This is a genomic window from Shewanella electrica (assembly GCF_022321485.1).
GTDB lineage: Bacteria > Pseudomonadota > Gammaproteobacteria > Enterobacterales > Shewanellaceae > Shewanella > Shewanella electrica.
Genome location: NZ_JAKOGG010000013.1, coordinates 1 through 101366 on the forward strand (window position 1 = coordinate 1; position 101366 = coordinate 101366).

Annotated in this window: 101 protein-coding genes, 4 tRNA genes and 1 pseudogene; 19 read left to right on the forward strand and 87 right to left on the reverse strand. The window is 48.4% G+C overall.

All coding sequences use genetic code 11. The annotated features are described in order from the left end of the window. Window positions 1–486: 486 nt before the first annotated feature. Together secA and L9G74_RS15185 are read right to left on the reverse strand one after the other, a co-directional pair. A complete protein-coding gene (secA, locus tag L9G74_RS15180) occupies window positions 487–3210 on the reverse strand; it encodes a preprotein translocase subunit SecA (RefSeq protein WP_238897271.1) in 2724 nt (907 codons plus the stop codon). A 58-nt stretch (window positions 3211–3268) separates the two neighbouring features. Next, a complete protein-coding gene (locus L9G74_RS15185) occupies window positions 3269–4168 on the reverse strand; it encodes a M23 family metallopeptidase (RefSeq protein WP_238897272.1) in 900 nt (299 codons plus the stop codon). Window positions 4169–4196: 28 nt separating this feature from the next. Between L9G74_RS15185 and L9G74_RS15190 the strand changes: the two genes are divergently transcribed. Next, window positions 4197–4658, forward strand: a complete 462-nt coding sequence (locus L9G74_RS15190) for a DUF721 domain-containing protein (protein WP_238897273.1) — start codon at window positions 4197–4199, stop codon at window positions 4656–4658. Here L9G74_RS15190 and lpxC read toward each other — a convergent pair. From lpxC to mraZ, 15 genes are all read right to left on the reverse strand, one after another. Next, window positions 4655–5575, reverse strand: coding sequence for a UDP-3-O-acyl-N-acetylglucosamine deacetylase (lpxC, locus tag L9G74_RS15195; RefSeq protein ID WP_238897274.1), 921 nt, complete (start codon window positions 5573–5575; stop codon window positions 4655–4657). The two genes, L9G74_RS15190 and lpxC, sit on opposite strands and share 4 nt — an antisense overlap. A gap of 166 nt (window positions 5576–5741) precedes the next feature. After that, the gene (gene ftsZ, locus L9G74_RS15200) at window positions 5742–6932 is read right to left on the reverse strand and encodes a cell division protein FtsZ (protein WP_238897275.1); all 1191 of its coding nucleotides are present in this window, start codon (window positions 6930–6932) and stop codon (window positions 5742–5744) included. Window positions 6933–6966: 34 nt separating this feature from the next. Next, complete coding sequence (ftsA, locus tag L9G74_RS15205; protein ID WP_238897276.1) at window positions 6967–8202, reverse strand: cell division protein FtsA; 1236 nt, start codon at window positions 8200–8202, stop codon at window positions 6967–6969. A 3-nt stretch (window positions 8203–8205) separates the two neighbouring features. Then, complete coding sequence (locus L9G74_RS15210; protein WP_326521520.1) at window positions 8206–8949, reverse strand: cell division protein FtsQ/DivIB; 744 nt, start codon at window positions 8947–8949, stop codon at window positions 8206–8208. Window positions 8950–9068: 119 nt separating this feature from the next. After that, window positions 9069–10532, reverse strand: a complete 1464-nt coding sequence (gene murC, locus L9G74_RS15215) for a UDP-N-acetylmuramate--L-alanine ligase (protein WP_238897278.1) — start codon at window positions 10530–10532, stop codon at window positions 9069–9071. A gap of 15 nt (window positions 10533–10547) precedes the next feature. Then, complete coding sequence (gene murG, locus L9G74_RS15220) at window positions 10548–11639, reverse strand: undecaprenyldiphospho-muramoylpentapeptide beta-N-acetylglucosaminyltransferase (protein ID WP_238897279.1); 1092 nt, start codon at window positions 11637–11639, stop codon at window positions 10548–10550. Then, on the reverse strand, window positions 11639–12853 hold the full coding sequence (ftsW, locus tag L9G74_RS15225; protein WP_238897280.1) for a cell division protein FtsW: 1215 nt from the start codon (window positions 12851–12853) through the stop codon (window positions 11639–11641). The genes murG and ftsW overlap by 1 nt, the downstream gene beginning before the upstream one ends. Further along, on the reverse strand, window positions 12840–14162 hold the full coding sequence (murD, locus tag L9G74_RS15230) for a UDP-N-acetylmuramoyl-L-alanine--D-glutamate ligase (protein WP_238897281.1): 1323 nt from the start codon (window positions 14160–14162) through the stop codon (window positions 12840–12842). Before murD ends, ftsW begins: the two co-directional genes overlap by 14 nt. 4 nt (window positions 14163–14166) lie before the next feature. After that, window positions 14167–15249, reverse strand: a complete 1083-nt coding sequence (gene mraY / locus L9G74_RS15235) for a phospho-N-acetylmuramoyl-pentapeptide-transferase (protein ID WP_238897282.1) — start codon at window positions 15247–15249, stop codon at window positions 14167–14169. Beyond that, entirely contained in the window at window positions 15250–16623 is a 1374-nt protein-coding gene (locus tag L9G74_RS15240) for a UDP-N-acetylmuramoyl-tripeptide--D-alanyl-D-alanine ligase (protein ID WP_238897283.1), read from the reverse strand. Next, a complete protein-coding gene (murE, locus tag L9G74_RS15245) occupies window positions 16620–18089 on the reverse strand; it encodes a UDP-N-acetylmuramoyl-L-alanyl-D-glutamate--2,6-diaminopimelate ligase (RefSeq protein ID WP_238897284.1) in 1470 nt (489 codons plus the stop codon). Before murE ends, L9G74_RS15240 begins: the two co-directional genes overlap by 4 nt. Beyond that, on the reverse strand, window positions 18086–19822 hold the full coding sequence (locus tag L9G74_RS15250) for a penicillin-binding transpeptidase domain-containing protein (protein WP_238897285.1): 1737 nt from the start codon (window positions 19820–19822) through the stop codon (window positions 18086–18088). The genes murE and L9G74_RS15250 overlap by 4 nt, the downstream gene beginning before the upstream one ends. Continuing rightward, window positions 19819–20133, reverse strand: coding sequence for a cell division protein FtsL (gene ftsL / locus L9G74_RS15255; RefSeq protein ID WP_238897286.1), 315 nt, complete (start codon window positions 20131–20133; stop codon window positions 19819–19821). Before ftsL ends, L9G74_RS15250 begins: the two co-directional genes overlap by 4 nt. A gap of 11 nt (window positions 20134–20144) precedes the next feature. Next, on the reverse strand, window positions 20145–21086 hold the full coding sequence (gene rsmH / locus L9G74_RS15260; protein WP_238897287.1) for a 16S rRNA (cytosine(1402)-N(4))-methyltransferase RsmH: 942 nt from the start codon (window positions 21084–21086) through the stop codon (window positions 20145–20147). Between the two features lie 26 nt (window positions 21087–21112). Further along, the gene (mraZ, locus tag L9G74_RS15265) at window positions 21113–21571 is read right to left on the reverse strand and encodes a division/cell wall cluster transcriptional repressor MraZ (RefSeq protein WP_238897288.1); all 459 of its coding nucleotides are present in this window, start codon (window positions 21569–21571) and stop codon (window positions 21113–21115) included. Between the two features lie 677 nt (window positions 21572–22248). Between mraZ and L9G74_RS15270 the strand changes: the two genes are divergently transcribed. Continuing rightward, window positions 22249–22554: a hypothetical protein gene (locus L9G74_RS15270; RefSeq protein ID WP_238897289.1), complete on the forward strand. Its 306-nt coding sequence runs from the start codon at window positions 22249–22251 to the stop codon at window positions 22552–22554. A 179-nt stretch (window positions 22555–22733) separates the two neighbouring features. Here the strand turns inward: L9G74_RS15270 and L9G74_RS15275 are convergent, their stop codons facing one another. The 5 genes from L9G74_RS15275 to leuA all read right to left on the reverse strand — a co-directional run bounded on the left by L9G74_RS15275 (window position 22734) and on the right by leuA (window position 29691). Beyond that, window positions 22734–24086, reverse strand: a complete 1353-nt coding sequence (locus L9G74_RS15275; protein ID WP_238897290.1) for an outer membrane protein transport protein — start codon at window positions 24084–24086, stop codon at window positions 22734–22736. 929 nt (window positions 24087–25015) lie between these two features. After that, window positions 25016–25621: a 3-isopropylmalate dehydratase small subunit gene (gene leuD / locus L9G74_RS15280; RefSeq protein ID WP_238897291.1), complete on the reverse strand. Its 606-nt coding sequence runs from the start codon at window positions 25619–25621 to the stop codon at window positions 25016–25018. Window position 25622: 1 nt separating this feature from the next. Then, window positions 25623–27032 carry a 3-isopropylmalate dehydratase large subunit gene (leuC, locus tag L9G74_RS15285; RefSeq protein WP_238897292.1) on the reverse strand — a complete coding sequence of 470 codons (1410 nt, stop codon included), beginning with the start codon at window positions 27030–27032 and terminating at the stop codon, window positions 25623–25625. After that, a complete protein-coding gene (gene leuB, locus L9G74_RS15290; RefSeq protein WP_238897293.1) occupies window positions 27032–28126 on the reverse strand; it encodes a 3-isopropylmalate dehydrogenase in 1095 nt (364 codons plus the stop codon). Before leuB ends, leuC begins: the two co-directional genes overlap by 1 nt. After that, window positions 28123–29691, reverse strand: a complete 1569-nt coding sequence (gene leuA, locus L9G74_RS15295) for a 2-isopropylmalate synthase (protein WP_238897294.1) — start codon at window positions 29689–29691, stop codon at window positions 28123–28125. The genes leuB and leuA overlap by 4 nt, the downstream gene beginning before the upstream one ends. 491 nt (window positions 29692–30182) lie before the next feature. Between leuA and L9G74_RS15300 the strand changes: the two genes are divergently transcribed. Continuing rightward, window positions 30183–31940, forward strand: coding sequence for a tetratricopeptide repeat-containing diguanylate cyclase (locus L9G74_RS15300; protein WP_238897295.1), 1758 nt, complete (start codon window positions 30183–30185; stop codon window positions 31938–31940). On the opposite strand, the gene recQ is transcribed toward L9G74_RS15300, so the two are convergent. After that, complete coding sequence (recQ, locus tag L9G74_RS15305; protein ID WP_238897296.1) at window positions 31922–33766, reverse strand: DNA helicase RecQ; 1845 nt, start codon at window positions 33764–33766, stop codon at window positions 31922–31924. The genes L9G74_RS15300 and recQ overlap by 19 nt on opposite strands. A gap of 189 nt (window positions 33767–33955) precedes the next feature. Between recQ and rarD the strand changes: the two genes are divergently transcribed. Continuing rightward, entirely contained in the window at window positions 33956–34849 is an 894-nt protein-coding gene (gene rarD / locus L9G74_RS15310; RefSeq protein WP_238897297.1) for an EamA family transporter RarD, read from the forward strand. A 263-nt stretch (window positions 34850–35112) separates the two neighbouring features. Here the strand turns inward: rarD and argA are convergent, their stop codons facing one another. The 4 genes from argA to radC form a co-directional block, all read right to left on the reverse strand. Beyond that, window positions 35113–36429, reverse strand: coding sequence for an amino-acid N-acetyltransferase (argA, locus tag L9G74_RS15315; protein ID WP_238897298.1), 1317 nt, complete (start codon window positions 36427–36429; stop codon window positions 35113–35115). A 250-nt stretch (window positions 36430–36679) separates the two neighbouring features. After that, window positions 36680–36853, reverse strand: coding sequence for a 50S ribosomal protein L33 (gene rpmG / locus L9G74_RS15320; RefSeq protein ID WP_007651290.1), 174 nt, complete (start codon window positions 36851–36853; stop codon window positions 36680–36682). A gap of 6 nt (window positions 36854–36859) precedes the next feature. Continuing rightward, window positions 36860–37096 carry a 50S ribosomal protein L28 gene (gene rpmB / locus L9G74_RS15325; protein ID WP_028769274.1) on the reverse strand — a complete coding sequence of 79 codons (237 nt, stop codon included), beginning with the start codon at window positions 37094–37096 and terminating at the stop codon, window positions 36860–36862. A 122-nt stretch (window positions 37097–37218) separates the two neighbouring features. Beyond that, complete coding sequence (gene radC, locus L9G74_RS15330) at window positions 37219–37896, reverse strand: RadC family protein (RefSeq protein ID WP_238897299.1); 678 nt, start codon at window positions 37894–37896, stop codon at window positions 37219–37221. A 187-nt stretch (window positions 37897–38083) separates the two neighbouring features. Between radC and coaBC the strand changes: the two genes are divergently transcribed. The 5 genes from coaBC (at window position 38084) to folE (ending at window position 43373) form a co-directional block, all read left to right on the forward strand. Beyond that, a complete protein-coding gene (gene coaBC / locus L9G74_RS15335) occupies window positions 38084–39298 on the forward strand; it encodes a bifunctional phosphopantothenoylcysteine decarboxylase/phosphopantothenate--cysteine ligase CoaBC (protein ID WP_238897300.1) in 1215 nt (404 codons plus the stop codon). Beyond that, complete coding sequence (dut, locus tag L9G74_RS15340) at window positions 39282–39743, forward strand: dUTP diphosphatase (RefSeq protein WP_238897301.1); 462 nt, start codon at window positions 39282–39284, stop codon at window positions 39741–39743. Before coaBC ends, dut begins: the two co-directional genes overlap by 17 nt. Window positions 39744–39758: 15 nt before the next feature. Continuing rightward, on the forward strand, window positions 39759–40352 hold the full coding sequence (gene slmA / locus L9G74_RS15345) for a nucleoid occlusion factor SlmA (RefSeq protein ID WP_238897302.1): 594 nt from the start codon (window positions 39759–39761) through the stop codon (window positions 40350–40352). 255 nt (window positions 40353–40607) lie between these two features. Then, complete coding sequence (locus tag L9G74_RS15350) at window positions 40608–42560, forward strand: alpha/beta hydrolase family protein (protein ID WP_238897303.1); 1953 nt, start codon at window positions 40608–40610, stop codon at window positions 42558–42560. A gap of 162 nt (window positions 42561–42722) precedes the next feature. Next, window positions 42723–43373 (forward strand): GTP cyclohydrolase I FolE, encoded by a 651-nt coding sequence (folE, locus tag L9G74_RS15355; RefSeq protein ID WP_238897304.1) that lies wholly within the window; start codon window positions 42723–42725, stop codon window positions 43371–43373. A 102-nt stretch (window positions 43374–43475) separates the two neighbouring features. Here folE and pyrE read toward each other — a convergent pair whose 3' ends face one another. Together pyrE and rph are read right to left on the reverse strand one after the other, a co-directional pair. Continuing rightward, complete coding sequence (gene pyrE, locus L9G74_RS15360; protein WP_238897305.1) at window positions 43476–44117, reverse strand: orotate phosphoribosyltransferase; 642 nt, start codon at window positions 44115–44117, stop codon at window positions 43476–43478. Between the two features lie 26 nt (window positions 44118–44143). Then, the gene (gene rph, locus L9G74_RS15365) at window positions 44144–44857 is read right to left on the reverse strand and encodes a ribonuclease PH (protein WP_238897306.1); all 714 of its coding nucleotides are present in this window, start codon (window positions 44855–44857) and stop codon (window positions 44144–44146) included. Between the two features lie 142 nt (window positions 44858–44999). On the opposite strand from rph, the gene L9G74_RS15370 reads away from it, so the two are divergent. The 8 genes from L9G74_RS15370 to L9G74_RS15405 all read left to right on the forward strand — a co-directional run bounded on the left by L9G74_RS15370 (window position 45000) and on the right by L9G74_RS15405 (window position 51091). Further along, window positions 45000–45863 (forward strand): YicC/YloC family endoribonuclease, encoded by an 864-nt coding sequence (locus tag L9G74_RS15370; protein ID WP_238897307.1) that lies wholly within the window; start codon window positions 45000–45002, stop codon window positions 45861–45863. Between the two features lie 194 nt (window positions 45864–46057). After that, the gene (locus L9G74_RS15375; RefSeq protein ID WP_238897308.1) at window positions 46058–47281 is read left to right on the forward strand and encodes a tyrosine-type recombinase/integrase; all 1224 of its coding nucleotides are present in this window, start codon (window positions 46058–46060) and stop codon (window positions 47279–47281) included. Continuing rightward, complete coding sequence (locus L9G74_RS15380) at window positions 47282–48043, forward strand: hypothetical protein (RefSeq protein ID WP_238897309.1); 762 nt, start codon at window positions 47282–47284, stop codon at window positions 48041–48043. 135 nt (window positions 48044–48178) lie between these two features. Next, entirely contained in the window at window positions 48179–48406 is a 228-nt protein-coding gene (locus L9G74_RS15385; protein WP_238897310.1) for a helix-turn-helix transcriptional regulator, read from the forward strand. Continuing rightward, window positions 48399–48608, forward strand: coding sequence for a helix-turn-helix transcriptional regulator (locus L9G74_RS15390; RefSeq protein ID WP_238897311.1), 210 nt, complete (start codon window positions 48399–48401; stop codon window positions 48606–48608). Before L9G74_RS15385 ends, L9G74_RS15390 begins: the two co-directional genes overlap by 8 nt. A 216-nt stretch (window positions 48609–48824) precedes the next feature. Beyond that, the gene (locus L9G74_RS15395; protein ID WP_238897312.1) at window positions 48825–49766 is read left to right on the forward strand and encodes a YagK/YfjJ domain-containing protein; all 942 of its coding nucleotides are present in this window, start codon (window positions 48825–48827) and stop codon (window positions 49764–49766) included. Between the two features lie 184 nt (window positions 49767–49950). Beyond that, window positions 49951–50592: an HGGxSTG domain-containing protein gene (locus L9G74_RS15400; RefSeq protein WP_238897313.1), complete on the forward strand. Its 642-nt coding sequence runs from the start codon at window positions 49951–49953 to the stop codon at window positions 50590–50592. A gap of 340 nt (window positions 50593–50932) precedes the next feature. Continuing rightward, complete coding sequence (locus tag L9G74_RS15405) at window positions 50933–51091, forward strand: AbrB/MazE/SpoVT family DNA-binding domain-containing protein (protein ID WP_238897314.1); 159 nt, start codon at window positions 50933–50935, stop codon at window positions 51089–51091. Here the strand turns inward: L9G74_RS15405 and L9G74_RS15410 are convergent. The 11 genes and pseudogenes from L9G74_RS15410 to L9G74_RS22445 form a co-directional block, all read right to left on the reverse strand. Beyond that, a complete protein-coding gene (locus L9G74_RS15410) occupies window positions 51080–51751 on the reverse strand; it encodes a hypothetical protein (RefSeq protein WP_238897315.1) in 672 nt (223 codons plus the stop codon). The two genes, L9G74_RS15405 and L9G74_RS15410, sit on opposite strands and share 12 nt — an antisense overlap. Window positions 51752–51830: 79 nt before the next feature. After that, complete coding sequence (locus L9G74_RS15415; protein WP_238897316.1) at window positions 51831–53120, reverse strand: HNH endonuclease; 1290 nt, start codon at window positions 53118–53120, stop codon at window positions 51831–51833. Between the two features lie 32 nt (window positions 53121–53152). Further along, window positions 53153–53878 carry a M48 family metallopeptidase gene (locus L9G74_RS15420; protein ID WP_238897317.1) on the reverse strand — a complete coding sequence of 242 codons (726 nt, stop codon included), beginning with the start codon at window positions 53876–53878 and terminating at the stop codon, window positions 53153–53155. Continuing rightward, complete coding sequence (locus L9G74_RS15425; RefSeq protein WP_238897318.1) at window positions 53875–57039, reverse strand: type I restriction endonuclease subunit R; 3165 nt, start codon at window positions 57037–57039, stop codon at window positions 53875–53877. Before L9G74_RS15425 ends, L9G74_RS15420 begins: the two co-directional genes overlap by 4 nt. 29 nt (window positions 57040–57068) lie before the next feature. Then, window positions 57069–57806: an HNH endonuclease gene (locus L9G74_RS15430; protein WP_238897319.1), complete on the reverse strand. Its 738-nt coding sequence runs from the start codon at window positions 57804–57806 to the stop codon at window positions 57069–57071. Window positions 57807–57808: 2 nt separating this feature from the next. Further along, window positions 57809–59101 carry an AAA family ATPase gene (locus L9G74_RS15435; protein WP_238897320.1) on the reverse strand — a complete coding sequence of 431 codons (1293 nt, stop codon included), beginning with the start codon at window positions 59099–59101 and terminating at the stop codon, window positions 57809–57811. Window positions 59102–59248: 147 nt separating this feature from the next. Then, window positions 59249–60496, reverse strand: coding sequence for a restriction endonuclease subunit S (locus L9G74_RS15440; RefSeq protein WP_238897321.1), 1248 nt, complete (start codon window positions 60494–60496; stop codon window positions 59249–59251). Further along, the gene (locus L9G74_RS15445; RefSeq protein WP_238897322.1) at window positions 60489–62213 is read right to left on the reverse strand and encodes a type I restriction-modification system subunit M; all 1725 of its coding nucleotides are present in this window, start codon (window positions 62211–62213) and stop codon (window positions 60489–60491) included. The genes L9G74_RS15440 and L9G74_RS15445 overlap by 8 nt, the downstream gene beginning before the upstream one ends. Before the next feature lie 260 nt (window positions 62214–62473). Then, window positions 62474–62629 carry a hypothetical protein gene (locus L9G74_RS15450; protein ID WP_238897323.1) on the reverse strand — a complete coding sequence of 52 codons (156 nt, stop codon included), beginning with the start codon at window positions 62627–62629 and terminating at the stop codon, window positions 62474–62476. Window positions 62630–62638: 9 nt separating this feature from the next. After that, window positions 62639–64189 carry an anti-phage dCTP deaminase gene (locus L9G74_RS15455; RefSeq protein WP_238897324.1) on the reverse strand — a complete coding sequence of 517 codons (1551 nt, stop codon included), beginning with the start codon at window positions 64187–64189 and terminating at the stop codon, window positions 62639–62641. Window positions 64190–64573: 384 nt separating this feature from the next. Then, a pseudogene (locus L9G74_RS22445) lies at window positions 64574–64792 on the reverse strand (cytochrome c3 family protein); the annotation flags it as partial. Window positions 64793–64887: 95 nt separating this feature from the next. On the opposite strand from L9G74_RS22445, the gene L9G74_RS22450 reads away from it, so the two are divergent. Further along, window positions 64888–65046 carry a helix-turn-helix domain-containing protein gene (locus L9G74_RS22450; protein WP_369123386.1) on the forward strand — a complete coding sequence of 53 codons (159 nt, stop codon included), beginning with the start codon at window positions 64888–64890 and terminating at the stop codon, window positions 65044–65046. A gap of 168 nt (window positions 65047–65214) precedes the next feature. Here the strand turns inward: L9G74_RS22450 and rplQ are convergent, their stop codons facing one another. The 45 genes from rplQ to L9G74_RS15680 all read right to left on the reverse strand — a co-directional run bounded on the left by rplQ (window position 65215) and on the right by L9G74_RS15680 (window position 97582). After that, window positions 65215–65613 carry a 50S ribosomal protein L17 gene (gene rplQ / locus L9G74_RS15460; protein ID WP_037445251.1) on the reverse strand — a complete coding sequence of 133 codons (399 nt, stop codon included), beginning with the start codon at window positions 65611–65613 and terminating at the stop codon, window positions 65215–65217. A 40-nt stretch (window positions 65614–65653) separates the two neighbouring features. After that, complete coding sequence (locus L9G74_RS15465) at window positions 65654–66643, reverse strand: DNA-directed RNA polymerase subunit alpha (protein WP_238897325.1); 990 nt, start codon at window positions 66641–66643, stop codon at window positions 65654–65656. Between the two features lie 24 nt (window positions 66644–66667). After that, window positions 66668–67288: a 30S ribosomal protein S4 gene (gene rpsD, locus L9G74_RS15470; protein WP_238897326.1), complete on the reverse strand. Its 621-nt coding sequence runs from the start codon at window positions 67286–67288 to the stop codon at window positions 66668–66670. Between the two features lie 34 nt (window positions 67289–67322). Then, complete coding sequence (rpsK, locus tag L9G74_RS15475; protein ID WP_037445257.1) at window positions 67323–67715, reverse strand: 30S ribosomal protein S11; 393 nt, start codon at window positions 67713–67715, stop codon at window positions 67323–67325. Between the two features lie 14 nt (window positions 67716–67729). Continuing rightward, window positions 67730–68086 (reverse strand): 30S ribosomal protein S13, encoded by a 357-nt coding sequence (gene rpsM, locus L9G74_RS15480; RefSeq protein WP_238897327.1) that lies wholly within the window; start codon window positions 68084–68086, stop codon window positions 67730–67732. A 115-nt stretch (window positions 68087–68201) separates the two neighbouring features. Further along, on the reverse strand, window positions 68202–68315 hold the full coding sequence (rpmJ, locus tag L9G74_RS15485) for a 50S ribosomal protein L36 (protein ID WP_081933521.1): 114 nt from the start codon (window positions 68313–68315) through the stop codon (window positions 68202–68204). A gap of 23 nt (window positions 68316–68338) precedes the next feature. Beyond that, on the reverse strand, window positions 68339–69679 hold the full coding sequence (secY, locus tag L9G74_RS15490; RefSeq protein WP_238897328.1) for a preprotein translocase subunit SecY: 1341 nt from the start codon (window positions 69677–69679) through the stop codon (window positions 68339–68341). A 7-nt stretch (window positions 69680–69686) separates the two neighbouring features. Beyond that, window positions 69687–70121, reverse strand: coding sequence for a 50S ribosomal protein L15 (rplO, locus tag L9G74_RS15495; RefSeq protein WP_238897329.1), 435 nt, complete (start codon window positions 70119–70121; stop codon window positions 69687–69689). Window positions 70122–70124: 3 nt separating this feature from the next. Then, entirely contained in the window at window positions 70125–70307 is a 183-nt protein-coding gene (gene rpmD / locus L9G74_RS15500; protein ID WP_238897330.1) for a 50S ribosomal protein L30, read from the reverse strand. Window positions 70308–70313: 6 nt separating this feature from the next. Continuing rightward, window positions 70314–70817 (reverse strand): 30S ribosomal protein S5, encoded by a 504-nt coding sequence (gene rpsE, locus L9G74_RS15505; RefSeq protein ID WP_037445268.1) that lies wholly within the window; start codon window positions 70815–70817, stop codon window positions 70314–70316. 12 nt (window positions 70818–70829) lie between these two features. Beyond that, window positions 70830–71180, reverse strand: a complete 351-nt coding sequence (gene rplR / locus L9G74_RS15510) for a 50S ribosomal protein L18 (protein ID WP_207354683.1) — start codon at window positions 71178–71180, stop codon at window positions 70830–70832. A gap of 11 nt (window positions 71181–71191) precedes the next feature. Further along, window positions 71192–71725: a 50S ribosomal protein L6 gene (rplF, locus tag L9G74_RS15515; protein WP_238897331.1), complete on the reverse strand. Its 534-nt coding sequence runs from the start codon at window positions 71723–71725 to the stop codon at window positions 71192–71194. Window positions 71726–71735: 10 nt separating this feature from the next. Continuing rightward, entirely contained in the window at window positions 71736–72131 is a 396-nt protein-coding gene (gene rpsH, locus L9G74_RS15520; RefSeq protein WP_238897332.1) for a 30S ribosomal protein S8, read from the reverse strand. 24 nt (window positions 72132–72155) lie between these two features. After that, window positions 72156–72461 (reverse strand): 30S ribosomal protein S14, encoded by a 306-nt coding sequence (gene rpsN, locus L9G74_RS15525; protein WP_238897333.1) that lies wholly within the window; start codon window positions 72459–72461, stop codon window positions 72156–72158. Window positions 72462–72471: 10 nt separating this feature from the next. Then, on the reverse strand, window positions 72472–73011 hold the full coding sequence (rplE, locus tag L9G74_RS15530) for a 50S ribosomal protein L5 (protein ID WP_238897334.1): 540 nt from the start codon (window positions 73009–73011) through the stop codon (window positions 72472–72474). 12 nt (window positions 73012–73023) lie between these two features. Next, a complete protein-coding gene (rplX, locus tag L9G74_RS15535; RefSeq protein WP_238897335.1) occupies window positions 73024–73338 on the reverse strand; it encodes a 50S ribosomal protein L24 in 315 nt (104 codons plus the stop codon). A gap of 11 nt (window positions 73339–73349) precedes the next feature. After that, window positions 73350–73718, reverse strand: a complete 369-nt coding sequence (rplN, locus tag L9G74_RS15540; RefSeq protein ID WP_011494644.1) for a 50S ribosomal protein L14 — start codon at window positions 73716–73718, stop codon at window positions 73350–73352. A 179-nt stretch (window positions 73719–73897) separates the two neighbouring features. After that, window positions 73898–74146, reverse strand: coding sequence for a 30S ribosomal protein S17 (gene rpsQ / locus L9G74_RS15545; RefSeq protein ID WP_238897336.1), 249 nt, complete (start codon window positions 74144–74146; stop codon window positions 73898–73900). Then, window positions 74146–74337 carry a 50S ribosomal protein L29 gene (gene rpmC / locus L9G74_RS15550; RefSeq protein WP_011758342.1) on the reverse strand — a complete coding sequence of 64 codons (192 nt, stop codon included), beginning with the start codon at window positions 74335–74337 and terminating at the stop codon, window positions 74146–74148. Before rpmC ends, rpsQ begins: the two co-directional genes overlap by 1 nt. Further along, the gene (gene rplP, locus L9G74_RS15555; RefSeq protein WP_037445298.1) at window positions 74337–74747 is read right to left on the reverse strand and encodes a 50S ribosomal protein L16; all 411 of its coding nucleotides are present in this window, start codon (window positions 74745–74747) and stop codon (window positions 74337–74339) included. The genes rpmC and rplP overlap by 1 nt, the downstream gene beginning before the upstream one ends. An 11-nt stretch (window positions 74748–74758) precedes the next feature. Further along, entirely contained in the window at window positions 74759–75451 is a 693-nt protein-coding gene (rpsC, locus tag L9G74_RS15560) for a 30S ribosomal protein S3 (RefSeq protein ID WP_238897337.1), read from the reverse strand. Between the two features lie 9 nt (window positions 75452–75460). Continuing rightward, entirely contained in the window at window positions 75461–75793 is a 333-nt protein-coding gene (gene rplV / locus L9G74_RS15565; RefSeq protein ID WP_037445303.1) for a 50S ribosomal protein L22, read from the reverse strand. A 15-nt stretch (window positions 75794–75808) separates the two neighbouring features. After that, window positions 75809–76087: a 30S ribosomal protein S19 gene (gene rpsS / locus L9G74_RS15570; protein ID WP_011758338.1), complete on the reverse strand. Its 279-nt coding sequence runs from the start codon at window positions 76085–76087 to the stop codon at window positions 75809–75811. Between the two features lie 14 nt (window positions 76088–76101). Continuing rightward, window positions 76102–76926, reverse strand: coding sequence for a 50S ribosomal protein L2 (rplB, locus tag L9G74_RS15575; protein ID WP_238897338.1), 825 nt, complete (start codon window positions 76924–76926; stop codon window positions 76102–76104). Between the two features lie 16 nt (window positions 76927–76942). Further along, entirely contained in the window at window positions 76943–77245 is a 303-nt protein-coding gene (gene rplW / locus L9G74_RS15580; protein WP_238897339.1) for a 50S ribosomal protein L23, read from the reverse strand. Beyond that, window positions 77242–77847 carry a 50S ribosomal protein L4 gene (gene rplD, locus L9G74_RS15585; protein ID WP_238897340.1) on the reverse strand — a complete coding sequence of 202 codons (606 nt, stop codon included), beginning with the start codon at window positions 77845–77847 and terminating at the stop codon, window positions 77242–77244. Before rplD ends, rplW begins: the two co-directional genes overlap by 4 nt. 17 nt (window positions 77848–77864) lie before the next feature. Further along, window positions 77865–78503 (reverse strand): 50S ribosomal protein L3, encoded by a 639-nt coding sequence (gene rplC, locus L9G74_RS15590; protein ID WP_238897341.1) that lies wholly within the window; start codon window positions 78501–78503, stop codon window positions 77865–77867. Between the two features lie 26 nt (window positions 78504–78529). Continuing rightward, window positions 78530–78841 (reverse strand): 30S ribosomal protein S10, encoded by a 312-nt coding sequence (gene rpsJ / locus L9G74_RS15595; protein WP_011494635.1) that lies wholly within the window; start codon window positions 78839–78841, stop codon window positions 78530–78532. A 335-nt stretch (window positions 78842–79176) separates the two neighbouring features. Continuing rightward, window positions 79177–80361 carry an elongation factor Tu gene (tuf, locus tag L9G74_RS15600; RefSeq protein WP_238897342.1) on the reverse strand — a complete coding sequence of 395 codons (1185 nt, stop codon included), beginning with the start codon at window positions 80359–80361 and terminating at the stop codon, window positions 79177–79179. Between the two features lie 81 nt (window positions 80362–80442). Next, window positions 80443–82539, reverse strand: coding sequence for an elongation factor G (fusA, locus tag L9G74_RS15605; RefSeq protein ID WP_238897343.1), 2097 nt, complete (start codon window positions 82537–82539; stop codon window positions 80443–80445). A gap of 75 nt (window positions 82540–82614) precedes the next feature. Next, entirely contained in the window at window positions 82615–83085 is a 471-nt protein-coding gene (gene rpsG, locus L9G74_RS15610) for a 30S ribosomal protein S7 (RefSeq protein WP_037445891.1), read from the reverse strand. Between the two features lie 80 nt (window positions 83086–83165). Continuing rightward, window positions 83166–83540, reverse strand: a complete 375-nt coding sequence (gene rpsL, locus L9G74_RS15615; protein ID WP_037445893.1) for a 30S ribosomal protein S12 — start codon at window positions 83538–83540, stop codon at window positions 83166–83168. Window positions 83541–83719: 179 nt separating this feature from the next. Beyond that, entirely contained in the window at window positions 83720–87931 is a 4212-nt protein-coding gene (gene rpoC / locus L9G74_RS15620) for a DNA-directed RNA polymerase subunit beta' (RefSeq protein WP_238897344.1), read from the reverse strand. An 81-nt stretch (window positions 87932–88012) separates the two neighbouring features. Further along, on the reverse strand, window positions 88013–92044 hold the full coding sequence (gene rpoB / locus L9G74_RS15625) for a DNA-directed RNA polymerase subunit beta (RefSeq protein WP_238897345.1): 4032 nt from the start codon (window positions 92042–92044) through the stop codon (window positions 88013–88015). Window positions 92045–92290: 246 nt separating this feature from the next. Then, on the reverse strand, window positions 92291–92662 hold the full coding sequence (rplL, locus tag L9G74_RS15630) for a 50S ribosomal protein L7/L12 (RefSeq protein WP_238897346.1): 372 nt from the start codon (window positions 92660–92662) through the stop codon (window positions 92291–92293). Window positions 92663–92716: 54 nt separating this feature from the next. Continuing rightward, a complete protein-coding gene (gene rplJ, locus L9G74_RS15635) occupies window positions 92717–93217 on the reverse strand; it encodes a 50S ribosomal protein L10 (protein WP_238897347.1) in 501 nt (166 codons plus the stop codon). A gap of 249 nt (window positions 93218–93466) precedes the next feature. Then, window positions 93467–94171, reverse strand: a complete 705-nt coding sequence (gene rplA / locus L9G74_RS15640; protein WP_238897348.1) for a 50S ribosomal protein L1 — start codon at window positions 94169–94171, stop codon at window positions 93467–93469. A 4-nt stretch (window positions 94172–94175) separates the two neighbouring features. Then, the gene (rplK, locus tag L9G74_RS15645) at window positions 94176–94604 is read right to left on the reverse strand and encodes a 50S ribosomal protein L11 (RefSeq protein ID WP_011758324.1); all 429 of its coding nucleotides are present in this window, start codon (window positions 94602–94604) and stop codon (window positions 94176–94178) included. 123 nt (window positions 94605–94727) lie between these two features. After that, window positions 94728–95279 carry a transcription termination/antitermination protein NusG gene (nusG, locus tag L9G74_RS15650; RefSeq protein WP_238897349.1) on the reverse strand — a complete coding sequence of 184 codons (552 nt, stop codon included), beginning with the start codon at window positions 95277–95279 and terminating at the stop codon, window positions 94728–94730. A gap of 8 nt (window positions 95280–95287) precedes the next feature. Next, window positions 95288–95662 carry a preprotein translocase subunit SecE gene (gene secE / locus L9G74_RS15655; RefSeq protein ID WP_238897350.1) on the reverse strand — a complete coding sequence of 125 codons (375 nt, stop codon included), beginning with the start codon at window positions 95660–95662 and terminating at the stop codon, window positions 95288–95290. A 238-nt stretch (window positions 95663–95900) separates the two neighbouring features. Next, window positions 95901–97085, reverse strand: a complete 1185-nt coding sequence (gene tuf / locus L9G74_RS15660; protein WP_238897342.1) for an elongation factor Tu — start codon at window positions 97083–97085, stop codon at window positions 95901–95903. Window positions 97086–97211: 126 nt separating this feature from the next. Further along, window positions 97212–97287: transfer RNA gene (locus tag L9G74_RS15665), tRNA-Thr, on the reverse strand. Window positions 97288–97293: 6 nt separating this feature from the next. Then, window positions 97294–97367 (reverse strand) — tRNA-Gly (locus L9G74_RS15670). 37 nt (window positions 97368–97404) lie between these two features. Continuing rightward, a tRNA-Tyr gene (locus tag L9G74_RS15675) sits at window positions 97405–97489 on the reverse strand. Window positions 97490–97506: 17 nt separating this feature from the next. Beyond that, window positions 97507–97582: transfer RNA gene (locus L9G74_RS15680), tRNA-Thr, on the reverse strand. A gap of 244 nt (window positions 97583–97826) precedes the next feature. Between L9G74_RS15680 and coaA the strand changes: the two genes are divergently transcribed. Next, the gene (gene coaA, locus L9G74_RS15685) at window positions 97827–98765 is read left to right on the forward strand and encodes a type I pantothenate kinase (protein ID WP_238897351.1); all 939 of its coding nucleotides are present in this window, start codon (window positions 97827–97829) and stop codon (window positions 98763–98765) included. A gap of 2 nt (window positions 98766–98767) precedes the next feature. Here the strand turns inward: coaA and birA are convergent, their stop codons facing one another. Together birA and murB are read right to left on the reverse strand one after the other, a co-directional pair. Further along, on the reverse strand, window positions 98768–99727 hold the full coding sequence (gene birA / locus L9G74_RS15690) for a bifunctional biotin--[acetyl-CoA-carboxylase] ligase/biotin operon repressor BirA (RefSeq protein ID WP_238897352.1): 960 nt from the start codon (window positions 99725–99727) through the stop codon (window positions 98768–98770). Beyond that, the gene (gene murB / locus L9G74_RS15695) at window positions 99724–100749 is read right to left on the reverse strand and encodes a UDP-N-acetylmuramate dehydrogenase (protein WP_238897353.1); all 1026 of its coding nucleotides are present in this window, start codon (window positions 100747–100749) and stop codon (window positions 99724–99726) included. Before murB ends, birA begins: the two co-directional genes overlap by 4 nt. Window positions 100750–101366 lie beyond the last annotated feature (617 nt).

Sequence of the window (101366 nt, forward strand, 5' to 3'; positions counted from 1 at the left end):
GACCTTTGCTTTCGCGCTTTGCCGTGTCAGTGGGTGCGCATTATAGGGACCTTAAAAAACTCCGCAACCCCTTTTTTCGAGTTTTTTTGAATTATTTTAAAATAATGAGATAACCACAATTTACGCACGAGTTACCCCAAGAGTTATCCACAATTCAGTGAGTTATGTTTGTAAATTGACCAGCCTCATAGGGATGACTACTTAGTGGATATTGGTCATTCCCCCGCAAAAACACATTAAGGTGATGCAGCCTGCTATCAAGCAGGAGAAGTTTCTTTAAAGAAAGTGGTAACAACGATATTGATCAGAAGAGATAAGCTGTGGGAAATCACTGATAAGGCCATGCGAGTTTGTCGGAGTCATTGCCCAACTATATATAGTCATCACATCATCAGCATAGAATCCGACAATGAAGCGTGGCTACTACCGAAAGCAGAAAGGCGCCTTTGAGGGCGCCTTTGTTCATCTTATATAGTGAGTGTCTACTTAGCTGAGCTTACCGTGACACTGTTTATACTTCTTACCTGAACCGCATGGGCATAGATCGTTACGGCCAACCTTTTCACCATCGCGGATAACTGGTGGTGTTGGCATGCCTGCTGGTGCGGGTGTGTCATCAGCCATCGCTTCTGCCGCTGCGTGTTGGAACTCACGCTCAATACGAGCTTCATTCTCACGACGACGAGCTTCCATTTCATCAACATCAGATTGCGCTTGTACTTGTACCTTAGACAGGATGCTAATCACATCATGCTTCAGTGTATCCAACATCTGTTGGAACAGTTCAAACGATTCACGCTTGTATTCCTGTTTCGGGTTCTTCTGAGCATAACCACGCAGATGGATACCTTGGCGTAGATAATCCATGGCTGACAAGTGTTCTTTCCACAAACCATCTAAGGTTTGCAGCATGATAGCCTTTTCGAACTGACGCAGAACTTCCGCGCCAACCATCTGTTCTTTCGCTTCATAGGCTTCTTGCCATTTCTGCTCGATACGCTCACGCAAGGTTTCTTCGTGCAAGTCATCTTCATTATCGAGCCACTCTTGTAATGGCAATTTCAAAGCAAACTCTTGCTCAAGGCGCGCTTCCAGCCCCGCAACATCCCATAACTCTTCTACAGACTGCGGCGGAATATATTGATCAATCACACCATTGATCACATCTTCACGAATACCTTCAATAGAATCTTTAATAGATTCAGCATCCATCAACGCATTACGTTGTGAGTACACCACCTGACGTTGGTCGTTAGCCACGTCATCATACTCAAGCAGTTGCTTACGGATATCAAAGTTACGTGCTTCCACTTTGCGTTGCGCATTTTCGATGGCGCGCGATACCCATGGATGCTCGATCGCTTCGCCTTCTTCCATACCAAGCTTTTTCATCATGCCGGCGACACGGTCGGAGGCAAAGATACGCATCAACGCATCTTCCATCGACAAGTAGAAGCGTGATGAACCAGGATCACCTTGACGGCCAGAACGACCACGTAACTGGTTGTCGATACGACGAGATTCGTGACGTTCAGTACCCAGGATATGCAAACCACCTGCAGCGATCACTTCATCATGACGTTGCTGCCAATCAGCACGGATAGCGTCAATTTGTTCATCTGTTGGATTTTCTAACGCTTCAATTTCAGCCTTCCAGCTACCACCGAGGACGATATCGGTACCACGACCCGCCATGTTAGTCGCCACAGTCACGGTGCCAGAGCGACCGGCTTGGGCAACGATCTCAGCTTCGTGCTCATGGAATTTAGCGTTCAGTACTTGGTGTGGAATTTTGCGCTGTTTCAGCAGATGCGATAGTAATTCTGATTGCTCAATAGATACCGTACCCACCAATACTGGCTGACCACGTTCCCGACAACCTTCGATATCTTTGATAATGGCTTCATATTTTTCACGAGCAGTTAGGTAAACCAAATCTGCCATATCTTTGCGAACCATTGGGCGGTTAGTTGGTACCACCACAGTGTCTAAACCATAGATATGTTGGAACTCAAACGCTTCGGTATCGGCAGTACCGGTCATCCCCGCCAACTTCTCGTACAAACGGAAGTAGTTTTGGAAGGTGATAGATGCCAAGGTTTGGTTTTCGTTTTGAATTTTTACACCTTCTTTCGCTTCAACCGCTTGGTGTAAGCCTTCAGACCAACGACGACCTGGCATGGTGCGACCGGTGTGTTCATCAACGATAACGATTTCGTTGTCTTGCACTACATAGTCGACGTCTTTTTCAAACAGATGATGTGCGCGTAGACCGGCGTTGACGTGGTGTAACAACGACAAGTTAGCTGCCGAATACAGTGACTCACCTTCCGTTAGCAACCCTGCATCACTCAACAGTTGTTCAATTTTTTCCTGACCACGTTCGGTCATGTTCACTTGCTTGGATTTCTCATCGATGGAGAAATCCCCTTCCCCAGTGAACTCATCTGAGTCTTCTTTCTCTTGACGGATCAAACTTGGGATCAGGGTATTAACTTTGATATACAGTTCAGAACTGTCTTCAGCGGCACCGGAGATAATCAGTGGCGTACGCGCTTCATCGATAAGGATCGAATCCACTTCGTCAATCAGCGCATAGTGCAGTGGACGTTGTACCCGCTCATTAGGCGAAAACGCCATATTGTCACGCAGATAGTCGAAACCGAATTCGTTGTTGGTACCGTAAGTAATATCCGCATTGTAGGCTGCAACTTTCGCTTGGTGTTGCATACCAGACAGGTTAACGCCAACCGTCAGGCCCAAGAATTCAAACAATGGACGGTTAGTTTCAGCATCGCGTTTTGCTAGGTAATCGTTAACGGTAATGACGTGTACGCCTTTGCCGCTAATAGCATTGAGGTAAGCGGGCAAGGTCGCCGTCAGTGTTTTACCTTCCCCCGTACGCATTTCGGCAATACGGTTTGAGTCCAACACTAAGCCACCGAGCAACTGCACATCAAAGTGACGCATTTCAAACACGCGCTTCGATGCTTCTCTTACCGTTGCGAAGACTTCTGCGGTAATCGATTCCAGAGTTTCACCTTGTTCAAGGCGGGTGCGGAATTCGGCAGTTTTGGCTTTGAGTTGCTCATTCGAAAGCTGCTCGTACTCAGCTTCAAGAGCATTGATTTTATTAACAACCTTACCCAATGCCTTAAGTGTGCGTTGGTTACGGCTACCAAAAATTTTTGTCAGTACTTTACCTAACATCTGGATCACTTATTAGTTGTAGGCCAGGCTCAACATGAGGCTGGCGGCCAATTTCCGTTTAACCCGCGTGACGATACACAAATTGTTTTGGATCGATCTGTTGACCGTTACGCAGTACTTCGTAATGCACATGGGGTCCGGTAGAACGGCCGGAACTTCCCAAGCTGGCGATTTTCTCGCCTTTGGCAACCACATCACCTACAGCTACTGACAAAGCTTCGTTATGCCCATAACGGGTACGCAATCCATTACCGTGGTCAATTTCCACTAAATTGCCATAACCAAACATGTTTCCTGCCCATGTCACTACCCCTGCACCAGTGGCAATAACATCGGTTCCTTCTGCGCCCGCAAAGTCGATGCCTTTATGCATCGCTCGATGGCCATTAAAAGGATCGTTTCGTAAACCGTAGGGCGAGGATAGCCAGCCTTTGCCGACTGGTCGCCCGGATATGTAACGCTCTTGTTCTATATTGAGATTGCTGGCAACTGTTTCAAGTAGCCCCAGCTGAGTGTTACTTTTATCTATACCTAAAGCGAGCCGCTCCATATCACTGAGCAACTGATCTAATTCGATACTGGAACCATATTCACTCGGACCGCCAACGCCTACCTCGGCGCTGAAGTCGAATTGTTCATCTAACTGATAGTTTTGGGCGAGTTGTTGCCCGAGAGCTTCAAGCCGGGTGAGTTTGGCTTGCATTTTGGCGACGTGTGTCACCAGCATAGAGAGTTGATTCTCAGTGGCGGTTTTGAGTTGTTTGACTTGCCGCTGTTGTTGCTCTCGCGCTTGGCGTTCGTTGTCGGCACTGGCTTGCTGGGTTTCAAATCGCAGTTGGTTATACTGATACAAACCCGCGCCAGCAGCGATCAGCAACATTGGCAATAATAGCCAACGCTTACCCGGTTGCCAGCGTGTTACGCCATTCCGACCCTGAATAAAAACTGTTACACTCATAGCCTCGTTAAGCCATCTTATTATCGTCATGAAGAAGCTGCCGCAACATCTCAGTCAACTGATGCATCAGTCAGGCGCGTTACCTGAACTCACTGAACGAGCGGAGCTTTTGTTATATTTAGACAAAACCGTTAAAGCGATGCTTTCCGGCCCTGTCTGCGCACAGCTTACCGTTGCCAATTTTCGTCAAAATACATTGGTCATAGAGACCTCAACTGCAGTTTGGGCTGCACGACTGAACTTTCAAAAAGCTCACTTATTGCAGCAACTCCAATCTGAGGCGCTCCCAATGCTTACCGCTATTGAGGTGAAAGTCAACCCAACTCTGATAGCTCGCGAGGTAAAACCTAACCTGCCTCACAGACAAATTAGTGAAACCACGGCGGCTCATCTTACGGATTTGGCCGAATCTACCGGCGGTAGCTTGGGCCAGAAACTAAAACGGCTGGCTGCATTAGCCAGCCGTAAAGGCACTGAAAACTCGAATTAAGCCATAACCACCGAAGCTGGCATGCTGAAGCTTACTGGTGCATCGGCTTCTTTATCGAAGCTAACCACTTCCCAAGCTTCGGCGTTAGCGAGTAACGCTCGAACCAGCTGGTTGTTGAGTGCGTGGCCAGTTTTATAGGCACTGAACTCACCGATAATGGCGTGTCCGGCAACATATAAGTCACCAAACGCGTCCAAAATCTTGTGCTTAACAAATTCGTCCTCATAACGCAGGCCATCGGGGTTGAGGACGCGATATTCATCAAGCACTACGGCATTTTCCATGCTGCCACCCAACGCTAAGTTATTAGCGCGCAGATATTCAATATCACGCATAAAACCAAAGGTTCTGGCGCGACTGATATCTTTAATGAAGGCAGATGAAGAAAAGTCCATTACCATTTTCTGCTGGCTACGTGCGATTTCTGGATGAGCAAAATCGATAGCAAAGTTAACTCGGAAGCCTTTAAAAGGTTTCAGCTCTGCCCATTTGTCACCATCTTCGACACGCACCGTTTGCTTAATTCGCAGATATTTTTTAGCAGCCGCTTGCTCTTTTATTCCTGCGCTTTGCAGCAGGAATACGAATGGGCTAGCACTGCCGTCCATGATCGGAATTTCAGGTGCATCGACTTCAATCACGGCATTATCAATACCAAGGCCAGCTAAGGCAGCGAACAGGTGTTCAATCGTAGAGATACGAACGCCGTCGTTATTCACTAACGCTGTACACATGGTCGTTTCTCTGACCAGATCTGCTTTTGCCGCAATGGCAACCGCAGGCTCGAGATCGGTGCGCATCAGCACTATCCCTGTGTTGACGGGTGCCGGTCTAATCGTCAAAGTCACTTTGTTGCCGGAATGCAATCCGACGCCAGTGGCTTTTACCGTATTTTCAACAGTTCTTTGAAAAATCATTTAGTTACCCGTATCAAACTCAACGTTAAATCATTTAACCGCATAGCAAGTCCTCAGTATTTTCGCCGAGGAGGTCAGACATCTTAACATATTCCGACCAATTCACAAAAAATACTGCTGCTGCCAACCGCAGCATGTGTACGCATTGTCACCTAAATTAAGCAGATTAATCTGCTTGTTTGCGCAAAAATGCTGGAATATCGAGATAATCCAGTTCGCTCTTATTAGGTGTTGGCGCCACAGCTGGTTGTGGTGATGGCACCGCATTGCCTTTTGCCACGTGAGCAGTCGGTTCGTCTACTGCCACATGATGTTCGACCTTAGGTTCAACTACAGGTTCACTGCGTACGGTTTTAGTGGTCGGCACCAGTTGAATATCAGGCTTACGCTCAGCGCCAATACCGGTGGCAACCACAGTCACACGCAGTTCATCGCTCATTTCTGGATCGATAACCGCACCAACAACGACGGTGGCAGTATCAGAAGCGTACGCTTTGACGTGGTTACCCACAGTTTCGAACTCTTCGATACTCATATCCATGCCAGCGGTGATATTCACTAACACACCACGAGCGCCCGCCAAGTCGATGTCTTCCAGCAGTGGGCTAGCAACCGCCGCTTCTGCCGCTTCTTCTGCACGGTCTTCACCGCGAGCCACGCCGGTTCCCATCATGGCGTTACCCATTTCGGACATTACCGTGCGCACGTCGGCAAAGTCGACGTTAATCAAACCGGGGCGAGTAATCAGCTCTGCGATACCTTGCACAGCGCCTAACAGTACGTTGTTAGCTGCGGCAAAGGCATCCAGCAGCGAAGTGCCACGGCCCAATACTTTCAATAGTTTTTCGTTTGGAATGGTGATCAACGAATCCACATTTTTAGCCAGTTCAGCAATGCCTTGTTCGGCATAAGCCATACGTTTTTTGCCTTCAAATGGGAAAGGTTTAGTAACCACGGCAACCGTTAAGATGCCTTCTTCTTTGGCAATCTGTGCCACAACGGGTGCGGCACCAGTACCAGTACCACCGCCCATACCTGCGGCAATAAAAATCATATCTGAGCCAGCAATCGCTGCGCGGATGCTTTCACGATCTTCTTCTGCTGCTGCACGACCGATTTCAGGATTGGCACCTGCGCCCAAACCTTTAGTCACACTGCGGCCCAACTGAATAGTGGTGCCCGCAGCCGATTTACGCAGCGCTTGTGCGTCAGTGTTAGTGACCATGAACTCAACACCTTCGATGTTGTGTTCAACCATATGCTCGATAGCGTTGCCGCCACCGCCGCCTACACCGATGACTTTGAGAACTGCATCGCTCATCGCATCGTCTGAATGGGTATCCATGATTTCAAACATGGGCTAATTCTCCCTGCTACCTGCGTTATTGAGTTTAAAACTCACCTTTGAACCAACTTTGGACCCGATTCCATAAGCTGGTTACCCCTTGGCGCTCAGGTTTTTCAAGCTGACGGTCCATCAGCCTTCTGGCGCCATAATGCAACAACCCAACTCCGGTGGAGTAAATAGGTTGGTCAACATATTCATATAAACCTTTGACTGGCAGCGGCTTAGCCACTCGCACAGGCATGCCGAAGGTTGCTTCGGCAATATCTACCGCGCCTTCAATCGACGCAGTACCACCGGTGAGCACCACACCCGCGGCAATTTGATCTTCTAGCCCGCTATCTTTCAATTGCTTAAACACCAGTTCAAACAACTCTTGATAACGTGGCTCAACCACTTCGGCCAAGGTGTGGCGGCTCATGGTCCGTGATGGACGACCGCCTACCGATGGCACTTCAATACTATCTTCACGGCTGACCAAGGCACTACGCGCGCTGGCATATTGCACTTTGATCTGCTCCGCGTGCGACAGCGGCGTGCGGAAAATCTTGGCAATATCGCTGGTGACTTGGTTACCAGCCACCGGTACCACCGCGCAGTGGCGCAAGGCGCCATTGGTGTAGACGGTGATATCAGTAGTACCGCCACCGATATCCACTAAGCACACACCCAAATCTTTTTCATCTGCGGTCAACACCGAATCCGCCGAGGCGATGCCGGAGAATACGAGGTCATCCACTTTTAAGCCACAGCGCTCGACACTTTTAGTGATATTTTTCGCCATGTCATTAGCACAGGTGACAATATGCACCTTGGCTTCCATACGCATACCCGACATACCGATAGGGCTACGAATGCCCTCTTGTACATCGATGGCATATTCCTGCGGCAACACATGCAAAATGCGGCGTTCCGTCGGGATCTTCACCGAGCGCGCGGTATGGATAACGTTTTCAACATCTTCCGAGGTCACTTCCTCGTCGTTGATCGACACCATGCCGTTTTCGTTCTGACAATCGATATGTTTGCCAGAGATACTCAGATACACCGATGACACTTGGCAATCGGCCATCAATTCCGCTTGATCTAGGGCGCGCTGCACACTGCGTACGATTGAATCGAGATCGTTAACCCCACCTTTATCCATGCCGCGCGATGGATGATTGCCCAGACCAACGACGCTGATCTCGCCATCTGGCAGCACTTCGCCGATAATCACGGCCACTTTTGAGGTGCCAATATCTAACCCAACGATCAGATTTCTTTCTTGGTTCTTGGTCATCGATCACTGACTCTCTTTTTGTGATGCTTCCCAGCCAACGGCCAGTCCAGTGTCATAGCGCAAATCTACTCGCGCTACGCTTTTATCCTGTTTCAATATTTCCGGATACACGTTTATAAAACGTTGTATCCGCGACATTTTATCTTCTCGGCCAAGGTCTAACACAATGCCATTACCGAGCTCAGCCTCCCACGCTAACCGCGGGCTTAAGTGCAACTTCTGCAGGTGAAAGCTGTTGATCCGCAGCAACTCTTCCATCTGCTTATAGGCAGTCAGCACATCCAAACCGCGTTCATCAGGCCCAGAGAGCCATGGTAATGACTCCAGTTCTGGCTCCTGCGGCGCGCTGAACACATCGCCCTGCTCATTAAGCCACTGGGTACCATTCCAGTGAGCCACGGGGACTTGCTCTTCCAAGTACACCTTGAGCTTGGCGGGCCAATCACGTCGAACAGACGCTTGATAAACCCAAGGCAACGCTTCAATCGCGTGTTGCACTTCCACCACATCGGCACTGAAAAAACTGCGTGCCATCAAATCTCGTAATGCGTTGCGGATCTCTTCGTCACTGGTGAAACGCCGCTCACCGTTGACGGCGACCGCTTGGATCGGCAAGGCTTCGGCATCGTTGAGCAATAGCTCCAACTTCCACCCTGCAATTGCCAATCCCACCAGCACCAACGACAAAAAACTCAGGCCACTGATCAAATACCAATTGGCGCTGTGGATCCGCTGCCGCAGCGTCACAAATTTTTGCCTCAATCCCATGTCACAGGCCCAGTCACGACGGCGGAAAAACGGCCATTATACGGAGCCGAAAACCTTGGTCAAAATTTATCGTACCACCGGCAATAACCGACTGTTTTTTATTCAGTTGCATCACCATTTGCCTGCGGTTTGAAGCCAACTTGACTAGCCACCAACGACTTGGATAATGCGCCAATATTGCCCGCGCCTTGGGTCAACATCAGGTCACCGTTTTGCAATAATCCCGGCAGTAACTCGGCCAACTGTTCTGGCGCTGCCACATACACTGGATCCACTTGACCACGCAGACGAATACTACGACACAGACTACGACTATCCGCGCCAGCAATCGGCGCTTCACCCGCCGGATAAACCTCCAGCAGTAACAGGCAATCTACCTGCGACAACACTTCAACGAAGTCTTCATAAAGATCGCGGGTACGCGTGTAACGATGCGGCTGAAATGCCATCACCAAGCGTTTCTCTGGCCAGCCAGCACGCGCGGCCTTAATGGTAGCTGCCACTTCACTTGGGTGATGACCATAATCATCCACCAGCATGATGTCGCCATTTGGCGTGTGGTAGTTGCCCAAATATTGGAAGCGACGTCCAATGCCTTGGAACTCAGCCAACGCCGTCAAAATCGCTGCATCTTCAATATCATCTTCAGTGGCAACCGCAATCGCCGCCAGTGAGTTCAACACGTTGTGGCGCCCAGGCAAATTCAACGTGATATCGAGATCATCACGGCCTTTGCGGCGTAAGGTGTAATGGCACTGCCCCACGGTTTGGCTGAAGTTGAGCGCTTGCACATCGGCATCATCACTGAAGCCATAAGTCACCATATGGCGACCAATGCGCGGCATGATGTTACGCACCACAGGATCATCGATACACAGCACCGCCACGCCGTAAAACGGTAGGTTATGCAGGAAATCGACAAAGGTTGTTTTCAGCTTTTCAAAGTCGCCGCCATAGGTATCCATATGATCGGCTTCAATATTGGTTACCACCGACACCATTGGTTGCAGGTGTAGGAACGATGCATCGCTCTCATCGGCTTCGGCAATCAAATAACGACTGTGGCCTAAACGGGCGTTGGTGCCAGCGCTATTAAGCAAACCACCAATCACAAACGTTGGATCACGACCCGCTTGGCCGTACACACTGGCGATCAAACTGGTAGTCGTGGTTTTGCCGTGGGTACCGGCAATCGCTACACCGTGGCGATAACGCATCAACTCCGCCAACATCTCAGCGCGGCGTACGATCGGCGTGCGGTTGGCTTTAGCAGCCACTAACTCTGGGTTATCCGCTTTGATGGCGGTAGAGACCACCACCACGTCAACATTCATCACCGCTTCGGCGGTATGGCCGATAATCACTTTGGCACCCAGTCGACTCAAACGTTCAGTGACCGCGTTATCGGCAATGTCTGAACCGCTGATCTGGTAGCCTTCATTAAGCAATACCTCAGCAATGCCGCCCATACCGGCGCCACCAATACCCACAAAGTGAATACGCCGCACCCGACGCATCTCAGGGATGGTTGCTCTTAATTGGGCGTATTTAGCTGCATTCATACTTCATTCTGTCCTTTACTGCGCCAGTTGCTGGCATACATCTGCGACGCGAGCGGTAGCATCTGTAATGGCCACTCGTTGTGCGCTTTGTCCCATCTGCACCAGCTGCGGCCGATCCGCCGCCAGTGCTAATAATTGCTGTGACAGTGATTCAACTGTCAGCTGCGATTGCGGCAATAACCGCCCCGCGTTGGCATCCACCAATACTTTGGCGTTGCGCGTTTGGTGATCATCTACCGCGTGTGGCAATGGCACTAAAATCGCTGGTAAACCAACGGTGGCCAATTCCGATACGGTCAGTGCGCCGGCACGGCACACCACCACATCCGCCCAGCGGTATGCGGCTTCCATATCATCAATAAAGTCAGCCACTTTCACGCGCCCTTCTTGACCCACTTGTTGATAAGCTTGCAACAGCGCGTCTTGATTACCTTTACCAGCCTGATGCCATACGGTAACTGAACACTGTTGACTCACTTTAGCGACGGCTTCTGGCAGCACCTCGTTAAATATACGTGCGCCCAAACTACCGCCGACCACCAGCACCTTCAGCGCCTCTGACGCTGATGAACTACGCGGTTGCTGCCCTAGTGTCACCAACTCTTGGCGAATCGGATTGCCGACCACTTCGGCCGGTACATTGGTAAACGTATCGGCAAAGGCGCACAAGGTGCGACTGGCGATTTTCGACAACAATCGATTGGTCAAACCGGGAATGGCATTTTGCTCATGCAACACCAGCGGAATACCAGCCAATTTGGCGGCTAAACCACCTGGCGCACTGGCATAACCGCCCATGCCCAACACCACATCGGGTTTGAATTCACGGATCACTGCCCGCGCTTGCCATACCGCACGGATCACTTTTAAAGGCGCGGTCAGTTTGCGCAATAAGCCGTTACCGCGCACACCTTTGATATCGATAAAAGCGATATCAAAACCGTGTTGCGGTACTAAGCGCGCCTCCATCCGGTCTGCTGTGCCTAACCACTGCACATGCCAGCCTTGCTGCGCTAAATGTTTGGCAACCGCCAGAGCAGGAAAGACGTGGCCGCCGGTGCCACCTGCCATCACTAAAATGCGTTTGCCGTTATCACTACCGACCATCAGGTGGTTCTCCCCTGAACTGCTTGTATCAAACTCAACCGTCGCTCGTAGTCGATGCGGATCAGCACCATAGCTGCGGCGGTCATCACCCATAAACTACTGCCGCCGTAACTGATAAACGGTAGCGTCAAACCTTTAGTTGGCATCATGCCGATACTGGCGCCCACGTTCACCACGGTCTGGAAGCAGATCCAAATGCCGATGCCGTAAGCCAAATAACCTTCAAACGCGCGCTCCATTGCCACACACTTGTGGCCCAACTTGAGCGCACGAATAGCAACAAACAGCAACACCGCCAGCACCGCCACAATGCCGACAAAACCAAGTTCTTCACCGATCACCGCAAAGATAAAGTCGGTGTGCGCCTCGGGCAGATATTCCAGCTTCTGAATACTGTTCCCCAAGCCTTGACCAAACCAATCACCACGACCGTAAGCCATCAGCGATTGTGTGAGCTGATAACCGCTACCAAACGGATCTTCCCATGGGTCCAAAAACGACGTTACACGCCGCATGCGGTAAGGTTCAAACACCACCAACCCAGTGAATACAATCGAACCAGCTAACAGCAACACAAAGAAATCGAACAGCCGCGCGCCAGCCAAAAACAGCAACCCGACGGTGATGACGAACAACACAATCACCGACCCCAAATCCGGCTGCAAAATAATTAACAACGCATAAAAAACGAACACTGCAATTGGCTTGTAAAAGCCTTTCATGTTCTCACGCACTTCCTGATGACGCCGCACTAAGTAACCGGCCATGTACATGGTGAACACAAACTTAGCGACCTCAGCCACCTGAATACGCACCGGTCCGAGCGACAGCCAACGACTGGCACCATTCACCTTGGTGCCAATAATCAGCACCGCAATCAGCATGCCTGCCACGCCCAGTAACATCCATGGGCTCAATTGTTGCCAGCGCTCCATCGAAATCCGTAACACGATGGCAGCAATCACGGCGCAACCCGCAAGATAAGACAGATGGCGCCAGACAAAGTAAAACGGGTTATTGGTTAACGTCTGTGCCTCAGGCATAGAGGCAGACATCACCATCACAAACCCAAAGGCGATCAGTGAAATAATGGCGAACAGCAACTGCCGGTCATACAACTGCATGCCCGGCGCTTCGCGGTCGCTGAACCAATCTGTCCACGGCCAGCGTAAACTGGCGCCAAACAGACTGAGCTGTTTTTCACTGCTGCTCATCGAGCGCCTCCACCCGCGCGCAAAAATCATCACCACGAGCCATAAAATTAGGGTACATGTCTAAGCTGGCACAGGCAGGCGATAGCAGCACGATGTCGCCTGAGTTAGCAATGTCATTGGCTTTCGCTACCGCTTGCTCCATGTTGGCAACTTTGATCGCGCCTTCTTTCAGCGCTGCAATTTTGTCGCCGTCACGTCCTAAGGTAATCAAGGTGCTGACACTGCCTAATGCCTCTTTCAGCGTCGAAAAATCCGCACCTTTACCATCACCACCGGCAATCAGAATAATGTCGCCGAGGTAATCGCTCAGCCCTTGCAAGGCGGCCAGCGTCGAGCCGATATTGGTGGCTTTGGAGTCGTTAACCCAACGCACGCCATTTTTAGACGACACCAGCTCACAGCGGTGGCGCAGCCCTTTAAAATCAGTGGCGACTTTGGCCATCTCGGCCTTTCCAACGCCGGCAGCATCGGCTAATGCCATCGCCGCCAGCACATTGGCTTGGTTATGGCTACCGAGCAATGAGATGTCAGAGATATTCATGATCTCACTGCCACCGTGCATCACTTTACCGTCGGTAATGCCCCATTCGTCACCTTCGGGATTGCCCAAACCAAAACTGTTGTTGTTCATCGGTGACAACGGTTCGGTCTGCTCATCATCGCGATTGTGGATAGCCAAACGCGCTTGGTCATAAAGATGCAATTTGGCGCGACGATAAGCTTCCAAATCGCTGTAACGGTCCATGTGGTCGGCACTGATGTTGAGACAAGTCGCCGCAATACAGTCGAGGCTATGAGTGGTTTCTAGCTGAAAGCTGGATAGCTCTAACACATAGTGGGTTGCGTGTTGGTTGAGCAGTTCCAATGCTGGCACACCCAAGTTACCGCCAACCGCGACATTGATCCCGGCTTCACGCAGCATCTCACCCACCAAGGTGGTCACGGTTGATTTACCGTTAGAGCCGGTGATTGCCAACACGCAGGGAGGCCGATCCGCAATCGCGCGCGCAAACAGCTCCACATCACCAATCACTTCAATGCCCATATCCAAGGCAACACGCACTTCCGGCGTATCGGTTGGAATACCGGGGCTAATAATGATCTGCTGCGCTTGCACTAACGCACGGCAATCAAAGCCACCAACGCGGCATTCCAACTGTGGAAACTCCGCCTTAATCTCATCAATACCCGGCGGATTACGGCGGCTATCCATCACTAACGGCGTAATTCCTTGCGCCATGAGATAACGCACCACAGATTTACCGGTAGCGCCGAGTCCCATCACAATGTGCGAGTAACTTTCAGCCATGTCCTTACCTCAGTTTCAGCGTTGCTAAACCGAGCAACACTAAAAACAATGAAATGATCCAGAAGCGCACAATCACGCGAGGTTCTGGCCAACCTTTCAATTCATAGTGGTGATGAATTGGCGCCATGCGAAAAATCCGTTGGCCGCGCAGTTTGTAGGATCCAACCTGCAGGATCACCGAGACAGTTTCCATCACAAACACGCCGCCCATGATCACCAGCAAAATCTCTTGTCGAACCAAAACCGCAATCACCCCCAACGCCGCACCGAGTGATAAGGAACCGACATCGCCCATAAACACTTGCGCTGGGTAAGTGTTGAACCATAAAAAGCCCAATCCCGCGCCAACAATGGCGGTACACACAATCACCAACTCACTCGAACCGGGTAGATGTGGAATATTCAAATAGGCAGCAAACTGGGCGTGACCAGATAAATACGCAATCAAGGCAAACGCGGAGGCCACCATCACCGTTGGTGTAATCGCCAAACCGTCCAAGCCATCAGTCAAATTCACCGCATTGCTCGAACCAACCACAGTGAAATAAGCCAGCACCATAAAGAGCACACCCAACTGCGGCATAACTTCTTTAAAAAACGGCACAACTAACTGCGTTTCACCTGGCAAGTTAGCGCTGTAATACAAGTAAACCGCAACTACCAACGCCGATACCGATTGCCACAAGTATTTCCAACGCGCAGCTAGGCCCTTAGGGTCTTTACGGATCACCTTGCGGTAGTCATCCATAAAGCCAATCAAGCCATAAGAAGCCAGCACAAACAGCACCACCCATACATAGCGGTTATCCAAATCGCCCCACAGCAGCACACTCAAAAAGATGCCAGCGAGGATCATCAGCCCGCCCATTGTTGGCGTACCGCGTTTACTAAAATGCGATTCGGGACCATCGTTACGCACCACTTGACCAATCTGCAGTAACTGCAATTTTTGGATCAGTCGCGGTCCCCACCACAGTGAAAACGTCAGCGCGGTGAGCAAACCTAAAATGGCTCGAAATGTGACATACGAAAACACGTTAAACCCGGTATAAAACTGGGTCAGATACTCCGCCAGATAAACCAGCATCTACACTAACTCCCCGCGCCCTTGGGCGGCTATCAAGGCTTCAACTACTCGCTCCATTCGCGAACTGCGAGAGCCTTTTACCAATACAGTGACTGTCCCTGTTTGCTGATTGATATCTGTCATTACTTTATTGACCAGCTGGTCGACATCCGCTAAATGTGTCGCTCCGAATCCTTCGCTGGTGTATTGCGTCAAATCGCCGCAGCAATAGAGCGACGAAATGCCTGCCTGTTTGGCTTGCTCACCGAGCTGGCGGTGCAGCAGCGCGGCATTGTCGCCTAATTCGCCTAAATCCCCTAGTACCAAGGCACGAAATCCTTGCAGATCTTTTAGCCAGTTGATTGCAGCGGTGACCGATGCCGGATTAGCGTTATAACTGTCATCCACCAGCAGCACGCGCCCGAACTGATGTGGCACCATGCGCCCCTTCACCGGCGTCATCGCCTCAAGGCCGGCTTTGATCACCGCTAAGGGCACATTAAGCGCGATACAGATAGCGGCAGCAGCCAAGGCGTTGCTGACTTGATGCCGTCCCGCCAGTGGCAGTTCAATCACGCTTTGCTGCGATTTGTAATGCAACACAAACCGATAGCGGCCACCGATATCGGCGGTTAATGCAGTTGCCGTGACATCGGCATCATGTTCACAGGAAAAAGCGAGTTGCCGATGTCCTGCAGCCGCTTGGCGCATCACCTCAGCATAATGATCATCAGCGTTGATAACCGCGGTGCCATCAGCGGCTAAATGACGAAAGATTTCTGATTTAGCACTCGCCACGCCAGCTTCCGAGCCAAAGCCCTCTAAATGGGCACTGGCAACGTTATTCACCAACGCCACTTGCGGCTGCACAATGCCAGAGGTGTAATCAATCTCACCGGGATGGTTAGCACCCAGTTCAAACACCGCGTATTCATGGCTAGGTTGCAGCCGCAGCGCAGTCAGCGGTACACCGATGTCGTTGTTAAAATTGCCGGCGGTATACAACACGGAGAATTGGCGCGAAAGAATGGAGGCCACCATCTCTTTGACGCTGGTTTTACCGTTAGAACCGGTCAGAGCCACACAACGCGGTGCGACGCGATCCCGTACTAATTTGCCGAGTTCCCCCAGCGCTTTGTGGGTATCGGTCACCACCAGTTGCGGTGTTGCCACCGGCAGTTCACGGTTGACCAACAGTGCGACCGCGCCTGCTTCGATGGCATTAGCCACATAGTCGTGTCCGTCTAAACGTTCACCTTTGAGGGCGATAAATAAACTGTTATCAGCCGCACGACTGTCGGTAGTGACTTTATCAATCACCACATCGGCTGCCAGTGACGGCACAATGCGCGCCCGCAGCGCAATGGCGAGGTCAGCCAGCGTTAACGCAATCATTGCTGACCTCCACAAAGCCGCATGGCGAAAGCACGCTCGTCATAGTGACGGCGCTGTCCGTTAATTTCTTGATATGTTTCATGTCCCTTGCCTGCCAGCAGGAGCAGATCTCCTGGCTGCGCTAACGCCACGATATGTTGAATCGCGGCTTCTCTATCTACTTCAAATAACGCCTGCTCCGGATGCTGCAAACCGGCGCGAATATCATTCAGAATGGCGTGCGGATCTTCGCTACGGGCGTTGTCGCTGGTGACCATCACTTTGTCGGCCAACGCTTCAGCAATTGCGCCCATTTCTGGCCGCTTGCCAGTATCACGGTCGCCACCACAGCCAAACAAACACCACAAGGTGCCATCACAATGGCTGCGTGCCGCTTGTAAGGCTTTTTCTAAACCATCGGGCGTGTGAGCGTAATCCACCACGATGGAATAGCCTTGCGGTGCGGTGAAACACTCCATGCGACCAGCCACCGGCTGCAATTTAGGCGCTAATGCCAGCAATTGCGGCAGGTCGTAACCTAAGGCATACAATGCCGACAATGCCGCCAGTAAATTCGACAGGTTAAATTCGCCCAGCAGGCTGGTGTTCAGCTCGCCCCGGCCTTCGGGCCAATGGATCTGCGCGCGAATGCCCGCGTAATGAAACTCCGCATCGCTGGCGCGAATACGCGCCTTGGGCTCATCACGTAGTGAATATCCTAAGGTTAAGTCTGTCGCTAACTCACTAAACCACTGCGCACCGACCTTATCATCCAGATTGATCACCGCAGTTTTTACCGATGGGAACGACATTAAACGCCGTTTTGCGGCGGCGTAGGCTTCCATACTGTGGTGAAAATCGAGATGGTCACGGCTGAGATTGGTAAACACCGCCACTTCAAATGGCACCGCGTCGACACGGCCTTGGACAAGACCGTGACTGGATACTTCCATGGCGCACACATTTAACTGTTGCTGCGACATTTGCGCCAGTTGGGTCATTACCGTAATCGCATCTGCCGTGGTATTACCGGTATCCACCAACTGCCCCGGACGACCATTGCCAATAGTGCCCATCACGCCAGCGGTTTGCCCGAGTAACTCCACCCATTGCGCAATCAACTGCGTAACCGAGGTTTTGCCGTTAGTGCCGGTGACACCGACCACCCGGGTTGACCACGTCTGTGGTTGATAACACTGTGCAGCAACAGCGGACACTTGGCGGTTCAGTTGAAAGAAATCGATGATCAGCCCCTGCTCACGATGCACCGCACCATGTTCTTCAGGGACATCGGTATGACGTAAAATGGCGGTTGCGCCTTGCGCTAATGCGGTGGCGATAAACTGGCGACCATCACTGCGAAACCCCGGCACGGCAATGAATAGATCGCCCGCCTGCACTTTGCGGCTATCTAGTGTCGGGGCATTAATCGTTTCGTGCCCGGCATAATGAAACCAAGGGGCTAGCAGATCGGTTAACGAGATCATCGTTGACCTCCCACAGAACCCGCCAACTCCACCACTTCATGTGACGGCAGTGGTTCAACGTTGAGCATCTGTAAGGCACCAGACATCACTTTGCCAAATACCGGCCCAGAGACATCACCACCGTAGTAGTGATCACCTTTAGGTTCGTTCACCACCACCACCATCGCCAAACGGGGATCGTTTGCTGGTGCGACACCGGCAAACAGTGCGACATAATCATCACCATAGCCACCAGCTACCGCTTTACGGCTAGTACCTGATTTACCCGCGACCGGATAACCGTCGATGTGCGCTTTGGTCCCGGTACCGCCTTCCTCTGTCACGCCCACCAACATCTTCAACACTTCATTGGCGACGTTTTCAGACAGCACGCGTGTGCCTTCAGGCGCTTGTTTGAGCTTCAAAATCGATGATGGATAAAGAATGCCACCACTACCTAAGGTGGCGTACATGCGCGCCAATTGCAGTGGTGTCACGGTAAGACCGTAACCAAAGGCTAATGTGGCGCGTTCAAAGTCTGACCAGCGGTGGCGGTCTTGCACCAAACCGGCACTCTCACCAATGATGTTGATACCGGAGTAACTCCCCAAACCTAGCGATTGATAGGTGCCCAGCAACTGCTGAATCGGCATCTGCAATGCCAACTTACTGATCCCCACGTTACTGGATTTCCATAGGATTTTAGCCAGCGACATGTCACCGTAGTTCACACCATCACGCACTTGGCGACCGCCGATGCGCATCCAGCCCGGAGAGGTTGGGATCACATCGCCCGGTTTCACAATGCCTGATTGCAACGCCGCCGCCATGACAAACGGTTTCACGGTAGAGCCTGGCTCATAGGCATCGGCCAAGGCGCGGTTACGCATGCGGTGGCTCTGGAGTTGGTCACGCGAGTTGGGGTTATAAGACGGGGTATTGGCCATCGCTAACACTTCGCCGGTGCGTACATCTATCATGACCAAAGAGGCTGATGTTGCTTGATAAATTTCGGTTGCGCGTTTCAATTCGCGATAAGCCAACTGCTGAATACGTTGATCGATGCTCAATACTAAATCGTTAGGGCTTTCGCCTTCCTGAATGATGTCGAGTCGCTCAACCACACGGCCATCGCGGGATTTACGCACTTTCTGCTTGGATGGCGTACCAGTGAGCCAGTTGTCGTAGGTGCTTTCTAAGCCCTCAATGCCAACGTCATCAATGTTGGTGATCCCCACCAACTGCGCAGTAATTTCACCCGTAGGATAATAACGGCGTGATTCCGCTTTGAGGTAGATGCCTGGCAGTTTCAATTGATTGATATACGCGGCGACTTCCGGCGTCACTTGGCGCTTGAGGTAAGTAAAACGCTTCTTAGGGTTTTCTTGCACCCGCTGCACGACATCAGCCACCGGCTCGTGTAATACATCCGCTAGCGCTTGCCAACGACGCATATCGGCAAAGCCATTGTTATCAAACACCATTTTTGGATCAGCATACACGGCGCGTACCGGCACACTGACCGCTAACATCTCGCCGTTACGATCGGAGATCAGTCCACGCTGCACTTCATTAGAGGTGGTACGCAGGGTACGCATGTCGCTTTCATGGCGCAGCCTACCGGGCTCAAGTACCTGAATATAGGCGGCACGAGCAACCAGTGAAAAAAATACCGCGCACACAAAAACCACCACCAGCTTTAAACGCCAGTGGAGTGGTTCAGGTTTTGTAATCCTTTTCGCCTGCTTCGTCATTGCAGTCTCACTACTATCTCTTTACCGGGTGAGGGGCGTTCCATATCCAAATCTTTAGTGGCAATACGCGTTACGCGGCTGTGCTCTGCCAGCGATTGTTCCTCTAGCAGCAGATTGCGCCATTCAATGTCCAGCCGATCACGTTCTTGTTGCAATCCATCTAACTGGCTCGTTTGCGTGCGACTAATGTGGCTGGTGTACACCACTGCTACCGCATTCAAAACCACGGCGAGGCCGAGCAATATCATCCACTTGTGATACCAAATATCCTGCAACACAATGCGGCTGAGATTGAGCGGTTTGGTCGCCATGCTGCCGTCCCTTACTGCGCTAATCGTTCAGCCACGCGCAGCACGGAGCTGCGAGCACGTGGGTTAAGCTCAAGCTCGGCATCTGATGGCTTTATTGCCTTGCCTAGCGGCTGTAATTTGCGATTACGATTCAGTTGCTCTTCGGAAACCGGCAACCCATAAGGCACCTCTTCCGCTTGGCTGTATTTGCGAATAAAGCGTTTGACCATGCGATCTTCGAGCGAATGGAAACTGATCACCGATAAGCGGCCATGGGGAGCGAGTACCTCGACCGCGCCTTCCAGCGCTTGGCTAATCTGTTCCAGTTCACTGTTGATGTAGATACGAATGGCTTGAAATACGCGCGTCGCCGGATGTTTATTGCGCTCTTTATGTTTGGTGATACGTTCGATCAGCGAGGCTAAATCTTTGGTGCGCAAAAACGGCGTTTCATCGCGATCGGCGGCAATACAGCGGGCAATGTGGCGCGCGTTTTTCTCTTCGCCATAGGTTTTAAATACCCATGCCATGTCTTCGATATCGGCGCGCGCTAACCATTCCGCGGCGGTTTGGCCTTTGCTGTTGTCCATACGCATATCTAACGGGCCATCACGCAGAAAGCTAAAACCGCGTTCAGCGTCATCCAACTGTGGCGACGACACGCCCAAGTCCAGCAGCACGCCATCAATCTTGCCGCTCAAGCCCAACTGCTCGATATATTCGGCTAGCTGACCAAAACCGCCATGCACGATGGTAAAACGCGGATCATCGGCCAACGCTTTGGCCGCTTCAATGGCTTGTGGATCGCGATCGATAGCGATCAAACGCCCATGTTCACCCAGATGTGACAAGACCCGGCGGGAATGTCCGCCGCGGCCAAAAGTGCCATCGACATAGATGCCGTCTGGACGAATGTTTAACCCTTCCACGGCTTCATTCAGCAAAACCGATAGGTGTGCAAAATTTTCGCTCATTTGTCTCTTCTTTGGTTAAATGTCACTTAAAGCGAAAAATCAGCCAGACGTTCGCTGGCCTCAATGCCTTCGGTGCGGATAAGCGCCAAACTGTCGTCCAACTGCTGTTGCCAGCGTTGCTCATCCCATAATTCAAATTTATTCAGTTGCCCAACTAACATCACTTTTTTGTCCAGTGAGGCAAACTGGCGCAACGGCGGCGTCAATAAGATGCGGCCATTAGCATCTAACTCGCACTCTAGTGCATAACCCAACATCAAACGTTTCATCGCCCGCTCTTGCGGCTGAAAGTCAGACAAGGTTTGTAGTTTCGCGGCAATGACTTCCCATTCGTTACCGGGGTAGATCAATAAACAGGAGGATTGGACATCAACAGTGACGACTAGCCTACCGTCATGATTGGCACGCAACACTTCGCGGTATCGCGTTGGCATAGCGATCCGTCCTTTGGCGTCCAAATTGAGGGCACTGGCTCCGGAAAACATCCGGCTCTCCTTATACGTGTCAAAAAGATCCACATTGATCCACAAATTCCCACGAGTGCTAAGTGTAGGGACAGTCAATAAAGCTTGTCAAGCGATGGGATCCCGTTTAAATCCAGTCACCAAGCGGGTTAGCGGCGTGTTACAGGAAAAGTGGACAGTGTCAAAAAAGTGGAGCTTTGTGGGATTTTGTCGCTAAATATCAGTTCGATAAGCGGACGATCGGGCAAGCATTCTCGCTATAGCGACAAAAAATGTGGATCTGAGTGGTAAATGCACAGCACCCGCAACGGATCGCTCACAATCTTGATTTCATTGCTCACGCCACTTCGATTAAAGTTTGTACAGTTGATACCGATAATATTATTGAGGACTAGGGAAAAGGTACTTGGAGACTGTTTATCTTTGCTGGTGTTTTTGCAGCAAACAGCGCGTGATTTAGGCAAGGCAGGTGATGGGCCGTGTAGTTATCCGCCACCAACAGCACCTAACGCTGCATAAATTGCGCTCTGTCGCTGCCCGAAGGGGTCATTTAAACGCCTCCTGAACGTTGTTGCGCCGAACTTGCTTAGTTGACTAAGCCTCGCCGGTCGCGCCTCGTTCATAACACGTTTAATGAGAACAAAAATTAAACACTAAAGATCAACAGTCCCCAGTAAATACAACAGGGGATCAACATTATGGCAATAGATGCAATTTATGCGATGCAGGCGTTACCACCGCCAAATAAATTCAAAGCGACAACTGCGGTAAAGCAGTTGAGTGAGAGTGCGCAAGTTGCGGCCGAACATGAAGAACAGCAAGATCCCCTCATCACGACTACCAATGAGAGGCGTAAACGCCAAGATCGCCGCCGCCAACAGCGCGCCATTGCGGTTGAGCGTCGTAAAGCCGATCGCCGTCAGTTAGCAGCTACCTCCGCGCCTGACGATGAAGCCACCGATAATATGATCGGCACAGGTCAAATCATTGATATCACAGTGTAAGCAGCACGCCCCCAATGCTCTGCCGCCCACAGCGCAACATCCATTGTTTGCTCAGCCGTCAGCTTTAATAACGCGGCTACCAGTATGAGGTCTGCGGCTCGATACCGCCGCAGTAAAACAAAAGCCCGATGTACTATGCATCGGGCTTTTGGCAGACGAACTTGCTCAGCTCGCTGAAATTACATCTTGTAAGTCAACTGCAAACCAGCCAACCACACATGACCCGTCGCTTCACCTTGGTACGTCACTTGTGCCAGATTCAGCATTGATTGCGTTTCATTGATAGGTGAATCACCGTGCGCTTCAATATACGTCACGCCAAGATCCACGGTCATCGCATCAGTTAATGCATAGCCAGCACCCAAGCTGAACCACAGACGATCACTATCAGGAATAGTGATGGTGCGGTTTTCATCAGCAACTGCGGTTTTATCCAATGCCACACCCGCGCGTAACGTCAGCGCCTTGGTGGCTTGATACGTGCCACCGAGCGAATAACGCCAGTTGTCTTTAAAGTTCTCCGCTTTGACTAAGTCTGAGTCAACGCCAGTCACCGGTTTTTGCTCATGTGGGAAATAAACCACTAACTCATCAAAGGTACTCCAGTCAGTCCAGTTGATGCTCGCGTGCAGCGCAAAGTTGTCAGTGATTTGATGATAGGAAGCCAGTTCAGCAAACGCTGGCAACTCTAGCGGAATATAACCAGGCACTTTGGCGCCAGCGCCAGAATACAAGGCTCCGTCAGCATGACCATCAAGATCCAGCTTCACCTTGCTGCTATATGCCAACCCGATACGGTTATTGTCATCAATCTGCCAACTGGCACCAGCGCGCCACCCCATGCCGAAATCATCACCTTTAAGATGTTTCAGCTCGCTTCCCGATGCAGGTAACTGCGCCGCAATAGTCGCTGGTAAGTTCGGCAGTGCACGTACGCTATCGATCCAAGCGGGCGCGGTTGCACCGATTTCACCTTCGCCATACACAAAACGCATACCGCCACCCACAGTGAAGTGACGATCGATTTTGTAGGCAATATTGGTGTTCAACTCAACAGTGGTCACTGACGTTTTATCACCAAAGATAGCGGCTGCGTGGCTGGCTGGTAATTCAGTCTCTAAGCCATAGTTTGAATTTAGCGCTAAGCCCCACGTCCAGCGATCATTGAGTTGGCTGGAGTAGTAAAAATTAGGGATGACAGCATTATTTGCCACATCATCGACATTCGCGTCCATGGTGATACTTTGTGGCAGCAATGGGGAATCGATGGTGATATTTCCCGGGGTATTCACTTCCGGCATTACATACACAGCACCCACCGACACCTGACGGCCCTCAAGATAGCTCAGCATCGCAGGGTTACGCGCTTGCACTGAAGGATTTTCCGCTGTGGCCGCTTCGCCAGCATAAGCACGACCCAGCCCAGAGGCCGATGTTTCAGCAAGTTGGAAACCCGCGGCTTGAACAGGCAGTTGCACACCCATACCCACTAGCGCGGCGGTTACCAACGTCAGTTTGAATTTTTGAGTCATTGTTGTTCTCTAAAGAGTGAATTTATATAAGAGTGGATCTTATTGTTTTTCTGGCTGGCGAGTTTACTTCCGCAGAATATCTTTGCAAGTAAAAAGGAAGAATCAGCAGATTACGCTATCAATTGCACACAACTAGCATTAATCACTGTAAAACAGCCGTTTTAAACATGAGGAAATAACATTGAGAGGTAACGGGATTCGCTTTATTCGCAGCCCAAAAGTAGAGTAAATACTTAAATAATGTGTTTTTTCAAGTTGTTATAAATATTCAGTGAGTGAACACTTGTTTACTAAAGTCCACCAGCAAATACAGCATAAATTACTGGTAAAGCCAGCCATACAGCCAGTTCTGGCTGATGATTCACAGTTGCCAGCTCGATTCAATCAGCCTAATGTCTATGCTGATTTGCGCAAAAATGCTGGGGTTCACACGCATTTGGCGACAAGTTAGGGACGGTTTCTCTGCCCGAGGTTTTGGCAACCAGCGCACTTAATTGACTGAGCACCACTGGTCGAGTCTCGTGCATAAGGCAGTTAATGTGAACGGACAATCACACCGCCGCCCTTCGTGGGACTCACTCAGTTTTTAGGGGCTGTTGATCTTTGCTGGTCGTTGTTGCAGCTGGCAGAGCGGGATTTAGACAAGGCGGGGGATGTGCGGTCTAGTTATTCTCCGCCAACCGTCCCCTACACTTTTTAGGCCATCATCAGCAACCGCTGCATGTTGCCTTTCCAACAACGGCAGGACGATAACCCTGCCTCCCCAGCAGTCGCGGCCATACAGCAACCACTTGTTGCTTATTGCGGCACATCACACAACAGGCAAGCGGAAGCCGTTGCCGTTGCCATTACCGCACGGGTAAAAAAAACAAGAGGCGCATGCGCCTCTTGTTAATCTCAGTATTATCAACGCCTTTACTGCGGCGTCATCAACAACGCCAAGCGGGTATGGTTTGTTCGTACTGACGGATCTCCGCTTCATGCGCCAAGGTCAGGCCAATCGCATCCAAACCGTTCAGCAGCTTATGGCGGGCAGATTCTGCCAGCGTGAATGGAAACTCTGCGCCTGATGGTGATACCACTTTGCACTGTTCCAAATCCACCGTGATCTGCGCATCGTCTGTGGCACTCACTTCCACAAACAACTGCTCCACTTGCTCTGCTGGCAGTTTGACTGGCAACAAACCGTTGTTGATGGCGTTGCCATAAAAGATGTCGGCAAAGCTGGGGGCGATAATGGTGCGTAGACCGTAATCTGCCAACGCCCATGGCGCGTGTTCCCGGCTTGAGCCACAGCCAAAGTTTTCCCGCGCCAGCAAAATGGTCGCGCCTTGATAACGCGGCTGGTTCATCACAAACGCTGGATTAGCTTGCTCGCCAGCATCATCGAGATAACGCCAGTCGTGAAACAGATGCACGCCAAAACCATCTTTGGTCACTTTGGACAAAAACTGCTTCGGAATAATCTGGTCGGTGTCAACGTTGGCATTGTCCAGCGGCACGGCAATCCCTTGATGTACAGTAAATGCCTGCATGTTACTTCTCCTCTGCTGGCTGACGAATGTCAACGAAGTGACCGGCAATCGCCGCGGCGGCTGCCATTGCTGGGCTAACCAAATGGGTGCGACTACCACGGCCTTGACGGCCTTCGAAGTTACGGTTGCTGGTCGACGCACAGCGATCGCCCGGCGCCAAACGGTCATCGTTCATCGCCAAACACATAGAGCAGCCCGGCAGACGCCATTCAAAACCGGCTTCGGTGAACAGCTTGTCCAAACCTTCCGCTTCCGCTTGAGCTTTTACTTGGCCTGAACCCGGCACCACAATCGCGCTTACCGTTGAAGCCACTTTGCGGCCTTGAATTTGCGCCGCAGCGCTGCGCAGATCTTCAATACGCGAGTTAGTGCATGAGCCAATAAACACCTTGTTGATGGCGACATCAGTCATCAGCACGCCCGGTTCTAAGCCGATATATTGCAGCGCTTTTTCCATACTGCCTTTAGTGACCGGATCGGTTTCATCGGCGGGATTTGGCACCGGCTTATCAATTGCGACCACTTGGCCTGGATTAGTGCCCCAAGTCAGTTGCGGCGCAATGTCTTTAGCCTCCAACGTCACGGTGGCATCAAACACGGCATCATCATCAGTTTTCAGCGTTGACCAATCGGCCACCGCTTGCTCCCAATCGCTGGCTTTCGGGGCAAAGGTTCGGCCTTTTAAGTAGTCAAAAGTCGTGGTATCTGGCGCTACCATACCGGCTTTGGCACCCATTTCGATGGCCATGTTACATAAGGTCATGCGACCTTCCATCGACAAGTTGCGAATGGCTTCGCCGCAGAATTCCACCACGTAGCCAGTGCCGCCATCCATGCCGATTTTTCCGATAATCGCCAGTACGATATCTTTGGCGGTAATGCCATCTTGTACGCTGCCGCGCACTTCAATCTTCATGGTTTTGGCTTTCAATTGACGCAGCGTTTGGGTTGCCAGTACGTGCTCAACTTCTGAGGTACCGATACCAAACGCCAACGCGCCGAATGCTCCGTGGGTGGCGGTGTGCGAGTCACCACACACAATTACCGTTCCCGGCAGCGTGATGCCTAGCTCAGGGCCCATCACGTGCACAATACCTTGGTTTTTATGATGAATATCGTACAACCGCACACCAAAATCGTTACAGTTTTGCTGTAAGGTTTCCACCTGCGTGCGCGCCATCGGGCTTAGCGCATCCAAGCTGGCACTCTTGGTGGAGGTGTTGTGGTCCATGGTGGCAAAGGTTTTTTCTGGCGCGCGCAGTTTACGTCCCGCCATTTTCAAACCACTGAACGCTTGTGGCGAGGTCACTTCATGCACTAAGTGACGATCAACATAAATAATTGGCGCTTCGCCCGCAGGCTCCGCAACAATGTGGGCGTCCCACACTTTTTCATATAAGGTCTTACCCATTACACACCTTCCCGAATAGCCTGCGCGATAAAGTCACCCATCTCTTTGGTGGATTTCGCTTTATGGCGTTGATCGGCTGCCAGTAATTCACCGGTCAGATAACCTGCGGCCAATGCCTTGCCCACAGCACGTTCAATTGCACTGGCGGCTTCTTCTTGTTGCAGGCTAAAGCGCAACATCAATGCCGCTGACAGAATTTGTGCCACTGGGTTAGCAATGCCTTTACCGGCGATATCTGGCGCACTGCCACCCGCAGGTTCAAACAAACCAAAACCGCTACCGTTAATCGACGCTGACGACAGCAAGCCCATTGAGCCAGTTAGCATAGCAATTTCGTCTGACAGAATGTCACCAAACAAGTTAGAGCACAGCACCACGTCGAAATCGAATGGGCGACGCAGCAACTGCATAGTGGCGTTGTCGATGTACATATGTTCCAGCGCCACATCTGGATAATCTTTGGCAACCTCTTCCACTACTTCACGCCACAGCACTGAGCAAGCCAGCACGTTGGCTTTATCAATCGAGGTCACTTTTTTGCGGCGACCTTGCGCGGTTTCAAAGGCGATTTTAGCAATGCGGCGGATCTCTTTGCGGCTATAACGCATAGTATCGAATGCTTCTTCCGCTTCACCTTCGCCTTGGCGACCTTTCGGCTTACCAAAGTAAATACCACCGGTCAGCTCACGCACGCACACCACATCAAACCCTTGCGCGGAGATGTCAGCACGCAGCGGAGATAAACCTTCCAACCCCGTGTGCAACTTAGCTGGGCGCAAGTTACAAAATAGCTCAAAGTGACCACGCAATGGCAGCAGTGCGCCACGCTCAGGTTGTGAATCTGGCGGCAAATGTGACCATTTGGGACCACCAACAGAACCGAACAGAATCGCGTCGGCGGCTTCGCAGCCTTTCAAAGTGCTGTCTGGTAATGGGCAACCTTGGTTATCAATGGCGGCACCGCCGACATCATACTCGCTGTAGTTGATCTCTAGACCAAAACGTTGTTCTACTGCGGTCAGCACTTTACGCGCTTCAACCATCACTTCTGGCCCAATACCGTCTCCAGCAAGTACCGCTACTTGATAACTCATACTCCCCCCAATTCCTTTTTAGCTAAGATTTTTTGTTTCTGATCTGCCACCAGATCAGCACGACGAACCAAGTTCATCACGTAAATTAATGCTTCGGCAGAGGCTTCAACCACATCGGTCGCTAAGCCCACACCGTGGAAATTCTGCTCGCGATATTTGGCGGTAATGTCTACCTGACCCAAGGCATCTTGGCCTTTGCCTTTGGCGCCCAATTGATAACTGATAATGTCGATCTCTTCACCGCTCAATGCGGCGATGGCGTTATAGGTCGCGTCAACCGGACCATTACCATGCGCTTGTGCGGTTTTCGCTTCACCCGCAACATTCAGAGTGACAGAAGCATTGGCGCCACCTTCTGCTGAGTCAGACTGGATTTGCAACTGCTGCAGTTTATAGTGCGGTTCACGGTCAGATTTACCTTCCATAAACACCAATGCTTCCAAATCATAGTCGAACACTTGGCCTTTTTTATCGGCCAATTTCAAGAAGCTGTCATACAGTTGATCCAGTGAGTAATCGCTTTCGCTGTAACCCATCTCCTGCATGCGGTGTTTGATCACGTGACGACCTGAGCGTGAAGTCATGTTCAAGTGGTTACGGTTCAAACCGATGCTTTCTGGCGTCATGATTTCATAGGTGTTTTTCGCCTTCAACATGCCATCTTGGTGAATACCAGATGAGTGGGTAAAGGCATTGCCGCCAACAATGGCTTTGTTAGTTTGCACCGGCATATTACAAATCTGACTCACCATTTGCGAGGTGCGGTAGATCTCTTTGGTGTTGATATTGGTTTCCACGCCCATCGCGTCTTTACGGGTCGCAAAAATCATCGCGATCTCTTCTAGTGAACAGTTACCGGCACGTTCACCGATACCATTCACCGTACATTCAATCTGACGCGCGCCATGTTGCACCGCAGTAATGGAGTTGGCCACCGACAAGCCTAAATCATCGTGGCAGTGCACTGAGATCACCGCTTGGTCGATGTTCGGCACGCGGTTAAACAGGGTTTGAATAATACCGCCAAATTCATTGGGTACGGTGTAGCCCACAGTGTCTGGAATGTTGATGGTACGCGCCCCGGCAGCAATCGCCGCTTCCACCATGCGACACAGATTATCAATCGGCGTACGACCGGCATCTTCACACGAAAATTCCACGTCGTCAGTGAAGCGACGCGCGTATTTCACCGCACCAACCGCCATCTCCAACACTTGGTCAAACGAGCGCTTCAGCTTGCTTTCAACGTGAATGCTAGAGGTTGAAATGAAGGTATGAATACGGAACTGTTCCGCCACCGACAATGCTTGCGCGGCAGCATCAATATCTTTTTCCAATGCACGAGACAGTGCGCATACGCGTGAATTTTTGATGTTGCGCGCAATGGTTTGCACCGATTCGAAATCACCAGGAGACGAAACAGGGAAACCCACTTCCATGATGTCTACGCCTAGACGTTCGAGAGCCATGGCGATCTGCAACTTATCTTTCACTGACAAACTTGCCGCCAGCGCCTGCTCACCGTCACGCAGCGTGGTATCGAAAATAAATACTTTATCAGACATCGGGATTCTCCGTCGGGTCCACTTTAGCTCAGTTAAAAAACGTTAAAAAACAAAAAACCCCGCGTTTTTGGCGCGGGGTCTTGAGTTGTACTTGCTGTCTGGCAAACAGCCCTAACTCCTCCGCGCAACACCTGCGAGAGTAAGGAGGAGGAGAGAAAGAGTTACATTTTTCATCATTTACCAGTCAACCAAAATTCGTGTAATTTGTTGCGGTAGCGTTATCGACCGCGTAATTAAGCGGTTCAATAATTAACCTTGAGGGGTACTGCTGTCAACAGCAATTTGCGAAAAAGACGATAAACTTTCATTAAATTTGCTCAATCGCTACTGAGAATTCGGTTACATTAACGATTACGTCGGTGCAAATGGCATATCAACAAATTGTAATAAATGTAGGATTAATCAACCTTTAAGCATCTTTTTTGAGCAAAAAACACAGTATAATCATCGCCTAGTGCGACTCATGTTTTGTAGCGTTTTTCGGAGACTAAATGGATTTTCGTTGTTGGCTGTTAGGTGCCGTCTTTTATCTTTGCTCAGCACTGACTCACGCAGCCGAATTAGAGTCTCTGGTGCTAAAGGTCTATCAATATCCCAAGCAAGCGGCCGCAAGCATCGCCCAAATTGAGCAGCAAGCCGCGCAACTCTCTGACACCGATCAGATCCGTCTTGAACTGCTGCGCTGCCAACTCCTGATCCAACAAGGCGACAATAAAGCTGCGGTGGCAAGCGCGCGCCAAGGCCAGCTCACCGCCATCAACCGTAAGCTCGATATCGCAGTGCCCTACTTTAGCGTGTGCCAAGCGGAAGCCTACCAAAACCTTGGCATGCTTGATCGCGCCTTGCCGCTGCTGGACAACGCATCAATTGAGGCGAAAAGGCGCAATGATTATCAATTGCTGGTTTCAGCTATTCGCATTCGGGCGCAACTGGAAATCGCAACCAGTAACTATGCCGCTGCCGTTGAAGATTTGCGTTTAGTGATGGATATGTACCCTGACGTTGCCCAGCAAAACATCATCTGGGCCTACCCGCCACTAGCTTACATTTATGCCGATATGGCTTCGGTGTTAGAAGCCACAGAAGACTACGCTCAAGCAGCCCACTACTTAAAATTGGCGCTAGCCGACGATTCCGCTCAGGGCAAAATAAAACATGTCATTTACCTGATGCAATCTTATGTCTCAATAGAGCAAGGTGATGTTTCCTTAGGAAAAAAGCAGCTAAACGATGCCATAGCAATGATAGATTTAGTGCTATCAGATACGGAGAGAGCCATTTCCTACATGCAAATATCGGCGATTTACCTGATGCTGGATGACGTTGCAAGTGCCGTACACTACAACAACCTTGGCAGCGAACTACTCAGCAAATTAGCGCTGGATACCACCCTCATAAACAATTCCCGCCTGCAAGCCAAAATAGCGTTCAAACAAGGTGATCTTGACGGCGCACTGGCATCGATAGAACAGTCTATCCAGCTGGCAGAATCCTTGTCGCAACCCTTTGACATTGCGATAGGACAACAGCTGAAAGCTCATGTGTTGTTCGAGCAACAACACTATGCCGCCGCTTATCAAGCACTGCAGTTAGCAATGACCGCCTATAAAGAGGGACAACAACACCTTAGCAACACCCAATTTATGCAGTACAAAGCGAAGTTGAGTTTGCAGGAGCAACAGCAGTCTAAGAATCAGCTTGAAGTCAAAGAGTCATCACTGCTAGTGGAGAAGCGGCTCAACCGTGCGCATATGATCATTTACCTACTGCTGGTAATCATCGCCATGTTGCTGCTTTGGATAATGCTGAAACGCTATCCGTGGCAGACGACTAAACACAAACCAACCGCTGAAAATGATGAGAAGTGGGCCGAGGCCACGATAGAAAACGCCAAAGGCGCTGGCTTACCGCTGAGCTTGTTGGTCATCAACATCAATCACGTGCAGCAGACGCTGTTGCCCCAGTTGCAAGACGAGTTGACCCACAGGTTGCGCGAACAGGACAAAATTCTCCGTAACTCTTTGGATAAGTTACTCATTGTGTTGCCTTACACCTCAGAAGAAGGCGCTATGCGAGTGTTGCGTCAACTGGAACCCGTCGTGAACCAGTTCAGTACGTTACCCACTTCGATTGGTTGTGCCGAGTTGCGCCAACCAGACAGCTTACAATCGTTGATTAAACGCGCGCAGTTTCAGCAGCTGTCACGCGCCAAAGAACGCGGCTTACCGGCTCAACCGCCGCTGGCGTAATCGGCAATCTCATCGATAAAACGCTGACCAAAGCGGGTCCACTTACGCTCGCCCACGCCACTCACCGCCAGCATCTCCAGTTCAGTCGCTGGCATGGTGGCAGCCATTTCCGCCAATGTAGCGTCGTTAAACACCAAATACGGCGGCACATCGTATTCTTCGGCAATGGTACGTCGTAGCGATTTTAACCGTGCAAACAGGCGTCTATCGTAATGTTGTGGCGTGCGATGATTGTGTGGCTTTTGCGTCATATGCGACAACGTGAGCCGCGGCTCGGCTAACATCAAGGCCACTTCACCGCGCAATACCGGCCGCGCAGCTTCGGTTAAATGCAAGCTAGAAGCGCGCGAGATATCTTGGTTAATCAATCCTAAATGAATCAGTTGGCGCGTGACACTGAGCCAATACTCGGCACTCTTGTCTTTACCTAATCCCCATGTCGATAACTTGTCGTGACCACGCTCAGTAATTGGCGCCGAGCGGCCGCCACGCAGCACTTCAATCACATAAGTCAGGCCGAATTTTTGCTTGAGCCGATAGATGCAAGACAATACTTTCTGCGCATCTTCAGTGCCGTTGTAACGCTTGGGTGGGTCGAGGCAGATGTCGCAGTTACCACATGGCGCGGCCGCTTCACCAAAGTAATGCAGCAACACTTGGCGGCGGCAGGTTTGCGCTTCAGCAAACGCCACCATGGTATTGAGTTTATGCAGTTCCACTTGCTGCTGCGGCCCTGGCTCGCCTTGGTCAATCAGATGTCGCACCCGTTGAATATCGGCGGGGTCAAACAGCATTAGCGCTTCTGAAGGCATGCCGTCACGGCCAGCACGACCGGTTTCTTGGTAATAGGCTTCAATGCTTTTGGGCAAGTCGTAATGCACCACAAAGCGCACGTTAGATTTGTTGATGCCCATACCAAACGCCACCGTTGCCACCACAATTTCCAATTGCTCTTTGATAAAGCGATCTTGCACGCTGGCGCGCTCTTCGGTGGTCATCCCGGCATGATAGCCCTCGGCATGGCACCCTTGCAGTCGCAGCCGTTCCGCCACTTCATCGACGCGACGACGACTCGAACAATAAACAATCCCCGCCGCACCTTGTTGCGTTTTGATAAACTGCCGCAACTGATTAGCCGCGTTGAGTTTTTCAGCCACGGTGTAGCGAATATTAGGCCGGTCGAAACTCGACAGCAGCGTAAATGGCTGGATATTAAGGCGCTGGCAGATATCACGGCGAGTGGCTTCATCGGCCGTCGCGGTCAACGCCGCTACGGGTATCTGTGGAAACAGCTGTTTAATGCGCCCAAGTTGCGCATATTCGGGTCGAAAATCGTGGCCCCACTGGCTAATGCAATGGGCTTCATCGACGGCGATCAGCCGCAAGGGCAGATGGTAGAGTCGCTCGATAAAATCGTTACTCATCAAGCGCTCAGGGGCAATATAGAGCAGCTTAATGGCGCCTTGGTGCAGATCACGCAGCACTTGTGTCTGCTGCTCACGGCTTAAAGAAGAGTTGAGATAGGCGGCGTTCACGCCCATCTGTTGCAGAGCGTCAACTTGATCTTTCATCAGTGAAATCAGCGGCGACACCACCAGCGTTACCCCGTCCAATAGCAGCGCAGGTAACTGATAACACAAACTCTTACCGCCGCCGGTTGGCATGATGATCAAACAATCTTGACCCGCAACCAATTGTTCAATCACGGCTTGCTGACCTTGGCGAAATTCGCGATAACCAAATACCTGCTGCAACACATTTGCCGCAGCAGAGCCGATGGTCGTTGTCGCAAGTGTTGAAGTTGAATGTTGCTGGCTCGATTCCATGAATTACACTACCTCATCAAGAGGCGTCATTGTACTGAACCGTAGCGCAATACGCACCCGCCAGTAACGATTAATTACCGTGACATAGCCCTGTCGCCGCGCCACGGCGACGAGATAATTCATCTTTTACTTGTGTAACACTACGTTAGCCCGCACAATCGATTTCCCTCGTAAACATCAGTAATCACCATGGCCGACACGGAATACCGCAAAGGAATTGTGCTAGCACTCTGCGCGTACATCATTTGGGGATTTGCCCCGCTTTATTTCAAACTGATTGATCAAATTGCGCCGGTACAAATTCTGGTGCATCGCATTATTTGGTCGTTTGTGCTGATGGTTGCCATCATTCTGCTGATGGGCGGCTATGGCCGAGTGCGCCAAGTACTGAAGCAACCGAAACAGGTCATGGTGCTCACCACCACTTCCATCCTCGTTGCCGCCAACTGGCTACTGTTTATCTGGGCAGTTAACAACAACCACTTGCTCGATGCCAGCCTTGGCTATTTCATCAATCCGTTGGTGAACGTGGTGCTAGGATTGCTGTTTCTCTCTGAACGTCTGAGTAAGTTACAGTGGTTTGCGGTGACAATGGCCGCGACAGGCGTCGCGATTCAGGTGATATCGTTCGGTTCGATTCCAGTGGTATCGCTGGCGTTAGCAGGCACCTTTGGCCTGTATGCCTTGTTACGCAAAAAGGTCAATATTGATGCGATGACCGGGCTGGTGGTGGAAACCGCCATCTTGCTGCCACCAGCGTTGTTGGTGTTATGGTTTGCTGATGGTGAACACGCATCGCATCTGCTCAGCAACGGCTGGCAACTCAACATGTTGTTGGCGGCCGCAGGCGTGATTACCACCATTCCGCTGTTATGCTTTGCTGGCGCAGCAGTGCGCATTCCATTGAGTACGTTAGGCTTTTTCCAATACGTTGGCCCAAGCATTATGTTTATCATGGCCGTACTGGTGTTTAGAGAACCGTTTGATATGGAAAAAAGCATCACCTTCGGTTTCATCTGGAGTGCGCTGCTCATCTTTACCTTCGATATGCTACGACGCCGTCGCCGCTTGGCTATGGCGTAGTTGCTTTAGCACCGCTGGCCCCTATCGATAAGACTCACCGCCGCGATGACTAAACTAAGCCAAACGTAGCTCGCTGCGGCGAGCATTTGCCGCGGCTACGCAAACCACATCATGACAATGAGCAAAATAAGCCAAGCGCCAATGAGCCGCCGAAACAACAGGGGCCAACGCAGAAGTTTGATGTGCCATATCCCCGCTGAGTGGGTATGGTGAAGTATGAACAGGGCCAACATATGATGTCAGCCCTACTCTGCAAGAACGGATTACAAATCGAGTGCGAGGATTTTTGAACGGCGCTGATAGTTATACAGCTGCTTTTTCTTGGTGGGCAACGCATCCACATCCACCATCTGGAAACCATGTTCCAAGAACCAGTGAATGCTGCGAGTCGTCAAGGCAAACAAACGCGAATAACCACGGACTTTAGCTTGGTTAACAATGTTTTTCAGCAGCAAGCTGCCGCGGTCCATATCACGATATGACGGATGCACCACGAGGCAGGCAAACTCACCAGCGTTGTCCTCTTCAAATGGATAGAGTGCCGCGCAGCCAATCACCATGCCATCACGTTCGATGATCATGAACTGCTCGATCTCCATTTCCAACTGCTCACGTGAGCGGCGTACCAAAATACCCTGCTGCTCTAATGGTCGGATCAAATCGATAAGTCCAGCGATGTCAGAAATTGAGGCGCGACGCAAACGTTCAGCACTTTCAGTCACAATCTGAGTGCCGATGCCGTCGCGAGTAAATAGCTCTTGCAGCAACGCACCATCTTCGTGATAGCTCACCAAGTGACAGCGTGGCACGCCAGCGCGGCAGGCATCAATCGCAGCCTTCAAAAAGGCTAAGGTGCTGCGGTCAGCTTCCTGCTCCGCCAAAATAGACAGCATGCGCTGTGCATCATTTGGCATCAGTTCGGCAATCACTTCGCCTTGCTCATCTTTCACGCCGTGATCGGCACTAAAACCAATCACTTTATCCGCTTTCAGCTTAATGGCGACCTGCGTGGCCACCTCTTCAGCGGTTAAGTTAAAACTTTCACCAGTCACTGACGCAGCAATCGGCCCCATCAAAATGATGCTGTTTTTCTCAAGCTGCTGTTTCAGCCCTGCGGTATCAATACGGCGCACTTTGCCAGACAGGCAATAATCGATGCCGTCATCCACGCCCAATGGCTGCGCAATGACAAAGTTACCGCTGACCACGTTGATCTGCGCCCCTTGCATTGGCGTGTTGGATAAATTCATAGATAAACGCGCGGTGATATCAAACTGCAGCGCCCCTGCGACTTGTTTGATCACTTTGAGCGTGCTGTCGTCGGTGATGCGCACACCGTTGTGATAAGCCGGTTCAATCGCATTGGCTTCCAGCGCTGCATCAATTTGCGGCCGCGCGCCATATACCAACACCACTTTGATGCCAAGGCTATGTAACAACGAGATATCGTTAATGATGGAGCGAAAATTGCCATCTTCAATGGCTTCACCACCCAACATAACGACAAATGTTTTGCCACGATGGGCATTAAGATAAGGAGCTGAATGACGGAATCCGTCAACCAATTCTGTGGTACGCACCGTTAATATCACCTTCTGCAAGCGTTCGGCACGTTTAAGGACAACGGCCGATTAAACAGGCGCCATGCTAATGCATTTTAATTCACTATTAAAGCATTTATTTTCACTCAAACTGAAATTCACTTGGAGTGATAGCCGGCGGATTTTTATGGAGAATGGCATTAGTGTGCGACGGTTTGATGAAAAAGCCAAATAAAAAAGCCTCTGCAAAAACAGAGGCTTTTCTCAGAATCCAACATAATCGAATCGATTACTTGATTTTGGCTTCTTTATAGATAACGTGCTGACGAATCACTGGATCAAATTTTTTGATTTCCATTTTTTCAGGCATGTTACGTTTATTTTTTTCGGTAGTGTAGAAGTGACCAGTCTTGGCAGATGATACCAATTTGATCTTCTCACGATTGCCTTTAGCTTTAGCCATTTTCTATTACACCTTCTCGCCACGGGCACGAAGTTCAGCAACAACTACTTCGATACCTTTCTTGTCGATAATGCGCATACCTTTGGTGGAAACGCGCAGTTGTACGAAACGCTTTTCGTCTTCCAACCAGAAACGATGGTTCTGCAGGTTAGGCAAGAAACGACGACGAGTTGCGTTTTTCGCGTGCGAACGGTTGTTACCAACCATAGGACGCTTGCCAGTAACTTGGCATACTCTAGACATGTCAATCTTCTCCAAAAAACAATTTTAACGCTCGAGCATTAATGTACCCCGTATGGCCGTCGCCCGAGGCACAAAGAGGGCGCATGTTATACAGGATAATTGAAGAAAGATCAAGCACTCGATCAATTCAACCATCCGCGTTCGGCAAAGGAGACGATCTCTAAATCCCCTACAACCATGTGATCCAACAGGGGAACATCAATGGTGGCCAGCGCACATTTTAATCGCTCAGTTATTCTTCTATCCGCCATGCTGGGCTCTGCCACACCCGAGGGATGGTTATGGCAAGCTATCACGGCACCAGCCTGTTTTTCCAAAGCAAGACGGACAACTTCTCGTGGATACACAGATGCGGCATCTAATGTCCCACGAAATAATTCTACGAACTGAATCACCCTGTGCTGACTGTCCAGCAATAACATTGCAAACACTTCATATGCACGGTCGGACAATTGTCTCATTAAATAGTCACGAGTTAAATCAGGATTTGTCAAAACCGTGCCTCTTTGTAGCTTTTCGCGTGAAATTCTGCGCGAAATTTCAGCAGCTGATTGCAATTGGGCAAATTTCACTGGACCAAGACCGGGAATTCGACGGATTTGTTGCAGCGGTGCCGACAAAATTTGTCGCAGCGAACCAAACTCCGCTAACAAAGTTCGCCCCAACTCGACCGCATCTTGTCCCGGCAACCCATTACGCAGCAATACGGCGATAAGTTCCGCATCACTTAATGTTTCCGCGCCGCTACGCAGTAGTTTTTCTCGTGGTCCTTCACCGTTTGGCCAATCTTTTATTGCCATATGCGACTCCTTTCGCGATTTACTGCCAGATGTATCAAGGTGCGCTAACCTGCTGCGGATTTGCGACCGATCACGCGCTCACCTTGCAAGTAGTGAGTATGCCCGATAATTTGCTGTGTGTACTCTGCCCTGATGTTACTGCTTTATGTTAAGGTTAGCGCTTACTTCCTAGTGCAATTTATAAGCTATGAGCCTAACAAATCAAAAGATACTGCTGGGGATCGGCGGTGGCATTGCCGCCTACAAATGCGCCGAATTGGTCAGACGCTTAAAAGACCGCGGCGCAGAAGTCCGCGTGGTGATGAGCCAAAGCGCGAAAGAATTTATTACGCCGCTGACCATGCAAGCGGTTTCCGGCCATCCCGTGGCGTCTGAACTGCTTGATCCGGCCGCAGAAGCGGGCATGAGCCATATTGAACTTGGCCGTTGGGCCGATCTGTTTATCATCGCCCCCGCAACTGCCAATGTCATCGCCAGAATGCGTAGCGGCATGGCTGACGAGTTGCTCACCACACTCGCCCTTGCCAGCAACGCGCCCATTGCGGTGTGCCCGGCCATGAATCAACAGATGTATTTGAACGCCGCGACTCAGGAAAATATTGCGGTGCTCGGCCAACGTGGTATCCACATTTGGGGCCCAGCCAGTGGCAGCCAAGCTTGTGGCGAAGTCGGCCCCGGCCGCATGCTGCAGCCAGATGATATTGTCGAGTTAGCCGAGCAGTTTTTTGAAGCGCCAATTCTTGCCGGCAAAAAGCTACTGCTCACCGCCGGACCAACCCGCGAAGCGCTCGATCCTGTGCGTTATATTTCCAACCACAGCTCCGGCAAAATGGGCTTTGCCATTGCCGCTGCTGCTGCCGCTATGGGCGCTGAAGTCACGTTAGTCTGTGGCCCGGTGAATCTGACCACGCCAGCTGGCGTCAAACGGATAGATGTAGAATCAGCGCAGCAGATGTTTGACGCCGTGATGCAACACGTCAATCAACAAGATATTTTTATCGGCTGCGCCGCGGTGGCCGATTATCGCGCGGCTACCGCCGCCGAGCAGAAGCTGAAAAAGACCTCAGCCGAGCAAACGCTGCAACTCACCTTAGTGCAAAACCCCGATATTCTCGCCAGCGTCGCAGCGCTTGATGTAAGGCCGTACACTGTGGGTTTCGCCGCTGAAACACAAAACGTTGCACAATATGCCAAACAAAAACTTGCCCGTAAAAATCTCGACATGATTGCGGCAAATGACGTTTCAAAGCAAGGACTTGGGTTCAATTCAGATAACAATGCGCTGCAGGTATTTACAAAATCGGACTGTGAAGAATTGCCAGCAACCGATAAACTAGCGCTCGCAAAACAATTATTAAAACTTATCGCTGATAAAATAAATCACCATGAAAACTCCAATTGAAGTCAAAATTCTCGACCGCCGTATTGGCGACGAGTTTCCCTTGCCTGCTTACGCGACTAGCGGCAGTGCCGGCATGGATTTACGCGCGATGATTGATGACGCATCACTCACCGTTGCTCCGGGGCAAACCATCCTTATTCCTACTGGAATCGCCATTCACGTGGCCGATCCATCACTGGCGGCGGTTATTCTGCCGCGCTCTGGCTTAGGCCACAAAAACGGCATCGTGCTGGGTAACTTAGTTGGCTTGATCGACTCCGACTATCAAGGCCCGCTGATGGTGTCGTGCTGGAACCGCAGCAGCGAGCCATTTACGCTCAACGCTGGTGACCGTCTGGCGCAACTGGTGTTTGTTCCTGTTGTACAAGCACAATTTAATGTGGTGGAAGAGTTTGATTCCAGCGAGCGTGGTGAAGGTGGTTTTGGCCATTCAGGCACGCGCTAATTAGGTGTAAGCAGTATGGCCACAAAAGAAAAATTTAATCGGCGTGAGCACATTTTGCAGTGTCTCGCGCAGATGCTGGAGACCAACCCCGGACAACGTATCACTACTGCCAAACTGGCATCCGAAGTTGGCGTTTCTGAAGCGGCGCTTTACCGCCATTTTCCTAGCAAGACCCGCATGTACGAAGGGCTGATCGAGTTTATCGAAGAGTCACTGCTGACGCGCATCAATCTCATCATGGCGGAAGAGAAAGACACCATGCGCCGTTGTCAGTTGATGTTGCATCTGCTGTTGGTATTTGCCGAGAAAAATCCCGGCATCTCACGCCTGTTAAACGGCGATGCCCTGCTAGGCGAACACGAGCGATTACGCGACCGTATCAATCAACTGTTTGCCAAGGTTGAAACGCATCTGAAGCAGATCCTCCGCGAAAAATCACTGCGCGAAGGACAGAAGTTCCACTTAGATGAAGCGATTCTGGCCAACATGCTGCTTGCCATTGCTGAAGGCCACATCGCCCAGTTTGTGCGTAGTGAGTTTAAAGTGAAACCCACCAGCCACTTTGATGCACAATGGCAGTTTATTCAAAATCAACTGCTGCAGAGCTGATGGACGAAAGAAGGACGAACATATCCATTGGCGATGTGTTCGTGCTTTTCACATTCCTCAAAAGCGCAATACTTGCCGTCATCCCCTCCCAAACCGCCACATCAGCAGCTGACAGTTTATAATTTCACTTGTTAATCTGAGAGTTACATCAAGTTTGCTGCTGTTCAACTTGTTGCCATTGTGCTTACAATAAGCCGTCCATCGGCAACGGATGTTTACGGAATGTATGCCGATGGTTTTTACAGGGATGCATACATGAGAAACACCACACTATTCGCGCTATTTCTGCTGTTCAGTTCCACCTGCGTTTGGGCCCAAACACCCGCCGAATTATTTAGTGAAGGCAGCCAATATTCCGCCATGAAGATCTCTCCCGGCGGCGATTACATCAGCGTAAAAATGAAAGATAAAGATGGCTTACAGAAGCTGGCTATCTTTAGCACTGAAAACATGAAACCTAAACACGTGGTGTTCTTTGCAGGTAATGCGCAAGTAGGTGACTATGCGTGGGTCAATGATGAGCGCGTTGTGGTTACCAAGGAATACTTAAAAGGCTGGAGCGATTCGCCGCTGTACTACGGTGAAATCATGGCCGTAAACGCCGACGGCAGCAAGCCCACCTATCTCGTTGGTTATCAAGGCAGTGTAGCCTCAATCGGCACTCGAATTAAAACCCATGAAACTGAATTGCGGGCCACTTCGAGCATTTTAGATCCGCTCAGAAATGATGCGGATAACATGCTGATCGATGCCTTACCTTGGTCAGGTAGCACACGACTGGATTATGATCGTCGCCATGATGTCTATAAAGTCAACGTATATACTGGCGCCCGGACCAAGTTACTCACAACGCCAATCGCTTTGCCCAAATACATTGTGGATGACAGTGGTGATATTCGCTTTATCGGTGGTACTGATCGTAACAATGAAGATCATATTTTCATGCGCAAAGGCGAGGACTGGGTCAATCTAGAAAAACTCGGGCTAGCTGGCTTTAGCCCTATTTCACTCACCACCGATCCCAATGTTATTTATGCCACGGAAGCAGAAAACGGCGAACCGACATCAGTTTATCAAGTCAATGTGACTAATGGTGAAAAGCAGCTGGTGGTAAATGATGCAAAAGTTTCTCCATCGCATTTTTGGATTAATCAGCAAACCAAGTCGCTATTTGCGGTGGAATTCGAGCCGGGTTATCCCTACTACGCCTTTGTAAATATGGAAGATCCCCGTACCAAACAGCTGAAAGATTTGTTGCAAAGTCTTGCAGGCTACCAAGTACGCATCGTCAGTGAAACACGCGATGCTAGCAAACTGATTATTGTCGCATTCGATAGTTTCACACCGGGGCGTTACTACCTCTACGATATCACTCACAACACGCTAAAATTGCTCGCAGATGCGCAGGCAAATATCAATCCAAACAAAATGGCGGAAGTGAAACCGATTAAAATCACCGCGAGAGACGGTATTGAATTACAGGGTTTTCTCACTTTGCCCGAAGGCAAAGAAGCCAAAAACTTGCCGCTGATTGTTAATCCGCATGGCGGTCCACACGGGATACGGGACTATTGGCAATTTGATAGTCAAAACCAATTTTTGGCCTCACTTGGCTACGCGGTGCTACAAGTCAACTACCGCGGCTCAGGCGGTTATGGTGAAGCGTTTGAGCGGGCAGGTTATCGCAAGTGGGGGAGCGATATTCAACACGATATTATTGACGCCACTAAAGCGATGATCGACCAAGGTTTTGCCAACAAAGATAAAATCTGCATTGTCGGAGGTAGCTTTGGTGGTTACTCTGCGCTGATGAGTGCCGAGTTAGCGCCGGATTTATTCCAATGCGCTGTTGGCATCGCTGGCGTTTATGATCTCAAGATGATGTTCGAAGAAGGCGACGTCCAACGCTACGATTACGGCAATGCTTATCTTCATACCGTGTTAGGCGATGACAAAGCGCTACTTGATGCGATGTCGCCCAGCAAACATGTTAATCAACTCAAGGCAAAGCTGATGTTGGTTCACGGTGGCAATGATGAACGTGCACCTATCGATCAACTGGAAGCGCTAACCGATGCCTTGGACGACATTAAATATCCATATCAAACACTTATCATGGATGATGAAGGCCACGGCTTTTACGATAATAAACACCGAGCACAGATGTATCAGCAGATGGCAGACTTTCTGCAACAAAGCTTGCAGTAACGGATTTATCGATAACTATAACCGCCAAATTTGGCGGTTATTTTTTGTCTTTTTTATGTGAATTTACCCGGTTTCGCGCTATGCTTCGCCCCCCGTATATAATGTGAGTATCGTCACAAGCTGATACAGCATTTGGGGATGTTAGCCCGAAGGAGATTATCGATGTCATCATTAAGTGAAGCAGCCATTACCGTACGCTCAGCGTTAGAAGAGCGCGGTCTAGAAACGCCGATGGTGCCGTGCGAACTTAGCCCAGAAGAACGTAAGCGCAAGATTGAAGGGCATATGCGTGAAATCCTGCAGCTAATGTCATTAGATTTAACCGATGACAGCCTTGCCGACACGCCAAAACGCATCGCCAAAATGTACGTTGATGAAATTTTCTCGGGGTTGGATTACGCCAACTTCCCTAAAATCACCGTCATTGAAAACAAAATGGGCTTTGATGAGATGGTGCGCGTGCAGGACATCAGTCTGACCAGTACCTGTGAGCACCATTTGGTGACCATTGATGGCACAGCCACCATTGCTTACTTGCCGCGTAAGAAGATTATCGGCCTGTCGAAGATCAACCGCATCGTGCGTTTCTTCGCCCAGCGTCCCCAAGTGCAAGAACGTTTGACCCAACAAGTGTTAGTCGCCTTGCAAGCACTGCTGGAAACCAAAGACGTGGCGGTGAAAATGGACGCGGTGCATTACTGTGTGAAATCCCGCGGCGTGATGGATTCCACCAGCTCAACCACCACTACAGCGCTTGGTGGGATTTTCAAATCTAACCCGGCCACCCGTGCGGAGTTTTTGCATCAGGTTTAGTTCGCTGCTTTAGCGAGCACTTTATCGCACCGACAAAAAAGCCTGACTGCTGTATTAAACATGCGTCAGGCTTTTTGCTCTCTTAGAGGTGCAACCGGCTAATTAAATACCGTATTGCTCGCGATATGCTGTTACTGCGGCCAATTCAGTTTCTTTACCTGCGGTTTGCTCCAGATAAGCCACCAAATCCGCTAGCTTGATGATAGAAACCACTTCACAGCCAAAGTCACGTTCCACTTCTTGGATCGCCGACAGCTCAGCTTTGCCCTTCTCTTGACGATCCAATGCAATCAGCACGCCCGCCAGCGTTGCGCCCGCTTGCTGAATGATTTCCATCGATTCACGAATCGCAGTACCAGCAGTGATCACATCATCCACCAGCATAATGCGACCTTGCAGCTCGCTACCCACCAGAGTGCCACCTTCGCCGTGGTCTTTTTTCTCTTTACGGTTAAAGCAGTAAGGCGTATCAACGTCATGATGATCAGCCAAAGCAACCGCAGTGGTCGTTGCAATCGGGATCCCTTTGTACGCAGGGCCAAACAGCACATCGTATTGGATACCTGCATCCACTAACGCTGACGCATAAAAACGGCCAAGACGCGCCAAATCGCGACCAGTATTAAACAAGCCCGCGTTGAAAAAATAAGGGCTTTTACGGCCAGATTTCAGGGTAAATTCGCCAAAACGCAATACATTACGCTCAAGAGCAAATTCAATAAATTCACGTTGGTAAGCTTTCACTATCGCTCCAAATTCAACTTAGCAGATTAACTTAAGGCAGCTTTTTGTACGTCGATGATTTCGCGAATGCCGTGCTTCGCCAGCTCCAGCATTGACAGCAACTCTTCGTGGCTAAATGGTTCGCCTTCTGCGGTGCCCTGCACTTCAATCATCTTACCGGTTTCAGTCATCACCACGTTCATGTCGGTTTCAGCTGCGCTGTCTTCAACGTATTCCAAATCAGCGATAGGTTCACCGTTGTAAACACCTACGCTAACCGCAGCAATCAAGAATTTCAGTGGATTCGCTTTGATAATGCCTTTAGCACGCGCCCAGTTCAACGCATCAGCCAGTGCCACACACGCACCAGTGATAGAGGCAGTACGCGTACCGCCATCCGCTTGGATAACATCACAGTCGATAACGATAGTGTTTTCACCCAGCAGCTTCATATCAACCGCAGCACGCAGCGAGCGACCAATCAGACGTTGGATCTCTTGTGTGCGACCAGACTGCTTGCCACGCGCCGCTTCACGATCCATACGGCTATGGGTTGAACGCGGCAACATACCGTATTCAGCGGTCACCCAGCCTTGCCCTTGTCCTTTCAAAAAGCGCGGTACGCCTTCAGTAAAACTGGCAGTACACAGCACTTTGGTATCACCAAACTCAACCAATACTGAACCCTCAGCGTGGGCGGTATATTGGCGAGTAATAGTGACTGGACGAATTTGAGCAGGTGCTCGATTACTAGGGCGCATGGTGACTTCCTTCAGAAAAAATTTAGCGTGTATTATAGGGCGTACGCCCACTAAGTGCCATGGCAGAGACTATGTTGCTTTAATCACTTCCGCCACGGGTTTATAATCACTGATTCAATTTTGCCAGTAACAGGATTTACTTATGATCCATAGCATGACCGCCTATGCCCGCATCGAACATAAAGCCGACTGGGGCACCGCGTCTTGGGAACTGCGCTCTGTAAACCAACGCTATCTCGAAACCTACTTTCGGCTGCCCGAGCAATTGCGCTTTTTAGAGCCAGCACTGCGCGAGTTACTGCGCAAGCGTTTAAACCGCGGCAAGGTCGAAGTTGGCCTACGTTATGACCTAGCCAGCACCCAACAAAGTGAGCTAAGTATTAACCAAGATTTAGCCCGCCAACTACTCAAAGCCGCGCAATGGGTGAAAGATGAAGCCCGCGAAGGCCATCTTAACATCGTTGATGTATTACGCTGGCCAGGTGTTGTGGCTGGTGCCGAACAAGATATGGAAGCCGTTGGCAACGAGATGCTGACCGTATTTAACAATGCGCTCGACCAGTTTATTGAAGCCCGCAGCCGCGAAGGCGCCGCTATCACCGACATGCTCACCACCCGTTTGGATGCTGTTGAAGCACAAATTGCCATCGTGCGTGAACACATGCCAAAAGTCATTGAATGGCAACGTGAAAAACTCACCAACCGCCTCGCCGAAGTTCAAGGTGAACTCGACCCAGCGCGTGTGGAACAAGAGATGGTATTACAAGCACAAAAGCTTGATGTCGCTGAAGAGATGGACCGTTTAGAAACTCACGTCAAAGAAGCCCGTCGCATCATCAAAAAAGGCGGCGCCGAAGGCCGTCGCCTCGACTTTATGATGCAGGAATTCAATCGCGAATCTAACACCCTCGCCTCAAAATCGATCTCTACTGAGATCACCGCCGCCGCCGTTGAATTAAAAGTACTTATCGAACAGATGCGCGAGCAGATCCAAAACGTCGAGTGATGTTTCCTGGCGTTCGCCCAAGTTCTAAAAACCACCACAAACCCTCGATTTAAGAGGGTTTTTTATTTACCCCTGTTTATAGTTGTTCGTGACTGTTAAGATAAAAGCGGTTACTAAAACGGTTACTAGACTCTTTAGTAACCACAAAAACACTCCAAAATATCAAAATTAGTAACCACTTTAATCGTAACCACATGAATGACAAACAAATTAAAGCACTTATAAAGTCTGGTGAGATAGTTAGGAAACCCGTCGGGGATGGGCTTTATATCCGTATACAAACGGCAGGTAAGGCATCTTGGGAAGTGCGCTATACCATTCATGGTAAACGCAAGTTCTATGCACTAGGCCAATACCCACAAGTGAGCCTCGCGGATGCGAAACTTGAAGCCCTGCGTGTGAAGGTTGAAGCGAAAAACGGCATTGACCCACAGGTAGAAAAACAGAAAAACCAGCGCGCGCCGATCAACACCATCAACGAGTTGTTTGAAGACTGGTATCAAGATCTTGCCAAGCGTCTCAAGTACCCAAATATTCCCAAGCGCATTTACGAGAAAGAAATTAAACCGCTCATCGGTAAGTATCCTATTGAAGATGTGAGCGCGAGAGATATCAGGGACATTATTCAGAAAGTCCAACAAAGTAACCGCCCTACCACCGCTAACGATACCTTGATGTACTGCAAGCAGCTATTCAACCATGCCTGCAAACTCGACCTAGCTAGAAGTAACCCTGCAAGCCCGTTTAATGTAAGTGATGCTGGTGGCATTGAGAAAAGTCGCGAACGCGCATTGAGCCGTGAAGAAATCGCCAAGCTGTTTACTATCCTGCGCGCTAATCCTGCGGCTTTTACCCGTGACAATTATCTCGCAGTCGCGTTATTGCTAGCCCTTGGTGTACGCAAAAATGAATTGATCGCGGCGAAATGGGAAGAGTTCGACTTTGAAAAGCAACTTTGGCAATTGTCCACCAGCCGTAGCAAAACAGGTGCCGCGATTACCATTCCTCTTGCGGATGCCGTGATTCCTTGGCTAGCAGAACTGAAACAACGGGCCTTTGGCTCCGAGTATCTATTCCCCACTCGCAAAGCTGGTGGCAAGCGGCCACATATATCCGCCGACACCTTAAATCATGCGCTATCCAAGTTATTTGGTAAGCCACTTAATGGTGGCACGCGTGACTATCAAAATGCGTTCGAAGAAACAGGTATCGAACATTTCACCATCCACGATTTACGCCGCAGCTTTCGCAGTTTACTCGCTGAGCTTGGTGTTCCCGGCCATGTGGCCGAACGTTGCCTAAACCACAAATTAAAAGGAGTCGAAGGGAGCTACGACCGCTATGACTACCTTGATGAGCGCCGCGACGCGCACAACCTCGTCGCAAACCTTTTAGAGCCAATTGTTAACGGAAATTAAATGAAATCTGCTTTGTATTTTAAGTATCAAATCCAACTAGATAACTATGGTCCAAGAAGTGAGGAGCTTGATGTTCAGCACGATACCGCGCTAAACATTGCCACTAGCCTAGAAACGGAGATAGCACGGGTTAAAGAACTTAATCCCGCAATGTTTTACGACCATGTAGAACAAGAATTACCGACCGAATGGAATCAAACACTCGCAGTATTTGAGAAATTTAAACAAGCAGTTCAAAGCCGAGTATCACTGCAAAAAAGAGTGGAAGAACTACTCCAACAACACCAAGGTAAATCCAAAGAGTACGAACAATGCTTAGCTTGCCTACTCGATTTGCAACAACGTCTTGAGTACTTACTTTCTGCTCTGTTCTATTGTGTCGGTCAGCACAACAAAGCCATGGCCGACCAATTCATGTTTGAAACAGGTTTGAATAAAATTCAGTCAGAGCAGTTAAAAGCCATGGCTGTGTGCAACAAAAAATATGGTCGATCGTTAAGCATCCTTGTAAAAGTACTAGGTGACTTTTATGCGAATACAGCTAACTATCCTTATCCACTAAGTAAGGTTATCGAGTGGATTGAATTACGTTGTATCAATGCAAAAATACCATTTCCCAAAGATAGAAAATCAGAACTTCTTCAATGTGTTATCGACAATACTATTCCCCAAGATGCTGGGCGTAACGCTGGTGCACCTAAACAAGAATTTAGACAGCTTCCCGAAGATCAACTTGCGACCTTTGCCCCTCTTTTTCAGTAAAATTGGTTAAAAAATAAATAGGTGGTCGCTAGGCCACCTTTCTATTACGGCCAGAGCCTATAACGAATAATCACTCCATCAAACGAGGCCGAACAGCCTCAAATAACGTTAACTTAAAACGAATGGAGTTTATTCATGAATTCAAACACTCAAACCACACAAGACCGAATCGTACGAGAGCCAGAACGCAAGCTAATTACCGCTGTAGGACGCACAACAGCTTGGCATCTAGAACGTCGAGGTTTGTTCCCTAAACGCCGTCAGTTATTCCCACATAGCAATAATGTTGGTTGGCTGTTGTCAGAACTCAATGAGTGGGTTGCCTCCCGCGAATACGCAAATTCAGGAGCTGCCAATGACTAATAAAGCCCCGAATTATTACGCACTTTATATCGAAAATAGTCGACTGGTTAGAAAGCCGGAGCTAGAGCAGCTATTAGGAATTAAGCGAACAACGCTATGGCGTTGGATAAAGAGCGGCAAGTTTCCCAAACCAACGCTAGTGCAAAGTGGTCGTTCTTACTGGCGCTTTGAAGATATTCACAACTGGCTAGCAAAGTCGTAGAGAAATTTCCTTAGTAAGAAGCAGGCTGAGTCCTGCTTTTTTTATAGCAACGGCCGCAACGCATTGAAACACGTTACGGACGATAACGTGCCGATACGAAACAGCATAACTGCCTATAAACCATGGGATAGCGCCATAAAACAGGCTCAACCCATAGCGGATATTAAATAATATACCCGCATAGCGCCGTCGAATAATCAAGCATCTGGCAACAACATGAAGAACACCAAGAAAATGAATCCGACTAAACAGAAACCATCGAATAACGGATTTTGCATTAATAAGCACAATCACAGGATCTATGCATACAAAGATCATTGTTATGAAGTCTACCGACCTAAGAGCAAAGGCTTAATCAACAAAGTCGTCAAAGCAATCATTGCTGACTACGAGATAATGCTAAGTCACTACAGTCGTGTTCTTGTGGCAAGAATAGATCTTCACCCTAAGTCATTCTCACCAACTAACGAGGCAATTACTCAGTTCTTAGAACAGCAGGTTAAAAAAATGCGTGAACAATATGGCTGTAAAGTGATGTACCACTGCGCTCGTGAGCAGGAGACTTCAAACCGCGAGCACTATCACGTTGAACTAATGCTGAGCGGGCACAAAATTCGCCATGCGCACAAACTCCTATCGCTGCTAGGTATCGCATGGAATCAATACTCCGGCGGTCACACCGCACAAGTTCCCCGTCCATTTTGTCTGGTATATCGCGGTAATAAATCTTCTCTTAGGCCAGCAATCTATCGCTCTAGCTACCTTGCAAAAGAGCACTCCAAAGAAAGAAATGGCAAAACAAAAGGCTTCATCAGCAATAAATATCCACCAGCAGTCCACTTCGAACCCGGCAACGATCTCATGCTGGTGGCACCTGATATCACCTATATGAAACACAAAAAGAAAATCGATTTTATGAACCTAAATGAAAGCGCCAAAGCTGCAATTACCAGCAAACGCCACGTTAACCCACATTGCTGGTTTGAAACCTTAGCTCATGAACTGCAATTCAAAGAGTGCCTAGCATCAAGAACTAACGAGCTATTAGCTAAGCCGAATAACGCCTCTCTGTATCTGTCCCGAGATCACTCTCTAGCAGCCCATGAACCGAGAATACAGATCACCCACCGTGAGTTGAATGATCACTCATCAGAGTAAAAAACACCGCGGCAACAGGTAGGCAAAACAAACGCGAACCGTAGCGTGCAACTTTCACTCAGAGACTCCCACGCGAAAAAACTCAGAGTGCAACAATGTAATGATCACGCTGCAAAACAAAGCCCATGAACCGAAGATGATCACTGTGTTTTACCTCCAAGTGATCATCAATTAGGAGTCCATAGTGACAAGATTCAACCTAGATAACTTACCCCGTTGTGGGGCCAAAACTCGAAGTGGAGGCAAATGCCAGCGCTATGGCAACAAGATGAATGGACGCTGTAAATTGCATGGGGGGCGTTCAACAGGCGCAAAAACTAAAGAGGGCAAACTGGCGGTACGCGTAAACGCTTTGGTGAACGTATTCATTTGGTACTTCAACAAACGATACGATTTCCCCATCAAGCAATCTGAGTGGGAGAATGCCCTTACCGCTTATCTACAAATTGGAGAACTAAGCAGCCAGTCCAACCAAACACACAACTTGGCGATCACTGATATCGTGGGTAAATACCGCGTTGAATTAGAAGCAACCAAATACTGTATTGCCGAATATGAAGGCGTAGAGGCTCTGCTGCTGATTCAATCGGCCCTAGATCACTATTACAAAGATATCGCAGCCCCACACCTCAAGTTCCACATACACGCGCCCGTATACCCTGCACCGTATTTTGATAACTTAAATGGTTCTCAAGCCGAGTTTAAGAGCATGTTGCATATGCTAGCAAACACCGGAGATAGAGCTTTTAAATCAAATTTAAGGACGCCAATGAGCCCAGAACAGAAAAGGCTAAGACAATATATAAAACTCAAACAACAGCGTTAAAAAGCGGTATTATTTTAAGAGAACTTAACGGAAGTTCATGACTTAAAAGGAAGTAGCCCAATGACAATGCCACCTGAGTTTGTAACGATTTACTGACTGGACTGCCACAAAGAATATCAGACGCTTCAACGACGAACCATTAACCTCCGTCTAGATAACGTCGATGACAACTACGTTGACAGCATGACGAACTCGGTTTGTCCCTACTGCCAAATGAAAAGCCGTAACGGTCTTTTGGTTGAAAAAGATGGTAAGTTTAATTTGTAAACGTTCTCGCAGTGGCGGCCCTCAAAACAGTGCATGTCTAACAGAGGATATACGGTGAGCATTAGGAGAAATAATGAAGGTTAAAATTGAACAAAACGCTGCAGGAGAGGCATTTTTAGCAATTCCGCAGGAGCTATTGGACGAACTTAAATGGGAAGAAGGTGATAACCTCGAATGGCTTCTAAATGACGACGGCAATTTTTGCCTAAGAAAAGTTAAGTCAACTAAATAGGTTATTACGTTCGAGGCTTTGCCACCATGCTTTGACCTTCTTCTTAGTGTCCTCGGTAAAGCCAACTCGAGTCCGATTAATAATGATGTTCTCTGCATCATGAGATGTCTGAAGCCCCCATAGTTGGGACGAACGGCACATCACAAGTAAGATATCCTTCCGCTTTGCTTTGGGAATAAGCGTATACCGCAGATACTCCTGAGCAACCCATACGCTGGGTAAGCTGGTGGCAAAGCTTTGCGCTATGTCCATGTTTGTAGAGGCATATGGCACCAGATTAAACACGCTAATATGCTTTGCCGCTTGCTCACAATTCCCATCAAATAGACTGTTGGCGACAGGCTTAAACCACTTGTCCCAACCCGGTATTTGATATGGATAAGGCTGTAAACCATCCAGTTGAGCAAATAGTTGTTCCTTTAGAGCACCATCCTCTACGACTTCTGAGGTTTTAGAATCACGGCTAGGATTGGCGTAACAAAGCACGATTTTCGCCGTTTTCAAAGGGCCAAAGAACGGCCCCGGTGGTAAGCCAAATTCAAACTCGCTATCAATGGGCTTCTGTAATTCATGAAGAAGCTCATCAAGCACCACGAGATCGTCAGGGTGCTTAGTCAATCCCATTTCTAGACAGATGTTCCAATATCCAAAAAAATCCATGCTCCATCCATCCTTAAAAGCTTAACCACCAAGGCACCTTTCCCGTTATCTTGAAATCAAAGATTAAGGAAAGGAGTAGCTATTTTTTCTTTGAATTTCCTTTAAAAAGCTGTTCATTATGATATTTCATATAATGAGCCTGCTCTTTTTTTAGAGTCCCAATAGACGTACTCGGCTCGATACCCCACTGTTCTAGAGCCCTTTCCACATTATTATTGGCACAAAGTAAGTCTCCACTTGAGTAATCAAAGGTTATCCATCCTCTGTCAAACAGGCGATCAATATGAGGGGCTAACCAAAGGCCATTATTACCATCAAGACATTCTTTATCATCACAACGACGCCAAGGTTTTATATGGCTAGCTGTTAAGAATTTCTTTTCTGACATTCCTGTAACGCGACACTTATTCTCAACCAAAGACAAGTTAGCTCGATACTTACCATGCCCCCGACGAGCGTCAATTAGCTGTTTCTTGTTCTTGGGATTTTGAGCTTCGATCTCTTTACGTTTTGCCTCTTCTTCTTCATCAATTTTTTGCTGTTCAGATTCATCCTGTACATCTGATTTGTCGTTTGAGTTTTTTTCCCAAACCTCTCTCAGTGGCGACAAATAAAACTCGATGTCTTTACGGCCTAATCGCTTAGCCTCACGTTTACGAATACTGAGCAATATTTCATCGACTTCCCAACACGCCAATTTATTAGATTCTTTAGAAGACATTTTTTCAAAGGCTTTAACAATCAACTTGCGCTGATTATTACTGGTGACTCTTTCAATCTTTTTAGGAAATAATAGAAATAACAAGACATTACGAAACTGACGGTTAGGAGTATCTTCAATATCTTCTAACCATTGTGCTAACGTTTTTGCTGTTGAGAGTAACTCTTCCCTTTTTTGGGGTTTCTCACTAAAAAAGGCCATCATTACGGTGATGAAGTAACTAAGTTCACGCCAACGATTAGTATTAAAGCTCACCCCTGTATTTGCATATCCATGCAAAACATCATCTTGAAGGAATTTGTGGTTCTCATCAAAACCGTCCCCGGTCCACTTCCATACTTGTGTGATATTCAATCTTTTTCTTTGAGGCGAAACGTTGCTAGAAGCTAATGACATAAACCAAAGCATTTCCGCTGCTAGGCGGATAGTGTCTTTCTGAGATTTTCCGAGTTGATGTTTTAGCTTTTCAAAGAAACTCTTATCGGTACTAGCATCTGGATACTCAACAAAGTCCTCATACAGCTTTTCAAAGGTTGCATAATTCCACGTTCTTGAATCAGTGAATACTCCTCGGCTATTGAGAAGGCATCGCTCCTTCCACTCTTCCACAGCCTTTAAAATACTATGATCTCTCGGTTGAATACTCATTTAACTATTCCTTTTGTTCTCTAGTAATCCCACTACACCACCAGCAATTGAGCGTTGTCTCTTAGCCATTCTTTACACTCTCGGTAGTCAGGCATTACGCGCTCAACCTCGCGCCAGTATTGCGGTGAGTGGTCATGGTGCAGCAAATGGCAAAGCTCATGCACCACCACATAATCAACGATACGGTTAGGGGCTAACACAATCAGCCAGTTGAATTCCAAATCGCCATAAGGGGTACAGCTGCCCCAGCGGCTCTTAAAGTCTTTGATACGCACTACGCCCGTTTCTACGCCAACAATCGACTGATAGCGATCCACCTTTTCGCGGATTTTCTTATCCGCATTGCGCTTGTACCAGTGAGTTAGCGAACGGCGCACAAATTGCGCCTGTGAGGCGTATTCAGGCACGGTCACAGTAATCTTGCCGTTGACCAACTTAGTCGCCGTAACGTTACCCTGCACTACCTTCAGGCGGTAATTACGGCCAAGATAAGGGAAGGCCTCGCCAGAGACATACTCTTTGCCACGCGATGGCCGTGCTTCGGCGTGAATGGCGAGCTTCTCTAAAATCCATTGATGTTTGGCGGCCACCAGCTGGTGGACTTTCTCCATCGGTAACGCCTTCGGCACCACAACAGCAACAACTCCCTCCTCCACTTTAATCGTGGCAGATTTGCGGCGCGCAGTGCGAACCACCTTAACCTCGTAGCCCGCTTGTTTGATCACATCACTGTCTTGCATCACGTCTTGCACTGTCATTTATTGCCGAACTTATGCTTAGCCAAATCGATAAAGCGGTCTTGCAGAATTGCCACCAGCGCCTTATCCCCAAAGGATTGATCGGTGACTACGTGCTTGATGTTCTTCTTCATGCGCTTCACTTCATCATCTTTTTTGAAGAAGTCGACGATCTGTGTGGCCTCATCAAACATCTGCACCAGTTGTTGAGTGGTCGCCTTAATCTCTTCATGCAGTTGGTCGTCAATCACGTCACCGTCTCTCGCCTTCGTCACTTCGCTCATCATAATGTTGTAAAAGGCAAACTCAGTTTCGTTCAAGCCTATGTCTTGCGCCGCTTGCTTATGAGCCGTACTCAGGTCGTCGGTCATCTCCAGCAACAGTTCTAATTGGCGCTCCCAATTACCTGCGGTTTTCTCAATAATGTCTCGTAACCGCAAGCTCAGTGAACGGTAGTATTCAGGGTCGTCGTCTAACTTGATGTTGATATGGTGCTTCAGCGCGCTCTCAATTTCAGAGGCTTTGGATTCCGCCGACTTTTTCTTGAGCACATGCTCTTTGAAGTTAGCGGCCAGCAAATCTATTGGCGGGATTTTCGGATCAACCCCGGTACTCAATATGTGCTCGTCCACCAGCTGTCGTACCTTCTCGCCCACATCGAGCAAATCCATACCATCATCGTGATACTGGTTGCGCGCCGCATGATGTACCTTGCCCCACAGTTTCATATCTGGGATATACGACTTAGCTGATGCATCCGGCAAAATCACGTTGAGTTGCTTGGCAAAACGCTTATAGGCGACTTCAAACTGCGCCCGCACCACATCGTCTTTGAGCGCTAACACATAGTCATCTATTTCGTCGCTGGTCACGCCTTTAAAAAACGCTTTAACGCGCCGATGTGCGTCTTCTAGCTTGGGCAGCTCATCTTTCAGGCTTTGGTATGTCCCTTCAACGTCATCACTACTAAACAGCTCCAGCGCTTCAGTGAGATAACTGGCTAAGCCGTAGTAGTCGACCACATAGCCGCATTCTTTGCCCTTGTAGTTACGGTTAACCCGCGCAATGGCCTGCATCAGCGTATGGTCTTGTAGCTTGCGGTCGATATACATCACCTGTGCAATCGGCGCATCAAAGCCCGTTAACAGCATGTCCTTCACAATCAAAAAGGCGGTGTTGTCGTACTTACGCTGTTTCTCGTCAGTGCCGGGAATATCAGTACCGAAAGGCTTCTTAAAGTTAGCGATAATCTTCTTCTGATGCACCTTATCGGTGTACTGAGCAATGTACTGCGGGTCGTTATGATCGCCCGAAATAATCACTTCTGACGGTGGGGCACCGAGTTCATCTAAGATTTTTTTAAACACAGTAGCCGCGTGGCGACTGCCCACCACAATCATCGCCTTAAAGCCATCGGGCTGTATGCGCTCGCGGTAATGCTTCAACAGGTCGATACACACCCAGCGAATACGCCGAGGCGCTCCCCGCACGGCGCGCTCAACGCCGTATTTACGCTTAATCTCTTGCTGCTCTTCTTTGGTGTATTCGCCAAAATACTCTTCAAACAGCGCATCAAGCGACTCACCCGCCACGGCGGTTTTTACCTCACGGCCTTCATACAACAGCCTTACGGTGGCACCATCCTCTACCGCCTCATTGATTTTGTACTTATCAATGTAGCCACCAAAGGCGGTATCCATCTTTTGAGTTTTAAGCAACGGTGTGCCCGTAAAACCGATTTTAGGGGCGTTAGGTAATGCGGCGTTAATCGTGGTCGCTAGGCCGCCAAATTGGGTACGGTGCGCTTCATCGGCCAACACAATAATCTTGTCTGAGGTATTGAGGTCAACAAAGCTATTGTCGCCCTGCTGCTCAGCTTCCTTCTCTGCGTCTTGGAACTTCTGCACCATGGCAGTCACCAGATCTGAGCTGTCTTTTTTCAGCAGATCACGCAGCGAGGCTACTGAATCAGCGTTGTAAACAGTTTCACCTTGCGCACCTTGGAAGGTGGTTGAGAGCTGCTCATCGAGCTGAGTTCTATCGGTGACAAACACCAGCTTGTATTGCTTAAGCTCGGGGTCATGGCGCATTTTTACCGCCAGCATCACCATGGTCAGCGATTTACCGCTGCCTTGGGTGTGCCACACCACGCCCGACTTCTCTTTGCGGGTTTTGCCCGTCTTAAGCCGTTTAATCACCTTGTTTACGGCGCGGAACTGTTGATAGCGCGCGACCTTCTTAATCAAGCGGCCATCATCCGGCTCAAACAGCACAAAGTTGCGCACGATATCGAGAAAGTTCTCACGGCTAAACATACCGGCTAACAAGCGCTGCTGCGCTGTAACTTTAGCGGCTTGGTAATCAGCTGGTGGCTCGGCCACTTGCTTCAGTTCAGTGTCAGCGGCGTCAACGGTAGCAACAGGTAACTCCACATCGAGTTTATTAGCGAGCGGCAGCACATTATTGCTATCTTGTTGTGCTATCTCTGCATCGGTTAGCGGGTAAGCGTCTTTCCAATCACCGTAGTATTGCGCGGGCGAGCTAATCGTACCGACACGGGCTCGCTCTCGACAGGTCGAAACCATCAATTGGTTATACCAAAACAGTTTTTCAGCACCTTCAAACTGCTCGGGATGCCGTTGATTGGCATAACGGCGCAGTTGGTCAATACCACAGAGAATTGGCTCTGTTTTTAGATAGGGCGATTTACATTCGATCACCGCTAACGGCAGGCCGTTAACAAAGCACACAATATCAGGGATGATGGTTTGATTAGGGCCTTCAACCTTAAACTGGTTGGCACAGATAAACTCGTTGTTGTCGATGTTATCAAAGTCCACCAGCTTAACGGTTTGGCCTTTTTTGCCTTTGCCGAGATCTTGCTCAACCGACAGATAGCCCACCATAGTTTGATAAAAGCCGTGGTTATACTCCATCAACCCAGTGCATTGCGGGTGCGTCACCATGCGCACCACCTTTTTCAGGTTCTCTTCATTGATCCACGGGTTAATACGTTCAATGGCCTGCGTTAAGCGTTTAACCAGCACCACATCGCGTAAGTAATCACGCTCTTGGTTAGTGTGCTCAGGTGCCAGCGTTTTACCGGGCACATAACGCCAGCCTAGCTGGTGGAGCTGCGCAATGGCGGGGCGTTCTACCTTGTCGAACTCATCGTTGGACATATTTGAATTCCATTTTTATGGATGACAGATTAAATTTTACCGCCGCATTCAAGTCTATCTGGGTTAGGTGAAGGATGAAGCGAAGAACCATTTAACATATTAAAGCAACCTGTAATTTCTGTTCCCTTATATGCTTTAATAAACTTAACTTTCATTTCTGGATAAGAATCAAATACTTTCATCCATATGCTAAAGAAGCCATTAGATTCAGCCGTCATTACAATTGATTCTTTCAAAACATCACTTCTTGGGTCTCTTTTTAACAAAGCGAGGGCAGCCTCTGCGACACCAAAAGCTTCCATTCTTTGAGCCACTCGATCTAAAGCCACTTGTAAACCGTTTGAATCTTTATACTGTTGAATGGGCTTATCCAAACCAACTAATGCAAGTGTATTATTAGCTAAAACCATTTGAGCAGGATTAAGAGTTGTATTAACGCCTATTTTACCGTCTTCTGTGTAAATAAAAGCATGAAATGTATTATCTCTATCAGGAAATATTAGACGGTGAAAATCGACTTCTTTACTACCTTTACACGAGTTACAGTTAGTGCATGCTAATAAAAAATTAGTCCAACGCTTTTCTAATGCAGGCTTACCAAAATCTCCATCTTTCGGCTCAATATGTTCCACCGCCAAGAGGGTCGAGATCTTTCTTTCGCAATAACTACAGTAACTACCAAGCCTGCCAACCAGCTCTTTTTTAGCATCTTCATATTTTTTAAAGTCACCAACAACAGGCGAAACTCCCTTTCTGACTGGTCGCATTATTACTCTCCTAATTTGGAAACTCGCTGCAATTCCAAAAATGCCTGAAAAGCTGGATTATCCGCATAAGGAGCTAAAGAATCTGCAAGTCTTTTTTTATATTCATCTAATTTTTCTTGGGGAGATAATTCTGCCTTATCAAGCATTTTCATGTATTCCATGGCCACGCCTTTCATCTCCGCGTAGCGATAACTCACTTCGGGGGAATTAACATCCATAACACCTGCCGCTATATCCTCTAATGTTTTATTAGCGAGTTGAGCAGGTGCCAATCCATCTAGCATTATCAACTCTTCGCTTGATCGCAGAGACTGGATCAAGAAAGGTGAATGTGTTGTACATATAAACTGCACTTTAGGAAAGGTTGTGCGGAGATCTTCTATGACATGACGTTGCCATCTTGGATGAAGATGTAGATCAAGCTCATCAATTAGAATAACGCCTTCAGTTTCTTTAAGAACATCGTCTCCTAACTGAGGATTTAAAATCGCTGCTTTCTGCGCTATATCAGCAACTAATGCCAAGACACATCGTTGACCATCACTCAAGAAATTAAAAGGCTGCGGTTCAGAATGCTCAAAAGTAATAATAAGCTCCCCTCTTTTTGGGTCAAACCTCAAATGCTTTGCATTTTCGACACAACCAATTATGGCTTTTCGAACGACTTTGAGCATTGTTGATTCTCTACCTTCCTGAAATGCGTTCCATTCTTGCCGCGCAAACCATGCCACAAAATCTTTTAACGCTATTCGAGGATCGACACAATGCTTATATCCTTCCAATCTAGAAGGTCTGTACGATGATTTAGATAAGGATACTTTAGGCTTTGATACCCGAGGATCTTGCCACAACCTCATTGTCCCGTAATAGCTAATTAGAGGGAGCTTTATATCTTCGGCTAATTGCTGATCACACTCTCGAGCTAAAGCAATCAAGTCACCCGCATGACCATATCTAGTATTTCCTGTAGGAGAATCTTTTGATCTTTCCCACCCGACAAATTGACCTTTTATCTCGCCAGTTGCTGAAACCAAAACAGGCCAAGCTTCAATAAATTGAGACTCCCCCTCTTTTTCAACATAAGATAAAGTTGCATCGGTAGGGGTTAAGCTTTTCTTATCATTTTTTTTCTTAAAACCGAGTAACCACGTTGCAATTGCTACCGATGCCGCATCTAACACTGCGGTTTTACCTGATGCATTCTGTCCAACAATCAAATTGAAATGTGGATTAAATCTAAAGGATTTTTCTGTGTAGCAACGAAAATTCTTTACTAACAATGTTTCTAATTTCATGTGGTTACCTTCCAACACGATAGACTCAAACGACATACTAACGCATATAGGATGTAGTTGCAGTTTGTTCGATTGTGGTTATGAATAGCTTACGCTCCTATTTCATAAAAAGAGGCAAATCTATCCCGTAAAAATCGCTCAAACATGCTAGTCGATGTTTACCCGTACCTTGCCCGTTAACAGATCCTGCATGAGGGCTTTTTTAACATTCCCTAAATTCGTCAATTTTCGCTGAACAACGGTAATCTTGTTATCAATGCCATTGAATATTTTGGCAATTTTTCGCTGTTCAGCTATTTCAGGAAGAATGACTTTAAATTTACCGAGATCTCCGAGAGTCACAGTCAACTGAGCGTTTCCTATCGCATATAAATCAGCTTGTTTTTTACCCAATGGACTATTCAAAAACGATACTAAAAATTCAGAGTAGATTTTCTCATGATTAGGTTGAATAAAGGCAATGTGACGTTGAAAGCTAAACCGAGTATTTCCTATAACCACTGCCGCATGACCGTATGAACCAACCGCTGTATACAAAATATCCCCGTTCTCAGGTTTCCTTCCTTTTGAAGCCAGTTCGTACATTTCTTCAGTAAGAAACGAAGCCTTTTCCCAATCAATGCTCCCATCTCTTATACAAGATACGTAAAGAAAAGGAATCGTTCCATCTGCCGAAGTCTTCACAGCCTGATGAGTACCGTCAGTGATTCGCTTCGACAAATTCTTTAATGTGACGCAATTCCAAGCTTTCGGAATCCGTCCGACAGGGGAATCCTTAAACTCGGTGTGCGGCTTGCCATCGACGCCGACGCCTTGGGTCAACAGCTCCTGCATCATGCCCGTTTTCAGGTCTTTGAGCTTGTCGATTTGCGCCTGTGTCTTCTCAATCACCTCATCCACCGAGGTCAGGATCTTGGCGATTTTTTGTTGTTCAGATAACGGAGGCAAGTCAATCGGCAAAGCCCGAATGTCATCTAGTTTAATGCCTTTGACCGTAGAACCTGTTCCTAAACTTTCTATGACTTCAGCTTTTGATAAATACCACTGCAAAAGGTACTGTGTATCCAGCATTTTCTTTGGGAAAAATGCTTTTAGATCCTGATTTATAGAAACATTTTTATCAAAAATGACAGCCTTACCAACAGCCATCCGACTAGCAATGATCATCGTATTAGCTGGTACGAGCTTGCTAGCACTTTGTTCAAGCCCTATTTGCGTAATAGATTCTAATGTTGAAGTAAGTCTTACGCCTTTCAAATCCTTTACGGTAGCCCATGGAATATCGTCACCCCAATATTCAGGCACAGTTCTCGATGGAGTCCCACCGCCTTCAATTTTGGACGCTAAATCCCCAAGATTGGAGGCCTGCCACCCTTCCGGAACCCGTTCACTCATACCCCAGCTCCTTGAGATAGCCTTGCATTACGCTCTCTGCTGTCGCAACCTCATCGTCGAGTTGTTTGAGGGATACTTGATACTTGTCCCACCAGCGCTCTAACTGGCTAATGATGGCGGGGGTAGCATCCGTGGCAAACTCGCGGATCTGCTCTTTAGCGCTGATATCGGTGCGGAACTGGTAGTAGCCTTCAGACTTCAGGGTAAACACGCGGCTGACATCGAAGCCTTGCAGGATCTCTTCTTGGATGTACTCGTCTTCAACCTCGCGTACAGGCACGCCGCCATGCAGGATGGCGCGTACATCAAAGATCTCTGCTGGTGGCGCGGTATCAGCGTAGCGGCGAATATTGAGGTTGTAGTCGTTCTCGCTAATCTCGCTCAGCTCGACCACTTGCGCGTAACGCTTGATGTTTTGGTAGTTGTCGAAGGTGGTGACGATTTTTTCGATATCTTGCGGGCGCAGTTTGTTTTGGTTTTTGCCTTCTTCGTACTCCAGCTCACCATTGATAAACAGCACCTTGCCTTTACGCTCAGCCGCTTTGTTTTTATTGATGATCAGCAAACAGGCCGGAATGCCAGTGCCGTAGAACAAGCCCGATGGCAAACCAATAACCGCTTCGAGCAAGTCATCTTCTAGAATGCCCTGACGAATCGCCTTTTCGCTGGAACCACGGAACAACACCCCATGCGGCATGACCACACCAACCATACCTTCAGCGTTGGTGCTGGCAATCATATGCTGCACAAAGGCTAAGTCGCCCGCGTCTTTCGGTGGCGTACCATAAGGAAAACGGCCAAAGCCGTCGTTATCGCACTCGTCTTTACCCCACTTCGCCAGTGAGAACGGTGGATTGGCAATCACGCGGTCAAAGCGCATCAGCTCACCGCCTTCGGTGTGCTTAGGTTCACGCAGGGTATCGCCTTTACGAATATCGGCACTGAGCACGCCATGCAGGAACATGTTCATCTTACAGATGGCCCATGTGTTTAGGTTCATCTCTTGGCCGAACAGCGATAGGTTGCCGGGGTTCTCGCCATGGGCAGCGAGGTAGTTACGGGTTTGCACCAACATACCGCCGGAGCCGGAGGTTGGATCATAGATACGCATACCCGCTTTAGGCTTGAGTAAGGCCACCAGCAGCGATACCACTTCACTTGGGGTGTAGAACTCACCGCCCTTTTTACCCGCGCTATCGGCGAACATTTTGATGAGGTATTCGTAGGCGGTGCCGAGCAGATCAGGCCGTTCAAAGTCTTCGTTACGCAGGCGGTATTTGTTGAAGTGCGACAGCAAGTCTTGCAGCTTTTTATCTGACAGCTTGTTTTTGATGTTGAAGTCGATAGTGACCAACACGCCTTCAAGGCTACTGTTGTACTCTTCAATCGCTTCAGTGGCTTTGTTGAGCGTTGCGCCGATATCGTGTTTAAGGTCTTTCAACGCTGACCAACGGGCGCTTTGCGGCACGAAGAACGTCTTATCGTATTCGTCTTCATCTTGCGCCAGCGCTTCAGCTTGCTCTTGGGTTTTGCCTTTGCCGAGGTAATACTGCACTACGCTTTCTTGCGCCTCTTCAAAGGCATCCGACAGGCGTTTTAAGAACATCATGCCGAAGATGTAGTCTTTGTACTCGGAGGCGTCCATATTGCCGCGCAGGATGTCAGCGGCTTCCCACAGGAAAGATTCAAGCTGTTGGAGAGTGAGTTTCTGGGTCATTAATCAATCAACGTTAAGATGAGACTGAGCGTATCTTAACATTGAAATTCCTATGATTCTTACCTACATCCACACAACTAATACATAGATAACGAAGTTAATCTCAGGCCTTACCAGATGTTCATTTACTCGGAGGAAATTCGGTCTATCACATGCTTCAGTTAAATTTTTCGCGAAGAAAGCTAGATTAACAATCTATTGCCTATGGTTAAGGGTATGGGGAATTAATGGAGCCGCAGCATTGGCGGCTCACTGGAAGGTTAAGACTGAACTGCACTACTTAATTGAGCTTGCGACTTTTTAGGCTCTGATACTCTCTGATTGATCAGCTGCTGTTGCCACTGTGGCCATTGGGAAACTTTTTGATTAACTTTCTCAACATGTTTTAACAATGCTTGGTTATCAGCCTTTTTCATAACTCAGCCCTATTTGTCTGATGTGTATTCACTATATATATCTAATTGTTTTCCAAGGATAAAGGTAGATATATCTTCTTTTGTGATGTAACTAAATTCATTTTCAGCTAATCTTAGCTTAGCTGATTCTTTATGCCAGTCTAGCACTTTTCCATCAGAATCCTTCCTTTTAATTTTTCGGCCACTCCCCAAATTCATAGAGAATAAATTAAGAAAACTCCTTGGACCAACGCCAACAAACGGCTCAAAAGCTACCTTATCAGATGACTGTTCTTCCGATATAGAATCACTATGAAACTCAAATGCTTTACTTTTGGCATACGGTTCTACATATACAACCCGCATCACTCCTGATGCGATGATATGCTTAGCACAGTTATGGCATGGAAAGGTTGTGCAGTACAGAGTTGTTCCAAAAGTGCTATTATTTGAGCGACCGCATGAGAGTATGGCTTCCATCTCTGCGTGTACGATTCGCCCATACTCAGTAATGTCTTTCAAACCGGTTTTAGCTAACTGGGAAGATAGAGCTTTTTTGAAAGATCCTTGCGATTCTTGTGAAAAAGATTTGGTTTCAGTAATGCTATTCAAATCTATGTTTTGAACAATGTCGCTTAACAGCTCACTTATCGTTTGCTTGTTTGTATCAAAACCTCTGGTGTAATCCCGTCCGTCATGCACATCGACGTAATGAGCTTGCTTTGAATCTAATATAGGCCAGTACAGCCCTCCATTAGCTTTAGGTACATCATTAGCACCGGTTGAGATAATGTTACTGTCTTTAGTAAGTACAGCTCCAACTTGCCTAGAAAGATCCGCTGAACGAACGGATGCCGCAAACGCCATATACATCGCGAATTCATCGAATGTTGGAGTGGTATAAGGATGACCAAAGATTAACTTAAAGACTCGTTCAATATCTGCTCTGTTTTTGTCAGCGTTTTGATCTTCATTAATAAAAAAATCTGACAAATGAAAGGTATCACGAGTATGTTGACCATGCCCATCTTTCTCTTGAGCATCTCTTTCAATCAAATGGTCAATTATTTCGTCTGAATCAGCACTTCGCCTTTTTGCTTCTAATGTACTTCTACGTTTTTCTTCACTAGCGTGTATACCCAGAACAAACAACCTGTCCCCATAAACATCTCTAAGAACTTTAACTTCCTCTGGGTGTTTGAGAGACCTTATTATCCATGCATGTTTATCAAGCGGTTTAGGTTCTTCATGCTCACCTTTACTGGCTCTCATTTCAGCAATTTTTGCAATAGCAGCATGAGCTAATGCCCCATTATCTCGGCAAATATCACGATAAATATTCCCAGCTGACATCATGTGGTTAATAGATGCTAGCTTAGTTAACGCTCTTTCAGGTGGATTAATGCTTTTGAGAAAGTCAGAGGAAACTCTGATGGAATTGACAGAAAAATCATATAAATCTAACTCTTCTTCAATTAAACGAATAAAGTGACCCAAATCACAGCCAACAGCCGAAACAAGGGCAATCACGAGCTCTTGAGGCGTTTCAGAAGGTTCATTTCTATCTTTCTTGTTAGACATATGTTTATTAATCTTATGTTTTTGAGAATCGTGAAGTAAAAACAAACTTTGGTCAAATATTAAACCTAAAAACGTTATCCTAGGTGGAGAGTTAAGAACCCCTGCAAAGGATTACGAATGTAGCATTCAAATAAGAAAGCTTAAATTCCTAACCAATTGCTAGGTACACAGTCTGCTAAATGGCGAATACGGATTATGTACAATATAGACAAGGGTAAGCAAAATCGGCCCATAGGTTTCAGTAACTAATCGCTCAATGCTTTATCTAAACAACAAGCCTTCAGGCCATAACCTCCAATCAAACGGTTACTAAAAGGGTTACTAACCTTATCACCTACATCATAAATTCTCGGTAATATACTGAATTAAAATACTTTATCTATTTTAATCAACAAGCAGATCCAAAACGTCGAGTAAAAATAACAAGGCACAGCTGCTGTGGTTGTGCCTTATTGTTTGACCGCTTTTACAATCGCTCTCGGCGGTTTTACCGTCATGGCAGCCCCAACAGTATTTACCGCTGTTGTGGTCTTTTAAGGTGAAGTTATAACGTTGAGGTTCAAATAGCCCCTTGCCCGCTTCGGTGCTGTGGCAATCATTACAGGTATAGCAACCTGCGCGGGCGTTGAGAACGAGAGTGCTGCTGCAGGATTAAGACTGTCAATTTCATCATCCGCTAAAAACCAGTACCACTACAGATGGTATTTCCTGCGTCGCTACAGAAGATCCATGAAACCACGCAACAACTGATCCACGAAGCATTGATACTTACTAATAATAATCAAAACGCTGCATCCAAATTACTGGGGATAACCCAAAGCAGTCTAAACCGTCCCCTGAGCAATGCTAAAGACTAACGGGACAACAAAAGGTGGGGAGTACTCGGGATGGTACAAATTACATCGCTCGTAGCTCGTAGCTCGTAGCTCGTAGCTCGTAGCTCGTAGCTCGTAGCTCGTAGCTCAGCAGATTTTAGGCAAAAAAAAGCCGGGCCTAAGCCCGGCTTTTAGTATCTCCTAAGGAGATTATTCTGCAGCTGCTTCAGCGTCAACGGCTTCAGCAGTTTCTGGGCGACCAACCAGCTCAATGTATGCCATTGGAGCTTTGTCACCAGCACGCAGACCACATTTCAGGATGCGGGTGTAACCACCTGCACGTTCCTGATAGCGTGGACCCAATTCGGTAAACAGTTTACCTACGACTTCTTGGTCGCGGGTACGTGCAAATGCCAAACGGCGATTTGCTACGCTGTCACTCTTAGCGAGTGTAATCAGGGGCTCAACTACGCGACGCAGTTCTTTAGCCTTCACAACGGTCGTCTTGATGATTTCGTGACGAACCAGTGAGCTTGCCATGTTACGGAACATAGCTTGGCGATGACTGCTGTTGCGGTTAAGTTGACGACCACTCTTACGATGGCGCATGACTTAATCCTTATAACCTGTATCTGTACAAACCTGGGACTTACAGGTCGTCTGCCAAACTAGCTGGAGGCCAGTTTTCCAGACGCATACCTAACGACAGTCCGCGAGATGCCAGCACGTCTTTGATCTCTGTAAGAGATTTCTTACCGAGGTTAGGCGTTTTGAGCAGCTCAACTTCAGTGCGTTGTACCAGATCACCGATGTAATGAATCGCTTCGGCCTTCAAACAGTTGGCCGAACGTACAGTTAGCTCTAAATCGTCGACAGGACGCAGCAGTATCGGATCGAACTCAGGCTTCTCTTCTTTCTTCTCTGGCTCGGTCACATCGCGCAGTTCAACGAAGGCATCCAACTGCTCAGCTAAAATTGTAGCTGAACGACGGATAGCTTCCTCTGGGTCGATAGTGCCGTTAGTGGTCATATCAATGACCAACTTGTCCAAATCAGTACGCTGTTCTACACGCGCAGCTTCTACATTGTAGGCGATGCGCACAACAGGTGAAAATGAAGCGTCAACCAGCAGACGGCCAATTGGACGATCGTCTTCTTCAGTTTGAGCACGAGCTGAAGCCGGTACGTAACCGCGGCCACGTTCAACACGAATACGCATGCTGATGTCGTGGTTACCAGTCAAATGACAGATCACGTGTTCCGGATTCGCGATGGTAACATCACCATCGTGGGTAATATCTGCTGCGGTGACAGGGCCTGCGCCGGACTTGCTCAAAGTGAGCAAAGCCTCATCTTTCCCCTCGAGAATTACCGCTAACCCTTTCAGGTTAAGTAAAATCTCGAGAATATCTTCTTGTACGCCTTCCTTACTGCTGTATTCGTGCAGTACACCGTCGATCTCGACTTCGGTAACCGCGCAGCCGGGCATAGACGACAATAGGATGCGACGCAACGCGTTACCTAATGTATGACCGAAACCACGTTCGAGTGGCTCAAGTACTACCTTGGCACGAGTTGGGTTAACCTGCTCGATATCTACGAGACGCGGTTTAAGAAATTCTGTAACAGAACCCTGCATTGTGTCCTCTCTTGTTAGTTAGCCTTACTTAGAGTAAAGCTCGACGATCAGCTGTTCGTTAATTTCCGCAGACAAATCGCTACGTTCTGGCAGGCGCTTGAATTGGCCTTCCATCTTAGCGGCGTCAACTTCAACCCAAGTAGGCTTTTCGCGCTGACCAGCCACTTCCAGTGCAGCTTTAATACGAGCTTGCTTCTGTGACTTTTCACGAATGCTTACAACATCATTCACAGAAATTGCAAATGAAGGGATATTAACAACACGACCGTTCACCATAATTGACTTATGGCTAACCAGCTGACGTGCTTCGGCACGAGTTGCACCAAAACCCATACGATAAACTACGTTATCCAGACGGGTTTCCAAAAGTTGCAACAGGTTTTCACCAGTGTTGCCTTTCAGACGTGCAGCCTCTTTGTAGTAGTTACGGAATTGTTTTTCCAACACACCGTAAATACGACGAACTTTTTGTTTCTCACGCAGCTGCAAACCATAATCAGACAGACGTGGCTTACGAGCGCCATGCTGTCCAGGTGCTGTTTCCAGCTTACACTTCGAATCGATTGCTCTCACACCGCTTTTCAGGAAAAGGTCTGTACCTTCCCGACGGCTGAGCTTGAGCTTGGGACCCAAGTATCTTGCCATGATCTTTCTCCAACTTTCCTATGAAATCGCCAGACTATACGCGGCGTTTTTTAGGAGGACGACAACCGTTATGTGGGATAGGCGTCACATCGGTAATGTTGGTAATTTTATAACCAACAGCGTTCAGCGCACGAATGGCTGATTCACGACCTGGACCTGGACCCTTCACGAAAACTTCAAGGTTTTTAACACCATAATCCTGAGCAGCAACACCTGCACGCTCAGCAGCAACCTGGGCTGCGAATGGAGTAGATTTACGTGAACCACGGAAACCTGAACCACCTGCTGTTGCCCAAGACAAGGCGTTACCCTGACGATCAGTGATAGTAACGATTGTATTGTTGAAAGAAGCATGGATATGGGCCATGCCATCCGCAACCTGTTTACGTACGCGCTTACGCGGAGAACGTGACGGAACTTTAGCCATTGTCTACCTTCCCGTTACTTCTTGATTGGTTTACGTGGACCTTTGCGAGTACGCGCATTGGTCTTAGTACGTTGCCCACGGAGGGGCAGGCTACGACGATGACGAAGACCACGATAACAACCAAGGTCCATAAGACGCTTGATGTTCATAGAAACTTCGCGGCGCAAGTCACCTTCTACGGTGTATTTGGCAACTTCTTCGCGTAGGGTATCGATTTGAGCGTCGCTCAATTCTCTGATCTTTGCATCTTCAGCAATAGAAGTAGCAGCGCAAATTGCTTTAGCGCGGGTACGACCGATGCCATAGATTGCAGTCAATGCGATGACTGCGTGCTTCTGATCAGGAATGTTAATGCCAGCGATACGGGCCACTATGCACTCCTTAAGTTAAAGGCCATCTGTGAAAAGCCCGATAGGATACTCAACAGATGACGGGTTTGCAAATATATTTTAAGTGGCCAGTTCAAACTGAACTGGCCGAGTCTTTTTAGCCTTGACGCTGCTTGTGTTTAGGTTCAACACAAATCACGCGTACAACGCCAGCACGCTTGACGATCTTGCAGTTACGGCAGATCTTCTTCACGGAAGCTCGAACTTTCATTTCATCACTCCGTAAGCTAATGCTTAGCGGCCAAAGCGATCTAAATTCGCTTTACCAACTAGATTAGCTTTCTTCATCACAGACTCATATTGATGAGACATCAAATGGGTCTGAACCTGAGCCATGAAGTCCATGATCACTACCACCATAATGAGAAGTGAAGTACCACCGAAGTAGAACTGCACTTTCCAGGCGATTAACATGAACTCCGGAATTAAGCAGATAAAGGTAATGTACAAAGCACCTGCCAATGTCAGGCGAGTCATTACTTTATCAATGTAACGCGAAGTTTGTTCGCCGGGACGAATCCCTGGAATGAACGCACCGCTCTTCTTCAAGTTATCAGCTGTTTCACGTGGGTTGAAAACCAACGCAGTATAGAAGAAACAGAAGAAGATAATTGCTGCAGCATAAAGCAACGAATACAGCGGTTGGCCTGGCGATACAGCAACTGAAAAGTCACTCAGCCAAGACAATGCTGGGTTCTGACCGAACCACTGAGCTAATGTCCCAGGGAACAGAATAATACTTGATGCAAAAATTGGTGGAATAACACCCGCCATATTCACTTTCAACGGTAAGTGAGTAGATTGCGCGGCAAACACCTTGCGGCCTTGCTGACGCTTAGCGTAGTTAACGACGATACGACGTTGACCACGTTCTACAAACACGACGAAGTAAGTAACGGCAAATACAATTACACCGATCAACAACAACACTAATACGTTCAAGTTGCCTTGACGCGCTTGCTCTGCAGTGTGTCCAATCGCTTGCGGGAGCCCTGCAACAATACCGGCAAAAATCAGAATAGAGATACCGTTGCCGATACCACGCTCGGTGATTTGTTCACCAAGCCACATCAGGAACATAGTCCCTGTGACCAAACTGATTACCGCTACCACATAAAACCCAACACCTGGATTTACCACCAACCCTGGGATCAGAGATGGAAGGCCTGTAGCAATACCGATAGATTGTACAGTTGCCAGCACTAAGGTGCCCCAACGAGTATATTGACTGATTTTCTTACGTCCGGACTCGCCTTCTTTTTTCAATTCAGCGAGCGACGGATGTACCACAGTCAACAACTGCATAATGATAGATGCCGAAATATACGGCATGATACCCAATGCAAAAATTGAGGCACGCGAGAGGGCACCACCCGAGAACATGTTAAACATGCCGAGGATGGTACCTTTTTGCTGAGCGAACATCTGAGCTAATACAGCAGCGTCAATACCAGGAATTGGCACAAAGGAACCTGCACGGAACACAATAATTGCACCAATCACGAACAACAAGCGAGCTTTCAGTTCTGAAAGTCCACCTTTCGCGCTTTTTAAATCAAGTCCTGGTTTTGCCATCGACGTATTATTCCTCGATCTTTCCGCCGGCAGCTTCAATAGCTGCACGTGCACCTTTGGTTACCTTCAAACCGCGAACGGTTACTGGGCGCTCAATGGTACCTGAAAGAACGATTTTCGCAAACTGGATGTTGCGAGTAATGAGATTCGCATCTTTCAGTGCGTTCAAGTCGACAACATCACCGTTAACTTTTGCCAGCTCGCCGATGCGAACTTCAGCAGTTACCATCGCGATACGCGAGGTGAAACCAAACTTAGGCAAACGAATTTTCAGTGGCATTTGGCCGCCTTCGAAGCCAACGCGAACACCGCCGCCGCTACGAGACTTCTGACCTTTGTGACCACGACCTGCGGTTTTACCCAGGCCAGAGCCGATACCACGGCCTACACGCTTGCCAGCTGGTTTAGAACCTGCTGCTGGAGATAAAGTATTCAGACGCATTGATTAGTCCTCCACCTTTACCATGTAGTAGACCTTATTGACCATACCGCGAACAGAAGGAGTATCTTCCAGTTCAACAGTGTGACCAATACGACGCAGACCTAAGCCAGTTAAAGTGGCGCGGTGCTTCGGCAAACGACCGATTGCACTTTTAGTCTGTGTAACTTTGATTGTTTTAGTAGCCATGGTGCATTACCCCCGAATTTCGTCAACATTCAGGCCACGCTTAGCTGCGATTTGCGCTGGTGATTTCATATGAACCAGAGCGTCAACAGTTGCACGTACGATGTTGATCGGGTTAGTAGAACCGTATGCTTTTGACAGAACGTTATGAACGCCTGCTACTTCCAATACGGCACGCATTGCGCCACCGGCGATAATACCGGTACCTTCAGATGCTGGCTGCATATATACGCGAGAACCTGAGTGGCGACCCTTAACAGGGTGATGCAATGTACCTTCGTTCAGCTGAACAGTAACCATGCTGCGACGTGCTTTTTCCATAGCCTTTTGAATAGCTGCTGGAACTTCACGTGCTTTACCGTAGCCGTAGCCAATCTTACCGTTACCGTCACCAACTACTGTCAGAGCGGTAAAGCTGAAGATGCGACCACCTTTAACTACTTTAGATACACGGTTAACTGCAATCAGCTTCTCTTGCAGATCATCTTTCTGCTGAGTTTCTACTTTAGCCATTGTATAAACCCCTTAGAACTGCAGACCAGCTTCACGTGCAGCAGCTGCTAATGCAGCCACACGACCGTGATACTTGAAACCAGAACGATCGAATGCCACAACGGTGACACCTTTTTCGATCGCGCGCTCAGCAATAGCTTTACCTACTGCTTTAGCCGCATCGACGTTGCCGGTGTATTTCAGCGCACCTTTTACCGCACTTTCTACGGTAGAAGCGGCTGCGACAACCTGAGCTTCAGGGTTGATCACCTGAGCGTAAATGTGACGCGGTGTACGATGTACAACCAGACGATTAACGCCCAGCTCTTGGATCTTCTTGCGGGTGCGAGTCGCACGGCGCAAGCGAGAAGTTTTCTTATCCATATCGCGTTACCTTACTTCTTCTTAGCCTCTTTACGGCGTACATTTTCGTCTTCATAGCGAACACCTTTACCTTTGTAAGGCTCTGGTGGACGATAGCCACGAATGTCTGCCGCAACCTGACCAACTAATTCTTTATCGATACTTTTCAGTACGATGTCAGTTTGGCTTGGGCATTCAGCTGTAACGCCTGCTGGTAACTTGTGTACCAGAGGATGAGAGAAACCGAGGGTCAAATCCAAGTCGCTACCAGCAACTTTGGCACGATAACCCACACCTACAAGTTTCAATTTCTTTTCGAAACCTTGAGAAACACCAACAACCATGTTGTTGACTAAAGCACGAGCAGTACCTGCTTGGGCCCAAGCGTTAACAACGCCTTCAACTGGACCGAAAGTGATGTGTTCACCTTCTACAGCTACTTTAACTGCGCTGTTGATTTCTCGAGTCAGACTGCCTTTAGCACCTTTGATGGTGATAGTCTGATCTTTCAAGGTAACCTCTACGCCAGCAGGAATAGAGACTGGTGCTTTTGCTACACGAGACATTCCTAGCTCCTTACGCTACGTAGCAGATAACCTCACCACCCATGCCTGCAAGGCGGGCGGCACGATCAGTCATCAGGCCTTTAGATGTGGACACAATTGCGACACCCAGTCCGCCCATCACTTTTGGCAGTTCGTCTTTACCTTTGTAAATACGAAGACCAGGACGGCTTACGCGCTGGATAGTCTCAACAACAGGGTTGCCCTGGAAATACTTCAAAGTAATTTCCAGTTCTGGCTTAGAGCCTTCGTCTGCTACGGCGTAGTCAGTGATGTAACCTTCTTCCTTCAGAACTTTTGCAATTGCAACTTTCAGTTTGGCAGACGGCATCTTCACAGATACTTTGGCAGCAGCTTGGCCGTTACGGATACGTGTCAGCATATCCGCAATAGGATCTTGCATGCTCATATTAGCTTACTCCGTGACTAGGGCTTACCAGCTGGCCTTACGCAGACCAGGAACTTCACCACGCATGGTTGCTTCACGCAGCTTGATACGGCTCAGGCCGAACTTGCGCAGGAAACCATGTGGGCGACCAGTTTGATTACAACGGTTGCGTTGACGCGCAGCGCTGGAATCACGTGGAAGCGCTTGAAGCTTCAGAACAGCATCCCAACGGTCTTCGTCAGAAGTCGCAGGGCTAGCGATCAGAACTTTCAGAGCTGCACGCTTTTCAGCGTACTGAGCCACGAGTTTTGCACGCTTTGCTTCACGTGCTTTCATTGATTGTTTTGCCATTACGCTACCCTTATTTCTTGAATGGGAAGTTAAAAGCGTCCAACAGAGCACGACCTTCTTCGTCAGATTTCGCGGTAGTAGTGATAACAATATCCATACCACGAATTTTATCGATTTTATCGTAATCGATTTCTGGGAAGATGATTTGCTCGCGTACGCCCATAGCGTAGTTGCCGCGACCATCAAAAGACTTAGCGCTTACGCCGCGGAAATCGCGGATACGTGGGATAGCGATATCAATCAAACGCTCAAAAAATTCCCACATACGTTCGCCACGCAGGGTCACTTTACAACCAATAGGGTAGCCTTCACGGATTTTGAAGCCTGCAACTGATTTACGAGCAACAGTTACAACAGGCTTTTGGCCAGCGATAGCAGTCATGTCACGGACAGCACTTTCCATGACTTTTTTGTCTGCAACAGCTTCGCCCACACCCATGTTCAGGGTGATTTTTTCAATCCGAGGGACTTGCATGACACTGGTATAACCGAACTTTTTAGACAGTTCAGCAATCACAGTCTCTTTGTATTTATCATGCAGTTTCGCCATCGTTTACTCCGATTACTTAACGAGTTCACTGTTCGACTTGAAGAAACGAACTTTTTTGCCGTCTTCAATTCGGAAACCAACACGATCAGCCTTGCCAGAAGCAGGGTTGAAGATCGCAACATTTGATGCTTGGATAGGTGCTTCTTTGTCAATGATGCCACCAGTAATGCCTAACTGTGGGTTAGGTTTTTGGTGTTTCTTAACAAGGTTTACACCTGCTACTACCAACTGGCCAGTAGATAAAACGTCGGTAACTTTACCGCGCTTACCTTTGTCTTTACCAGTTAATACGATTACTTCGTCATCGCGACGGATTTTAGCTGCCATTTTGAAGCTCCTTACAGTACTTCTGGTGCCAGCGACACGATTTTCATGAATTGCTCTGTACGCAGTTCACGTGTCACAGGTCCAAAGATACGAGTACCAATCGGTGCAAGGTTTGCGTTAAGCAATACCGCTGCATTCCGATCGAAGCGAATGACAGAACCGTCTGGACGACGTACGCCTTTCTTAGTACGGACTACCACCGCGTTATACACATCACCTTTCTTCGCTTTAGCGCGAGGGATCGCTTCTTTAACAGAAACTTTGATGATGTCGCCGATACCGGCATAACGACGATGAGAGCCACCCAAGACCTTAATACACTGAACTCTGCGAGCGCCGCTGTTACATGCGACATCGAGAGTCGATTGCATTTGGATCATTTTAAGTGCTCCGCTATCGTTACTTCACATACCCCACCATGGGGCCTTTACGTCATCATTTTTGAGCCAAAACTGGTCAAAAATGGCGCGCAAGTATAACACCATTGATCAGGGATGAATAGTACTAAAAATATAAACGGCCCCACAAAGGAGCCGTTTATTACGTTACCTAATCAAAATTAGGCTTTGCTCACTACTTCAACCAGAGTCCAAGACTTAGTCTTAGACAGAGGACGACATTGACTGATAGTCACGATATCGCCTTCATTACACTGGTTTTGTTCGTCATGTGCATGGATCTTAGTAGTACGTTTTACGTACTTACCGTAGATTGGGTGCTTAACTTGACGCTCAACGGCAACAGTGATGGACTTGTCCATTTTGTTGCTGGTCACTTTACCCTGCAAAGTACGGATGCTCTCAGACATTATGCACCTGCCTTAGAAGTAATAATGGTCTTAACGCGCGCAATGTTACGGCGCACTTGTTTCAGCTGGTGAGTTTGAGCCAGCTGACCAGTAGCGTGTTGCATACGCAGGTTAAACTGCTCACGCAGCAGACCAAGTAGTTCAGCGTTCAGTTCTTCAACGCTTTTTTCTCTCAGTTCGCTCGCTTTCATTACATCACCGTCTTAGTTACGAAGGTAGTCTTGATAGGCAGTTTAGCAGCAGCCAGTGCGAATGCATCGCGAGCCAGCTGTTCTGGAACACCGTCCATCTCGTACAGTACCTTACCAGGTTGAATCTGGCATACCCAATATTCAACGTTACCTTTACCTTTACCCATACGCACTTCAAGAGGCTTAGAGGTAATAGGTTTGTCAGGGAAAACTCGAATCCAAATTTGTCCTTGACGCTTAACGTGACGTGTCATAGCACGACGTGCAGACTCGATCTGACGCGCAGTCAGACGACCACGACCTACGGCTTTCAGGCCGAAGGTGCCGAAGCTAACGTCAGTACCGTTCGCCAGACCGCGGTTGCGGCCTTTGAACATTTTGCGAAATTTAGTACGTTTTGGTTGCAGCATTACCGGCTCTCCTATTTACCACGAGGTTTGCGCTTAGGTTGCTGCTTCGGCTCTTCCACTGCTGCTGGTACGATACCGTCCAGAACTTCGCCTTTGAAGATCCAAACTTTCACACCAATCACACCGTAAGTAGTGTGACTTTCAGCAGTTGCGTAGTCGATATCAGCACGCAGAGTATGCAAAGGTACACGACCTTCACGATACCACTCAGAACGCGCAATCTCGGCACCGCCCAGACGACCGCTAACTTCAACTTTGATACCCTTAGCGCCAAGACGCATAGCGTTTTGAACCGCACGCTTCATAGCGCGACGGAACATTACACGGCGTTCCAGCTGCTGGGCGATTGAGTCAGCTACAAGCTTAGAGTCCAGCTCTGGCTTGCGGATCTCAGCGATGTTGATTTGCGCAGGAGTACCAGCAATTTTGGCAACTTCGTTACGCAGAACTTCAACGTCTTCACCTTTCTTACCAATCACAACGCCTGGACGGGCAGTGTGAATAGTAACGCGGATGCTTTTCGCAGGGCGTTCGATAACAATCTTGGATACTGATGCGGCTTTCAGTTTCTCTTCGAGATACTTACGCACTTCCCAGTCACTGTGCAAGTTCGCAGCGAACTCACCTTTTTCAGCGTACCAGGTAGAGACCCAAGGCTTAGTGATACCCAGACGGATACCATTAGGATGTACTTTCTGTCCCATTGCTCTCTCCTAGCGATCTGACACAACCACAGTAATGTGGCTGGTGCGCTTCATGATACGATCAGCACGGCCTTTAGCGCGTGGCATGATGCGTTTCATTGTTGGACCTTCATCAACGAAAACTTTACCGACTTTCAACTCGTCGATATCAGCGCCTTCGTTGTGCTCGGCGTTAGCAATGGCTGAATCCAATACTTTCTTGACCAGTACGGCCGCTTTTTTAGGGCTGAAAGTCAGAATCTCGAGAGCCTTATCAACAGGCAGTCCACGGATCTGATCAGCTACCAAGCGTGCCTTTTGAGGCGACGTACGGGCAAAGCGATGTTTAGCTAAAACTTCCATCTATAACCTCCCGTATTAACGCTTCTTCGCTTTCTTATCAGCAGCATGGCCGCGATAAGTGCGAGTTGGTGAGAATTCACCAAGTTTGTGGCCGATCATTTCGTCAGTTACGAACACTGGTACGTGCTGACGACCATTATGGACAGCGATGGTCAACCCAATCATTTGAGGGATGATCATTGAGCGGCGAGACCAAGTCTTGATAGGCTTTTTGTCACCGGCTTCCACCGCTTTCTCTACCTTCTTCAGCAAGTGCAGGTCAATGAATGGACCTTTCTTGAGAGAACGTGGCATGGCGAATCCTCTTATTACTTGTTACGACGACGTACGATGTACTTGTCAGTGCGCTTGTTGCTACGAGTCTTGTAACCCTTAGTAGGCACGCCCCATGGAGACACAGGGTGACGACCACCAGAAGTACGACCTTCACCACCACCGTGTGGGTGGTCTACTGGGTTCATTGCAACACCACGTACTGTTGGACGTACGCCCATCCAGCGCTTGGCACCAGCTTTACCCAGCTGGCGCAGCATGTGTTCAGCGTTACCTACTTCACCCAGGGTTGCACGGCACTCTACTGGAACTTTGCGCATTTCGCCTGAACGAAGACGCAGAGTTGCGTAAGCACCATCACGAGCTACTACTTGTGCGTATGCACCAGCAGAACGTGCGATTTGAGCACCCTTACCTGGTTTCATTTCTACAGCGTGAACAACAGAACCTACTGGAATGTTGATCAGTGGCAGAGCGTTACCAGATTTGATGTCAGCTTGTGGGCCAGAAACAACTTTGTCACCAGCTTGCATGCCTTTGGCAGCCAGGATGTAGCGACGTTCACCGTCTGCGTACAACACCAATGCGATGTTAGCAGTACGGTTAGGATCATATTCCAGACGTTCAACTTTGCCTGGGATACCATCTTTGTTACGTTTGAAATCAATCAAACGATAGTGTTGTTTGTGACCACCACCAACGTGACGGGTAGTGATACGACCGGTGTTATTACGACCACCAGTCTTAGATTTTTTCGCCAGCAGGCCAGCAAATGGTTTGCCTTTGTGCAGATCGCTGTTAACTACTTTAACAACGCCGCGACGACCTGGAGAGGTTGGCTTACACTTTACAATTGCCATTTCTTATCTCCTTTGCTTACTCAGCGCCGCCGACGAAATCGATGTCAGCGCCTTCAGCCAGGGTCACATAGGCTTTTTTCCAATCGCTGCGACGACCTGAACGGGCACCGTGACGTTTGGTTTTGCCTTTTGTTACCAAAGTGCGAACACCTTCGACTTTAACTTCAAACAGTTTTTCGACAGCAGATTTGATTTCAGCTTTAGTTGAATCAATTGCTACGCGGAAAACTACAGTGTTAGCTTTTTCGGCTACAACAGTACTCTTTTCAGAGATGTGTGGCGCCAGAATAACTTTCAGTAAACGTTCTTCGCGAATCATGCCAGCATCTCCTCAATTTGCTTCACAGCATCAGCAGTGATAAGCACCTTATCGAAAGCGATCAGGCTAACTGGGTCGATACCTGCAACATCACGTACGTCAACCTTGTACAGGTTGCGTGCTGCTAAGAACAGGTTCTCATCAACTTCTGGAGTCACAATCAAAACGTCTTCCAGTTGCATTTCTTTCAGCTTAGCTTTCAGCTCTTTAGTTTTAGGAGCCTCAACACCGAATTTTTCTACAACGATCAGACGTTCTTGACGTACCAGCTCAGACAGAATGCTTTTCAGAGCACCGCGGTACATCTTTTTGTTTACTTTCTGGCCGTGATCTTGTGGTTTAGCAGCGAAGGTTACACCACCGCTACGCCAGATCGGACCTTTGATACTACCCGCACGAGCGCGGCCAGTACCTTTCTGACGCCATGGCTTTTTGCCAGAGCCAGTTACTTCAGCGCGAGTCAGCTGAGCACGAGTGCCCTGACGCGCATTTGCAGCGAATGCTACAACTACCTGATGAACCAGTGCTTCGTTAAAGTCACGGCCGAAGGTAGTTTCGGAAACTTCAAGAGCGCTCTGGGCGTCTTTCAATACCAATTCCATTACTATCTCCTCAGACCTTATGCTTTAACCGCAGGCTTGATGATCAGATCGCCGTTGTTAGCACCTGGAACAGCGCCTTTAACCAGCAACAGATTGCGTTCAGCATCTACACGTACAACGTCCAGATTCTGAGTAGTTACGCGTTCTGCGCCCATATGACCTGACATTTTTTTGCCTTTGAATACGCGACCTGGCGTCTGGTTCTGACCGATAGAACCGTTAGCACGGTGCGACAGTGAGTTACCGTGAGTCATATCTTGAGTACGGAAGTTCCAGCGCTTAACGCCGCCTTGGAAGCCCTTACCTTTTGATTGACCAGTAACGTCTACTTTTGCAACGTCAGCGAAGATTTCAACTTTCAGTTCAGCACCAACTTCAATGCCTTCGCCTTCACCATCTGCCAAACGCAATTCCCACAAACCACGACCGGCTTCAACGCCTGCCTTAGCAAAGTGGCCAGCTTCTGGCTTAGTGACACGATTGGCTTTTTTGGCACCAGTAGTAACTTGAAGTGCGCGGTAACCGTCGCTTTCCAGAGTTTTCACCTGGGTTACGCGGTTGGCTTCAACTTCAATTACTGTAACAGGGATAGACGCACCATCTTCAGTGAAGATGCGGGTCATACCCACTTTACGACCAATAAGACCGATAGCCATCTCTCAAACCTCTCTAAGGATCTCAATTAACCCAAGCTAATCTGTACATCAACACCAGCTGCCAGATCCAAACGCATCAAAGCGTCTACGGTCTTTTCAGTTGGCTCTACGATGTCAACCAGACGCTTGTGAGTACGGATTTCGTACTGGTCACGAGCATCTTTATTAACGTGCGGAGAGATCAAAACGGTGAAACGCTCTTTGCGCGTTGGCAGTGGAATAGGACCACGTACCTGGGCACCAGTACGTTTAGCAGTTTCAACGATTTCCGCAGTGGATTGATCGATCAGGCGATGATCAAAGCCTTTCAAGCGGATACGGATTCTTTGGTTCTGCATTGACCAGAGCTCCTAAAATGGACACATAAAAAACCACCCTCTAGTCATTTCTTTTTGGGAAAGACAGAGCGAAGTGATTTACCGTTTGACTCCCAATCGGAGTCATTTTAATTAATCCTACAGAATTGATTACCCGTAGAACTTACGCCTAGGTATCTAAGCGGACGGCCATTATACCCATCCAGCATTTGATTACAAGTCTATTGGCGTTTTTGTCAGCATTTTGCTGATAAGTGGCGGGATTATAATGAATCAGCGGGGAAATACCAGCCTCTTGACGAACTCAAGGCAATAAAAAAGGAAGCCGAAGCTTCCTTTTCGAGTCACTTAATCAATTAAGCGATGATTTTTGCTACCACGCCGGCGCCTACTGTACGGCCACCTTCACGGATTGCAAAACGCAGACCTTCGTCCATCGCGATTGGGCAGATCAGCGTCACTACCATCTTGATGTTGTCACCAGGCATTACCATTTCTACGCCTTCTGGCAGTTCGATGGTACCGGTTACGTCAGTTGTACGGAAGTAGAACTGTGGACGGTAGCCTTTGAAGAATGGAGTATGACGACCACCTTCTTCTTTGCTCAGTACGTATACTTCTGATTCGAACTTGGTGTGTGGAGTGATAGTACCTGGTTTTGCCAGTACTTGACCACGTTCAACTTCATCACGTTTTGTACCACGCAACAGAACACCAACGTTCTCACCTGCACGACCTTCGTCCAGCAGTTTGCGGAACATTTCCACACCTGTACAGGTAGTTTTTGTAGTGTCGTGGATACCTACGATTTCTACTTCGTTACCTACGTTGATGATACCGCGTTCTACACGACCTGTTACTACTGTACCACGGCCTGAAATTGAGAATACGTCTTCAATAGGCAGCAGGAATGGGTGGTCGATATCACGGATTGGTTCTGGGATATAAGTATCCAGTGCTTCCGCCAATTCGATGATTTTGTTTTCCCAATCTGGTTCGCCTTCCAGTGCTTTCAGAGCTGAACCCTGAATTACTGGCAGATCATCACCTGGGAAGTCGTATTCAGACAGCAGTTCACGAACTTCCATCTCTACCAGTTCCAGCAGCTCTTCATCGTCAACCATGTCACATTTGTTCATGAATACGATGATGTAAGGTACGCCTACCTGACGAGACAGCAGGATGTGCTCACGAGTTTGTGGCATTGGGCCGTCAGTCGCAGCTACTACCAGAATAGCGCCGTCCATCTGTGCAGCACCAGTGATCATGTTTTTAACATAGTCAGCGTGGCCTGGGCAGTCTACGTGTGCGTAGTGGCGAGTTGGAGTGTCATATTCGATGTGAGAGGTATTGATGGTAATACCGCGCTCACGCTCTTCTGGAGCGTTATCGATTGCTGCGAAGTCGCGTGCTTCACCACCGTAGGTTTTAGCCAGAACGGTAGAGATAGCTGCGGTCAGAGTAGTTTTACCATGGTCAACGTGACCGATGGTGCCCACGTTTACGTGGGGTTTTGAACGTTCAAATTTAGCTTTAGACACGATAAATTCCTTTAAATTAGGCGTCCAGCACATGCAGGACACTAACAATCAAATATAGGCAGCGCTATCAATCTTACGCAATTAGGTACGTGATTCGATAACGGCCTTGGCAACGTTTTGCGGCGCTTCAGAGTACTTCAAGAACTCCATTGAGTATGAAGCTCGACCCTGAGTCGCTGAACGCAAGTCCGTTGCATAACCAAACATTTCAGCCAAAGGCACGACTGCATGGACGAGTTTGATGCCTGCGACACCATCATCCATACCTTCGATGAGACCACGACGTCGGTTTAAATCACCCACGACATCTCCCATGTAATCTTCGGGAGTGGTTACTTCGACTTTCATGCACGGTTCGAGCAACACTGGGCTAGCTTCAAGCGCACCCTTTCTGAAGCCCATAGAACCTGCAACCTTGAACGCCATTTCGTTCGAGTCCACATCGTGATATGAACCATCAAACAGCGTGACTTTTACATCCTGCAGCGGGAAGCCAGCGAGCACGCCGTTCTTCATCTGCTCTTGGATGCCTTTATCAACAGCAGGGATATATTCCTTCGGAACTACACCACCTACAATTGCGTTGACAAACTCGTAACCAGCACCATCTTCAAGAGGTTCTAGTTTCAACCAGACATGACCGAACTGACCACGACCACCAGACTGACGCACAAATTTGCCTTCAGCTTCAACCGTGTCACGAATCGTTTCGCGATAAGCAACCTGCGGTTTACCCACATTGCACTCAACGCTAAATTCGCGACGCATACGGTCGATGATGATGTCGAGATGTAATTCACCCATCCCTGAAATCAGAGTCTGACCCGACTCTTCATCGGTTTCAACCCGGAATGATGGATCTTCCATTGCCAATTTTTGCAATGCAATGCCCATTTTTTCCTGGTCGGCTTTCGAACGAGGCTCCACTGCGATAGTAATTACCGGATCAGGGAAGTCCATTCGTTCAAGGATAACTTTATGGTCAGGATCACAAAGGGTATCGCCCGTAGTCACATCTTTTAGGCCGATTGCGGCCGCGATGTCACCTGCGCGTACTTCCTTGAGTTCCTGTCGGTCGTTAGCGTGCATCTGCACAATACGTCCGATACGCTCACGTTTTTCTTTCACGCTGTTGTAAACGGCAGAGCCAGATTCCAACACACCTGAATAGACGCGAATAAAGGTCAGAGAACCTACGAAGGGATCGGTCGCAATTTTAAATGCCAAGGCCGCAAACGGGCCGTTGTCATCTGCGTGACGTTCCACTTCGTTATCACGTTCGTCGACACCTTTAATTGCGGGCACATCCACTGGAGCAGGTAAAAACTCAACCACTGCATCAAGCACTGCTTGAACACCTTTATTTTTAAAGGCGCTACCACAAGTGGCGACAACAATTTCGTTGTTTAGCGTGCGCGTACGCAAACCTGCTTTGATCTCTTCTTCAGAAAGTTCGCCTTCCTCAAGATATTTATCCATGAGCTCTTCAGAAGCTTCTGCAGCACATTCAACCATGTACTCACGCATCTCGGTTGCTTTGGCTAACAGATCATCTGGAATTGGATCATGGGTAAAAGTCATCCCCTGGTCTGCTTCATTCCAGTTAATGGCTTTCATTTTGATGAGATCAATGACACCTTTGAAGTTTTCTTCGGCGCCAATGTTCAGCTGAATGGGTACGCAAGTAGCACCAAGGCGTTTGCGAATTTGATTAACTACGCGGTCAAAATCAGCACCTGCGCGGTCCATCTTGTTCACAAAAACCATACGTGGAACGTGATATTTGTCAGCCTGACGCCATACGGTTTCAGACTGTGGTTCCACACCAGAAGCACCACAGAACACTACCACTGCGCCATCAAGCACACGGAGTGAACGTTCAACTTCAATGGTGAAATCAACGTGACCTGGGGTATCAATAATATTGATGCGGTGCTGCTCAAACTGTGCATCCATACCACGCCAGAACGTTGTTACGGCGGCGGAAGTAATAGTGATGCCGCGCTCTTGCTCTTGTACCATCCAGTCGGTGGTAGCTGCACCGTCATGTACCTCACCAATTTTGTGAGATAAGCCGGTGTAGAACAGAACACGCTCAGTTGTAGTTGTTTTGCCAGCATCAACGTGAGCACAAATACCGATATTGCGATAACGCTCAATAGGAGTTGTACGAGCCACGATTATACCCTCTTAACCGGAAAACAAACTCCGGTACAAACAGAGAAAGCGCGGGCAGTAAGCCCGCGCATAATATTACCAACGGTAATGGGCAAACGCCTTGTTGGCTTCTGCCATACGATGCACGTCTTCGCGCTTCTTAACAGCAGTACCTTTATTTTCAGCGGCGTCCAGCATTTCACCGGCCAGACGCAATGCCATAGATTTTTCACCACGCTTACGTGCAGCTTCAACCAACCAACGCATCGCCAGAGCGTTACGACGCACTGGACGAACTTCACATGGTACCTGGTAAGTAGAACCACCCACACGGCGAGATTTAACTTCGACTGATGGGCGAACGTTGTCCAGGGCTGCTTCCAAAAGAACCAGATGATCTTCGCCTTTTTTCTCAGCGATAACATCTAGCGCTTTGTAGATAATTTTTTCGGCAGTAGATTTCTTGCCGTCTTGCATAATGACGTTGATGAACTTAGCCAGCAACTCACTGTGGAATTTTGGATCAGGCAGAATTTTGCGCTGTCCGACTACGCGACGTCTTGGCATTTTGAGTCTCCGTAAACTTCAGGTTTTTCCAAAACCGAAATATAAATAAAAAAAGCTTGGCCTTACTTAACGGGAACCCATTAAGACTTAGGACGCTTAGCACCGTATTTAGAACGTGCTTGGCGACGAGCAGCAATACCTGCACAGTCGAGCGCGCCACGAATAGTGTGATAACGCACACCTGGCAAGTCTTTAACACGACCGCCACGGATCAGGATCACACTGTGCTCTTGCAGGTTGTGGCCTTCACCGCCGATGTATGAAGTAACTTCAAAACCGTTGGTCAAACGCACACGCGCTACTTTACGCAGAGCAGAGTTTGGTTTTTTTGGTGTAGTGGTGTACACACGGGTACAAACACCACGTTTTTGTGGGCACGCATTCAACGCAGGCACGTTAGTCTTTTCGACTTTCGGCGCACGTGGCTTACGTACCAACTGGTTTACAGTTGCCATGTATATAGCTCCGTTTGTGTTGAGAAACTCAACGTATGGTGTGAAAAATCTATATCCTACAGAAGTAGGACGCGGAATTTTAGAAAGCTCGGCCCTAACTGTCAAGAAATAGCCAATATTAGTGCCATTAAAGTATAAAAAAAGGCGCCTTAAGGCGCCTTTTTGTTATGAGCTTTCGCTTATTCGGCGCCGCCAGCCAGATTTAGCAAATCTGCCAAATTCTGTTCAGCTTCGCTGGCCGTGATAGCCGGTGCTTCCTGAGCCACAACGGTCTTACCGCTCTGACGGTTCTTATGGTAAGCATAACCGGTACCTGCTGGGATCAGACGACCCACGATAACGTTCTCTTTCAGACCACGCAGAGTATCTGACTTGCCGCCTACAGCAGCTTCGGTCAGTACGCGGGTGGTTTCTTGGAACGATGCCGCAGAGATAAACGATTCTGTCGCCAGAGAGGCTTTGGTAATACCCAACAATTCGCGTTCGAACTGTGCAGGTTGTTTACCTTGTGCTTCTAGGTCACGGTTGGCAATTTTCACGCGTGAAACTTCAACCTGTTCGCCTTCCAAGAACTCTGAATCGCCAGCTGCGGTGATGATGCACTTACGCAGCATTTGGCGAATGATCACCTCAATGTGCTTATCGTTGATCTTCACGCCTTGCAGACGATAAACGTCTTGAACTTCGTTGACGATGTAGTTGGCCACTTTGGTGATACCACGAAGGCGCAGAATGTCATGTGCTGACTCTGGACCGTCGGCGATAACTTCACCACGTTCAACTTTTTCACCTTCGAACACGTTCAGGTTACGCCACTTCGGAATCATCTCTTCGTAAGCATTGCCGCCTTCAGCCGGTGTAATCACCAGACGACGCTTACCTTTGGTTTCTTTACCAAACGAGATGGTACCGCTGATTTCTGCCAGAATCGCAGGCTCTTTCGGCTTACGTGCTTCAAACAGGTCAGCAACGCGTGGCAGACCACCGGTGATGTCGCGTGTTTTAGACGATTCTTGTGGAATACGTGCAATCGCGTCACCCACGTTGATCTTAGTGTTGTCTTCCAAGTTAACGATTGAGTGACCAGGCAGGAAGTACTGCGCCGGTACATCGGTACCCGGAATAAACAACTCAGCGCCATTGTCATCTACCAGACGAATTGCTGGACGCAACTCTTTACCAGCAGAAGGACGTTGAGCCACATCCATCACCACGATTGACGAAAGACCGGTCAGTTCGTCGGTTTGACGTTGAATGGTCACACCATCCAACATGTCAACGAACTTCACATAACCCGCCACTTCGGTAACGATTGGGTGAGTATGTGGATCCCAGTTCGCGATGATATCGCCAGCAGCGATAGCGTCGCCGTCTTGTTTCTCCAAAATGGTACCGTAAGGTACTTTGTAACGTTCTTTCTCACGGCCCAGCTCATCGCTGATCGCCAGTTCAGAAGAACGAGAAACAATTACCAGTTTACCTTCAACGTTGGTAACGAACTTCGCGTTATGCAGCTTCAAAGTACCCGCGTTTTTCACTTGTACGTTGTTTTCTGCAGACGCTCTAGATGCCGCACCACCGATGTGGAACGTACGCATCGTCAGCTGTGTACCCGGTTCACCGATGGATTGTGCTGCCACAACACCAATCGCTTCACCTTGGTTGATCAGGTGACCACGTGCCAAGTCACGGCCGTAACAGCATGCACACACACCGAAGTCGGTGTCACAGCTAATTACTGAACGTACTTTCACTTCGTCAACGCTAGCTTCTTCCAGCTTACGACACCATGCTTCATCCAGCAGAGTGTTGCGCGGCGCCAAGACGTCTTCAGTACCTGGGTAGTAAACGTCTTCAGCAACCACACGGCCCAGTACGCGTTCGCGCAATGGTTCAACCACGTCACCACCTTCAATCAGCGGTTTCATGACCAGACCTTCGTGAGTACCACAGTCGTCTTCGATAACTACCAAGTCTTGCGCAACGTCTACCAGACGACGAGTCAGGTAACCAGAGTTCGCAGTTTTCAGTGCGGTATCCGCCAGACCTTTACGTGCACCGTGGGTTGAGATGAAGTACTGCAGTACGTTCAGACCTTCACGGAAGTTCGCCACGATTGGCGTTTCAATGATCGAACCGTCTGGTTTCGCCATCAGACCACGCATACCCGCCAACTGACGGATCTGTGCAGCACTACCACGAGCACCTGAGTCGGCCATCATATAGATGCTGTTAAACGATGCTTGTTCTTCCTCTTCACCGTTGCGGTTGATAACCACTTCGGTAGACAGGTTTTTCATCATCGCTTTGGACACTTTTTCGTTACAGCTTGCCCAGATGTCGATCACTTTGTTATAGCGTTCACCGGCTGTTACCAGACCAGATTGGAACTGTTCTTGAATTTCCAATACTTCGGCTTCAGCTTCGGCTACCAGTGTGTACTTCTCAGCTGGGATCTCCATGTCGTTGATACCAACAGAAGAACCAGACACAGTCGCATAATGGAAACCGGTGTACATCAATTGGTCAGCAAAGATAACGGTGTCTTTCAGACCCAATTCGCGATAACACAAGTTCAGCAGTTTAGAGATCTGCTTTTTGCCCATGTTTTGGTTAACCACTTCAAATGGCAAACCATCAGGCAAAATGGTAGACAGCAATGCACGACCTACTGTGGTATCCACAATGCGGCGTACAGGTTGCTTTTTACCATTTTCATCAATCTTGTTTTCGGTGATACGCACTTTAACGCGCGCATGCAGCTCAGCAGCACCTGTGCGGTAAGCTTTTTCAGCTTCAGCAACAGATTCAAATGCCATGCCTTCACCTACGCCGTTCACACGTTCGCGGCTCATGTAGTACAGACCCAAGACCACGTCCTGAGACGGTACGATGATTGGCTCACCGTTCGCTGGCGACAGAATGTTGTTGGTAGACATCATCAGCGCACGCGCTTCTAACTGAGCTTCCAACGTCAGTGGCAAGTGCACCGCCATTTGGTCACCGTCGAAGTCGGCGTTATACGCAGAACACACCAATGGGTGCAGCTGGATTGCCTTACCTTCAATCAGGATCGGTTCGAACGCTTGAATACCCAAACGGTGCAGTGTTGGTGCACGGTTGAGCATTACTGGATGTTCGCGGATCACTTCGTCCAGTACGTCCCAAACTTCTGCCACTTCACGCTCTACCATTTTCTTGGCAGCTTTGATGGTAGTCGCGAGACCGCGTGCTTCCAGCTTGCCATAGATGAATGGTTTGAACAGTTCCAGTGCCATCTTCTTAGGCAGACCACACTGATGCAGACGCAGGTATGGACCAACGGTAATTACCGAACGGCCTGAGTAGTCAACACGTTTACCGAGCAAGTTCTGACGGAAACGACCTTGTTTACCTTTGATCATGTCGGCCAAAGATTTCAGCGGGCGTTTGTTAGAACCGGTAATAGCACGACCACGACGACCGTTATCGAGCAACGCGTCTACAGATTCCTGCAGCATACGTTTTTCGTTGCGTACGATGATGTCTGGCGCAGCCAGATCCAACAGACGCTTCAGACGGTTGTTACGGTTGATCACGCGACGATACAGATCGTTCAAATCTGAAGTAGCGAAACGACCGCCATCCAACGGCACCAATGGGCGCAGATCAGGTGGCAATACTGGCAATACTTTCAGAATCATCCACTCTGGTTTGTTGCCAGAAGTGTAGAAAGCTTCGATCAGCTTCAGACGCTTGGTCACTTTCTTGCGACGCGTTTCTGAGTTGATAGATGGCAGCTCTTCGCGCATCTCTTGGATCTCTTTTTCCAAGTCGATAGCACGCAGCAGATCAAGTACTGCTTCAGCACCCATCTTAGCTTCGAACTCGTCACCGTACTCTTCCAGTGCATCCAAGTAGTTTTCTTCAGTCAGCATTTGACCGCGTTCGAGGCTAGTCATGCCAGCTTCGATAACTACATATGATTCGAAATACAGTACACGCTCGATATCACGCAGCGTCATATCCAGCATCAAACCGATACGGCTTGGCAGAGATTTCAAGAACCAGATGTGGGCAACTGGGCTAGCCAGTTCGATGTGACCCATACGCTCACGACGTACTTTAGTTTGGGTAACTTCAACACCACATTTTTCACAGATAACACCACGGTGTTTCAAACGTTTGTACTTACCGCACAAACATTCGTAGTCTTTCACTGGTCCAAAGATGCGCGCACAAAACAGACCTTCGCGCTCAGGCTTGAAGGTACGGTAGTTGATGGTTTCAGGCTTCTTGACTTCACCATATGACCAAGAACGGATCAGATCGGGTGACGCCAAGCCGATTTTGATACCTTCAAATTCTTCGGTCTTACTTTGCTGTTTCAGAAACTTTAATAAGTCTTTCACGTTTCTCTCCTGAAGGAGTTAAACCGGCTGCCTTGCCTAAACAAGGCAGCGTACTTTGCCAAACACAGTCGCGGCTGTGCCTTACTCTTGATCCAACTCGATGTTGATACCGAGTGAACGGATCTCCTTCAGCAATACGTTGAAGGATTCAGGCATACCAGGCTGCATTTGGTGGTTGCCATCAACGATGTTTTTGTACATCTGAGTACGACCGTTGACGTCGTCCGACTTAACTGTGAGCATTTCTTGAAGCGTATATGCAGCACCGTATGCTTCCAGTGCCCACACTTCCATCTCCCCGAAACGCTGACCACCGAACTGTGCTTTACCACCAAGCGGCTGTTGAGTAACCAAGCTGTAAGAACCAGTAGAACGCGCGTGCATCTTGTCGTCTACCAAGTGGTTCAGTTTCAGCATGTACATGTAACCCACTGTCACTTTACGTTCGAATGCGTTACCAGTACGGCCGTCATACAGGGTTCTCTGACCAGAAGTTGGCAAGCCTGCCAGTTCTAGCATGGCTTTGATTTCGCTCTCTTCAGCACCGTCGAATGCTGGGGTTGCTGTTGGCAGACCCAGTTTCAGGTGGCTTGCAAGACGCACGACTTCATCGTCGGTGAACGAATCGATGTCGACTTTCTGTTGAATGCCTTCACCCAGTTCGTAAACCTGCTTGATGTAGCCTCGCAGTTCAGCGACTTCACGTTGTTCTTCCAGCATTTTATTGATGCGATCACCAATACCTTTTGCTGCAGCACCAAGGTGAACTTCCAATACCTGACCGATGTTCATACGTGAAGGTACACCGAGTGGGTTCAGTACGATATCCACTGGGTTGCCGTCTTCATCGTATGGCATATCTTCGATTGGACAAATCTTAGAGATAACACCCTTGTTACCGTGACGACCTGCCATCTTGTCACCAGGTTGGATGGTACGTTTAACTGCCAAGTAAACCTTAACAATCTTCAGTACGCCTGGTGCAAGGTCATCACCTTGGGTGATCTTGCGACGTTTAACGTCAAATTTCTTATCGAAGTCTGCTTTCAGCTCAACGTGTTGTTCAGCCAGCTGTTCCAGCTCAGTTTGTTTTGCTTCGTCATCGATTACTTGCACCAAGTAATCTTTACGTGGCAATTCGGCCAGTTTAGCTTCGCTGAAACCAGCGTTCAGCAGCAGGTTACGCGCACGGTCAAACACACCTTCTTCAAGGATCTTGAACTCTTCGGTCAAGTCTTTGCGTGCTTGAGCAATGTGCATCTCTTCGATTTCTACCGCACGTTTGTCTTTTTCTACGCCATCGCGAGTAAAGACTTGCACGTCGATAACGGTACCTTTAACAGAGTTAGGTACACGCAGAGAGCTGTCTTTAACGTCAGACGCTTTCTCACCGAAAATTGCACGCAACAGTTTTTCTTCTGGCGTCAGTTGTGTTTCACCTTTTGGTGTCACTTTACCTACCAGAATGTCGCCGCCTTTAACTTCAGCACCGATATAAACGATGCCTGATTCGTCCAGCTTAGACAGTGCAGACTCACCGACGTTTGGAATATCCGCGGTGATCTCTTCGCTACCCAGTTTGGTATCACGAGCGATACAAGAAAGCTCTTGAATGTGGATAGTAGAGAAACGGTCTTCTTGAGCGACACGCTCAGAAATCAAGATCGAGTCTTCGTAGTTGTAACCGTTCCAAGGCATGAACGCGACGCGCATGTTCTGACCCAGAGCCAATTCGCCCAAGTCAGTTGATGGACCGTCTGCCAGCACATCACCACGACGAACCGGTTCACCTGGGTTACAGCATGGACGCTGGTTGATACAGGTGTTTTGGTTAGAACGGGTGTATTTGGTCAGGTTGTAGATGTCGATACCCGCTTCGCCAGGGCGCAGCTCATCTTCATTTACTTTTACTACGATGCGGCTAGCATCAACGTAGTCAACAACACCGCCACGTTTAGCGGCAACAACTACGCCTGAGTCAACAGCCAGAGTACGTTCAATACCGGTACCAACCACTGGTTTCTCGGCTTTCAGAACAGGTACTGCCTGACGTTGCATGTTCGCACCCATCAATGCACGGTTCGCGTCATCGTGTTCCAAGAACGGAATCAATGAAGCCGCAACAGAGATAACCTGTTGTGGAGAAACGTCCATATATTGCACGTCAGAAACGCGCATAAAGGTAGATTCACCTTTATGACGGCTAGCAACTTGCTCGTCGATGATACGACCAGTTTCGTCCAAGTCGATGTTAGCCTGTGCAATAACGTAACGACCTTCTTCGATCGCTGACAGGTAATCAACTTCATCAGTTACTACGCCATCAACTACTTTACGGTATGGAGTTTCCAAGAAACCGTAAGCGTTGGTACGAGCGAAAGTAGACAGCGAGTTGATCAAACCAATGTTTGGACCTTCAGGGGTCTCAATTGGACACAAACGACCATAGTGCGTTGGGTGTACGTCACGGACTTCAAAGCCCGCACGTTCACGTGTCAAACCACCAGGGCCAAGGGCAGAAATACGACGTTTGTGCGTTACTTCTGACAATGGGTTGTTTTGGTCCATGAACTGAGACAGCTGAGAAGAGCCAAAGAACTCTTTTACTGCCGCAGAAATTGGCTTAGCGTTGATCAGGTCTTGTGGCATCAGTTCGTTCAAGTCGCCCAGAGACAGACGTTCACGTACTGCACGCTCAACACGTACCAGACCTACGCGGAATTGGTTTTCTGACATTTCGCCTACAGAGCGAATACGACGGTTACCCAAGTGGTCGATATCATCGACTTCATCAAAACCGTTACGGATTTCGATGATCTTACGCATTACGGCAACAATGTCTTCTTTGGTCAGAATGCCTGAACCTTCGTTCTCGTCAATGTCGAGACGACGGTTGAACTTCATACGACCTACTTTAGACAAGTCATAACGTTCTTCAGTGAAGAACAAGTTATGGAACAAGGCTTCAGCAGCATCTTTGGTTGGTGGCTCGCCAGGGCGCATCATACGATAGATTTCAACCAACGCTTCCATACGGTTGGTGGTTGAATCGATACGCAGGGTATCTGACATGTAAGCACCGTGATCCAGCTCGTTGATGTACAAGGTGCTGATATCTTTGATACCTGCCAATGACAGATTAGCCAAATCTTCCAGAGAGATTTCGTTGTTAGCTGTTACCAACACTTCGCCAGTATCTGGATCGATGTAATCTTGGGCAGCAATTTTGCCAACGATGTAATCAACCGGTACTTCCAACTCAGTGGTGTTGGTTTTTTCCAATTGGCGAATGTGGCGAGCAGTGATGCGACGGCCTTTTTCTACCAACAGGTTGCCTTCGATATCTTTGATATCGTAGCTAGCAGTTTCGCCACGCAGACGCTCTGGTACCAACTTCATCAGCAAAGAATCTTTCTTAATGCTGAACTCTACGCGATCGAAGAAGATATCTAGGATTTCTTGAGTAGAGTACTCAAGCGCACGCAGGATGATAGTTGCAGGCAACTTACGACGACGGTCGATACGCACAAACAGCGCATCTTTAGGATCGAATTCAAAATCCAACCATGAACCACGGTAAGGAATGATACGTGCGTTATACAGCACTTTACCTGATGAGTGAGTTTTACCGCGGTCGTGATCAAAGAATACACCAGGAGAGCGGTGCAACTGAGATACGATCACACGCTCAGTACCGTTGATAACGAAGGTACCGTTTTCAGTCATCAATGGGATATCACCCATGTAAACTTCTTGTTCTTTGATGTCTTTAACGGTGCCAGCGGCAGCTTCGCGATCAAACAATACCAGACGCAATTTAACACGCAGTGGCGCTGAATAAGTTACGCCACGGATTTGGCATTCTTTAACGTCAAATACAGGCTCGCCGAGCTTGTAGCTAACGTATTGCAGTTCAGAATTACCAGAAAAGCTCTTAATAGGGAAAACGCTGCGGAACGCGGCTTCCAAGCCCCGTTCACCTGATGGATCTTGATCGGTGAACTTTTTGAAAGAATCCAACTGGATTGCCAGCAGGTAAGGGATATCCAACACGCGTGGACGCTTACCAAAGTCTTTGCGAATACGCTTTTTTTCGGAATAGGAGTAAACCATGGGTTTCCTCTGCTTGCGAGATGTGACCAAGACTGAACTAGACTCAACAGAGTAATTCAGCACGTTTGCCCTTAACCGGTTTGAAGCAACAACCTAACCAATAATCTCTGCTAGGAACTGCCTATGTTACGAATGATTTCACGGTTAAAAAATCATCGACGCCTACAGCGCAAAAAAGGCCAGCGGTCAAAAAACCGCCAGCCTTCACCCAATTTTGCAACTGGGTGGAGTAAGTTAGTAAATAACTTACTTGATCTCTACTTGAGCACCAGCTTCTTCGAGTTCTTTTTTCAGCGCTTCAGCTTCTTCTTTAGAAACGCCTTCTTTAACTGCTACAGGAGCTGATTCAGCCATTGCTTTAGCTTCTTTCAGACCCAGACCAGTTGCGCCGCGAACTGCTTTAATTACAGCAACTTTGTTGTCGCCGTGTGAAGTCATAACTACGTCGAACTCGGTTTTCTCTTCAGCAGCAGCACCTGCATCAGCAGCACCGCCAGCAACTACTGCAGCAGCAGCAGAAACACCGAACTTCTCTTCCATAGCTTCGATCAGTTCAACAACTTCCATTACAGACATTGCTGCAAAGGCTTCAAGGATTTGGTCTTTAGTGATAGACATTAGAAATATTTCCTATTGTTCTGAATTCAATTCTGTTAAGTAGCAAGCTTGTAATTAAGCTGCTTCTTGTTTTTGATCGCGCAGAGCGGCCAGTGTACGAACGAACTTGCCAGCTGATGCTTCTTTCATAGTCATCATCAACTGTGCCAGTGCTTCTTCGTAAGTTGGCAGTTTTGCCAAACGATCAATGTCAGCTGCAGGGATGAAATTCCCTTCGAAAGCTGCACCTTTAACTTCGAATAATGCTTGTTCTTTAGCGAAGTCTTTTAACAGACGCGCTGCAGCACCTGGGTGCTCGTTAGAGAAAGCAATCAAAGTTGGGCCAGTGAACACATCTGCAAGACATTCAAAAGAAGTGCCTTCAACAGCGCGGCGAGCCAGAGTGTTACGTACAACTTTAACGAACACACCGTTAGCACGAGCTGCTTTACGCAGATTAGTCATGGCGCCTACAGTTACGCCGCGGGAATCCGCAACAACTGCAGACAGTGCACCTTTGGCAGCTTCGTTGACTTCAGCAACAATCGCTTTTTTGTCTTCGAGTCTTAATGCCATTAGGCTTACTCCTGGATTCTACCTGGGGTGACCCCCAGCGGTTACCATACTGACAAACAAATATTGTTTATCAGTCACTTACGGTGCAGATAATCCAGCAGAAATAAATCTATCTGGGGCCTGACACCGTCTACGCAGGAAATTAAGTTACTCTGTGAATAACACCTGCGGTCTTGGACGGAAGCCCGTTAAACGGGCTCCAACCCACAAAGTGCGCGCATTATAGGCTAACAGGCGCACTTTGTAAAATTATGCAGCTGTGGTTTCCAAGGTACCTTGGTCAACAGCAACACCCGCACCCATAGTGGTAGATACGGTAACTTTTTTGATGTACTGGCCTTTAGCAGCAGCTGGTTTTTGCTTCTTCAGAGCAACCAGCAGCGCTTCTAGGTTTTCTTTCAATTTAGCTGGTTCGAAATCAACCTTACCGATAGTGGTGTGGATGATACCGTTTTTGTCGTTGCGGTAACGAACTTGACCAGCTTTGGCGTTTTTAACTGCTTCTGCAACGTTAGGAGTTACAGTACCAGTTTTAGGGTTAGGCATCAGACCACGTGGACCTAAGATTTGACCTAATTGACCTACAACGCGCATTGCATCTGGAGAAGCAATCACTACGTCGAAGTTCATTTCGCCAGCTTTAACTTGTGCAGCCAAGTCGTCCATACCTACCAGCTCAGCGCCAGCTGCTTTTGCAGCTTCAGCGTTTGCGCCTTGGGTAAATACTGCAACACGTACATCACGACCAGTACCGTGTGGCAATACGATTGCACCACGTACGTTTTGGTCTGATTTACGTGGGTCAACGCCCAGGTTTACAGCAACGTCAACAGATTCAACGAATTTAGCAGTTGCCAGTTCTTGCAACAGAGCCAGTGCTTCGTTGATTTCGTATGCTTTAGTAGCGTCCACTTTCTCGCGGATTACGCGCATGCGTTTAGTCAGCTTTGCCATGATATTAGTCCTCTACCACCAAGCCCATTGAACGTGCAGTACCTTCGATTGAGCGAGTCATCGCTTCAACGTCAGCACCAGTCATGTCAGCAGCTTTCAGTTCAGCGATTTCTTGAACTTTAGCACGCTTGATAGTACCCACTTTTTGAGTGTTAGGACGGCTAGAACCTGATTTCAGGCCAGCAGCTTGTTTCAACAAGAATGATGCTGGAGGCGTCTTAGTTTCGAAAGTGAATGAGCGATCGCTGTATACAGTGATCACTACAGGGATCGGCATGCCCTTTTCCATTTTTTCTGTACGTGCGTTAAACGCTTTACAGAATTCCATGATGTTCACACCTTTTTGACCCAGAGCTGGACCAACTGGTGGAGATGGGTTTGCAGAGCCTGATTTAACTTGCAGCTTAATATAAGCTTCAATTTTCTTAGCCATGTTACTTTCCTCAGTTTGGGTTCTAACGCTTCATGCGGCATGCATGAGGCTCCCCGAAAACAACGGGTGCGGATTATATAGAAATCCACACCCTTTGCCAAACGGTTATTGCAGTATTTTTAATCAGGATTTCTCAACCTGATTGAAGTCCAACTCTACCGGAGTAGAGCGACCGAAGATCATCACAGATACCTTCACGCGGCTCTTGTCATAATCCACTTCTTCAACGGTGCCGTTGAAGTCGGCAAATGGACCGTCAGTCACACGTACCACTTCACCTGGTTCGTAAACCACGCGATGGGTCGGAGAATCTGTAGTCTCTTGCAGACGACGAAGAATAGCTTCAGCTTCTTTATCGGTAATCGGCGCTGGACGGTCAGAAGTGCCGCCAATGAAGCCCATTACACGTGGAATGCTTTTCACCAAGTGCCATGTTTCTTCATTCATTTCCATCTGAACCAACACATAGCCCGGGAAGAACTTACGTTCACTCTTACGGCGTTGGCCTGCACGCATTTCAACAACTTCTTCAGTCGGCACTAACACTTCGCCAAACTGCTCTTCCATACCGTGCATTTTGATATGTTCGATCAGTGATTTACACACTCGGCCCTCATAGCCTGAGAATGCTTGCACTACATACCATCTTTTTTTCGCTTCTTTAGCTTCAGTCATTAGAATGCCTACACGCCAGTAATCAAATTCACAATCTTAAGCAGTACGGTGTCCAGCCCCCACAAGATCAAGCCAAGAATACCGGTCGCAATTAACACGATAAAGGTAGTATTCAATGCTTCTTGGCGAGTCGGCCAAACCACTTTACGTACTTCGATGTGGGATTCTTTTGCAAAAGCCAGTGCTTGCTTACCCTTAGCAGTTTGTAGCGCCACAAAACCTGCTATAGCGAATAACACCAATACACCAACTGCACGAACAACAGCACTGGCCTGTTCCGCTAGCATGTGATTACCTACGATAGCCACAGCTAGTACTACAAAAATGATAACCCACTTTAAAATATCCAGAGAATTTCCCTGGCTTTCGGTATTTGTTGTCATCGGTTAATTCCGCTATTTATTACAACTCGAGCTTCAGCCGGCAACGAAAAGTCACCATACTGCGCGTCCCTAACCATTAATATTAAACGGCTTAAGGCTCAAAAAATCGGCCATAGATTGTATGCTTTATTGCCAGCCTTATCAAGACACGCAAACACTGAACACGTGATCTGTCGGGCAGAAAGTACGACAAAACAAAAAAGGAAGCCGAAGCTTCCTTTTCGAGTCACTTAATCAATTAAGCGATGATTTTTGCTACCACGCCGGCGCCTACTGTACGGCCACCTTCACGGATTGCAAAACGCAGACCTTCGTCCATCGCGATTGGGCAGATCAGCGTCACTACCATCTTGATGTTGTCACCAGGCATTACCATTTCTACGCCTTCTGGCAGTTCGATGGTACCGGTTACGTCAGTTGTACGGAAGTAGAACTGTGGACGGTAGCCTTTGAAGAATGGAGTATGACGACCACCTTCTTCTTTGCTCAGTACGTATACTTCTGATTCGAACTTGGTGTGTGGAGTGATAGTACCTGGTTTTGCCAGTACTTGACCACGTTCAACTTCATCACGTTTTGTACCACGCAACAGTACACCTACGTTCTCACCTGCACGACCTTCGTCCAGCAGTTTGCGGAACATTTCAACACCTGTACAGGTAGTTTTAGTAGTGTCGTGGATACCTACGATTTCTACTTCGTTACCTACGTTGATGATACCGCGTTCTACACGACCTGTTACTACTGTACCACGGCCTGAAATTGAGAATACGTCTTCAATAGGCAGCAGGAATGGGTGGTCGATATCACGGATTGGTTCTGGGATATAAGTATCCAGTGCTTCTGCCAATTCGATGATTTTGTTTTCCCAATCTGGTTCGCCTTCCAGTGCTTTCAGAGCTGAACCCTGAATTACTGGCAGATCATCACCTGGGAAGTCGTATTCAGACAGCAGTTCACGAACTTCCATCTCTACCAGTTCCAGCAGCTCTTCATCGTCAACCATGTCACATTTGTTCATGAATACGATGATGTAAGGTACGCCTACCTGACGAGACAGCAGGATGTGCTCACGAGTTTGTGGCATTGGGCCGTCTGTCGCAGCTACTACCAGAATAGCGCCGTCCATCTGTGCAGCACCAGTGATCATGTTTTTAACATAGTCAGCGTGGCCTGGGCAGTCTACGTGTGCGTAGTGGCGAGTTGGAGTGTCATATTCGATGTGAGAGGTATTGATGGTAATACCGCGCTCACGCTCTTCTGGAGCGTTATCGATTGCCGCGAAGTCGCGTGCTTCACCACCGTAAGTTTTAGCCAATACAGTTGAGATAGCAGCAGTCAGAGTGGTTTTACCATGGTCTACGTGACCGATAGTACCCACGTTTACGTGTGGTTTTGAACGTTCAAATTTAGCTTTAGACATGGTATAGCCTCAATCTACGATTGTTTAGTGGTGAAACCAATACATAATGAAAAAGTCCGGCGCTGTAAATGCGTCGAACGTATCAATCTATTAGGTAGAAGGTAGAATGTCTAGACTTAGAGGAGCTGGTGCTGATACCCAGAATCGAACTGGGGACCTCATCCTTACCAAGGATGCGCTCTACCGACTGAGCCATATCAGCATAAATTGGAGCGGGTAGCGGGAATCGAACCCGCGTTATCAGCTTGGAAGGCTGGAGTAATACCATTATACGATACCCGCGCAACCTAACCTAGGCTACCTAATACCATTTAAAAAATGGTGGAGGGAGAAGGATTCGAACCTTCGAAGGCGGAGCCGTCAGATTTACAGTCTGATCCCTTTGGCCACTCGGGAACCCCTCCAATTTTTATTGAATGAATGGTGCCGGCACCAAGAGTCGAACTCGGGACCTACTGATTACAAGTCAGTTGCTCTACCAACTGAGCTATGCCGGCATTCATTTCGGTAGCGGATATTAGGTAAATACGGCCTTGAGTGCAATAGAAAATTAGCATTTTTTAAAAATTTTGCTTCAAGCGTCGTTTTTTTAGTCTGCATCGACGCTTAAGCAAATTGCGACGGGGAAATATGCCATTTACTCCACCTCAGCTTGTACATTCGTCGGCTAGCGATATTTTTATCTTGTCGACTATCAAACCTTTGGTGTACGGTGCCCCCTTGCTCTTGGGGAAGTAGAACATGCCACAGCTAAATACAATTCAAAAAGCGTTATATATGCCTTTCGATCGAGATTCATGGTCAAAGCTACGGAAATCGGTTCCTCTGACTCTGCAAGAGGCCGATCTTGCCGAATTAAGGGGCATAAATGAACAGGTGTCATTAGATGAAGTCACCGACATTTACTTGCCGTTGAGCCGTCTGCTTAACTTGATCGTGCGTAACAACCAACAACGCGGCGAAGTATTGAATCAGTTCCTCGGCCAGCCGCCAGCGCGCAGCCCATACATTATTAGTATTGCTGGTAGTGTGGCGGTGGGTAAAAGTACCACGGCGAGGATTCTGCAGGCACTGCTGAGTCATTGGCCCGAGCATCCCAAAGTTGATTTGATCACTACCGATGGCTTTCTTTATCCGCTAGCAGAGCTGAAGCGCCGCAATCTACTCAACCGTAAGGGATTCCCTGAAAGCTACGACACTAAACTGCTGGTAGATTTTATTTCGGCGGTGAAAGCGGGTGAAGAGGAAGTCGATGCGCCACTCTATTCCCATATCATTTACGATCGCCTCGAAGACGTGATTAAAGTTCGCCAACCCGACATTCTCATTCTAGAGGGGTTGAACGTATTACAAACGGAACTCGATTCACCAAAGCGGCGTTTTGTTTCTGATTTCGTGGATTTTTCTATCTATGTTGACGCCGATGAAAGCAATTTGCGTCAATGGTACGTGGAACGCTTCCTCAAACTAAGAAAGAGTGCATTTGCTGATCCTTGCTCTTACTTTAGTCATTTCGCTAGTCTAACTGATGATGCGGCCACAGCTATGGCTAACGATATTTGGGATGGAATCAACGGCCCCAACCTCACACAAAATATCTTGCCAACACGTGAACGCGCCCATTTGATCCTTAAAAAAGGCGCGCACCACTCAATGGAACAAGTATTACTGCGGAAATAACATTAGGCCTTACGTAGCGATATTTCACCGCCAACGAACTGCTGCTGACCGTTGGCGGTATCGAGTAACACACCACCTTGTTCATCAATCCCTAAGTAACGGCCACTCACCACGTGCTCACCCAACAATAAGTTAACCTCTTGACCTTGGTAGATATCAGCGGCGTTCCAACGCGTTTGAAATGCAGCCAGTCCATCGCGTTCAAATAGTTGCAAATCATCTAACAATTGTTGATACAGCGCCAATGCTAAGTCAGTCTTATCAGGCATCGATTCGAGTTGTTGCAAATCGCTCCAAGGTTGGTCGATCAGCTCCCCCTGCGGTGCAGGCATCGCGATATTAACCCCAATGCCGATGACCACATTACAGCCACTATCAGCCGCACCATTCATCTCAATCAGCACGCCGGCCAACTTTCTGCCGTCTAGATAGATATCATTTGGCCACTTCACCCCGATACCTGCAGCACCAAACTGCTGCAACACGTGCACGAGACTACACGCGACCACCAGACTCAACCCCATGGCTTGCGCCATTCCTTGCTGCAAATGCCAATGCATAGAGAAATACAGATGACTGCCGTAAGGGCTGTGCCATTTGCGACCACGGCGACCACGTCCAGCGGCTTGATACTCGGCAATACAGATATCACCGCGCTGCAACTCTTCGGCATGATTCAGCAAAAAAGCGTTGGTGCTATCGATCTCATCAAAGTAAAAACAGCGATTAGCACAGCCAGCGACAAGCCGTTCATCATCAATCAAAAACAATGGGTTATATAGCTTGTAACCCTTGCCTTTTACACTGGCAATGTCGAGGCCATAATCACTCAAGCCTGTGATTTGTTTACCGACAGCCGCCCGGCTGACACCCAACTGCTCCGCGATATGCTCACCCGAGACAAAATCACCGCGACTTAAGGTTTGTAATATCGCGCGCTTACGTTGCCATTGTGCTGTCATAAGACATTACTCCATTCACCGCGGGCTGCATAAACCCGTGGTTCCATCACTAATTCAACCTCAAACGCTGCCTTAACACGTTGGCAAATAAACCGCGCCAACCCCAAGACATCACTACTGGTAGCGTTACCGCGATTGACTAACACCAACGCTTGCTGCTGGTGTACTGCAGCACCACCAACGGAATAGCCTTTAAGCCCTAAACTATCAATAAGCCACCCTGCCGCAAGCTTGACCTCACCGGATGGCTGAGGATAGCCGACAATGTTGGCATAACGCTGTTGTAATTGACTGAAATGTGCAGCACTAACAACTGGATTCTCGAAAAAGCTACCCACATTCCCCATCTGCTCAGGCGCTGGCAGCTTTTCGCTACGTACACGGCAAACTGTGTCAAAAACGGCTTGAGGAGTTGCCTGACCCGCTAATGACTGCAACGGGCCATAGATTAAATTCGGCTGCCAGCACTTACTCAACACAATCCCCACTTGTAATACCACAGCGCGCCCGCGTAGTGCCCCTTTAAACACCGAATAACGATACCTAAATTGGCATTCATCATGGCTTAAGCGTGCCAGCTTGCCAGTATTAAGATCTAAGTATTCCACCCAATCGCATACTGCTGAAAACTCAACCCCATAAGCACCAATGTTTTGAATGGGCGCCGCACCAACGGTGCCCGGAATTAATGCAAGATTCTCCAGCCCAGCAATGTTTTGCTGTAAGCAAAACTCCACCAAACCATGCCAAGACTCACCAGCAGCAACGGTTAAACGGTAATGTTCACTATCTTCGCTCACCGTAATCCCTTTAGTCTCCACTTTGATCACCGTGCCAAGATAATCTTCTAGCAGCAGCAAATTACTGCCACCGCCTAAGATCAACGGAGGCACAGCATCTGCGGCGTGCTGCATACAAGCAGCAATTAACTCTGCTTGAGTTCGAGCCAGAACGAGCTGTCGGCAGCGTGCCGGCAGCCCAAAAGTATTGAAGCGGATAAGAGAGGTAGAAATCGATGACATGCTACAAACGCAAGCAAAAAATTATGCCCTATTGTACTAAGCTCTACAGATAATAACAGCGCAACCTACCACTAGATAAGCAGCTGTAATGGTGAGAAAAAGAGTCAAAGAAGCATTTATATGCTTTCAGCAACAGCCGCTATCGCTCACTGACAATGTTGTGTCATGCGTTTTAAGCTGAACGAAGTAAGACCCAAGAGATTTGGATGAAATCAGGCAATAGTGTATCTAAGGCGGTTGATCTTTCGTGTTTGATTTTTGTTCAAATTAACAAAATTCAAGCTGCATTTAAATTAACCCTCTAGCAGCGGCAGCACGCGATCTATCGGCGTTAGGGGCTGCGGTGAAAAATCACTACACGACACATCGTCTACCTTGGCTAAATTTGAGCAATACCAACTATTTATCGATTATGAAACGCGTATTGATATATTACATAGATTACAGTTATCAAAACGGTTGGATAAACACCGAAGCTAATACGCCTAAAACAGCTAAGAGTCCAAAGATCGAGTCAATGTCTTGGGTGTTTAAAATCTAAAAAGCAAAAAGGCCACCCGCTTGGGTGGCCTCTTCTAATTAGGCGTCTGGCGATGACCTACTCTCACATGGGGCGG

Coding starts and splice junctions, on each gene's coding strand:
- L9G74_RS15190 (WP_238897273.1), top strand. CDS start 4,197: ATGAAGAAGCTGCCGCAACATCTCAGTCAACTGATGCATCAGTCAGGC.
- rplK (WP_011758324.1), bottom strand. CDS start 94,604: ATGGCTAAGAAAATTGAAGCTTATATTAAGCTGCAAGTTAAATCAGGC.
- rplJ (WP_238897347.1), bottom strand. CDS start 93,217: ATGGCATTAAGACTCGAAGACAAAAAAGCGATTGTTGCTGAAGTCAAC.
- rpsK (WP_037445257.1), bottom strand. CDS start 67,715: ATGGCTAAAGTTCCGTCACGTTCTCCGCGTAAGCGCGTACGTAAACAG.
- rpmC (WP_011758342.1), bottom strand. CDS start 74,337: ATGAAAGCGAGCGAACTGAGAGAAAAAAGCGTTGAAGAACTGAACGCT.
- mraZ (WP_238897288.1), bottom strand. CDS start 21,571: ATGTTTTCCGGAGCCAGTGCCCTCAATTTGGACGCCAAAGGACGGATC.
- birA (WP_238897352.1), bottom strand. CDS start 99,727: ATGACAGCACAATGGCAACGTAAGCGCGCGATATTACAAACCTTAAGT.
- L9G74_RS15370 (WP_238897307.1), top strand. CDS start 45,000: ATGATCCATAGCATGACCGCCTATGCCCGCATCGAACATAAAGCCGAC.
- L9G74_RS15415 (WP_238897316.1), bottom strand. CDS start 53,120: ATGAGTATTCAACCGAGAGATCATAGTATTTTAAAGGCTGTGGAAGAG.
- rarD (WP_238897297.1), top strand. CDS start 33,956: ATGGCCGACACGGAATACCGCAAAGGAATTGTGCTAGCACTCTGCGCG.
- rplX (WP_238897335.1), bottom strand. CDS start 73,338: ATGGCAGCTAAAATCCGTCGCGATGACGAAGTAATCGTATTAACTGGT.
- L9G74_RS15250 (WP_238897285.1), bottom strand. CDS start 19,822: ATGACGAAGCAGGCGAAAAGGATTACAAAACCTGAACCACTCCACTGG.
- rpsG (WP_037445891.1), bottom strand. CDS start 83,085: ATGCCAAGACGTCGCGTAGTCGGACAGCGCAAAATTCTGCCTGATCCA.
- rpsS (WP_011758338.1), bottom strand. CDS start 76,087: ATGCCACGTTCTCTCAAGAAAGGTCCATTCATTGACCTGCACTTGCTG.
- L9G74_RS15270 (WP_238897289.1), top strand. CDS start 22,249: ATGGCAATAGATGCAATTTATGCGATGCAGGCGTTACCACCGCCAAAT.
- rpsE (WP_037445268.1), bottom strand. CDS start 70,817: ATGGCTAAAGTAGAAACTCAGCAGAAAGATGATCTGCAAGAGAAGCTG.
- folE (WP_238897304.1), top strand. CDS start 42,723: ATGTCATCATTAAGTGAAGCAGCCATTACCGTACGCTCAGCGTTAGAA.
- murD (WP_238897281.1), bottom strand. CDS start 14,162: ATGGCTGAAAGTTACTCGCACATTGTGATGGGACTCGGCGCTACCGGT.
- rplP (WP_037445298.1), bottom strand. CDS start 74,747: ATGCTGCAACCAAAACGTACTAAATTTCGCAAAATGTTCAAAGGCCGC.
- dut (WP_238897301.1), top strand. CDS start 39,282: ATGAAAACTCCAATTGAAGTCAAAATTCTCGACCGCCGTATTGGCGAC.
- L9G74_RS15395 (WP_238897312.1), top strand. CDS start 48,825: ATGAAGAACACCAAGAAAATGAATCCGACTAAACAGAAACCATCGAAT.
- L9G74_RS15430 (WP_238897319.1), bottom strand. CDS start 57,806: ATGCGACCAGTCAGAAAGGGAGTTTCGCCTGTTGTTGGTGACTTTAAA.
- L9G74_RS15425 (WP_238897318.1), bottom strand. CDS start 57,039: ATGTCCAACGATGAGTTCGACAAGGTAGAACGCCCCGCCATTGCGCAG.
- leuA (WP_238897294.1), bottom strand. CDS start 29,691: ATGTCTGATAAAGTATTTATTTTCGATACCACGCTGCGTGACGGTGAG.
- leuD (WP_238897291.1), bottom strand. CDS start 25,621: ATGCAGGCATTTACTGTACATCAAGGGATTGCCGTGCCGCTGGACAAT.
- rplO (WP_238897329.1), bottom strand. CDS start 70,121: ATGCGTCTGAATACTTTATCTCCAGCAGCAGGTTCTAAACCAGCTGGC.
- rplB (WP_238897338.1), bottom strand. CDS start 76,926: ATGGCAATTGTAAAGTGTAAGCCAACCTCTCCAGGTCGTCGCGGCGTT.
- rplD (WP_238897340.1), bottom strand. CDS start 77,847: ATGGAATTGGTATTGAAAGACGCCCAGAGCGCTCTTGAAGTTTCCGAA.
- rpsD (WP_238897326.1), bottom strand. CDS start 67,288: ATGGCAAGATACTTGGGTCCCAAGCTCAAGCTCAGCCGTCGGGAAGGT.
- rplV (WP_037445303.1), bottom strand. CDS start 75,793: ATGGAAGTTTTAGCTAAACATCGCTTTGCCCGTACGTCGCCTCAAAAG.
- rplC (WP_238897341.1), bottom strand. CDS start 78,503: ATGGCTATCGGTCTTATTGGTCGTAAAGTGGGTATGACCCGCATCTTC.
- leuB (WP_238897293.1), bottom strand. CDS start 28,126: ATGAGTTATCAAGTAGCGGTACTTGCTGGAGACGGTATTGGGCCAGAA.
- L9G74_RS15435 (WP_238897320.1), bottom strand. CDS start 59,101: ATGAAATTAGAAACATTGTTAGTAAAGAATTTTCGTTGCTACACAGAA.
- rpsC (WP_238897337.1), bottom strand. CDS start 75,451: ATGGGACAGAAAGTACATCCTAATGGTATCCGTCTGGGTATCACTAAG.
- L9G74_RS15300 (WP_238897295.1), top strand. CDS start 30,183: ATGGATTTTCGTTGTTGGCTGTTAGGTGCCGTCTTTTATCTTTGCTCA.
- L9G74_RS15390 (WP_238897311.1), top strand. CDS start 48,399: ATGACTAATAAAGCCCCGAATTATTACGCACTTTATATCGAAAATAGT.
- rph (WP_238897306.1), bottom strand. CDS start 44,857: ATGCGCCCTAGTAATCGAGCACCTGCTCAAATTCGTCCAGTCACTATT.
- rplW (WP_238897339.1), bottom strand. CDS start 77,245: ATGATTCGCGAAGAACGTTTACTGAAAGTTATTCTGGCGCCACACATC.
- rpmJ (WP_081933521.1), bottom strand. CDS start 68,315: ATGAAAGTTCGAGCTTCCGTGAAGAAGATCTGCCGTAACTGCAAGATC.
- rpmG (WP_007651290.1), bottom strand. CDS start 36,853: ATGGCTAAAGCTAAAGGCAATCGTGAGAAGATCAAATTGGTATCATCT.
- ftsW (WP_238897280.1), bottom strand. CDS start 12,853: ATGAGCAGCAGTGAAAAACAGCTCAGTCTGTTTGGCGCCAGTTTACGC.
- mraY (WP_238897282.1), bottom strand. CDS start 15,249: ATGCTGGTTTATCTGGCGGAGTATCTGACCCAGTTTTATACCGGGTTT.
- L9G74_RS22450 (WP_369123386.1), top strand. CDS start 64,888: ATGGTATTTCCTGCGTCGCTACAGAAGATCCATGAAACCACGCAACAA.
- rpsN (WP_238897333.1), bottom strand. CDS start 72,461: ATGGCAAAACAATCAATGAAAGCACGTGAAGCAAAGCGTGCAAAACTC.
- L9G74_RS15450 (WP_238897323.1), bottom strand. CDS start 62,629: ATGAAAAAGGCTGATAACCAAGCATTGTTAAAACATGTTGAGAAAGTT.
- rplQ (WP_037445251.1), bottom strand. CDS start 65,613: ATGCGCCATCGTAAGAGTGGTCGTCAACTTAACCGCAACAGCAGTCAT.
- rplR (WP_207354683.1), bottom strand. CDS start 71,180: ATGGATAAGAAAACTTCTCGCTTGCGCCGTGCGACTCGCACCCGCAAG.
- rpsQ (WP_238897336.1), bottom strand. CDS start 74,146: ATGTCTGAGAGCATCCGTACTTTGCAGGGTAAAGTGACCAGCAACAAA.
- L9G74_RS15240 (WP_238897283.1), bottom strand. CDS start 16,623: ATGATTGCGTTAACGCTGGCTGACCTCGCCATTGCGCTGCGGGCGCGC.
- L9G74_RS15275 (WP_238897290.1), bottom strand. CDS start 24,086: ATGACTCAAAAATTCAAACTGACGTTGGTAACCGCCGCGCTAGTGGGT.
- L9G74_RS15385 (WP_238897310.1), top strand. CDS start 48,179: ATGAATTCAAACACTCAAACCACACAAGACCGAATCGTACGAGAGCCA.
- ftsA (WP_238897276.1), bottom strand. CDS start 8,202: ATGACCAAGAACCAAGAAAGAAATCTGATCGTTGGGTTAGATATTGGC.
- rplF (WP_238897331.1), bottom strand. CDS start 71,725: ATGTCTCGTGTAGCAAAAGCACCAGTCTCTATTCCTGCTGGCGTAGAG.
- L9G74_RS15440 (WP_238897321.1), bottom strand. CDS start 60,496: ATGAGTGAACGGGTTCCGGAAGGGTGGCAGGCCTCCAATCTTGGGGAT.
- rpmB (WP_028769274.1), bottom strand. CDS start 37,096: ATGTCTAGAGTATGCCAAGTTACTGGCAAGCGTCCTATGGTTGGTAAC.
- rplL (WP_238897346.1), bottom strand. CDS start 92,662: ATGTCTATCACTAAAGACCAAATCCTTGAAGCCTTTGCAGCAATGTCT.
- rplA (WP_238897348.1), bottom strand. CDS start 94,171: ATGGCAAAGCTGACTAAACGCATGCGCGTAATCCGCGAGAAAGTGGAC.
- murG (WP_238897279.1), bottom strand. CDS start 11,639: ATGGTCGGTAGTGATAACGGCAAACGCATTTTAGTGATGGCAGGTGGC.
- coaA (WP_238897351.1), top strand. CDS start 97,827: ATGCCACAGCTAAATACAATTCAAAAAGCGTTATATATGCCTTTCGAT.
- L9G74_RS15350 (WP_238897303.1), top strand. CDS start 40,608: ATGAGAAACACCACACTATTCGCGCTATTTCTGCTGTTCAGTTCCACC.
- rpoB (WP_238897345.1), bottom strand. CDS start 92,044: ATGGTTTACTCCTATTCCGAAAAAAAGCGTATTCGCAAAGACTTTGGT.
- rsmH (WP_238897287.1), bottom strand. CDS start 21,086: ATGAGCGAAAATTTTGCACACCTATCGGTTTTGCTGAATGAAGCCGTG.
- tuf (WP_238897342.1), bottom strand. CDS start 97,085: ATGTCTAAAGCTAAATTTGAACGTTCAAAACCACACGTAAACGTGGGT.
- murB (WP_238897353.1), bottom strand. CDS start 100,749: ATGTCATCGATTTCTACCTCTCTTATCCGCTTCAATACTTTTGGGCTG.
- lpxC (WP_238897274.1), bottom strand. CDS start 5,575: ATGATTTTTCAAAGAACTGTTGAAAATACGGTAAAAGCCACTGGCGTC.
- ftsZ (WP_238897275.1), bottom strand. CDS start 6,932: ATGTTTGAAATCATGGATACCCATTCAGACGATGCGATGAGCGATGCA.
- L9G74_RS15445 (WP_238897322.1), bottom strand. CDS start 62,213: ATGACCCAGAAACTCACTCTCCAACAGCTTGAATCTTTCCTGTGGGAA.
- rplE (WP_238897334.1), bottom strand. CDS start 73,011: ATGGCGAAACTGCATGATAAATACAAAGAGACTGTGATTGCTGAACTG.
- recQ (WP_238897296.1), bottom strand. CDS start 33,766: ATGGAATCGAGCCAGCAACATTCAACTTCAACACTTGCGACAACGACC.
- radC (WP_238897299.1), bottom strand. CDS start 37,896: ATGGCAATAAAAGATTGGCCAAACGGTGAAGGACCACGAGAAAAACTA.
- ftsL (WP_238897286.1), bottom strand. CDS start 20,133: ATGGCGACCAAACCGCTCAATCTCAGCCGCATTGTGTTGCAGGATATT.
- secE (WP_238897350.1), bottom strand. CDS start 95,662: ATGACAACAAATACCGAAAGCCAGGGAAATTCTCTGGATATTTTAAAG.
- L9G74_RS15185 (WP_238897272.1), bottom strand. CDS start 4,168: ATGAGTGTAACAGTTTTTATTCAGGGTCGGAATGGCGTAACACGCTGG.
- murE (WP_238897284.1), bottom strand. CDS start 18,089: ATGATCTCGTTAACCGATCTGCTAGCCCCTTGGTTTCATTATGCCGGG.
- L9G74_RS15465 (WP_238897325.1), bottom strand. CDS start 66,643: ATGCAGGGTTCTGTTACAGAATTTCTTAAACCGCGTCTCGTAGATATC.
- L9G74_RS15455 (WP_238897324.1), bottom strand. CDS start 64,189: ATGTCTAACAAGAAAGATAGAAATGAACCTTCTGAAACGCCTCAAGAG.
- coaBC (WP_238897300.1), top strand. CDS start 38,084: ATGAGCCTAACAAATCAAAAGATACTGCTGGGGATCGGCGGTGGCATT.
- L9G74_RS15420 (WP_238897317.1), bottom strand. CDS start 53,878: ATGACAGTGCAAGACGTGATGCAAGACAGTGATGTGATCAAACAAGCG.
- rpmD (WP_238897330.1), bottom strand. CDS start 70,307: ATGGCTACTAAAACAATCAAAGTTACACAGACTAAAAGTGCAATCGGT.
- leuC (WP_238897292.1), bottom strand. CDS start 27,032: ATGGGTAAGACCTTATATGAAAAAGTGTGGGACGCCCACATTGTTGCG.
- rplN (WP_011494644.1), bottom strand. CDS start 73,718: ATGATCCAAATGCAATCGACTCTCGATGTCGCATGTAACAGCGGCGCT.
- L9G74_RS15405 (WP_238897314.1), top strand. CDS start 50,933: ATGAAGGTTAAAATTGAACAAAACGCTGCAGGAGAGGCATTTTTAGCA.
- murC (WP_238897278.1), bottom strand. CDS start 10,532: ATGAATGCAGCTAAATACGCCCAATTAAGAGCAACCATCCCTGAGATG.
- L9G74_RS15410 (WP_238897315.1), bottom strand. CDS start 51,751: ATGGATTTTTTTGGATATTGGAACATCTGTCTAGAAATGGGATTGACT.
- slmA (WP_238897302.1), top strand. CDS start 39,759: ATGGCCACAAAAGAAAAATTTAATCGGCGTGAGCACATTTTGCAGTGT.
- L9G74_RS15375 (WP_238897308.1), top strand. CDS start 46,058: ATGAATGACAAACAAATTAAAGCACTTATAAAGTCTGGTGAGATAGTT.
- secA (WP_238897271.1), bottom strand. CDS start 3,210: ATGTTAGGTAAAGTACTGACAAAAATTTTTGGTAGCCGTAACCAACGC.
- secY (WP_238897328.1), bottom strand. CDS start 69,679: ATGGCAAAACCAGGACTTGATTTAAAAAGCGCGAAAGGTGGACTTTCA.
- L9G74_RS15380 (WP_238897309.1), top strand. CDS start 47,282: ATGAAATCTGCTTTGTATTTTAAGTATCAAATCCAACTAGATAACTAT.
- rpsH (WP_238897332.1), bottom strand. CDS start 72,131: ATGAGCATGCAAGATCCTATTGCGGATATGCTGACACGTATCCGTAAC.
- nusG (WP_238897349.1), bottom strand. CDS start 95,279: ATGACTGAAGCTAAAGAAGCGAAAAAAAGATGGTATGTAGTGCAAGCA.
- rpsL (WP_037445893.1), bottom strand. CDS start 83,540: ATGGCAACTGTAAACCAGTTGGTACGTAAGCCACGTGCGCCGAAAGTC.
- rpsJ (WP_011494635.1), bottom strand. CDS start 78,841: ATGCAGAACCAAAGAATCCGTATCCGCTTGAAAGGCTTTGATCATCGC.